This window comes from Rhizobium atlanticum (assembly GCF_030182485.1).
Classification (GTDB): domain Bacteria; phylum Pseudomonadota; class Alphaproteobacteria; order Rhizobiales; family Rhizobiaceae; genus Rhizobium.
In genome coordinates this window covers 57,672-169,258 of sequence record NZ_JAQJCJ010000016.1, presented here as the reverse complement: position 1 = coordinate 169,258, position 111,587 = coordinate 57,672, and the positions used below count along the sequence as shown (strand labels likewise).

The 111,587-nt window shown below is 61.7% G+C and carries 106 protein-coding genes and 3 pseudogenes (1 of these 109 only partly in view); 49 read left to right on the top strand and 60 right to left on the bottom strand.

The genetic code is table 11. The features are described from left to right. Both PH551_RS22900 and PH551_RS22895 read right to left on the bottom strand, forming a co-directional pair. Window positions 1–298, bottom strand: a 298-nt coding sequence (locus PH551_RS22900) for a helix-turn-helix domain-containing protein (protein WP_285195159.1), incomplete at its 3' end; no start/stop codon positions are given. A gap of 187 nt (window positions 299–485) precedes the next feature. After that, a complete protein-coding gene (locus tag PH551_RS22895; RefSeq protein WP_285195158.1) occupies window positions 486–1,628 on the bottom strand; it encodes a helix-turn-helix domain-containing protein in 1,143 nt (380 codons plus the stop codon). Between the two features lie 599 nt (window positions 1,629–2,227). Here PH551_RS22895 and PH551_RS22890 point away from each other — a divergent pair. The 3 genes from PH551_RS22890 to PH551_RS22880 all read left to right on the top strand — a co-directional run bounded on the left by PH551_RS22890 (window position 2,228) and on the right by PH551_RS22880 (window position 6,042). Beyond that, complete coding sequence (locus PH551_RS22890; protein WP_350223860.1) at window positions 2,228–2,428, top strand: hypothetical protein; 201 nt, start codon at window positions 2,228–2,230, stop codon at window positions 2,426–2,428. Window positions 2,429–2,833: 405 nt separating this feature from the next. Continuing rightward, complete coding sequence (locus PH551_RS22885; protein ID WP_285195156.1) at window positions 2,834–4,066, top strand: HlyD family secretion protein; 1,233 nt, start codon at window positions 2,834–2,836, stop codon at window positions 4,064–4,066. Then, the gene (locus PH551_RS22880; RefSeq protein WP_085781158.1) at window positions 4,048–6,042 is read left to right on the top strand and encodes a glycosyltransferase; all 1,995 of its coding nucleotides are present in this window, start codon (window positions 4,048–4,050) and stop codon (window positions 6,040–6,042) included. Before PH551_RS22885 ends, PH551_RS22880 begins: the two co-directional genes overlap by 19 nt. Before the next feature lie 75 nt (window positions 6,043–6,117). On the opposite strand, the gene PH551_RS22875 is transcribed toward PH551_RS22880, so the two are convergent. Next, a complete protein-coding gene (locus PH551_RS22875; protein ID WP_064695708.1) occupies window positions 6,118–6,342 on the bottom strand; it encodes a hypothetical protein in 225 nt (74 codons plus the stop codon). Between the two features lie 236 nt (window positions 6,343–6,578). After that, the gene (locus tag PH551_RS22870) at window positions 6,579–7,412 is read right to left on the bottom strand and encodes a pirin family protein (protein WP_285195163.1); all 834 of its coding nucleotides are present in this window, start codon (window positions 7,410–7,412) and stop codon (window positions 6,579–6,581) included. A gap of 115 nt (window positions 7,413–7,527) precedes the next feature. Here PH551_RS22870 and PH551_RS22865 point away from each other — a divergent pair, with 115 nt between their 5' ends. Next, window positions 7,528–8,013, top strand: coding sequence for a DMT family transporter (locus PH551_RS22865; protein ID WP_285195155.1), 486 nt, complete (start codon window positions 7,528–7,530; stop codon window positions 8,011–8,013). Next, the gene (locus PH551_RS22860) at window positions 8,010–8,450 is read left to right on the top strand and encodes a DMT family transporter (RefSeq protein ID WP_285195154.1); all 441 of its coding nucleotides are present in this window, start codon (window positions 8,010–8,012) and stop codon (window positions 8,448–8,450) included. The genes PH551_RS22865 and PH551_RS22860 overlap by 4 nt, the downstream gene beginning before the upstream one ends. Window positions 8,451–8,507: 57 nt before the next feature. On the opposite strand, the gene yghX is transcribed toward PH551_RS22860, so the two are convergent. Next, window positions 8,508–9,395, bottom strand: a complete 888-nt coding sequence (gene yghX / locus PH551_RS22855) for a YghX family hydrolase (RefSeq protein WP_085781162.1) — start codon at window positions 9,393–9,395, stop codon at window positions 8,508–8,510. A gap of 303 nt (window positions 9,396–9,698) precedes the next feature. Here yghX and PH551_RS22850 point away from each other — a divergent pair, with 303 nt between their 5' ends. From PH551_RS22850 to PH551_RS22825, 6 genes and pseudogenes are all read left to right on the top strand, one after another. Next, a complete protein-coding gene (locus tag PH551_RS22850) occupies window positions 9,699–10,856 on the top strand; it encodes a Gfo/Idh/MocA family protein (RefSeq protein WP_085781163.1) in 1,158 nt (385 codons plus the stop codon). 13 nt (window positions 10,857–10,869) lie between these two features. Next, window positions 10,870–11,754, top strand: coding sequence for a carbohydrate ABC transporter permease (locus PH551_RS22845; protein WP_011428222.1), 885 nt, complete (start codon window positions 10,870–10,872; stop codon window positions 11,752–11,754). Further along, window positions 11,751–12,608 (top strand): carbohydrate ABC transporter permease, encoded by an 858-nt coding sequence (locus PH551_RS22840; protein WP_085781164.1) that lies wholly within the window; start codon window positions 11,751–11,753, stop codon window positions 12,606–12,608. The genes PH551_RS22845 and PH551_RS22840 overlap by 4 nt, the downstream gene beginning before the upstream one ends. 73 nt (window positions 12,609–12,681) lie before the next feature. Further along, on the top strand, window positions 12,682–13,887 hold the full coding sequence (locus tag PH551_RS22835) for an ABC transporter substrate-binding protein (protein ID WP_085781165.1): 1,206 nt from the start codon (window positions 12,682–12,684) through the stop codon (window positions 13,885–13,887). A 94-nt stretch (window positions 13,888–13,981) separates the two neighbouring features. Then, entirely contained in the window at window positions 13,982–15,115 is a 1,134-nt protein-coding gene (locus PH551_RS22830; RefSeq protein WP_085781166.1) for an ABC transporter ATP-binding protein, read from the top strand. Window positions 15,116–15,205: 90 nt separating this feature from the next. Next, a pseudogene (locus PH551_RS22825) lies at window positions 15,206–15,533 on the top strand (aminoglycoside phosphotransferase); the annotation flags it as partial. A 9-nt stretch (window positions 15,534–15,542) separates the two neighbouring features. On the opposite strand, the gene PH551_RS22820 reads toward PH551_RS22825, so the two are convergent. Then, on the bottom strand, window positions 15,543–16,127 hold the full coding sequence (locus PH551_RS22820; RefSeq protein WP_085781167.1) for a helix-turn-helix domain-containing protein: 585 nt from the start codon (window positions 16,125–16,127) through the stop codon (window positions 15,543–15,545). Between the two features lie 160 nt (window positions 16,128–16,287). On the opposite strand from PH551_RS22820, the gene PH551_RS22815 reads away from it, so the two are divergent. The 5 genes and pseudogenes from PH551_RS22815 to PH551_RS22795 form a co-directional block, all read left to right on the top strand. Next, window positions 16,288–16,773, top strand: coding sequence for a fasciclin domain-containing protein (locus PH551_RS22815; protein WP_285195141.1), 486 nt, complete (start codon window positions 16,288–16,290; stop codon window positions 16,771–16,773). A gap of 27 nt (window positions 16,774–16,800) precedes the next feature. Beyond that, the gene (locus tag PH551_RS22810) at window positions 16,801–17,025 is read left to right on the top strand and encodes a DUF378 domain-containing protein (RefSeq protein WP_285195139.1); all 225 of its coding nucleotides are present in this window, start codon (window positions 16,801–16,803) and stop codon (window positions 17,023–17,025) included. A 60-nt stretch (window positions 17,026–17,085) separates the two neighbouring features. Further along, complete coding sequence (locus PH551_RS22805) at window positions 17,086–17,574, top strand: TspO/MBR family protein (RefSeq protein ID WP_285195162.1); 489 nt, start codon at window positions 17,086–17,088, stop codon at window positions 17,572–17,574. Then, window positions 17,571–18,080 carry a hypothetical protein gene (locus PH551_RS22800; RefSeq protein WP_285195137.1) on the top strand — a complete coding sequence of 170 codons (510 nt, stop codon included), beginning with the start codon at window positions 17,571–17,573 and terminating at the stop codon, window positions 18,078–18,080. The genes PH551_RS22805 and PH551_RS22800 overlap by 4 nt, the downstream gene beginning before the upstream one ends. Window positions 18,081–18,093: 13 nt before the next feature. After that, a pseudogene (locus tag PH551_RS22795) lies at window positions 18,094–18,213 on the top strand (ABC transporter ATP-binding protein); the annotation flags it as partial. A 558-nt stretch (window positions 18,214–18,771) separates the two neighbouring features. Here PH551_RS22795 and PH551_RS22790 read toward each other — a convergent pair. Genes PH551_RS22790 through PH551_RS22780 form a run of 3 tightly spaced genes read right to left on the bottom strand, consistent with a single transcriptional unit; the run spans window position 18,772 to window position 21,860 of the window. Continuing rightward, window positions 18,772–19,872, bottom strand: coding sequence for a D-TA family PLP-dependent enzyme (locus PH551_RS22790; RefSeq protein WP_285195135.1), 1,101 nt, complete (start codon window positions 19,870–19,872; stop codon window positions 18,772–18,774). Beyond that, a complete protein-coding gene (locus tag PH551_RS22785) occupies window positions 19,873–21,348 on the bottom strand; it encodes a M81 family metallopeptidase (RefSeq protein ID WP_285195134.1) in 1,476 nt (491 codons plus the stop codon). A 29-nt stretch (window positions 21,349–21,377) separates the two neighbouring features. Next, window positions 21,378–21,860 carry a hypothetical protein gene (locus PH551_RS22780; protein ID WP_285195132.1) on the bottom strand — a complete coding sequence of 161 codons (483 nt, stop codon included), beginning with the start codon at window positions 21,858–21,860 and terminating at the stop codon, window positions 21,378–21,380. Between the two features lie 111 nt (window positions 21,861–21,971). Between PH551_RS22780 and PH551_RS22775 the strand changes: the two genes are divergently transcribed. The 5 genes from PH551_RS22775 to PH551_RS22755 all read left to right on the top strand — a co-directional run bounded on the left by PH551_RS22775 (window position 21,972) and on the right by PH551_RS22755 (window position 26,652). Then, window positions 21,972–22,361, top strand: a complete 390-nt coding sequence (locus tag PH551_RS22775; protein ID WP_085781174.1) for a RidA family protein — start codon at window positions 21,972–21,974, stop codon at window positions 22,359–22,361. Window positions 22,362–22,384: 23 nt separating this feature from the next. Then, window positions 22,385–23,248 carry a MurR/RpiR family transcriptional regulator gene (locus PH551_RS22770; protein ID WP_085781175.1) on the top strand — a complete coding sequence of 288 codons (864 nt, stop codon included), beginning with the start codon at window positions 22,385–22,387 and terminating at the stop codon, window positions 23,246–23,248. Window positions 23,249–23,273: 25 nt separating this feature from the next. Beyond that, the gene (locus PH551_RS22765) at window positions 23,274–24,050 is read left to right on the top strand and encodes an SDR family oxidoreductase (RefSeq protein WP_085781176.1); all 777 of its coding nucleotides are present in this window, start codon (window positions 23,274–23,276) and stop codon (window positions 24,048–24,050) included. A gap of 100 nt (window positions 24,051–24,150) precedes the next feature. Further along, on the top strand, window positions 24,151–25,374 hold the full coding sequence (locus PH551_RS22760; protein ID WP_285195130.1) for an MFS transporter: 1,224 nt from the start codon (window positions 24,151–24,153) through the stop codon (window positions 25,372–25,374). 75 nt (window positions 25,375–25,449) lie between these two features. After that, the gene (locus tag PH551_RS22755) at window positions 25,450–26,652 is read left to right on the top strand and encodes an ROK family transcriptional regulator (protein ID WP_285195129.1); all 1,203 of its coding nucleotides are present in this window, start codon (window positions 25,450–25,452) and stop codon (window positions 26,650–26,652) included. 5 nt (window positions 26,653–26,657) lie between these two features. Here the strand turns inward: PH551_RS22755 and PH551_RS22750 are convergent, their stop codons facing one another. After that, a complete protein-coding gene (locus tag PH551_RS22750; RefSeq protein WP_285195128.1) occupies window positions 26,658–27,572 on the bottom strand; it encodes a DMT family transporter in 915 nt (304 codons plus the stop codon). Window positions 27,573–27,724: 152 nt separating this feature from the next. Between PH551_RS22750 and PH551_RS22745 the strand changes: the two genes are divergently transcribed. After that, a complete protein-coding gene (locus PH551_RS22745) occupies window positions 27,725–28,588 on the top strand; it encodes a helix-turn-helix domain-containing protein (protein WP_176536398.1) in 864 nt (287 codons plus the stop codon). A gap of 9 nt (window positions 28,589–28,597) precedes the next feature. Here PH551_RS22745 and PH551_RS22740 read toward each other — a convergent pair whose 3' ends face one another. Then, complete coding sequence (locus tag PH551_RS22740; RefSeq protein ID WP_285195126.1) at window positions 28,598–30,619, bottom strand: beta-N-acetylhexosaminidase; 2,022 nt, start codon at window positions 30,617–30,619, stop codon at window positions 28,598–28,600. Between the two features lie 381 nt (window positions 30,620–31,000). Between PH551_RS22740 and PH551_RS22735 the strand changes: the two genes are divergently transcribed. Together PH551_RS22735 and PH551_RS22730 are read left to right on the top strand one after the other, a co-directional pair. Further along, entirely contained in the window at window positions 31,001–31,909 is a 909-nt protein-coding gene (locus tag PH551_RS22735; protein WP_097601370.1) for a flagellin N-terminal helical domain-containing protein, read from the top strand. 236 nt (window positions 31,910–32,145) lie between these two features. Next, window positions 32,146–33,687, top strand: a complete 1,542-nt coding sequence (locus PH551_RS22730; RefSeq protein WP_285195124.1) for a DHA2 family efflux MFS transporter permease subunit — start codon at window positions 32,146–32,148, stop codon at window positions 33,685–33,687. Between the two features lie 14 nt (window positions 33,688–33,701). On the opposite strand, the pseudogene PH551_RS22725 reads toward PH551_RS22730, so the two are convergent. Continuing rightward, window positions 33,702–34,112, bottom strand: a pseudogene (locus PH551_RS22725) (hypothetical protein). A gap of 356 nt (window positions 34,113–34,468) precedes the next feature. On the opposite strand from PH551_RS22725, the gene PH551_RS22720 reads away from it, so the two are divergent. After that, window positions 34,469–34,957, top strand: a complete 489-nt coding sequence (locus tag PH551_RS22720) for a cupin (protein ID WP_285195122.1) — start codon at window positions 34,469–34,471, stop codon at window positions 34,955–34,957. Window positions 34,958–35,156: 199 nt separating this feature from the next. Continuing rightward, window positions 35,157–38,438 carry a GH36-type glycosyl hydrolase domain-containing protein gene (locus tag PH551_RS22715; RefSeq protein ID WP_285195120.1) on the top strand — a complete coding sequence of 1,094 codons (3,282 nt, stop codon included), beginning with the start codon at window positions 35,157–35,159 and terminating at the stop codon, window positions 38,436–38,438. 4 nt (window positions 38,439–38,442) lie between these two features. Here the strand turns inward: PH551_RS22715 and PH551_RS22710 are convergent, their stop codons facing one another. From PH551_RS22710 to PH551_RS22690, 5 genes are all read right to left on the bottom strand, one after another. Beyond that, window positions 38,443–39,189, bottom strand: a complete 747-nt coding sequence (locus tag PH551_RS22710) for a FadR/GntR family transcriptional regulator (protein ID WP_221138888.1) — start codon at window positions 39,187–39,189, stop codon at window positions 38,443–38,445. Between the two features lie 126 nt (window positions 39,190–39,315). Next, the gene (gene kduD, locus PH551_RS22705) at window positions 39,316–40,080 is read right to left on the bottom strand and encodes a 2-dehydro-3-deoxy-D-gluconate 5-dehydrogenase KduD (RefSeq protein ID WP_285195118.1); all 765 of its coding nucleotides are present in this window, start codon (window positions 40,078–40,080) and stop codon (window positions 39,316–39,318) included. Continuing rightward, window positions 40,077–40,913 carry a 5-dehydro-4-deoxy-D-glucuronate isomerase gene (kduI, locus tag PH551_RS22700; protein ID WP_085781185.1) on the bottom strand — a complete coding sequence of 279 codons (837 nt, stop codon included), beginning with the start codon at window positions 40,911–40,913 and terminating at the stop codon, window positions 40,077–40,079. Before kduI ends, kduD begins: the two co-directional genes overlap by 4 nt. Window positions 40,914–41,453: 540 nt before the next feature. Next, window positions 41,454–41,600, bottom strand: coding sequence for a DUF1127 domain-containing protein (locus tag PH551_RS22695; protein ID WP_085781186.1), 147 nt, complete (start codon window positions 41,598–41,600; stop codon window positions 41,454–41,456). 163 nt (window positions 41,601–41,763) lie between these two features. Then, a complete protein-coding gene (locus PH551_RS22690) occupies window positions 41,764–42,738 on the bottom strand; it encodes a 3'-5' exonuclease (protein WP_285195115.1) in 975 nt (324 codons plus the stop codon). Between the two features lie 137 nt (window positions 42,739–42,875). Between PH551_RS22690 and PH551_RS22685 the strand changes: the two genes are divergently transcribed. Both PH551_RS22685 and PH551_RS22680 read left to right on the top strand, forming a co-directional pair. Further along, window positions 42,876–44,144, top strand: coding sequence for a flavin monoamine oxidase family protein (locus PH551_RS22685; RefSeq protein ID WP_285195113.1), 1,269 nt, complete (start codon window positions 42,876–42,878; stop codon window positions 44,142–44,144). A 209-nt stretch (window positions 44,145–44,353) separates the two neighbouring features. Next, window positions 44,354–45,385 carry an aldo/keto reductase gene (locus PH551_RS22680; RefSeq protein ID WP_085781189.1) on the top strand — a complete coding sequence of 344 codons (1,032 nt, stop codon included), beginning with the start codon at window positions 44,354–44,356 and terminating at the stop codon, window positions 45,383–45,385. A 64-nt stretch (window positions 45,386–45,449) separates the two neighbouring features. On the opposite strand, the gene PH551_RS22675 is transcribed toward PH551_RS22680, so the two are convergent. Further along, complete coding sequence (locus tag PH551_RS22675) at window positions 45,450–46,301, bottom strand: helix-turn-helix transcriptional regulator (RefSeq protein WP_285195110.1); 852 nt, start codon at window positions 46,299–46,301, stop codon at window positions 45,450–45,452. A gap of 193 nt (window positions 46,302–46,494) precedes the next feature. Between PH551_RS22675 and PH551_RS22670 the strand changes: the two genes are divergently transcribed. From PH551_RS22670 to PH551_RS22650, 5 genes are all read left to right on the top strand, one after another. Beyond that, entirely contained in the window at window positions 46,495–47,604 is a 1,110-nt protein-coding gene (locus tag PH551_RS22670) for an ABC transporter ATP-binding protein (RefSeq protein ID WP_085781191.1), read from the top strand. A gap of 37 nt (window positions 47,605–47,641) precedes the next feature. Continuing rightward, window positions 47,642–48,802, top strand: coding sequence for an ABC transporter substrate-binding protein (locus tag PH551_RS22665; protein WP_085781192.1), 1,161 nt, complete (start codon window positions 47,642–47,644; stop codon window positions 48,800–48,802). Between the two features lie 83 nt (window positions 48,803–48,885). After that, window positions 48,886–49,752, top strand: coding sequence for an ABC transporter permease (locus PH551_RS22660; protein ID WP_285195106.1), 867 nt, complete (start codon window positions 48,886–48,888; stop codon window positions 49,750–49,752). After that, window positions 49,752–50,561, top strand: a complete 810-nt coding sequence (locus PH551_RS22655) for an ABC transporter permease (RefSeq protein WP_085781194.1) — start codon at window positions 49,752–49,754, stop codon at window positions 50,559–50,561. Before PH551_RS22660 ends, PH551_RS22655 begins: the two co-directional genes overlap by 1 nt. A gap of 13 nt (window positions 50,562–50,574) precedes the next feature. After that, complete coding sequence (locus PH551_RS22650) at window positions 50,575–51,336, top strand: SDR family NAD(P)-dependent oxidoreductase (RefSeq protein WP_183702024.1); 762 nt, start codon at window positions 50,575–50,577, stop codon at window positions 51,334–51,336. Window positions 51,337–51,466: 130 nt separating this feature from the next. Here PH551_RS22650 and PH551_RS22645 read toward each other — a convergent pair whose 3' ends face one another. Continuing rightward, window positions 51,467–53,251: a trimethylamine N-oxide permease gene (locus tag PH551_RS22645; protein WP_285195104.1), complete on the bottom strand. Its 1,785-nt coding sequence runs from the start codon at window positions 53,249–53,251 to the stop codon at window positions 51,467–51,469. Window positions 53,252–53,499: 248 nt separating this feature from the next. Between PH551_RS22645 and PH551_RS22640 the strand changes: the two genes are divergently transcribed. Then, window positions 53,500–55,869, top strand: coding sequence for a trimethylamine N-oxide demethylase (locus PH551_RS22640; RefSeq protein ID WP_285195102.1), 2,370 nt, complete (start codon window positions 53,500–53,502; stop codon window positions 55,867–55,869). Between the two features lie 59 nt (window positions 55,870–55,928). On the opposite strand, the gene minE is transcribed toward PH551_RS22640, so the two are convergent. The 17 genes from minE to PH551_RS22555 form a co-directional block, all read right to left on the bottom strand. Further along, the gene (gene minE / locus PH551_RS22635) at window positions 55,929–56,189 is read right to left on the bottom strand and encodes a cell division topological specificity factor MinE (protein ID WP_011428260.1); all 261 of its coding nucleotides are present in this window, start codon (window positions 56,187–56,189) and stop codon (window positions 55,929–55,931) included. After that, window positions 56,186–57,001: a septum site-determining protein MinD gene (minD, locus tag PH551_RS22630; RefSeq protein ID WP_064684611.1), complete on the bottom strand. Its 816-nt coding sequence runs from the start codon at window positions 56,999–57,001 to the stop codon at window positions 56,186–56,188. Before minD ends, minE begins: the two co-directional genes overlap by 4 nt. 31 nt (window positions 57,002–57,032) lie before the next feature. Beyond that, a complete protein-coding gene (gene minC, locus PH551_RS22625) occupies window positions 57,033–57,758 on the bottom strand; it encodes a septum site-determining protein MinC (RefSeq protein WP_285195093.1) in 726 nt (241 codons plus the stop codon). 210 nt (window positions 57,759–57,968) lie between these two features. Continuing rightward, a complete protein-coding gene (locus PH551_RS22620; RefSeq protein ID WP_085781199.1) occupies window positions 57,969–58,571 on the bottom strand; it encodes a methyl-accepting chemotaxis protein in 603 nt (200 codons plus the stop codon). Window positions 58,572–58,747: 176 nt separating this feature from the next. Then, a complete protein-coding gene (locus PH551_RS22615) occupies window positions 58,748–60,085 on the bottom strand; it encodes an NAD(P)-binding domain-containing protein (RefSeq protein WP_085781200.1) in 1,338 nt (445 codons plus the stop codon). A gap of 92 nt (window positions 60,086–60,177) precedes the next feature. Next, window positions 60,178–61,218, bottom strand: coding sequence for a heme-dependent oxidative N-demethylase family protein (locus tag PH551_RS22610; RefSeq protein ID WP_285195090.1), 1,041 nt, complete (start codon window positions 61,216–61,218; stop codon window positions 60,178–60,180). Between the two features lie 24 nt (window positions 61,219–61,242). Beyond that, window positions 61,243–62,208, bottom strand: coding sequence for a PDR/VanB family oxidoreductase (locus PH551_RS22605; RefSeq protein ID WP_285195089.1), 966 nt, complete (start codon window positions 62,206–62,208; stop codon window positions 61,243–61,245). After that, window positions 62,205–62,810: a dimethylamine monooxygenase subunit DmmA family protein gene (locus tag PH551_RS22600; RefSeq protein ID WP_285195087.1), complete on the bottom strand. Its 606-nt coding sequence runs from the start codon at window positions 62,808–62,810 to the stop codon at window positions 62,205–62,207. Before PH551_RS22600 ends, PH551_RS22605 begins: the two co-directional genes overlap by 4 nt. 11 nt (window positions 62,811–62,821) lie before the next feature. Then, window positions 62,822–63,955: an aminomethyl transferase family protein gene (locus tag PH551_RS22595; protein WP_285195086.1), complete on the bottom strand. Its 1,134-nt coding sequence runs from the start codon at window positions 63,953–63,955 to the stop codon at window positions 62,822–62,824. Window positions 63,956–64,046: 91 nt separating this feature from the next. After that, window positions 64,047–64,946 (bottom strand): bifunctional methylenetetrahydrofolate dehydrogenase/methenyltetrahydrofolate cyclohydrolase FolD, encoded by a 900-nt coding sequence (gene folD, locus PH551_RS22590; RefSeq protein ID WP_285195085.1) that lies wholly within the window; start codon window positions 64,944–64,946, stop codon window positions 64,047–64,049. 3 nt (window positions 64,947–64,949) lie between these two features. After that, the gene (purU, locus tag PH551_RS22585; protein ID WP_085781206.1) at window positions 64,950–65,834 is read right to left on the bottom strand and encodes a formyltetrahydrofolate deformylase; all 885 of its coding nucleotides are present in this window, start codon (window positions 65,832–65,834) and stop codon (window positions 64,950–64,952) included. 89 nt (window positions 65,835–65,923) lie between these two features. Then, window positions 65,924–67,231, bottom strand: coding sequence for a type III glutamate--ammonia ligase (gene glnT, locus PH551_RS22580; RefSeq protein ID WP_285195084.1), 1,308 nt, complete (start codon window positions 67,229–67,231; stop codon window positions 65,924–65,926). Window positions 67,232–67,310: 79 nt separating this feature from the next. Next, complete coding sequence (locus PH551_RS22575) at window positions 67,311–68,639, bottom strand: FMN-binding glutamate synthase family protein (protein WP_285195083.1); 1,329 nt, start codon at window positions 68,637–68,639, stop codon at window positions 67,311–67,313. Window positions 68,640–68,653: 14 nt separating this feature from the next. Further along, on the bottom strand, window positions 68,654–69,340 hold the full coding sequence (locus PH551_RS22570; RefSeq protein WP_285195082.1) for a GltB/FmdC/FwdC-like GXGXG domain-containing protein: 687 nt from the start codon (window positions 69,338–69,340) through the stop codon (window positions 68,654–68,656). A gap of 55 nt (window positions 69,341–69,395) precedes the next feature. Next, window positions 69,396–70,301, bottom strand: coding sequence for a class II glutamine amidotransferase (locus PH551_RS22565; RefSeq protein WP_285195081.1), 906 nt, complete (start codon window positions 70,299–70,301; stop codon window positions 69,396–69,398). 89 nt (window positions 70,302–70,390) lie between these two features. After that, window positions 70,391–71,074, bottom strand: coding sequence for a helix-turn-helix domain-containing protein (locus PH551_RS22560; protein ID WP_085781211.1), 684 nt, complete (start codon window positions 71,072–71,074; stop codon window positions 70,391–70,393). 78 nt (window positions 71,075–71,152) lie between these two features. Beyond that, the gene (locus tag PH551_RS22555; protein ID WP_221138883.1) at window positions 71,153–72,112 is read right to left on the bottom strand and encodes a GlxA family transcriptional regulator; all 960 of its coding nucleotides are present in this window, start codon (window positions 72,110–72,112) and stop codon (window positions 71,153–71,155) included. An 86-nt stretch (window positions 72,113–72,198) separates the two neighbouring features. Between PH551_RS22555 and PH551_RS22550 the strand changes: the two genes are divergently transcribed. Genes PH551_RS22550 through PH551_RS22535 form a run of 4 tightly spaced genes read left to right on the top strand, consistent with a single transcriptional unit; the run spans window position 72,199 to window position 77,232 of the window. Next, on the top strand, window positions 72,199–73,449 hold the full coding sequence (locus tag PH551_RS22550; RefSeq protein ID WP_285195080.1) for a sarcosine oxidase subunit beta family protein: 1,251 nt from the start codon (window positions 72,199–72,201) through the stop codon (window positions 73,447–73,449). 12 nt (window positions 73,450–73,461) lie between these two features. Next, a complete protein-coding gene (locus PH551_RS22545) occupies window positions 73,462–73,743 on the top strand; it encodes a sarcosine oxidase subunit delta (protein ID WP_285195078.1) in 282 nt (93 codons plus the stop codon). Then, window positions 73,740–76,694 carry a sarcosine oxidase subunit alpha family protein gene (locus tag PH551_RS22540; RefSeq protein ID WP_285195077.1) on the top strand — a complete coding sequence of 985 codons (2,955 nt, stop codon included), beginning with the start codon at window positions 73,740–73,742 and terminating at the stop codon, window positions 76,692–76,694. The genes PH551_RS22545 and PH551_RS22540 overlap by 4 nt, the downstream gene beginning before the upstream one ends. Beyond that, window positions 76,687–77,232, top strand: a complete 546-nt coding sequence (locus PH551_RS22535) for a sarcosine oxidase subunit gamma (protein WP_285195076.1) — start codon at window positions 76,687–76,689, stop codon at window positions 77,230–77,232. The genes PH551_RS22540 and PH551_RS22535 overlap by 8 nt, the downstream gene beginning before the upstream one ends. A gap of 158 nt (window positions 77,233–77,390) precedes the next feature. On the opposite strand, the gene PH551_RS22530 is transcribed toward PH551_RS22535, so the two are convergent. Both PH551_RS22530 and PH551_RS22525 read right to left on the bottom strand, forming a co-directional pair. Further along, window positions 77,391–78,254: a class I SAM-dependent methyltransferase gene (locus PH551_RS22530; protein ID WP_285195074.1), complete on the bottom strand. Its 864-nt coding sequence runs from the start codon at window positions 78,252–78,254 to the stop codon at window positions 77,391–77,393. 34 nt (window positions 78,255–78,288) lie between these two features. Then, the gene (locus PH551_RS22525; protein ID WP_285195161.1) at window positions 78,289–78,936 is read right to left on the bottom strand and encodes a TetR/AcrR family transcriptional regulator; all 648 of its coding nucleotides are present in this window, start codon (window positions 78,934–78,936) and stop codon (window positions 78,289–78,291) included. Between the two features lie 122 nt (window positions 78,937–79,058). Here PH551_RS22525 and PH551_RS22520 point away from each other — a divergent pair, with 122 nt between their 5' ends. Beyond that, the gene (locus tag PH551_RS22520) at window positions 79,059–79,952 is read left to right on the top strand and encodes an NAD(P)/FAD-dependent oxidoreductase (protein ID WP_285195072.1); all 894 of its coding nucleotides are present in this window, start codon (window positions 79,059–79,061) and stop codon (window positions 79,950–79,952) included. Between the two features lie 60 nt (window positions 79,953–80,012). Here the strand turns inward: PH551_RS22520 and PH551_RS22515 are convergent, their stop codons facing one another. Both PH551_RS22515 and PH551_RS22510 read right to left on the bottom strand, forming a co-directional pair. Continuing rightward, a complete protein-coding gene (locus PH551_RS22515; protein WP_285195069.1) occupies window positions 80,013–81,290 on the bottom strand; it encodes an L-fuconate dehydratase in 1,278 nt (425 codons plus the stop codon). 77 nt (window positions 81,291–81,367) lie between these two features. Continuing rightward, window positions 81,368–82,102 carry an SDR family oxidoreductase gene (locus PH551_RS22510; protein ID WP_085781217.1) on the bottom strand — a complete coding sequence of 245 codons (735 nt, stop codon included), beginning with the start codon at window positions 82,100–82,102 and terminating at the stop codon, window positions 81,368–81,370. A 300-nt stretch (window positions 82,103–82,402) separates the two neighbouring features. Between PH551_RS22510 and PH551_RS22505 the strand changes: the two genes are divergently transcribed. From PH551_RS22505 to PH551_RS22495, 3 genes are all read left to right on the top strand, one after another. Then, window positions 82,403–83,185 (top strand): IclR family transcriptional regulator, encoded by a 783-nt coding sequence (locus tag PH551_RS22505; protein ID WP_285195067.1) that lies wholly within the window; start codon window positions 82,403–82,405, stop codon window positions 83,183–83,185. Window positions 83,186–83,464: 279 nt separating this feature from the next. Then, window positions 83,465–84,301: an amidohydrolase family protein gene (locus PH551_RS22500; protein WP_285195065.1), complete on the top strand. Its 837-nt coding sequence runs from the start codon at window positions 83,465–83,467 to the stop codon at window positions 84,299–84,301. Window positions 84,302–84,562: 261 nt separating this feature from the next. After that, window positions 84,563–84,967 carry a helix-turn-helix domain-containing protein gene (locus PH551_RS22495; RefSeq protein ID WP_085781220.1) on the top strand — a complete coding sequence of 135 codons (405 nt, stop codon included), beginning with the start codon at window positions 84,563–84,565 and terminating at the stop codon, window positions 84,965–84,967. Window positions 84,968–85,008: 41 nt separating this feature from the next. On the opposite strand, the gene PH551_RS22490 is transcribed toward PH551_RS22495, so the two are convergent. From PH551_RS22490 to PH551_RS22430, 13 genes are all read right to left on the bottom strand, one after another. Continuing rightward, window positions 85,009–85,275 carry a hypothetical protein gene (locus tag PH551_RS22490; RefSeq protein WP_285195064.1) on the bottom strand — a complete coding sequence of 89 codons (267 nt, stop codon included), beginning with the start codon at window positions 85,273–85,275 and terminating at the stop codon, window positions 85,009–85,011. Between the two features lie 65 nt (window positions 85,276–85,340). Beyond that, a complete protein-coding gene (locus PH551_RS22485; protein ID WP_085781221.1) occupies window positions 85,341–86,084 on the bottom strand; it encodes a TfuA-like protein in 744 nt (247 codons plus the stop codon). Continuing rightward, complete coding sequence (locus tag PH551_RS22480) at window positions 86,081–87,343, bottom strand: YcaO-like family protein (protein WP_285195063.1); 1,263 nt, start codon at window positions 87,341–87,343, stop codon at window positions 86,081–86,083. Before PH551_RS22480 ends, PH551_RS22485 begins: the two co-directional genes overlap by 4 nt. Window positions 87,344–87,358: 15 nt before the next feature. Further along, window positions 87,359–87,502 (bottom strand): hypothetical protein, encoded by a 144-nt coding sequence (locus PH551_RS22475; protein ID WP_285195062.1) that lies wholly within the window; start codon window positions 87,500–87,502, stop codon window positions 87,359–87,361. Between the two features lie 103 nt (window positions 87,503–87,605). Next, window positions 87,606–89,561, bottom strand: coding sequence for a BTAD domain-containing putative transcriptional regulator (locus PH551_RS22470; protein ID WP_285195061.1), 1,956 nt, complete (start codon window positions 89,559–89,561; stop codon window positions 87,606–87,608). Between the two features lie 270 nt (window positions 89,562–89,831). Further along, window positions 89,832–90,698: a carboxylating nicotinate-nucleotide diphosphorylase gene (gene nadC / locus PH551_RS22465; RefSeq protein ID WP_285195060.1), complete on the bottom strand. Its 867-nt coding sequence runs from the start codon at window positions 90,696–90,698 to the stop codon at window positions 89,832–89,834. Between the two features lies 1 nt (window position 90,699). After that, a complete protein-coding gene (locus tag PH551_RS22460) occupies window positions 90,700–92,244 on the bottom strand; it encodes an L-aspartate oxidase (RefSeq protein ID WP_285195059.1) in 1,545 nt (514 codons plus the stop codon). Next, window positions 92,241–93,212: a quinolinate synthase NadA gene (nadA, locus tag PH551_RS22455; protein ID WP_285195058.1), complete on the bottom strand. Its 972-nt coding sequence runs from the start codon at window positions 93,210–93,212 to the stop codon at window positions 92,241–92,243. The genes PH551_RS22460 and nadA overlap by 4 nt, the downstream gene beginning before the upstream one ends. 69 nt (window positions 93,213–93,281) lie before the next feature. Further along, window positions 93,282–94,220: an NUDIX hydrolase gene (locus PH551_RS22450; protein ID WP_285195057.1), complete on the bottom strand. Its 939-nt coding sequence runs from the start codon at window positions 94,218–94,220 to the stop codon at window positions 93,282–93,284. Window positions 94,221–94,308: 88 nt separating this feature from the next. Continuing rightward, the gene (locus PH551_RS22445) at window positions 94,309–95,124 is read right to left on the bottom strand and encodes a 3-methyl-2-oxobutanoate hydroxymethyltransferase (protein ID WP_285195056.1); all 816 of its coding nucleotides are present in this window, start codon (window positions 95,122–95,124) and stop codon (window positions 94,309–94,311) included. 26 nt (window positions 95,125–95,150) lie between these two features. Continuing rightward, window positions 95,151–96,377, bottom strand: a complete 1,227-nt coding sequence (locus PH551_RS22440; protein WP_285195055.1) for an NAD(P)/FAD-dependent oxidoreductase — start codon at window positions 96,375–96,377, stop codon at window positions 95,151–95,153. Between the two features lie 11 nt (window positions 96,378–96,388). Further along, the gene (locus tag PH551_RS22435) at window positions 96,389–96,703 is read right to left on the bottom strand and encodes a MocE family 2Fe-2S type ferredoxin (protein WP_285195054.1); all 315 of its coding nucleotides are present in this window, start codon (window positions 96,701–96,703) and stop codon (window positions 96,389–96,391) included. A 22-nt stretch (window positions 96,704–96,725) separates the two neighbouring features. After that, window positions 96,726–97,814 carry a fatty acid desaturase family protein gene (locus PH551_RS22430; protein WP_285195053.1) on the bottom strand — a complete coding sequence of 363 codons (1,089 nt, stop codon included), beginning with the start codon at window positions 97,812–97,814 and terminating at the stop codon, window positions 96,726–96,728. A gap of 128 nt (window positions 97,815–97,942) precedes the next feature. On the opposite strand from PH551_RS22430, the gene PH551_RS22425 reads away from it, so the two are divergent. Further along, entirely contained in the window at window positions 97,943–98,971 is a 1,029-nt protein-coding gene (locus tag PH551_RS22425) for a LacI family DNA-binding transcriptional regulator (protein ID WP_085781298.1), read from the top strand. Between the two features lie 162 nt (window positions 98,972–99,133). Beyond that, on the top strand, window positions 99,134–99,946 hold the full coding sequence (locus tag PH551_RS22420) for a TIM barrel protein (RefSeq protein WP_285195052.1): 813 nt from the start codon (window positions 99,134–99,136) through the stop codon (window positions 99,944–99,946). 58 nt (window positions 99,947–100,004) lie between these two features. On the opposite strand, the gene cobM is transcribed toward PH551_RS22420, so the two are convergent. Next, window positions 100,005–100,763: a precorrin-4 C(11)-methyltransferase gene (cobM, locus tag PH551_RS22415; RefSeq protein ID WP_285195051.1), complete on the bottom strand. Its 759-nt coding sequence runs from the start codon at window positions 100,761–100,763 to the stop codon at window positions 100,005–100,007. Window positions 100,764–100,767: 4 nt separating this feature from the next. Then, entirely contained in the window at window positions 100,768–102,000 is a 1,233-nt protein-coding gene (cbiE, locus tag PH551_RS22410) for a precorrin-6y C5,15-methyltransferase (decarboxylating) subunit CbiE (RefSeq protein WP_285195049.1), read from the bottom strand. On the opposite strand from cbiE, the gene PH551_RS22405 reads away from it, so the two are divergent. Continuing rightward, complete coding sequence (locus tag PH551_RS22405; protein ID WP_285195047.1) at window positions 101,999–102,769, top strand: cobalt-precorrin-6A reductase; 771 nt, start codon at window positions 101,999–102,001, stop codon at window positions 102,767–102,769. The two genes, cbiE and PH551_RS22405, sit on opposite strands and share 2 nt — an antisense overlap. Here the strand turns inward: PH551_RS22405 and PH551_RS22400 are convergent. The 5 genes from PH551_RS22400 to cobF form a co-directional block, all read right to left on the bottom strand. Further along, window positions 102,733–103,497, bottom strand: coding sequence for a precorrin-3B C(17)-methyltransferase (locus PH551_RS22400; RefSeq protein WP_085781236.1), 765 nt, complete (start codon window positions 103,495–103,497; stop codon window positions 102,733–102,735). The two genes, PH551_RS22405 and PH551_RS22400, sit on opposite strands and share 37 nt — an antisense overlap. Continuing rightward, the gene (locus PH551_RS22395) at window positions 103,494–104,225 is read right to left on the bottom strand and encodes a precorrin-2 C(20)-methyltransferase (protein ID WP_285195046.1); all 732 of its coding nucleotides are present in this window, start codon (window positions 104,223–104,225) and stop codon (window positions 103,494–103,496) included. The genes PH551_RS22400 and PH551_RS22395 overlap by 4 nt, the downstream gene beginning before the upstream one ends. Further along, entirely contained in the window at window positions 104,222–104,854 is a 633-nt protein-coding gene (locus PH551_RS22390; protein ID WP_285195045.1) for a precorrin-8X methylmutase, read from the bottom strand. The genes PH551_RS22395 and PH551_RS22390 overlap by 4 nt, the downstream gene beginning before the upstream one ends. Before the next feature lie 2 nt (window positions 104,855–104,856). Further along, on the bottom strand, window positions 104,857–106,239 hold the full coding sequence (gene cobG / locus PH551_RS22385; RefSeq protein WP_285195044.1) for a precorrin-3B synthase: 1,383 nt from the start codon (window positions 106,237–106,239) through the stop codon (window positions 104,857–104,859). A gap of 63 nt (window positions 106,240–106,302) precedes the next feature. After that, the gene (cobF, locus tag PH551_RS22380) at window positions 106,303–107,067 is read right to left on the bottom strand and encodes a precorrin-6A synthase (deacetylating) (protein WP_085781240.1); all 765 of its coding nucleotides are present in this window, start codon (window positions 107,065–107,067) and stop codon (window positions 106,303–106,305) included. A gap of 200 nt (window positions 107,068–107,267) precedes the next feature. Between cobF and repA the strand changes: the two genes are divergently transcribed. The 4 genes from repA to PH551_RS22360 all read left to right on the top strand — a co-directional run. Continuing rightward, complete coding sequence (gene repA / locus PH551_RS22375; RefSeq protein ID WP_285195041.1) at window positions 107,268–108,464, top strand: plasmid partitioning protein RepA; 1,197 nt, start codon at window positions 107,268–107,270, stop codon at window positions 108,462–108,464. Next, a complete protein-coding gene (repB, locus tag PH551_RS22370; protein ID WP_285195040.1) occupies window positions 108,461–109,456 on the top strand; it encodes a plasmid partitioning protein RepB in 996 nt (331 codons plus the stop codon). The genes repA and repB overlap by 4 nt, the downstream gene beginning before the upstream one ends. 154 nt (window positions 109,457–109,610) lie before the next feature. Beyond that, on the top strand, window positions 109,611–110,825 hold the full coding sequence (gene repC, locus PH551_RS22365) for a plasmid replication protein RepC (protein WP_285195038.1): 1,215 nt from the start codon (window positions 109,611–109,613) through the stop codon (window positions 110,823–110,825). 169 nt (window positions 110,826–110,994) lie between these two features. After that, on the top strand, window positions 110,995–111,587 hold the 5' portion of the coding sequence (locus PH551_RS22360) for an RHE_PE00001 family protein (protein ID WP_285195037.1). The gene runs 541 nt beyond the window's last position; the window shows 593 of its 1,134 coding nt (coding positions 1–593); the start codon lies at window positions 110,995–110,997; its stop codon lies off the right edge, out of view.

Below are 111,587 nucleotides of genomic sequence, written 5' to 3'. Positions count from 1 at the left end.
GCTCGGCAAGCTTCTCGGCCGCCAGCGTCGGGCCGAAGTCCGCATAACGTTCACGAACCAGCGTCACCGCATAATCGCGAACACTATCGCTGATCCGGTTGTTCGACGGCCGGCCGATGGCTTTGTGACGGATCGACGCCGCACCGGTCGTTCTGATGCGATCCAACAGCCGCCGCACCTGGCGCTCGCTCAGGTCAAGCACATGCACCGCCGACGCCAACGTCATGCGTCCGTCGACAACCCTCGACAAAACCTCGATCCGCTGCAGGTCTCGCTCGCTCATCGCAATCAGTCCCATGCGCAATCTCCCACGTCATCAAACGCGGGCAGAGTGACATTCCAACTTTGCAGAAACAGGACACTTTAACTTTGCGGCTACAGGCGAATCTGGCGTAATCGATCTTATGGAACTTGAAAGCGTTGAGTAAAGGCCGCTGCGTAATTGCTTGAAAAGTAGCAGCAATGCGGCTTTTATTCCTTCCACATCAACGTGCGAGCGTCAGCCAGTCGCCGATCGTTGTCCCGACACGTCGCATGGAACGTGTTGCTGGGATGGCCGGGTGCTCGGTTGCTATGGTCTTTCGGACTTCACGCGGGCTGAGCCCGAATTCATGGCTGAACGCGCGCGTGAAATTGGCTGCAACGTCGAAGCCGGCGGCCTCGGCAATCTCCGAGATCGGTCTGTTGTCGGTCGGATTGGTAAGATCCGCATAGGCCTGCAGCAAGCGACGTTTGCGAATGTAAGTGAAGACGCCCCCGCTCGTTTCGAACAATCGGTAGAGCCGGGTCCGCGAGATCCCCAGCGCTCGGCACATGACCTCAGGCGTCAAGCTATCTGAATGAAGATTGAGGTGAATATAGCGATGCGCCCGCTCCATCAGCCCCATATTGGTCTGTTCCTGGCCGCGGTCCGAACTTGTGGAGGATGCAGCGCATGCAACGACCATATCGCCGATCGTCCGTATGATCCGCGGCACCTCCTCCACCGTCAAGCTGCTCAGGTTCTTTTCCAGGCCGTTAATATAGCTGACCAGCAATTCAGCCAGGCTACCGGAGAAGGCGGTGTTGTTGGCGCTCTGCAGAAGAGTCGCATCACCGGTCAACAGTTCATAGGGCAGGAAGACGAGCACAGCGACTGAATCGGTCATCCGCCCGCGGTACGGATAACCAAGAGACCTGAAAAATATCTCACCCGGGCCCGTTTCGGTTACATGCCGATCGGCTTCGGTCCAGGCCCGGCCGCTGCGCAGTATGCCGACGTTCCAGTGATCGATCGGGCTCGATCGCAGCATCGCCTGATCGCGAATATAGCTGCACGCCTGCGCGCGCTGCTGAACGATGAGGATATCGCCGAGGTGCCAACCGGTCTGTTCCGCGAGGAAACCATCACCCTCTGATTTTCCATCCGGCAGATGTACATCCATAAGGGGCGCCACATGTGATCGCCAAGCCTGGAACTGTTCTTTCTGTGGCAGTTCGTGCGTCGAAAATCGCAGGGGCACCAAGGCCGATGGAATGTCCACCCGATGTTCTTTCTGGGAAGAAGGTTCGCGCGGCCAGCGCCGCCGCTCCAGGTGCGCCGGCCATTCCCGTCCCGCAGCCGGGTCATCTCCAGACTCCGCAACCATCCAATTCCTCCAGCGCATTAGCCGATCCGGGCTGTTGAAACTGAAGCAAGCAACCGCCATCCGATAGCCGAAGTGGCTAAAGCTCTACGTGCATAAGCTACTTATCATATTCCTCTGCGAGCAGAAATGGACGGACCGATAATTTTCTGGATGCTGCGATAACGACAAGCGCATCCCGTTCATATATCTAAATAAGCAATGGTTAATTCCGAAGGAAGTTCGGAAATTCCAAATACTTAGCTGCCGGTGCGATAGCACCGACAACGCAAAACGACACTTGTTCAAAACAAAAACGCGCAAACATGGGAGGATAGGTCGTGAACTATCGGAGAAGTAGTTGTGCTCGCCTTGCGCAAGCAATGGCTTTCAACAAGAGTCAATCCAAGGGTGAGCCAGGAAAATTGTATCGCCAGTCGTTCAGACTGATACGAGGCGCTCCTGAGGCCGACATCGGCAAATAGTGGCGCGCGAGGGGTTGCGCCCAGCCGAGGCCATACATGTCGATGCGTAATGGCTCGAGGTCTGTACGCAACCCCTATCATATCCAACCACTGTCGAATTTCTTTGACGCTGCCCTTCATGTGGCAGAGGAGGCTAAGATGACTACCGCATGTGATGAGAACGTTATCCAATTGAAGCCAATTTCGACCTGCAGACGAGAAGTCGAAGTCGCAATGGTGGAAATGCTCGTCAGTTTGCAGAAACGTGGATGGTCGGCCGCGGAATTGGCATTGACGCTCGCCGATGCGTCGGAAGATCTCGTCATGCTGATCGCGACCAAAGAACTTCGGGCGCATTAGAGCCGTTCCGGGCAAGGTAAGAAGCGGTTTCCCCAGTAAAGCGCGAAGCGCTTTTGCCGGGAACTGCGTAGATAAAAAAAGTTGGAGCGGTTCTGCGCTTTCGTGAAAAGCCAAACCGCTCCGCTATTTCTGTCTCAACGAGATGGCGGCCTCTCCAGTCATCCCCTGTCCCTACGTTCTACCCATTACCCCCCTCTTCAGTCGCCGCGCCGGGCTTGACCACAGGCCAGCGCCACGCCTGCGTCGGTGGCATTTCGTTCAGAGCCGAACTGTTTCTGTCGCAGGTTTACGACCATCACTTGTCTATAAATTTCGATGCGCTAAAGTATGCAAGAATGAGTTGCATCCGTCCGTGTCAGCGCGAGAGCGACGAATGGCTGCAGAGCGATACCTTCGGATGCCAACATGATCTGGAACCATCGCATCACACGCATCGTCGTCGGCCTGTTGCTGCTGGCACTGGTGACCGTCGTCTCATTGCCGACGATTACCGGCTTTACCAGCCTTGATGGCACGGTCAATGCCCGGTTTGCTGTCGTTAATGCCCCAATCGACGGCACGATTGCGGAAGAACCCCTCAAGGTCGGCAGCCCGGTCAAAGCGGGACAATCCCTCGCAGAAATCAGAAATACACGCGTCAATCGCGCAATTCTCGCTTCGCTCGAGGCAGATCGGAACACGGCGCTCGACCGCGTCGCCGCACTTAAAAAGGAACGGGAGGAGCTCTCCGCCCTTCGCGAGGAATTGTCTGCAAGATTGGAAGTCTACAGGCAGACCACTATTGCCAATCTCGAACGCGAAGTCGAAATCCTGCGGAAAAAGGTCGAAGTGTCGCAGGCCCAGGATCTTGTCGCGCAGGTCGACCTGAACCGCCGGATGGAGCTCGAGTCAAAAGGTATTCTTACGCAGAAGCTGGTCGAAGTCGCGCGAGCCGCCGGAGCTGCGACCGGCGGTGAGGTCGAAATCAGCAATCTGACTGTCGATCAACTGGAACAAAGGCTCAATGCGGTCCGCCAGGGTATCTTTGTTTTCGGTGACGGGCAGAATGACGTGCCTTATTCGCGGCAGCGCGAGGACGAGGTTGTCGTTCGCATCAACGACTTGAATTCGCGCATAGCGGAGAATGAGACACGAGCGACAGAAGTTCAAAAACAGCTCGTCAAAGAGGCAAACCGCGTTAGCAGCCTTGAATCCGCAACGGCAATAGCGCCTTTCGATGGCGTTGTTTGGACCAGAAGTATCGTCAACGGTTCCAACGTCGTGCTGAACGACGAGCTGATGCGCCTTCTCGACTGTCGGGAGCTGTTTGTGGATATTCTTGTTCCCGAGGTCAACTATGACGAAATCTATCCCGGACTTGTCGCTCAGGTGCGCTTGTTCGGCCGCAGCGATGTCTTCAATGGTACGGTCATCTCCGTCAGAGGCAGTTCGGCTTCGGTTGAGGCCGATTCCTTTGCCGCCAGCTTGCCGCCGTCGACACAGCGCAATGCCCGCATTCGGGTTCGCCTCGATCCATCCTTCATGAATGATGACTTTGCGAACTCCTGCCAGGTGGGGCGCACAGTCCAGGTACGGTTTTCCAAGCACGGCATCGACCTGTCCAACTGGGTAAAAAGCCTGTGGTTCAGTATCTTGTAGCGCTGGTTCCGACCTTTCTCGTTTCGGCCTTCTTTTTCCTCGGGCCGTTCAATTGGTCGCGGCATCACACCTGGACACGAGCGGTGACCTGCGCGTTTGTCGCAGCATTCGCATTGCGATACATGTTCTGGCGCTTGACCGAGACGGTGCTTCCCTATCCCAGCGACGGTGCGAGTTTCTACTGGGTGTGGATCCTCTTCTTCGTCGAGATTCTGGCGTGCGTCGAAGTTATCCTTTTTCTTGTATTGATGAGCCGCTATGTCGACCGGAGCGCGGAAGCGGACAGGCTGGGTCGTGTTTTCTTCGCGCGCGATAAGCGTGAGCTGCCTACTGTCGACGTTTTCATTCCGACCTATAACGAGCCGCTCGACGTGCTCGAGCGAACCATCATCGGCGCCCGCGCGCTGGATTATCCTGCCGACAAATTGACGGTTTATGTGCTTGACGATCAACGCCGGGATTGGCTGAAGGCCTATTGCGAGGAGAAGAACGTCATCCACGTCACGCGCGGCGACAACGCGCACGCCAAAGCCGGCAATATGAACAATGGGCTGAAGGTCAGCTCGGGCGAATTCATTGCGATCTTCGACGCCGATTTTGTTCCCTATCGACATTTCCTTCGCCGGACGCTGCCGTTCTTTTCCGATGAAAGCATCGGCATCGTCCAGACACCCCAACATTTCTTCAATGTCGATCCGGTCCAATCGAACTTGGGCCTGGAGAATATCTGGCCGGACGAGCAGCGCTTGTTTTTCGACGAGATCGCGCCCAGCCGAGACGCCTGGGACGTCAGTTTCTGCTGCGGGTCATGCTCGATTGCCCGCCGCAAGGCCGTCGACGCAATAGGCGGTTTTCCGACGGAGTCGATCACAGAAGACCTGCTGACCACTCTTTCGATGCTCAACAAAGGCTACAAGACCCGCTACCTGAACGAGCGGCTGTCGATGGGACTGGCCGCCGAGAACCTGACCGGTTATTTTGTCCAGCGCGAACGCTGGTGTCAGGGGGGTATTCAAACCCTTTACCTGTATAATGGCCCGCTGCGCGGCCCGGGATTGACGCTCTTTCAACGGATCATGTTCCTGCCGGCGTCATGGCTGGTGCAGTATCTGGTCCGCTTCACGATATTGCTCGTCCCCATCGTCTATCTCTGGTTTGGCCTGGTCCCGCTCTATTTCACTGATATAGCCGCGTATGTGTCTCATCAGGTGCCGCTGCTGGCGGCTTATTTTCTGCTCATGCTGTGGATCACGCCGACGCGCTATCTGCCTGTGGTTTCCAGCGCCGTCGGGACCTTTGCGACATTCCGCATGCTGCCGACCGTGGTCTCCAGCCTGGTGAGACCATTCGGCAAGCCTTTCAGGGTGACGCCAAAGGGCAGTGGCAACGAGGCGAACCAGTTCGACCGCTACAGCTTCGCCTGGATCGCAAGCATGATCACGATCACCGTGGTTGGCCTGCTGGTCAACGTCGTACCGGAAACATCGCATGTACAAGGCCAGTTTTCGCCGGTCGCGGCCTGGTGGTCAGGGATCAATATCGTCGTCCTGCTCATCGCGTCACTTATCTGCTTTGAGAAACCTCGGCGCCTGTTCCATGCGTTCAAGCTCGATGAACCCGCTATCGTCGACGATGTCCCCGGTCAAGTCGTCAGTCTGGCACTGGACAAGGCGGTCGTTGCAGTCCCCACCATGGCCCGGTTGCAGTCCAAGTCGGTGATGCTGAAACTCTCCGGCTTCGCCCCGATCAAAGCCGAGCTCGGTCAGGTCACTCAACGGCGAAGAAGCGTAAGTCGCGGCGGCGACAAGCAAGCCTATTACCTGCACCTTTATTTCGAACTCAGCGGCTCTGCCCGCGACAGCATGATTGTAAAACTCTACACCGGCCGATATTCGCGGGACATTCGCGACATCGACAAGGTTGCCGTCTCTCTCAATCTGCTGTTGCGCTCATTCGGGCGGACGCGCACGTTATAGCCCGGCTCGGGAGCGAAGTTGTCGCGTCTTCGACGAAGTTGTCCCGCAATGGCCGGAGTCGTCACTCTTCGCCAACTACTGGCCAGATCGTTCGTCGAGGATGGACAGCGCGTCCTGCAGTCTGAGCGCCGCCAGCGCTTCCGTTGCCTCGTCCGGAGACCATCCTGCTTCGAGCGCCGCAGAGAGAACCAGCGATTCCGTTTGCAGTTCGAGCTTCTCATACAGCGGCTCGATGGCTTCGCGTGCGGTGACGACGTGCTGATCGGGCGGAGTGATGGGCGTCGCAGCAACCGTAGGCATAATGCTCCTCCTTTTAAACGCTAAGGTTCGAAACCCAATTGCAGGCATGCTTGTTCCGTTCACATGGCATTTTTAGCCGCATCACGGCTGACGGAAACTGTTCCGAAACTCTGGACGATCGCAACATCGCCCGTCCTCGGCATCTCTGGGTGCGCAGCGAAATATCTTCGCTGGATGTGAACGAACGGACAGGCTACCGCACAATTGCCGAAAGCGGAAGCGACTTGCGGTAATCACTATTGCCGCAGAAGCGCGCCTAGTGAAGACCGTCGCCACCTCTGCCGAAATTTCCTCCATTTCAGAAGCGCCCTGATGACAAGGGCCGACGGTATGTCCTTATGGTCGCCAACGGTCCCCTGCTTGGCGACCGGTGCGTTTGCATAGATGAGAAACGCGATCAGCGTGGCTGGATCCTTGGCTTCAAGGTCGAGCCAGTCATCTGACAGATGCAGTCCTTGCTGGCCTTCCATGAAGGTTTGACCATCAACGGTGATTGAGCCACGGAAGATATAGAAGTAGAGATCCCAGCCCTGCTTCCGCGGGAATTCCGCCCGCGCGCCTGCTTCCAACCGGATGTCGAAGATGTCGACGGCGCTACGGACATAAAACGGCGTGCCTTCCCCTTCCGGGCCGACCAGGTGTCGCCAGACATTCGCCGCGACCATAGGGATCGCGCCGTATTGAATTTTCGGCACCAGATCGGCCGCACGCGGACGAATGACGATCTGTAGCATTCGCAGCGGCGGATCGGTCACCATCGTCTCCTCCGAGTGCCAGAAGCCTTTCCCGGCATTCATCACCATCAGATGATGGCGGTCGATCAGCAGCCAGCCTGTGGCCCGATCCTGGTGACGCATCACGCCGTCAGGCACCCAGGAGACGATCTCGTCGTTTCTGTGCTCGTGCATCGCGATCAGCCGGCCAGGGACCAGGATGGATTCGACGATCATAGCGAGAGGGCCGTGGCCATGGTCCGTCGGCTTCGGCTTCAACCATCCCGGCATATTGATGTGCGCGACAAAACCGCCAGCATCCCGCACCAGAAATGTCCGTTCGCCTTTGAGCAGCATCGCGTCCTCCATGCCTGTCAGGCTATGACGACACGTCTTGCTGAGGATGCCGATGATGGCCTTAGTGGCAATTTGAAAAACATCCGCCGCAATCGATTCGCTGACGGGATCTCCAATGACCATCGAAGCCGCACGAAATCCGCATCCGATCTACTTTGCTGGCGCTTTCGCCACGGGTGGGCTCCTGACTTTCATGGTGCACCTCAATGGCGAGCTGGCACGCTACGGAAATCCGCTGTTTTCTTCCTGGACCGCTCACGGCACAGGCATCATCGCCGCGGTCATTCTTCTCCTGCTCATCCGCGGGCGACGCAGGCCAAAGCCGGAACAGAGCTTGCGCGCGCCTCTATGGGCTTATTTCGGCGGTATCTCCGGCGCGGCAACGGTCATGCTGACCTCGACCGCGGTCAACTCACCGCTCGGGCTCTCCGGCACCCTGGCTCTTGGCCTGGCAGGCCAGGTCGTCTTCAGCGTCGCGGCGGACAGTTGGGGACTGTTCGGAATGCGCAAGCGGCATCCCGATGCACGAGACATCACTGCGCTCGGCCTCGTCGTTGCGGGGGCGGCGCTCATCATATTGTTCGGGCGAGGTGCGGCGTGACGCTCTTCATTCTGCTTGCTTGCCTCGGCGGCGTGCTCGTCGGCCTCAGCCGTCAGCTCAATGGGCGGTTGAGCATCTCGACGACGCCGCTGATCGCATCCTCTTGGAATCACGCCGTCGGATTTGCCGTCCTAACCTGCCTCGGGCTCTTCGTCCGGGGCCTGCTTCCCGCGGGCGCCGCCGAGGCGCCGTGGTATGCCTATCTGGGCGGTCCGATCGGCGTTGTCTTCGTGGCGGCCGGCAGTTGGGCGATTGCGCGGATCGGCGCCGTCAATTCGGCTCTGCTGATCATCGGCGGGCAGATGGTAACGGGGGTGGCATTTGATTATGTCAGCGGGGTCCCGGGATCATTCTGGGCGAACGCCGGGGGGATTGTTCTCATCGTCGGCGGAATGATGCTCAGTCGGGGACGGCGCAAGGTCGACCGTTCGCAATAGCGGGACACGAGGCCATGCGGCGGGGATGGCTCCCCGCAGCCTCACGCCACTGCATTTTCAGGCAAGGTATTTCGTAAACCAGTCGATCGTTCGCTGCCAGGCGAGCTTGGCTGCCGCCTCGTCGTAGCGAGGCGTGGTGTCATTGTGAAAGCCGTGATTGACGTCGGGGTAGATATAGGCCTCATAGGTTTTTCCCGCCGCTTTCAGCGCGGCTTCGTAGGCCGGCCAGCCTTCGTTGATCCCCTTGTCCAGCCCGGCATAGTGGAGAAGCAATGGCGCCTTGATCTTCGGCACGTCCTCGGCGCGCGGCTGCCGGCCATAGAAGGGCACGGCTGCGGCCAGCTCGGGATAGGCGACCGCCGCAGCGTTGGCGACGCCGCCGCCGTAGCAGAAGCCTGTTATGCCGACCTTTCCGGTGGTGAGATCACCCTTCATCAGGAATTCGACCGCCGCGAAAAAGTCGTTCATCAGCTTTTCCGGATCGACTTTCTGCTGGAGCTCCCGCCCCTTCTCGTCATCGCCGGGATAACCGCCGACCGACGTCAGCCCATCCGGGGCCAGGGCGATGAAGCCGGCCTTTGCCACGCGCCGCGCCACATCCTCGATATAGGGGTTCAGGCCTCTATTCTCGTGAACGACGACCACGCCCGCAACCTTGCCGTCGGCCTTTGCGGGCCGCACGAGATAGCCGCGGACGTCGCCGTTTCCTTTTGGAGAGGGATAGGTGATGTATTCGGCCGATATATCGGGATCGGTGGACTCGACCTGGGTCGCCAGCGCATAATTGGGGCTGAGCGACGCAAGAATGGCGGCTGCCGTCACTCCACCCACCGCAAACTTGGCGGCCCGGTCGAGAAACTCGCGCTTGGTGATTTTTCCATGCGCATAATAATCGTAAAGTTCGAGCAGTTCCTGCGGAAAGTCCTTGGCTGTCATGCGGGTCATGATGGCTCCTCCTTCGGGTATCGCCCATCCTACACACCCGGGCTAGCTACTCTTTTCAACATTTCGCGATTTTTGCGTGAGCTTGCCGGGTTCGCAACAATGACGTCAGCATTCCTGCTTTGAAGATGGCTCTTCCACCGGTTGCCTCCGCATTTTGGCGGTGGCAGCGCTTTAACGATCCTCGCCCGCGAATTATGAAAATCAATTTCATACTCGCGTCTTGCGCCCCGTTTTCTATTGACGCCCTTTGTTTTTTGTCCCAACTTAAAGAAAATAAATTACTTAATCGGGAACTTGATCGGCATGAAAGTGGGCATCATCGGGCTCGGATTCCGGCTCGGCTATCTCGGCTACGTCTTCAAAGCGATCGATAGCAGTTTCGATATCGTCGGCTACGTCGACCCCGATCCTGCCGGCCTTCCCGGTTTGACGGAAAAGGGCATTTCCGCCGGCAAGGCCTACGGCTCGCCGGAGGAGCTCCTCGCCTCCGAAAAGCTTGATCTGCTGATGATCGGCTCGCCCAATCACATGCATCTCGACCATATCAAACTCGGGCTGCAAGCCGGTCTCAAGGTCTTCTGCGAAAAGCCGATCGTCACGACCATCGCAGAAAGCATCGAGCTTGCCCATCTGATGGCGAAGTTCGGCCATGAGCGGCTGATGGTCGGTCTGGTGCTGCGTTACTCCCCTCTCTACAAGGATCTGCGCGCCATCCAGGCCGAGGGCAAACTCGGTCAGATCGTGTCGATCGAGGCCTCCGAACATATCGAGCCCTATCACGGCGCCTTCTTCATGCGCGACTGGCGCCGCTACGAGCGCTATTCCGGCAGCTTTATGCTGGAGAAATGCTGCCACGACCTCGACCTCTACAATGGTGTCGTCGGCGCGCGGCCGGAGCGCGTCGCCAGTTTCGGCGGCCGCAAGAGCTTCATTCCGGCCAACGACCCGGCGCGCGAAGGCATCAACGATCTCGAGCTTTTCCACCGCAAGCCGAGCGGCTGGATGGGATCGGACAAGGTTTTCGACAGCGACGCCGATATCATCGACTATCAGGTGGCGATCGTCGAATATGCCAATGGCGTCGGCATGAACTTCCATACCAATCTGAACGTACCCGACCAGTTCCGCCGCTTCGCCATCATGGGCTCGCGCGGCATGGCCGAGGGCGATTTCGTTCGCGGCTATCTCAACGTGCACGAACAGCTGACCGGCAACAAGGTGGTCGCAAACGCTTATGCTGCAACCGAACTGTCCCAGCATTACGGCGCCGACGAACAGATGGCGAGCGACCTGCTGGAAAGCGTGCGCACCGGGCTCGAACTTCCCGTCTCCACGCTGAATGCGCTCGAAGCCGGCATTCTGGCCCTTGCCATGGACGAAGCGAGAATGAAGAAATCAGTCGTCGACCTGCGTCCCGTCTGGGACCGCTTCGACGAGGCCCTTCACGCCAGAGCGGCTTGAGGAAGGCGGCAAGATGAGTGTTCAAAGAAGCGCCTTCATCTTCGCCTGGATCCTCCTTCTTCCGGCCGTTCTCTATGTTCTCGCCATCGTCGCCTATCCCCTCGTCGATACGTTCATTCTCTCCTTCACCGATGCGTCGCTGAAGAAGACCACCAATTGGGTCGGCTGGATCAACTACGAGAAGATCTTCAACGCCACATTCGCGGAGGTCATCCTCCGCACCTTCGTCTGGACCTTCTTCTCCGTCGCCTTGAAAATGGTGATCGGCACCTTCGGCGCTTGCATGCTGAATGCCGCCGTTCCCGGCCGCTCCCTGTTCCGGCTTTTAACCATGCCGCCATGGATCGTGCCGATGGCGATCGGCATCTTCATGTGGGGCTGGATGTATAATGGCCAGTTCGGGATGATCTCGGGTCTGTTGCAGCGCTTCGGCCTCGTCGACGGCCCGGTCGCCTTCCTCGCCTATGGAAGCACCGCCTTCTGGGCGACCATCGTCACCGACGTGTGGATCGGCGTGCCGCTGGTGACGATCTATTTCCTGGCGGCGATCCAGTCGATCCCGAAGGATCTCTACGAAGCCGCCTGGACCGACGGCGCCGGCCGCTGGTACCGTTTCCGCCGCATCACCCTGCCGCTGATGGTGCCCGCCATCATCACCATGTCGATGCTGTCGCTGATCGCCACCTTCAACTCGTTCGACATCATCTGGATCCTGACGCAGGGCGGCCCGAGCGGCGAGACGACGACGATGATCATCGACACCTATCAGACCGCGATCGGTTCGAAGAAATACGGTGAAGGTGCGGCGCGCGCCGTGCTGATCTGCATCTTCCTGTCGCTCTTCTGCTTCGCCTATTTCCGTGTCACCCGCCGCCTCAATCCGGAGAAGCGCGCATGAGCAGCCCGGCCATGATCGACCGCTACCGCTGGTGGGAAATCGTCCTGATCTATTGCGGAATCGCGGTGTTCCTGTTCTTCGTGCTGGCGCCCTTCGTCGAGGGCTTTTTGGTGTCGCTGAAGCCGCTCGCCCAGCTTTTCTCCTCGCCCTACCGCTTCTGGCCTGAGAACGGCTCCTTCGAGGCCTACCGGACGATGTGGATCAGCGTGCCGGGCTTCGGGCGCTATATCTTCAACTCCTTCTTCATCTCGATCATCGTCACGCTGATCGTGCTCTGCCTCGTCATTCCGGCCGCTTACGCCTTCGCCAAGTTCGAATTCAAGGGCATGGGCATCCTGCTCGGCGCCTTCCTGACGGTGAACATGTTCTCCGGCGCCGTGCTGCTCATCCCGCTCTTCCGGCTGATGCGCAGCATGGGCGTGCTCAACACCTATCTCGCCATGATCGTGCCGGGCGTCGCCTTCCTGATCCCCTCGGCGATCTGGCTGCTGCGCACTTATATGATCCGTATTCCCCAGGAGCTCAACGAAGCCGCCTTCATGGATGGCGCCAGCCATTTCTACACGCTTCGCCGCGTCATCCTGCCCATCGCGATGCCGGGCATTATCGTCGTCGCCATTACCACCTTCATCGGCGCTTACGCCCAGCAATTCATCTTCGCGCTGACGTTCAACTCGAAGACCGAATACATGCCCTTGCCGGTGGGGCTCTTTGCTTACTTCGGCAAGCAGGAGGTCATCTGGAACGAACTGATGGCGGCTTCCTTCGTCGGCATTGCGCCGGCGATGGTCGTCATCTTCTTCCTTCAGCGTTACCTCGTCGGCGGTCTGACCGCCGGTGCGGTGAAACAATAAGAGCAATAATCAGTGAACAGCTAACAACCACATTGGGAGTCACAACGTGAGCATAGCAATCAAGACAGGCCTTATGGCGCTCGCCCTGCTCGGTTCGACGGCATTGACCGCGGTCACTGCCCATGCGGCCGACAAGGAAATCAGCTGGATCTATTGCGGCGACACGATCGATCCGGTCCACACCAAATACATCAAGCAGTGGGAAGAAAAGAACGCGGGCTGGAAGGTCACGCCTGAGGTCGTCGGCTGGGCGCAGTGCCAGGACAAGGCAACGACGCTTGCCGCTGCCGGCACCCCTGTTGCGATGGCCTATGTCGGCTCGCGCACGCTGAAGGAATTCGCCCAGAACGATCTCATCGTTCCGGTGCCGATGACCGACGACGAAAAGAAGGCTTACTATCCGCACATCGTCGACACGGTGACCTTCGAGGGCAATCAGTGGGGCGTTCCGATCGCCTTCTCCACCAAGGCGCTCTACTGGAACAAGGATCTCTTCAAGCAGGCCGGCCTCGATCCCGAGAAGCCGCCGAAGACCTGGGCCGAAGAAATCGAGATGGCCAAGACCATCAAGGAAAAGACCGGCATTCCGGGCTTCGGTCTTTCCGCCAAGACCTTCGACAACACCATGCACCAGTTCATGCATTGGGTTTACACCAATAACGGTGCGGTGACCGATGCCGAAGGCAAGATCACGCTCGACAGCCCGCAGATCCTCGCTGCGCTGAAGGCCTACAAGGATATCGTGCCCTACTCCGAGGAAGGCCCGACGGCCTATGAGCAGAACGAAGTCCGCGCCATCTTCCTCGACGGCAAGGTTGCGATGATCCAGGCAGGATCGGGCGCCGCCTCCCGCCTGAAGGAAACCAAGATCAACTGGGGCATCACGACGCTGCCGCTCGGTCCCGACGCCAAGGGCCCCGGCACGCTGCTGATCACCGACAGCCTGGCGATCTTCAAGGGCTCCGGCGTCGAGGACAAGGCGACTGAATTCGCCAAGTTCATCACCTCGCCGGATGTTCAGTCGGAATACGAACTGCAGGGCGGCGCCGGCCTCACGCCGCTGCGGCCCTCCGCAAAGGTCGATGAGTTCGTCGCCAAGGATCCCTATTGGAAGCCGCTCATCGAGGGCATCAGCTATGGTGGTCCCGAGCCGCTGTTCACCGATTATAAGGGCTTCCAGAACTCGATGATCGAGATGATCCAGTCCGTCGTGACGGGCAAGGCCGAACCGGAGGCCGCGCTCAAGAAGGCGGCTGGCGAAATCGAAGCCTTCAAATAAGCTTGCTTCAACGCCTTGGGATCGCGGAGGCGACAATCCGCGATCCCTCTCCTTATGATGATATGCGACGAAGGCCGCCGGCGGAGACAGATTTTTGGGACAGCTTCTTCTCAACAAAGTCCAGAAGTTCTATGGCGACTACGAGGTTCTGAAGGGCGTGCAGCTCGAAGTGAGGAATGGCGAGTTCGTCGTCTTCGTCGGCCCGTCCGGCTGCGGCAAGTCCACGCTCCTGCGCATGATCGCCGGCCTCGACGCGACGACCGCGGGCGACATCGTCATCGACGGCGTCAGGGTCAACGACCTGCCGCCGGTCAAGCGCGGCATCGCCATGGTGTTCCAGTCCTACGCGCTCTACCCGCATATGTCGGTCTTCGAGAACATCGCCTTCCCGCTTCGCGTCGAAAAGATGGAAGAGTCAAAACTCAAGGCCAAGGTCGAGAATGCCGCGCGCATCCTGCATCTCGATCAGCGGCTGCAGCAGAAACCCGGCATGTTGTCCGGCGGCCAGCGCCAGCGCGTCGCGATCGGCCGCGCCATCGTGCGCGAACCGAAGATATTCCTGTTCGACGAGCCGCTCTCCAACCTCGACGCGGCGCTGCGCGCAGACATGCGCATCGAGCTTGCCAAGCTGCACCGGGCGTTGAAGGCGACGATGATCTATGTAACGCACGACCAGGTCGAAGCCATGACCATGGCCGACCGCATCGTCGTCCTCGACGCCGGCAACATTTCCCAGACGGGCGCGCCGCTGGAGCTCTATCACAAACCCGCCAACCAGTTCGTCGCCGGCTTCATCGGCAATCCCAAAATGAATTTCCTGCCGGTGACCTGCAAAAGCGTCAGCGCCGCTGGCGTCGAAGTCGATTATCAAGGCCAGACCGCCGTTCTGCCGGTGACCCCGCGCGATGGCATGGCCGGCAAGACGCTGACGCTCGGCATCCGGCCGGAGCACATCCAGCTGAACGGCGGCGATATCGTCTTCACCGTGACCCCGACGGTCATCGAACGCCTCGGCGCCAATACGGTCGCTTATGCCTCACTTAACGGCGAGGCCGAAAATTTCTGCGCCATGCTCCCCGGCAGCGTCGGCATCCGCCCCGACGCACCTGTGACAACGGGCATCAATGCCGTTGACTGCCACCTCTTCGACGAAGCGGGCATTGCATTCGAGCGTCGCGTGGAACTGACCGAAATCGATACGAACGTGATCAACCCGACGGCGGCTTGAGCCGACGGGCTTGGTTCGTTCCACCAGGAGTCCCGTCGGGGGCGAGATGACACCCTCTTCCGTCAATCATCGCCGCCAAGAGTATCGCCAATGGGATGGGAAGCGCTCGGACAATGGGGTGAAGACGCGGTCCGCATCAACGGCTGACGGGCGGAGTTGCCAATGACGTGTGGAGCGTTCGCATCCACGGGCAGGTCGCGGTCGGTCGTCTCCTCTACAGAACCGACGCCGGTCTCGCATGGGAAACCGAGCTCATCCCAGTAAAAGGCATGCACGTTTCAGCGCTGATCCCGACGACCGAGGGCCGGCTGTTCGCGAACGGTCGGGTGGTGATGAAATACATGGAGCCGCCCGAGACAGAGTCCGACTGGTGTCGTGTGGCCGACACGCTCCGCGAATGCATTGGTTGACACAGGGCAGCGGCCGCCTAGGGAGAAATCACAACAAGAGCCGTCGAGATTCCCTCGCCTTCCCGGCGGTAACTGTGCGGAACGCTTGAGTCAAAATACATAGCGTCGCCCGCATCCAGCGCTGTCTCCTTGCCGTCCACAATGACGACAAGCCGACCGTTGAGCACGTAGATGAATTCGGCGCTGCCATGTTGATGCGGCTCCGAGGGCGGCGAATCGAGCGGGAACTCGGCGTAATAGGCCTCCATGCGGCGGTCGGGAGCGGGATAATCGAGGCTTTCGAAGAGGAAGGCTGGGTTCTTTTCGCCCGGCGGGCTGGGAAGTTTGAGACGCTCGTGCTTTCGGACGACCGCGATGAGCGGCTCCTCCTTGTCGGATTTGAAGAAGTGATCGAGGCCGACCCCGAAAACCATGGCGATCCGAAGCAGCGTGGGCAGCGTCGGAAACATCTGCCCGCGCTCGATCTTCGAAAGCATCGCAGGCGAGAGCCCTGTATGCCCCGCCAACTGCACCAGCCCCAGCTTCTTTCTCAGTCGCAGTGTCTTGATACGCGGGCCGATCGCGTAGCGCTGAAGCTCATTGGACAGCGTGTCGGAGAGCACTCGTAAACTCCTTTTCGTTTCGGGAAACTATCACAACGACAATTTTCTGTACAAGAAAATTCTGTTTCCACTCACGAAAATTTGAGTGGTAATAAAATCAATGTTCTCCAAATGAAAGGTTCGAGGTGCATGGCGCACCTGTCATCGAGAGGAGACTGACATGAAGTTGAGAAGCCTTTTAGTCGCTGCAGCAATCACGCTCGGCAGCAGTTTCAGCGGGGTCGCCGCTGAGAAGGATGTCGTCGACACTGCGGTGGAGGCGGGTAAATTCAAGACGCTGACGACCGCGCTCGAAGCGGCGGGCCTGGTCGCCACTCTCAAGGAAACGGGTCCGTTCACGGTCTTCGCTCCGACCGATGAAGCCTTCGCCAAGTTGCCGGCCGGTACCGTCGAAAACCTTCTGAAGCCGCAAAACAAGCAAAAGCTCATCGCGATCCTCACCTACCATGTGGTCGCGGGCAAGCTCATGGCTAAGGACGTGGCGGGTATCGATGAGGCGAAGTCGGTCAACGGCAAAATGATCGACGTCAACGTCGAGGGCTCCACCGTCAAGGTCAACGACGCCGCCGTCACTGCCGCCGACATTGCTGCCTCCAATGGTGTCATCCATGTCATCGACAAAGTGATCGTGCCGCCGGAAGGCTGACCCCCATCGCTCGACTGGAGAAGAACCATGAAGTTTATCAACATACTAACGCTCATCCTCGTCATCGTAGGCGGGCTGAACTGGGGGTTGGTCGGGCTATTCGGCTTTGACCTTGTGGCCGCCATATTCGGTGCCGGCTCGGGGCTCTCCCGGATCGTTTACGTCCTGGTGGGGCTGTCAGCTGGGTGGCAGGTCATCCCGCTGTCTTCTGCAATGGGTTCCGGCGAGTTCGCTGCTCGCCATAACCAATAGGGCCTTTGGAGGGACCCGCTTGCCGCGTCGGCGGCTCCCTCCACCTTTTATTAGATGGACATGCATTCCGTTCTTGTGCTGGTCGCCTTTCAGGCCGCGAGCTTTGCTGCGGCGGCCACCGGCGTGATTTTTCGGCCAGGCGACTGGTACAAGCAGCTCGACAAGCCAGGATGGCGCCCGCCCGATTGGCTGTTCGCCCCGGTCTGGACGGTACTCTATGCCTCGATCGGACTGTCGGGCTGGCTCCTGTGGCTGGAGGCAGGCATTGGCGGCGCAGCGTTCCCGCTCAGTGTCTATGCAGTCCAGCTTCTGCTCAATGCTACGTGGTCGCCGATCTTTTTTGCACTTCACCGAACCGGGCTGGCCGCGGTGGAGATCATGCTGCTTTGGGCTGCGATCCTGGCGACGATCATCCTGTTTTATCCCGCGAATTCGGCTGCTGCCCTGCTCCTCGTTCCTTACCTCACGTGGGTGAGTTTCGCGGCGGCACTCAACGTGTCCATCTGGCGGCGTAACCGCCCCAAACCGCTGTCGGAGGGCGCCCGATGAAACCCCGGTGGATCGTCGTGAATGATCGGATGCAGCAAGGCTACCGATACGCTCTCGCTGCACCAAGTGGCCGCAACTTTCATCCCAACTTCCGGCCAGAGCTGACCCCCGCCGAGATGCTTGCGCTCGGCGTGTTCGGCGGCAAATACCTGACCGATTGTCGTGACGAATTCCCGGAAAGCTGGTTTGCAGAGGCCCGTCTGTCGCCGCTGCGAAAGGATCCGACACTGAATTGCTTCGGTGTCGACGCCAGCCAACCCCTTAGCGTTTGGCGAGCCAAGGGATGGATATATCCCGACGATCCGCGTGGCTGGTTCCAGTGGTACTGCCGCTATTATCAAGGTCGCCGCATGCCCAGCGAGGATGAGCGACAGATCGCCCGCTGGAAAGCCATTCGCCGCCATGTCGCTCAGCTTCGCCGAGCCTGCGAGCCTGGAGATTGCTGGTGCCGGCCGCGCCAGCGCCAGGCTCTACTGCATTGGGCATATGACAGCCGTTCGATCTAATTCCCGCTGCTTCGCCGATGTGCGTATCGAGCTTGCCAAGCTGTGCAGGGCGTTGAAGGAAACGATGATCTATGTAACGCACGACCAGGTCGAGGCCATGACGATGGCAGACCACATCGTCGTGCTCGACGCCGAAAGTACATGAAGAAGGCAGTCGACATCTTCTACGACGCGGCGGTCGATACGTATGATCGAGATGAGTATGGTTCATTCAGGAGCGCGCTTCGGTCAACAAAGTTCCTTCAAAAAATGGACGGGAAAATCAGGTCGTTAAAATCAACGCCAAGTCGTCTCCCGATCTGGTCGCCGTAGGCAAGTCTATCAAGGTCTGAACCGGATAGGCACGCTCGGGAGTGTCTGCTGCCGCGGACCAATGGCACGGGTCCGGGCGACCTATATATGGGCAAAGGAGGTTACTGGTCTGATCCTGTCTAGTTAAGCCATTATTTCAGCAAACGCGGAACGACCTGCAGCTTTGACAATCGATTGTGTAACAGTCGCTGGTTCGCTGTCGACCCAAGTCGAGAATCGCGCTTAGAGCCTATGTTCGCAATTGATGCGACGAAGTCATCCTCCGCGCGCACGCTTGCAACAACCAGCGACTGCTGTCTTGCTGATACGCAGATTGCGAGCACCCCATCAATAGCCCAGGCCCGCTGCGTTCAGGGCCATTTCTCCGCGAAACCGGCTCCTACCAGACAAGCCCGCGAGCCGCGACCTCTTCGACGCGGGTGACGACGCCGCCGCGGTGGAAGACCATCATGTCGAACAGGTTGGAGACCACACAGGTGTGGTTCGGGATGATGAAGAGTTTCTCGCCGATCTGCGGCCGGGGGCCGGTGCAGTTCGAAAGATCGATCACGCCGTGTTCTTCCGACAGGCTGGTGATGCGCGCCTGGGGATAGCCGACGATCAGGCCGTAGTCGCTGAAGCCCTGGAGATCCGAGGTCAGCGCCTTTGAGCCGGAATCGATGACGGCGCGGTCGGCGGTGGGGCGGGAGACGACAGTCGCCAGCACATGCATGGCGCAATCGTCTTCGGTGCAATGGCCCATGCGCACCATCTGGCGGTCGTTATAGATATAGGTGCCGGCGCGGTGTTCCGTGGCCGACTTGACGAGATGCGCCTCGAACAGGCTCGGCGTTCCGCCATTGCTGACGATCGGGCAGCTTATGCCTTCCGATTGCAGGCGGTTTACCGCCTCAGTGATGAAGGCTTCCACGGCGGCGGCCGATTGCGGCTTCGGATAAGTGACGATGCCGCCGAAGGTGAGGCCGTCGGCGGCGGCGATGCGCTTGGCGAGCGAGGCCGCCCCCTCGGGCGTCTGAACGCCGCAGCGGCCGGCGCCGGTGTCGCATTCGACAAGCACCGTCAGCGGCTTGTGGCCGGAAAAATGTGCGGCAAGCCCATCGACCGTCACTTCGCTGTCGGCAACGACTTTCAGGGCTGGAATTTTCTCGTTCAGCCTGGCGAGGCGCTCAAGCTTCTGCTGGCCGAGGATGTTGAAGGTGATGAGGATGTCGCCGAAGCCGGCTGCGGCAAAGACCTCGGCTTCCGTGACCTTCTGGCAGTTGATGCCTTTGGCACCGGCGGCGACCTGTGCGACGGCGAGTGCCGGAATCTTGTGCGTCTTGATATGCGGGCGGAAGTTCAGCCCATGCTGATCCATATAGGATTGAACGCGGGCGATGTTTGCAGCCAGCCGGTCTTCGTCGATGACAGGACGCGGCGTCGAGAGATCGGCGATCCGGTCACCGGCCTTGGCAACGACGGCAAACCGATTGTCATGCATTCAGGCGGCTCCGCGTTCTGTCCCGTGTGGATCGGCCACGATCGGCCAGATGGTCTTCGGCGCCCGCCGGTATGGTGTCGTCGCCGGATTATTGGGATAAGGCGTTCCGGCGGAGCAGTAAAGGATTTCCGCCGCAATCTTCGAGAATGACGCGAAGAAGTGGTTGGTGGATTTGATCACCAGCATCTTCTGCTCCGCGGGATCGATGCCCATCACCGAAAACAGGCTTGGATCGAAGCTCTGGGAGCGGGTCGAATTGAGAATGATGTCGATGCCGTTGAGGACGATATGGGCGGCGTCACCGAAGGGCACCAGGCTCTCACCAAACTGCATCTCGGCATTCCTCACCAGCTTGACGACCCTGACGGTGCCGTCGACGGGATTGCCGGTGCCGGGGGCTGACTTGGCGCCGAAGCGCAGCGGAATCTCCGCCCCCTCGCCCGCCGCAAAACAAATCTGCACGGCCACCGGATCCCAGATGGTACCGATGGCGGCGCTCGTGACGCCGCGGGCCATGAGCTCCGCGAGAATGACAGTCGCATCTCCTGCCGTGCCACCGCCCGGATTGTCCCAGACGTCGGCGATGACGACGGGCCATGTGGTCGCGGCCATTGCGCGCGCGACGGCCTGCCTCTCGTCGATCTGCGGGACCATGAAGGTGCCGCGCTTGGAAAAGAGTTCAAGGCCGAGTTCGCGCGCCAGCGCCGCGCCCTTTTCCGGCTTGTTGTCGGTCACGACAAGCAGCTTCGTTCCCATTTCGGGGACGTCGCCGACCATGAAACCGTGGATCACCGAGATCGAGAGAATCTCGGGGTCGTCCTTTTCGATCTGCAAGATCTTGTCGACGAAGGAGCGCATGGGTTCGCGCGAGGTTGGGAAGACATCGATCATGCGGCAGTCGAACACCGACATGACTGGCTTGATCCGGCCTTCGAGCGTTTCCACAGCGATGCGCCAGAGATCTTCGGCGCGGTCGACGAAGTCCGTATGCGGAAATTCCTTGAAATAGACGGCGAAATCAAGCGCTGCGACGCGTTTTGCGGTCAAATGGCTGTGCGGATCGAGTTCGGCTGAGATGAGCACGTCAGGCCCGACGATTTCGCGCATGCGCTGGAGAAGATCGCCTTCCGTATCCTCATATCCGGACGCCACCATGGCGCCGTGCAGGCCCATGACGACGGCATCAACAGGCATTGCCGCCCTGAGCTGCCCGAGGATTTCGTCGCGCAGTTCCTCATAGGTGGCCCGGTTGACGAGGCCGGCGGGGTCGGCCCAGGTGGCGGTTCCCTCGATCAGCTCCCATCCCTTCTCTTTGGCGACGCGCCTGCCGACGGTGATCGGCGCGGTGCAGAGCGTCGGCGTTTCGGGATGCTGGCCGGGCGGGGCATAGAGTGAGGCTTCGAAGGCGCGGCGATCCACGCAGATCGGGGAGAAGGTGTTGGTCTCGGTCGCCAGTGCTGCCGTGAAAATGCGCAAGAAAGTGGCCTTCTTCTATCGGCTCCGCTTCAACCCATCGGGTTCGGCAGGTAGCCGGTGAAACCTGAGATCTTCCAGCGTCCTTGGTGAAGCCGGCAGTAATAAAGCGTCTGCCATTGCAGGACATCGCGGGTGCCGTCCGCCTTGGTAATGCCTCCGTCGAATTTCTTGCGAACCAGCGCCGTGTCGCCTTCGATCTCGATATCTTTGAGCGTCGTCGTGGTGAAGATCGCTGTGCGCGCATCTTCAGCGAAGCTCTGTTTGGCGAAATCCTCCGCCTGCCTCAGCCACTCGTCGCGGTAGGCTTTGAGCGTCGGGAAAGCGAGCCGCCATTTGTCGGGGTTTGTCTCCTTGCGGCCATCGATGCCGATGAAGCCATCTTCCACGAAGTCATGCTCCACCATCGACCAATCGGCGGCCAGAAAGGCATCGATATCGCGGGGAACGAGCATCTCCCAGATCGCGTGGCGGGCGCTATCGGATGGGAAAGGATTCTGGAATGGATCGCGCATGGCTGCCCCGGATTGAAATTCTTTTCATAAAAGGCGTTTTTCACTGGTCAAATTCTGCTTTCTATGGTCACTTGTCAACTTATCAAGAAAATAATTTGCAAGGACGTGAGAATGCCTATCAAGCGCTATGGCACTGTTCAAACCGGCGCCGGCGGCAAGGCGCTGCCCTTCGCGCGCGCCGTCGAAGCTGACGGATGGCTCTATGTTTCCGGCCAGGTTGCGATGGAAGATGGCGAGATCATCGACGGCAACATCATCGCCCAGACCCATAAGACGATCGCCAATGTTCTTGAGATCCTGGAGGAAGCCGGTTACGGCGTCGAGCATGTCGTGCGCGTCGGCGTCTGGCTCGACGATCCGCGCGACTTCTGGACCTTCAACAAGATCTATCAGGAGTATTTCGGCGAGCATCCGCCGGCGCGTGCCTGTGTGCAATCGTCGATGATGGTCGATTGCAAGGTTGAGATCGACTGCGTGGCCTATAAGAAGAAGGGTGATTAGCGGATACCATCGGGGGAGCGGGTTTGGATATCTTTTCGACATTGCAGGAAGACAAGGGCCGGCTCTCTCCCTCCGAAAGCCGCATCGCCGAGATCATCGTCAACGACTTCGAATTCGCCGTAAACGCCTCGATCATCGAGCTCGCGGAGCGGGCCGAGGTGTCGCCGCCGACCGTCACGCGCTTTTGCCGGCGGCTGGGCTGCGAGAGCTTTTCCGATTTCAAGGTGCAGCTTGCCCGCACCGCTCATATCGGCGTGCGCTATCTGAAGCCGGAATCGAAAAGCACCGATCCGGCCGATGTCGCCCAGGATATCATCACCAAGGCCCAGAACGCCCTCTTTCTCCTGCATCGGTCGCTCGATCTTGCCGCTATCGAAGCCGCCGTTTCCCATATCGCCAAGGCGGACATGATCTACGCCTTCGGCTCGGGCGGCAATTCGTCGATGATCGCCGATGAGCTGCAGAACCGCCTCTTCCGTCTCGGCCTTCGCATCACGGCGAGTTCCGACCACAGCATGCAGCTGATGATGGCGGCCGCGGCGAAACCTGGCGACGTGCTGATCGGCTCGTCCTTCTCGGGGCGCAATATGGAGCTGGTGCGGGCCTTCGAGCTTGCCCGCGACACCAAGGTGAAAACGATCGCTTTGACCCAGACGGAAAGCCCGGTTGCCAAGGCCGCCGAAATCGTCGTACCGATCGATCTTCCCGAAGGCAACAATATCTACCGCCCGACCTCGACGCGCATCGCCTACATCGCGATGGTCGATATCCTGTCGAGCCTCATCGCCTACGCCATTCAGCCGAAGGCGACGGTGACGCTGCGGCGCATCAAGCAGCAGCTCGTCCTTCACCGCGACGGCGACGACCGGCAATTGCTTGGAGATTGAAGCATATGAACGGGAGCGACAATCAATGACCCAATCGATCGCCGTCGTGACCGGCGCTGCAGGCGATATCGGCGCGGCGATTGCCGCGAGGCTCGCCGATGACCATGATGTCGTACTGCTTGCCGATATCGATGCGGCTGCCGCTGCCGCCGCGGCTTCGAAACTCGGACCGGAGGAGCGTTTCGTCGCCGTCGGATGTGACGTGACCAGCGAGGCGAGCATTGCCGGATTGGCGGAACGTGCTGCCGGCAGCGGCGTCGTGCGAACCCTCGTCAACAATGCCGGGGCCGCCCGCGCCACCAGCCTGCACGATACAACGCCAGAGATCTGGCGGGCCGATAATGCGCTCAATCTCGAAGCGGCGTTTTTATGCTTCCGCGCCTTCGAGCCGATGTTGAAGGCCTCGAAGGGCTCCGTCGTCAACATCGCCTCGGTCAACGGCATGAACGTTTTCGGGCATCCGGCCTATAGCGCCGCCAAGGCGGGCCTCTTGCATTTCACCCGGCTGGTCGCCGTGGAATACGGCAAGTTCGGCATTCGCTCCAATGCCGTCGCACCCGGCACGGTGAAGACGCAGGCCTGGGAAGCGCGCGCGAGGGCCAATCCAAACGTGTTCGAGGAGGCGCGCCGCTGGTATCCGCTGCAGCGCGTCGTCGATCCGAAGGATGTTGCCAATGCCGTGGCCTTCCTTGCCGGGCCGCTCGCCGCAGCGATCACGGGCATCTGCCTGCCGGTGGATTGCGGCCTTACGGCCGGCCAGGCCGAGCTGGCGAGAACCTTTTCCCAATCCGAACATTACTGACTGTCAGGGCTTCGTTTTTTAGAGACGCGATGCATGACATGACCTTCGGGACTGCCCGCCGCGGCTGCGCCTGCCGATTTCCCTGACGATTGATGATTTCATGAGCCGCCTCTTTCCCGACGTCTTCCGCAATCCGGCGATCCGCGCCAGCATGATCGCCATTTTCACCTTCGGCATGGCGGGAGCGATGACCGCGCCCTATCGTTCGATCGTCGGCATCCGCGAATTGGGCTTAAGCGACGGTCTCTATTCCTTCCTGGCCTTTGCTTCGGCGGCGGTGAATGTGATCATCAGCGTTCTGCTCGGCAATCTCGCCGACCGGCTCGGCGAATACCGTTCAGCGATGATCGGCGCCTGCATCTTCGGCATTGCCGGCTACGGCATGGTCTATGCCTTTCCAAGCGTGCCCGTCTTCGTCATCAGCGCGCTGCTGCCGCTCCCGATCTATGGGGCGCTGAATTCACTGCTGTTTGCCAATGCGCGCGCGGCGATGCAGGGCATGAGCCGGGACGACATGGTGACGGCCAACTCAGGCGTGCGCGCCATGATCTCGCTCTCCTGGGTGCTGATCCCCGGCATGACGGGCCTTCTGCTTTCGGGCGCATCGAGCATGCTGCCAGCCTACCTCTTTGCCGCCATCTCCTGTCTCTTATGCCAGGGCATCATCCTCTTCGCCCTGCCGAAGCGAGCGGCAACGGAGATCGCCACCGTTGCCCATCTTTCCTATCTCGGCGCCCTGCGGCAGGTGGTTTCGCCTGGGATTTCGGCGCATATCATCGGGGTGGCGCTGATCACCAGCACGCTGCATCTCAACGACGCCCTGCTGCCGTTGATCGCCACCGGCGCAGCTCATGGCGCACTTAGCGATGTCGGCATTCTGGTCGGGATCGTCGCCTTGCTCGAGATCGTCTTTATCATCGTCTGGTCGCGGATTGCGCGGGAAGCGGGTCAGATGACCGCGCTTGCCGCCGGCACCATCATCTATGCCGTCTTCCTTGGCCTTCTCGGTTTTGCCTCCGCGCCGTGGCATCTCTACGCGCTCACCTTGCTCGCTGGCATCGGCGCGGCGGCGATCATCAGTATCCCGATCACCTATCTGCAGGATCTCATCGCCGACCGGCCGGGGCTCGGGAGCGCACTGATCTCCGTCAACGTTTTTGCCAGCGCGGGCATCGGGGCGCTGGTCTTTGCCGCCGGCACTTATGTGACCGGTTATTCCGGGACCGCCATGCTGAGCGCCGTCACCGGATTGTCGGGGATCACGATCCTCGCCCTGCTGCAGAGACGAAATGCCGTTGCGCCTGCCGACGCCGAGCTTCGATAATCAGTTCAAAGAATGTGCCTTTCATCGCCATCCGTCTTGTGACAAGGGTGGTGCTTCACTTGCTTCGAAAGCGACATGAAGGCGATCTCCGGCACCAATCTCGAGCAGGCCAAGTCTCACAACCGGCGCGTGGTGATCGAGGCTGTGCGCACCCACGGTCCGCTGTCGCGGGCCGCCATCGCCCGGATGACGGCGCTGACGCCTCAAACCGTCTCGAACATCGTCGAGGAACTGGAGAGCTCGCACCTTCTCGTTGCGGCCGAGGCGCAGAAGCTGGCGCGAGGCCAGCCGATCATTCCCTACACCATCAATCCGCACGGCGCCTATTCGATCGGTCTGGAGCTTGGCCGCCGGCGCGCAAGCGGTGTTCTGACGGACCTCTCGGGCGCCGTCTGCGCCCGCATCGAGCACCTGGTCGAACAGCCCGATCCGCAAAGGGCCATGCCGGCGCTGCAAACAATCGTCGAGGATCTTCAAGAGGCTTTTGCATTCGACAGGAACAGGCTGCTTGGTATCGGCATCGCCCTGCCCGGCCGCTACGCCGATGGCGGCACCACATCTCTCAGCCCGCACAGCCTGCCGGGCTGGCAGGATTTTCCGGTCGGGCATGCACTGGAACAACGGGTCGGAGTGCCGGTTCTGGTCGAGAACGACGCGACGGCGGCGGCGATCGGCGAGCGCCTTCACGGTGTTGCCCGGGGGCTCGGCAGTTTCGTCTATCTGTTTCTGGCCGGCGGCGGCGGTATCGGCGCCGGAATGTTTCTCGACGGCCACCTCTACAAGGGCAGCCGCAACAATGCCGGCGAGATCGGCCATATTATCGTCGAGCCGCATGGCAGGCTCTGCAGCTGCGGCAAGCGCGGCTGCCTCGATCGCTACATCTCGCCCTCAGTCGCTTACGAATTCATGGGCATTGCCAATGCCGGCGAGCTTTCCCCCGACAATCTCGACGCGCTGATCGCCGAAGGCGGCGAAGGCGTTGATGCCTGGCTCGATCAGGCCATTGAGCCCCTGCGGCAGACACTAGATTTTCTGGAACTCGCCTTCGATCCGCAGACCATCGTGCTCGGCGGCAGCGTATCGACATCGCTGATGCGGCGGCTTGCCGAGCGGCTCGAGCCGCTGCACGATCCGATCGATCCCGACCGAAAGCGGACGATACCCCGGGTTATGATCGGCATGACCGGCAAGGATACGGCGATCCTCGGCGCTGCCGCCCTGTCAATTTTTTCGGAAACCAATCCGCGCTTCGACGTCCTGCAAAAGCCGGTCGGCTAACACCCTCACCCGCCTGCCGGCAGCCGCGCATCTGCTTGGCGCACGCGACGGGGCAGAGGTCGTGCAAATATGACGACATTCCCGAGAAGCGTCAGCCCCAGGCCGATCAGGCCGAGACCGCTCCAGCGGTAGCCCTCGAAGACTGTCGACAATGACAGGGCGACGATCGGGAACAGGACGGTGGCATAGGCAGCGCGCGAGGAGCCGATGCGGGAGACCAGCATGAGATAGGTGGTGAAGCCGATCACCGAGCCGATTGCCGCGAGATAAAGCAGGGCAGTGAGATAGCTGATGTCGGGCGGCGCCACGATCGGTGTTTGCGTCACGGCAATCAGCAAGAGGAGGACGATCGCGCCGTAAGTCATGCCCCAGCCATTGGCGGTCAGCGGTGAGATTCCGGCCGCGCTGTTTCGGCGCGATGCCATGTTGCCGAGCGAGAAGAACAGCGTGCCCAGCGCTGCGAGCCCGATCCCTTTCAATGTGCCCATATCGAAATCGACGACCACCTCCTCTCCGAACAGCAAGAGAAGGCCGGTGGCTCCGAGCGCCGCTGCGAGAAGCGTGCGGCCAGTGATGCGGTCGCCGAAGAACAGGCGCGCATTAACGGCATTGTAGATCGTTGCCAGCGAGAAGATGACGGAGATCAGTCCTGAGGGAATGAAGCCGGCTGCATTGTAGAAACAGATGAAATTGAGGCTGAAGAGGCAGAGCGCTTGCGCCAGGATGAATGGTTGATCGCGCAAGGCAGGGAGGTTGAGCCGCCGCATGAAAGCCAGGATGGCGACGAGGATCACGGCTGCGAGCGCAAATCTGTAAAAGACCGAGACCAGGACCGGCACGGGACCGACCTGCATCGCAATGGCGATCCAAGTCGTTCCCCATATGAGGACGGTCGCGATGAAGAGAGCGGCATTTGCCATGGAGTGATCCTCGTTTTCTCCATGAATAGGCGAACGGTGAGCCGGTCTCTTGCAGATTCTTGCTATTAAATTTCTCGCCCCGGAGTTCCCGCTCGCCACGTCGGCCGTCCACCGGTATTGTTCGCAAGACGTCACGGGTGTGGGAAGAATTGGTGAAAGATAGCCGCCTCTCGGTTTTCAGGTTTTTGTCCGCATCGCCCTCGGCGCGGATGTCGCAGTCGATCGATCTTGGGTTCGGGCGGTCGGCGGCCCTCTGGAGCAATGGCAGCGACCGGATGAGCTATGAACGGCCGGACGGACATACGTTCAGCCTTTATCTCAACGGGGGCGCCGGAACGCGCCGCCTGGATGGCAGCCCCGCCGCGCGAGGCCGGCCCGGCGCCTTGTGCGTCATGCCACAGGGGCACTCGTCCGAATGGGAAATCACCGATCCTTTCGACTTCGTTCATCTCTATGTTCCGGACGATCAGATGCGCCGGATGTTTGCCGAGACGTTCGACCGTGATTCCAGGCTTATGGCTGTCTCCGAAGTGACCTTCGCCGATGCACCCGTCTTGGCGCGCACGCTTCGGCAGCTGAGGCAAGCGATGTCAGCGGGTGAGCATCTGCTGGCTGAAGAAGCGATGACTGAGACGATCAACGATTTCTTCGTTGATCCGCGTTATGGAGGGACGCGCCCCTGCGCGATCAGCGGCGGGCTCGCTCCCCATATCAGGCGCCGCTGCCTGGATTATATCGAGGCTCATCTCGGTGAGACCATCCGCTTGCAGGATCTGGCGGCGATTGGGCAGCTCAGCGCCTTTCATTTTCAGCGGATGTTCCGGGCAAGCTACGGCGTGTCCCCGCATGGCTGGGTGGCCCATCGGCGCGTCGAGCGCGCGAAATCGATGTTGCGCGGCGCGGACCCGATCGCGCAGATCGCCTCGGCTTGCGGCTTCAGCAGCCAGAGCCACATGACCCGCGCATTTAAGGCCGGCACAGGCGTCACGCCCTCTGCCTACCGACCGCGACAGTGAAGCCGGGCGCTATGACTCCTGCAATCCATAGAGCAGCGGCATCAGCCCAGCGAGCGCCTTGAAGCGTTCCCATGACTTGGACGAGGGTTTCGTCCAGCCTGTTTCGGCAAGTGCCGAAAGGCGCGGGAAGACGAGACGATCGAAGACAGCGCGGTCCGTCATCGGTTCGGACCAGATGCAGGCCTGGATGCCGAGCAGCTGCTGTTTCTGGCTCGCTGTCCAGCCGCCGACGGGATCGAAATTGTAGAGCTTTTCCGCGTCCGAATTTCCTGCCCAGCTGGCGCCGGGCTCATCCCAGTCCGGCCTCAGCGCCATGTCGAGATAATAGACCTGGCCGGGGCAGACGACCATTTGATAGCCGCGTTCGGCGAGTTCGGCCGAAACCTCAACATTGCGCCAGCTGCAGAGATAGCTTTTCGACTTGTCGATGACGTCGCCGTGCGCGGCTTCCTCCCAGCCGCCGGTGATGCAGCCTTCGCTTGCCAGGAAGCGCTGGACGCGCTCGAGGAATTCTGCTTGCAGGATGGCGGCGCCCGAGCCGTGAATGTCGTCGGCGCCATGGGTGTTGGTGACGACGTTCAACCGCTTGGCATGCGCATCGGCAACCTCGTCGCCGGCGATGGCGCGCAGGCGGTCGAGCGCTGCCGGCGAGCCGGACCATGCGCCCAGGGGAACTTCATCGGCGCCGAGGTGGATCGTCTTGAACGGGAAAAGCTCGATCAGTTCCGAGAGAATGGTCTCGACGATCTCATAGGTCTGCTCGCGCGCTGGATTGATGCAGTTGTCGGGAAAACCCTGAACCGAGTAATAGCTGCCCTTCTCGTCCGGATCGCGCAGCTCAGGTATCGCCTGCTGCATGGCATAACAATGTCCGGGCATATCGATCTCCGGCACGATTTCGATGCCGAAGTTCTTTGCGAGGGCGACGATCTCGCGGATGACAGGCTTCGTATAGTAGCCGCCCGTCCGGGCCGGGCTTGAACCCAGAAGCGGCGGCACGGCGAGACCGTGACCGCGCCAGGCGCCGATCTTTGTCAGGGCCGGGTAGGCATCGATCTCCACCCGCCAGGCTTCGTCATCGGAAAGGTGCCAGTGGAAGCGGTTGAGTTTGTTCCAGGCCAGCACCGCGATCAGCTTCTTGACTTCGGCTGCGCCGTAGAACTGGCGGGCGACATCGAGATGCAGTCCGCGCCAGCCCATCGACGGCTCGTCGATGATCTCGCCGGATGCCGGAAACTGGAAGGTCCCGGGATGCAGCCTGGCGCCGCGCCAGATCTGGGCGAGCGTGATGAGGCCGTAAAGGAAGCCGGTCCGGCTGCTTGCCTCGATCGTGATCGCCTCTTCTTCGAAGCTCAGCCGGTAGGCCTCCGGCCCGAAGGCGGCGGCGTGCTTCAGGCCGACACGAACCGCGCCTTCGGCCTCGGTGCGTACGATTCCCTCGACGGCGAAGAGATGCTCCACCAGTGCCGCGAAGCTTTTCGCCGCCGCCTCCCCTTCAGGGCTCTGCGCCCGCGGCGCAAAACCAGCCGGCAGCGGGCGGCGCGAGGCGACCGCCACATGGTTCGGCCAGGGAATGATCGACACCGCAACGGGCGCGTTGACGGGAACCGGATAGATCTCGGCACCGCGCTTCAGCGGCGCATTGCTGACGGAAGAGCGTGTCGGCTCGACAGCGAGCACGATGGTGTTGCCGCCGGACAGTGCGAGATAGGCGCTCGTCGCGCCGTCCGTCCAGTGGCGGAACTGCCAGCTGAGCGCATAGACGGAGATCGTCCAGGTTTCGCCTGCGCCGAGGACGAAGTTGGCCGGCGGCTGGAATTCGGTGAAATTCGAAAGCCGTCGCGACACCGTTGCGCCTTCGACGCGTCCGGCGGGGTCGACGCGGCCCGGACCGCTGACGCACAGGGAAAAATTCGAAAGCGGTTCGCTGCCGAGGTTCTTGAGGCGCAGGACATAGGAGAATTCCTTGCCCTCGGTAGGCGGGTTCCAAAGGGTTTCAAGCCGCAGGGCATTCGGTCGCGGTGTCGACATTGGTCACTCTTCCTTGAGGACAACGAGTTTTTTTGGACGTTTCTGCACGGCCACGGGATGGGAGCGGCGGTTGAAGTCAATCAAATTGATTTAATAGTGATAGCCAGTTTCCCGCCGGGCCGTCAATCGGCCACCCGGAATTTCTGCTGGCCGGCATCAGGACAAATTCTGCCGACGGGATCGCCGGGGTGCCGTAATCTGGGAAAAAATAATGGCTTCGCCGTTTGCGTTAACGATTAAAGTACCTTTAAGTACCATAATTGGCTCAACAGTGGCGAATTGACCACCCCGAAGAGGGATCGATAAGCATGAGGCTGCTCGCCACGGCCCGGATGTCCCCGGGATGCAACACATCCAACTTCCGAATCAGGCGACATTTCCATGACCAGCATCAATACCAACAATTCCGCGATGGCAGCCCTGCAGACGCTGCGCAGCGTCAATTCCAATCTCGAATCGACACAGAACCGTGTTTCCACCGGCTACCGGGTCGACACCGCATCCGACAACGCCGCCTACTGGTCGATCGCGACCACGATGCGGTCCGATAACAAGGCGCTGTCAGCCGTGTCCGACGCCCTCGGCCTCGGTGCGGCAAAGGTCGATACGGCTTACACGGCAATGGACAGCGCGATCGACGTCGTCGACGAGATCAAAGCCAAGCTCGTGGCCGCGACCGAAGACGGTGTCGACAAGTCCAAGGTCCAGGAAGAAATCAGCCAGCTGCAGGAGCAGCTGATGAGCATCGCTCAGTCGGCTTCCTTCTCCGGCGAAAACTGGGTCGCCGGCGCTGATGGAACCGTGAGCGTCGTATCGTCCTTCGTCCGCGACGGCTCCGGCGCCGTTTCGGTGAAAATGACGGATTATGCTCTGGATACCGCTTCGATGGGCAATGTGCTGTTCGGCATGAGCGGCGGCTCGATCGAAACCTCCACCGGCATTCTCGGCACGTCGTCCGGCGCGACCGGCTCGGTCTACTCGATGGATATCACCAACTTCACACTCGGCCAGATCCAGTCGGCGCTGACAACCGTCGAATCGGCGCTCTCGGCGATGACGTCGGCAGGTGCACAGCTGGGTTCGATCTCGACCCGCATCGAACTCCAGGAAGACTTCGTCGGTGCACTCTCGGATTCGATCGATTCGGGTGTCGGCCGGCTGGTCGATGCCGATATGGAGGAGGAGTCGAGCAGGCTTTCTGCCCTGCAAACCCAGCAGCAGCTGGCGATCCAGTCGCTGTCGATCGCAAATTCGTCGTCCCAGAACATCCTGTCGCTCTTCCGCGGCTAATCCTGGCCGACGCAAAGGGAGCCGGGCGCATAGAACGTCCGGCCCAAATTCGCCGATCGAACACCGAGCCTGGCATCCCCGCTCAGGCTCGGTCGCGTTTCGGCATGAGCGACTAACGCCCGGCTGGTGACGATCTCCTCGCTCTGCCGGTTGACATGGCGCTCGTTTCGATCGCAATCATGAAGGCTCTAGATTTCTCACCGATGCAGACATTGCCGCGCTGGCGGGATCCTCGCATGTCGGAACGACTTGAAGCTGCTCGTCCTGATGGAAGGCCCGCCATCGTCTGGCTCGGCTTCCTGGCCATGTGCGTCGGCATGTTCATGGCGATCCTCGACGTTCAGGTGGTGGCGACATCGCTGCCGACCATCCAGTCGGCGTTGGGCATCGATCCGGATCAGATGAGCTGGATACAGACGGCCTATCTGATTGCCGAAGTGATCGCCATCCCGCTCACCGGCCTGCTGACGCGGCTTCTGACCATGCGGTGGCTGTTCGTCGTCGCCATAACCCTGTTCGTGACTGCGTCCGCCGGCTGTGCGGCCAGCAGCAGCTTCGGCGCGCTGGTCGCCTGGCGGGTGCTTCAGGGCTTTTCCGGCGGGACGCTGATCCCCTCGGTCTTTTCAGCCGTGTTCATCCTGTTTCCAGATATGCGGCAAGCGCTTGCGACGACGATTGCCGGCGTGCTTGCGGTGCTTGCGCCCACCGTCGGCCCGATCGTCGGCGGATGGCTGACCGAAACCTATTCCTGGCACTGGCTGTTCCTGATCAACATTCTTCCGGGGCTTGCTTCGGCAGTTGTGGCGGCGCGCTTCCTTCCCAAGCAGGCAGCCGATCCATCCGAACTCAGGCATCTCGACGGTTTGTCGCTCCTCTTGATGGCGGCAGCGCTGACAGCGCTGGAACTCAGTCTCAAAGAGGCGCCGACCAGCGGCTGGACCTCGGCCTATGTGCTGAGCCTGCTGGCCGTATGCCTACTTTCGGGGAGCGCGTTCATCACGCGAACACTGCGCCGAGGCCGGCCGATCGTCGATCTTAGCAATTTCGGCGATCGGAATTTTCTAGTCGGCTCGGTTCTGAGCTTCATACTCGGCATCGGCCTGTTCGGCTCGGTCTATCTCATGCCGGTCTTTCTCGCTTTCATCAGGGGACACGACGCGCTCGAGATCGGCGTGACCATGCTGGTCACCGGCATCGCACAGCTAATCACCGCGCCGATCGCCGTCGCGCTGGAAAAGCGCATGGATGCGCGACTGTTGTCGGCAGCCGGTTTCTCCCTGTTCGCGATCGGCGTCGGTATGAGCGCGTTTCAGGATCCGCGCTCGGATTACGATGCGATGTTCTGGCCGCAGGTGGTGCGCGGCATCGCCATCATGTTCTGCCTGCTGCCGCCGACGCGGCTGGCGCTCGGCACGCTTCCGGCCGATCGCGTTCCCGATGCGAGCGGGCTTTTTAATCTGATGCGCAATCTCGGCGGCGCCATCGGCATTGCGCTGATCGACACCATCATCTACACACGCTCGGAGCCGCTGGGACAAAACCTCTGGGCACGCCTCCAGGCCGGCGACATCGAGGCGGCCACGTTTGTCGGCGCACCTGCCGAGATCATATCACGACATAGCGGCAGCTTCGATGCGGATACCATGGCGACGCTCGATCCGTTGGTCCAGACAGCGGCCAGCGTTCAGGCGATCAACGAAGCCTGGATGGTCGTCGCCGTTCTGACCGGCTGCGCCCTGCTCTCAGTCCCCTTCGCCAGGCGGCCGTTTCCGGTATGAGACCTGGGGAAATATCAATCGGATACTGAAACGTCGATCCATCGACCGGTTCCTTGGTTACCGTAGATATCAACGTCAATCCATACATTGCCACGTAGGATCATATTGGCGGCCTCTCGCGTCATCGTTCCGTTCCGAAGCATCTGCTCCAGAGCTTGGCGATTTGCCGGATCGGCAAAGAATGAGTCTGATTGATCGTCATGATCGCGCACATGATACTGATGGAAATTCGCCCTGTCTTGTCGGATGATCTGCTAGGGCTGGGTAAGTCTCGCCCCATTTGAATTATAAAGATCAGCGTCGCCGATATACGCGCGATAGCTCTCGATCAGGCGGTCGCTGTGGGTGGCCTGGACTCTCGCTTGGGCGTGCGCGGTTCCCGCCACGATGACTGAGCTGAATAGAATCGATAATAATTTTTGCATGTGCCCTCTTTCAAAAAGAGGGGTCTTACCTAGCGTTAAGCCAATTCGCCAAGCAAAAAGTTCGAAGGGCTGTGGGCTTCAATCTTCGCCAACACGGCAAGCTTCAAATACCCATGCATACACAGCGGTGCATACGCAATGAACCGTTCCTTGGAACAAGACGAGCGACAGTCACCGCTTCGCGTACCGAGGCTCCAGCGTGTGAAGGAACCGCCGACGGCCGCCAAAGTTTAGCCTTTTGAAGCCATCAGCGGAGATGAGTTCAATGGGGGAAACGCATCGAACTCGCTCACCAGCACCGATGGCTCGCAGACTATCGTATTGAGGTCATCATCGCCTACCGTGGGGAATTCAGCATGAACACTGAGTCGATTATTTTCGAGCAAAGCGACTGGGTTCCGAACAACTCGCGCCTTCCTGTGTTGCTTTACCGGAATGTTTTTGCCGATGGTGGACCTCGTGATTTCAAAAGTCGCTTCGCGACAAACGGTTGGACCGGCATCTGGACGAACGGTGTCTTCGATTATCAGCACTACCATTCCGGTGCTCATGAAGTGCTGGGCATTGCACGTGGCAGCGCCAGACTGCTGATCGGCGGTCCCGGCGGTCGAGCGATCGAAGTCGCGGCGGGAGACTGTCTGGTGCTTCCAGCCGGAACCGGGCACCAAAATCTCGGCTGCACGGCGGAGTTCGAGGTCATCGGGGCCTATCCCAAGGGGCAGCATGCCGACATTCAGACTTCGGCTGCTTCAAGCGAAATGTTGGCGAAAATCTCGTCAGTACCGCTGCCCGATACGGATCCCGTTCAAGGACGGTCGGGATTTCTCCTCGAGAAGTGGCGGTAGCAATTTGCACCGCCGTTATATTTTCGTTTTCTAATCCGCTCTGCCTGACTCTGTTCCGCTTTAGGCGAGTTTCGGTAGCACTTTGATGTGAGTTTATCAGCCGCGGCAACTTGTCGGTGTTCCCATCACCGGTAAGATTTCTCTCAATCTTTTTACGCCATCCTTTGATTCCCCTCTGATATCAATCGACGAGATCTCAATGGCCCAGAACCTCAAGCGCAGTTTGCAAATGCCACGACGCGAAGAGTTGGGTCTCCTTGCGATCAGCAACGGTTCCGGCCTGTCGATCTCGGCGCTGCCGAACGGCACGCTGTTTGCGATCGAATATGCCGACGACAAGGGAGCGGTGCAGATCAATCAGATCCAGGGCTCGCCGCTCTACGGCGGCATCAGTCGCCTTTATCTGCGCATCGGCGGGGCCAAGCCTGATGTCGTCGAGATCGTCGGCCCGCGTGCCGATGGCCGCTTCGGGCACGACGCGACGAGCTTTTCCTGGAGCGGCATGGCCGCCGATATCAGCTACACCGTCCGGCTCGAGCTTCATGCTTCCGAAACGGCCTGGTTCTGGCGCGTCTCGCTCAAGCATCCGAAGAAGGGAACGCTGCCGGTGGATCTGGTGCTCGTCCAGGACGTCGGTCTCGGCGATCGCGGCTTCCTGATGAACAGCGAGGCCTATGCTTCGCAATATGTCGATCACCATATCGCCGATCACGAGACATTCGGCCCGGTCGTCATGAACCGGCAAAATCTCAAGCAGTCGGGCGCCCGCAATCCCTGGCTCGTCCAGGGATGCTTCGATGGCGCGGCCGCCTACGCCACGGATGCGATCCAGCTGGTGCAGGCGAAGCACCGGCAGGGCGACCATCTGGTCGGGCCCTTCGGCAGCAGCCTTCCGGGCGAACGGCGGCAGCAGGAGACGGCATGTCCCGCCATTCAGTCGAGGCCGCTTTCCGTGTCAGCAGACGGCGCGACAGCCACCTTCGTTGCCCTGTTCGCCGCCGATCATCCCGAGGCCTCGAGCGATGCCGACCTTTCGCGGCTTGACGGTATCGCGGCACCGGAGAGTGCAACCGCCGATCCGGAGGGGGCCGCGGCCGTTCGAAGCCTGCTCCAGGATGCGCCCCTGCTGGAGGCCGAGGCGTTGGACCTGAAGGCGATCCGACAGCTCTACGCGGAGCGGAGCCTCGAAGAGCGCGCGCACGGAAAGCTTCTTTCATTTTTCATGCCCGATGGCGTCCTCAACCGCCACGTCGTCCTGCGTGACAAGGAACTCGTCGTCGCGCGGCGCCATGGCGCCATCGTGCGGAGCGGCCAAAACATGCTGCTCGACGATACCACCCTTGCCGCCAGCTGCTGGATGCAAGGAATTTTCGCCGCGCAGTTGACGATCGGCAATACGTCCTTCCACAAGCTCTTTTCGGTGTCGCGCGATCCCTACAATCTGACGCGCGCCAGCGGACTGCGCATCATGGCCGATCTCGGCGCGGGCTGGCAGCTTCTGGCGGTGCCGTCGGCTTTCGAAATGGCACTGAGCGACTGCCGCTGGATCTATCAGTGCCCGGAGCGCAGGATCATCGTCACGGCGGTCGCTTCCGGCGAGGATGCGGCAATGCAGTGGAGCGTTTCCGTGGAGGGCAAGCCGTGCCGCTTCCTGGTGTTTGGCCATATCGTGCTCGGGGAGCGCGAGTATGACGCTGGCGGGCAGATCGAATTCGATTCCGCGCGCAAACGCATCTCTTTCCGGCCGGACCCTGCCTGGCTCTGGGGCGAGCGTTATCCCGATGCCGTCTACTGGCTGGTGAGTTCGACGCCTGACGCCATCGAGGAGATCGGCGGCGACGAACTGCTCTATGTCGATGGCGTTGGACGCAACGGTGCTTTCGTCGCGCTGAAGTCCCGGTCGACGCGGGCGCTCTCCTTTGCCGTCGTCGGATCGATGACCGATGCCGAAGAGGCCGAACGGCTGGCGCAGCGTTACGAGGGCGGCGTCACCGACGAGACTATGCTTGCGCCGGCATCGGCATTCTGGCGCAACGCCGTGCGCGGCATGAGGATCGACAGCCCTTCGCCCGACCTCGCTGCCCAGGCGACCCTCCTGCCCTGGCTCGCGCATGACGCCATCGTGCATCTGAGCGTGCCGCACGGCCTGGAGCAATACACCGGTGCTGCCTGGGGCACGCGCGACGCCTGCCAGGGACCGATCGAATTCCTGCTCGCCTATGAGCACGACCGCGAAGCCAGGGAGGTGGTGAAGACCGTCTTTAGCGAACAATATCTGGAAAAAGGCGACTGGCCGCAATGGTTCATGCTGGAGCCCTATGCCAACATCCGGGCGAGCGACAGTCACGGCGACGTCATCGTGTGGCCGTTGAAAGCGCTTTGCGACTATATCGAAGCGACCGGCGATCTCGCCATCCTCGACGAGAAGGTCTCCTGGCGCGACGAAAAGACCATGCAGAAGGCGCCCGTGGCCGATGCCATCGCCACCCATGTCGAGAAGCTGCTCGAGACCGTCCGCACACAGTTCATCCCGGGAACGCATCTGATCCGCTATGGCGAGGGAGACTGGAACGATTCACTGCAGCCGGCCGATCCGCATCTGCGCGATTGGATGGTCAGCAGCTGGACAGTTGCTCTGCTTTATGAGCAGATCGTCCGGTATTCCGCCATTCTGCGCCGCCTCGGCCTTGATGATAAGGCCAGGGCGCTAAGGAAGATCGCAACCGCAATGCGACGGGATTTCAACAGGCATCTCATGCGTGACGGCGTCGTCGCCGGCTACGGCATCTTCGATCCGGCCCATGACGGCGTCGAATTGCTGCTGCATCCGAGTGACAAACGCACCGGCCTTTCCTTCTCGCTGATCTCGATGACGCAGGCCATGCTCGGCAAGCTATTCACGCCGGCGCAGAGGCGGCATCACATGCGGCTGATCGAAGAGCACCTGCTCTTCCCCGATGGCGTGCGGCTGATGGAGAGGCCGGCGACCTATTCCGGCGGGCCCGAAACACTGTTTCGCCGGGCCGAATCCTCGTCCTTCTTTGGCCGCGAGATCGGGCTGATGTATGTGCATGCGCATCTGCGCTATTGCGAAACGCTGGCGCTGGAGACTTCCGCCGAGGAGCTGTGGAAGGCGATATCAGTCGTCAATCCGATCGCCGTCACGACGGCCTTGCCGCATGCTTCTCTGCGCCAGCGCAATACCTATTTCAGCAGCAGCGACGCGGCTTTCCCCGACCGTTATCAGGCGGCGGCGCAATGGGCGCGCGCCAAGACCGGAAAGATTGCCGTCGACGGCGGTTGGCGCATCTATTCGAGCGGACCTGGCCTCTACGCCAGGAGTTTCGTCGAAAATATCCTCGGCTTCAAGCGGCGCTTCGGCCGGCGCAGGCGCAAGCCGCTTCTGCCTGCGGCGCATGCCGCCGTTGCCCTGCAGACCGATCACGCCGCCTGGCGGCGACTGATGAAGCCGAAGGTGTAACTGTTCAGGACGAAGTGCTGGCGTCGCGCAGTTCCTCGAAGCGGGCGGCACTTTTCGACAGATGGCTCCGGATGGCGCGCCGCGCGGCAGGTTCGTTGCCGTCGCGGATCGCCGAGAAAATGGCGTGGTGTTCCCTGCGCATGCGAGCGGCATGGCGCTTGCGCTCCGCAGCCGTCATCTTGTCCAAACGCGCCCATTGCCGCGGCACCATGATATTGCCGAACGTATCGAAGAGGCGGCCGTAGTAGGAATTCTGCGTCGCGACCAGGATCGACCGGTGGAAGGCGTAATCCTCCTCTGCCCCGTATCCGCCCTCTTCCAGCGCCCTGTCGAGAGCATCGAGCCGGTCCTGCATCCGGTCGATATCTTCCGGCGTGCGCCGCAGCGCGGCAAGACCGGCCGCCTCATATTCGACCCCCATGCGCAGTTCCAGCACCCGCAGGACCTCATCGATCGACTGCAGGTCATTCGGAATGATGGAGAAGGATCTCGGTGTCGGATCGTCCGAGACGAAAGCCCCAAGGCCCTGATGGGTGGTGATTAGTCCTTTGGCGCGCAGGGTGGCGAGCGCCTCGCGCACGATCGTGCGGCTGACGCCGGTCGCCGCCATGATCGCCTGTTCGGTGGGAAGGCGCTGGCCCGGCTTGAGGTCGCCGGACTCGATCTGCGCCATCAGCGTATCGGCAAGGTTGCTGCGCAGGTTCGACGGCTGGCGAATGGTGCTGGAAAGCGCGTTGTCCTTGTCCGTCATCCCTTGTCAAATCCCTGCCTTTCGGGGCGGCTGCGCCGGCCGGTATGCTTTTGCTAGCGCATGCCGGCCGGAAAGGCAAAGACGACGCGAGCCGAGACCCTGTGCTTCGTCAGTCGGCGAAAGCGATCACCGCGCCAGCCAGCCGCCGTCAACGGGCAGCACCGTCCCGTGCACGTAATCCGATGCGGGCGACGCCAGGAACACGGCGGCACCGGCAAGTTCGGACGGCGTTCCCCAGCGCCCGGCCGGAATACGGGCCAGGATGGCGGCGTTGCGATCGGGATCCTCACGCAGCGCCGTCGTGTTGTTGGTGACGAAATAACCGGGCGCGATGGCATTGACGTTGACGCCTTTGCCGGCCCATTCGCAGGCGAGCAGCTTTGTGAGCCCGGCAAGGCCGCTTTTGGAGGCGGTATAGGAGGGGATGCGAATGCCGCCCTGGAAGGAGAGCAGCGAGGCGATGTTGATGATCTTGCCCTTGCCCTTCTCGACCATGTGGCGGCCGGCCGCCTGCGACAGGAAGAAGGCCGTCTTCAGGTTGACGTCGATCACTGCGTCCCAATCTTCCTCGGTGAAGTCGAGCGCATCGGCACGGCGGATGATGCCGGCATTGTTGACGAGAATGTCGAGGCCGCCGAATGTCTGGGTCGTCTCGGCGACGATCCCCTTGACCGGTTCGATCGTGCCGAGATCGGCCTTGATGACATGGAAACGGCTTCCTGCCTGCTTCACCAGTGCCTCGGTTTCCTCCATCGAGGAGCGGCCGACCGCGACGATCGCCGCACCAGCCTCGGCCAGGGCGGCCGCGATGGCCTGGCCGATCCCGGTATTGGCGCCGGTGACCACGGCGGTTCTTCCGGAGAGGTCGAAGAGGTTTGCCACGGTGCTCACCTCAGATCCGCAATGGCGATATGATCCATGTCGGTAAAGCTCTTATTGTCGCCGGCCATCGCCCAGATGAAGCTGTAATTCTTGGTGCCGGCCCCCGAATGGATCGACCACGGCGGCGAGATGACGGCCTGTTCGTTGGCGACCAACATGTGCCGGGTCTGCTGCGGCTCGCCCATGAAATGGAAGACGCGTTGGTCGGCTTCGAGATCGAAATAGAGATAGGCTTCCATGCGCCGGTCATGCGTATGCGCCGGCATGGTGTTCCAGACGCTGCCCGGCTCAATCATGGTGAGGCCCAGGGTGAGCTGGCAGGACTGGCAGACCTCCGGGTGGATGAACTGATAGATCGACCGCTTGTTCGCCGTCGCGGCTTCGCCCGGCGTCAGGTGGCGCGCCTTCTCGCGGGTGAGCAGCACGGTCGGGTGCGCTTGGTGCGCCGGCGTCGAGACCAGATAGAACTTCGCCGGATTGGCAGCATCGGCACTCTCGAACTTGATGTCCTTGGAGCCCTTGCCGGCATAGAGGCAGTCATACTTGGCCAGGTCGTAGCTCGTGCCGTCGACGGTGATGCGGCCGGCGCCGCCGATGTTCAGGGCGCCGAGTTCACGCTCGGCGAGGAAGGTTTCCTGTCCGATCGCCGTCGGCGCCGTCAGCGTCAGCGCGGGGCCAAGCGGCGTGGCGCCGCCGATCACCATCCGGTCGTAATGGGAATATGTCAGCCGGATCTCGCCGCCTGCGAAAACGGTCTCCACCAGAAAGTGACGCCGCAGCGTTTCGGTGTCGTATTCGCGCACGGCCTCGGGGTGCGAGGCGTGCCTCACGTCGATCTGCATGTCAATTTTCCTTCAGCTTCGTTGTCGTCACGCATCGTCGCTATTGCGCAAGCCCATCCGTCAGGCGTCTTCCGCTGCGGCGGTATCCGTTTGGTTACATAGTTGTACGACAAGTTTGGTGTCAACAGGTTTGTCCGGGACTTGGCTGAGCAGACGTAAAGCAATCGCCAGCGGCCGCTTTCGGCGCGGCCGGACACTCCTCGGCCGAAACGAAAAAAGCCTGCCGCGGGAGGAGGTGCGGCAGGCTTTCGATAAAAACCGAACGACAGCTGGGAGGAGGAGTGCTGCCGTTCCCGCAAGCGACCCTGGGAGGAGGATGGGCGCCTGCATGTTCGAAGGGATGCGGGAGGAGGTGCATCGCTTCGATGAAATAATCATACTTATTTCCTGCTCAGATGATAGGCATTTCTTTGCAGGGCAGCTATGCGTTATGCGAAAAGCGGGGATCTCGCCATTTAACGGCCAAACGCCAAAAGCAAAGCGCCCGCTCGGGAGGAAGCAGGCGCTGGGCAAGTCTCGAAAATGGTGTCTATCTGGTCGTTAGCGGGCGATCGCTGCGCGCGCAACGTTGCGGATGTCGCCGCGGCCGATGCCAAGGTCGTCCAGTTCGCGGTTGGACATACGGCCCAGTTCAGCGACCGTCTGACGGTACTTGCGCCAATTGTTGAAAGAGCGTGCTACGTTCATGATGATCCCCTTTCCGTGGGCTTTCGAAGCCTAGCTGCCAGTCCTTGGCGCTTCGTTTGCTTCGATGCGCTGTATATAATACGGGACCCTCGGTTGTTGCAGCGCCAATGCATCACTGCACCTATGCGAAAACTGCATGGGTTCTAAAGCGCAGCGGTCGACGTCAGGCTTTGAAGCGGTCGAAGGCCGTCAGCCGGACGAGCGGCGGATCGGCCTCCCACCGGTAGATTTCCGACCGCAGAAAGGAAAGCTCGTCACCGAGATCGTCTTCGCCGACTTCGATCCACCAGGATTTGAGGCGGCCATCGCTTCCGTCGGACCAGCGGTAGCCCCTTGCCTTCAGGTGATCCTTCATCTCGAATGGGCTGTGTTCGGCAAAGATGCGGATGCGGCAGCGCTGGCTGGCGCGGTACAGCTCGGCGAAGGGGCTTTCACCGTCGCCTTGCTGTCGATCGAGAATCTCCAGGAGCGCGTGGCAATCGTCCACCGCTCGGTGGCCTTCGTGGAAATAACCGGCCTGGCCGACGAGATAACCGAGCTTCGTGCCCTCGAAGCCGCGGGCGCTCCAGTCGATCTCCGAAACCGAGCACGCCCAGGCCTTGCCGGCGAAAATGGGTGAGAATGCCTCGCAGAACGGCCGGTCGAACCCGGCATTGTGGGCAATGATGAGGTCCGCCGGTTCGATCAGGGCACCCAGTGAGGCAATGTCGATGACCTGTCCTTCGACCATGGCGTCGGTAATCCCGGTCAGCCTGGTAATGTCGGGCGGGATCGGCCTGGAGGGCTGCTGCAGGCCGCCATAGATGCCGACCACATCGCCGACCGCGCCGTCATCGTTGAAGGTGAAGGCGACGGCGCCGATTTCGATGATCTCGTCGCTGCGGTGATTGAGGCCCGTTGTCTCGGTATCGAGGATGACGCCGAGCCGCGAAAATCCAGGCTGTCTCGCCGCCGCGACCGGCCGGGGGGCGAGTTTCCTCAGGATCCGGTAATTGCCGCTCTCCTCGAGTGCGCGCGCCATGTCTTCAGCGGAGGGGGCCGGCGGTGACGGCCGCCGGCGCGATGGGCCGCGTGCTTCGGCCATTGCGGGCGAAGCCTTGGCAAACATGTCGAGTTGCGAATCTCTGTGCACGCTCATCGAACCTGTATGTCACGGAGGCGCGGGCGAATCCATCGCCCGCGGCGCGCCATATCCAGCCCTTGCCTTTCATGGACAGGAAAGTTTAGCTGAACGCCAGCGGCTGAAGCTGAACGCCAGCGGCTGAAGGAGAAACCATGCCCCGTGACGACATCATGGAGGCCGACGAAGACGTCGTCATCATCGGCGCCGGCGCTGCCGGTATTGCCGCTGCCCGACGCCTGCTGGCAATCCGGCCCGGTCTTACTGTCCTCCTGCTCGAAGCCGCTGACCGCCTCGGTGGCCGGGCCTGGACGGTCGGGCTGCCCGGAACCGGCGATGTGGGTTTCGATCTCGGTTGCGGATGGCTGCACGGGGCGCGGACCAATGCCTGGACGGCAATTGCCGGCGAGATCGGTCTGACGGTCGACCGCTCTCCGGCACCCTGGAACGGCGGGCGGCGGCTCCAGCGGGACGATGCGGAGATCCAGGCGGCGCAGCAGGCGATCGGCGCTTATTTCGAACGCCTCGAAAGCCATGAAGGCATGGATAGCGACCTGGCAGCAGAGCTCCAGCCGGACGGTCGCTGGAACGGCCAGATCCGGGCGATCGGCACTTACATCACCGGCGCAGAATTGGAGCGCTCGTCGATCGCCGACTACAACAGGTATGATCCGGGCGCCGGTCCCGACTGGCGTGTGCGGCAGGGCTACGGAACATTGATCGCGCTTTATGGTGCGCCGCTCCGGACAAGGCTTGGCGTCGAAGCAAGACGAGTCGACCACCGCCATGCCGGCCGTATCAGCATCGAGACGAGCCAGGGATTGATCACCGCCCGGACTGTGCTCGTCACTGTTTCCACGAACGTGCTTGCCGCCGGCAGGATCGCCTTCGATCCTCCCCTGCCCGACAAGATCGAAGCGGCAGCTCGTTTGCCGCTGGGGCTTGCCGACAAGCTCTTCCTCGGCCTCGCCGATCCGGAGGCAATGCCGGCGGATACGCATATGCTCGGCTCGACCAGTCGCGGTGCGACCGGCACCTATCAGCTGCGGCCGTTCGGCGCGCCAGTCGTCGAAGCCTATTTTGCCGGCGATCTCGCGCATGATCTGGAGCGAGCGGGGGCAGAGGCTGCCTTCTCCTTCGCCGCGGACGAGCTGGCGGCACAATTCGGCGCCGACATCCGCAAGCAGCTGTCGATGGCGGCGGTCTCGGCTTGGGCCGCGACGCCTCATATCGGCGGTTCCTATTCCTATGCGGAACCCGGCGCCTCCGATCTGCGCGGGGTCCTTGCCGCACCGCATGACGGGCGGATTTTCTTTGCCGGCGAAGCCTGTTCGCGCGCCCGTTATTCGACGGCACATGGCGCCTATGAGACCGGTGTTGCCGCCGCCGATCTGATCGTTGCTCTGTTTCGGCAACATCCGTAAACGTTGTCGGAAATATTTTTTCCCACTTGTCGCACGGGCGGGATTGGCTATTCTGCTCTCGCCCCCGCGCTACCCCAGCTTGGGGCGCTATACCTCATCCGGCGGCAGAGGCCGCTTCAAGCACGATATTGTCATTGATTGCAGGAGCCCCGGCTTCTACCCCGACGATTTTGCGCGTCGGCCGCGGGTATCCGCATGAGGAGGAAGACATGGATTATCGCAAGCTCGGTCCGAGCGGGACCGTCGTCACCGCCTATTGCCTCGGCACCATGACCTTTGGCGCGGAGGCCGACGAAGCGGCCTCGCACAAGCTGCTCGACGATTATTTCGCCTGGGGCGGCAATTTCATCGACACCGCCGACGTCTACAGTGCCGGCAAGTCGGAAGAGATCATCGGCCGCTGGCTGAAGGCGCGCCCGACCGAGGCCCGCCAGGCGATCGTCGCCACCAAGGGGCGTTTTCCGATGGGCAACGGACCCAACGATATCGGCCTGTCGCGCCGGCATCTCGGCCAGGCGCTCGACGACTCGCTGCGCCGCCTCGGCCTCGAGCAGATCGACCTCTACCAGATGCATGCCTGGGACGCGCTGACGCCGATCGAAGAGACGCTGCGCTTCCTGGACGATGCGGTTTCATCAGGCAAGATCGGCTATTACGGCTTCTCCAATTATGTCGGCTGGCATATCGCCAAGGCTTCGGAGATCGCCAAGGCGCGCGGTTATACGCGTCCGGTGACGCTGCAGCCGCAATACAGCCTGTTGGCGCGCGACATCGAGCTCGAAATCGTCGCGGCCTGCCAGGATGCCGGCATGGGTCTCCTGCCGTGGTCGCCGCTCGGCGGCGGCTGGCTCACCGGCAAGTACAAGCGGGACGAGATGCCGACCGGCGCCACCCGCCTTGGCGAGAACCCCAATCGCGGCAGCGAATCCTATGCGCCGCGCAACGCTCAGGAACGCACCTGGGCGATCATCGGCGCGGTCGAGGAGATCGCCAGAGCCCGCGGTGTCAGCATGGCGCAGGTGGCGCTCGCCTGGACGGCGGCGCAGCCGGCCGTGACCTCGGTCATCCTCGGCGCCCGCACCCCCGAACAGCTCGCCGACAATCTCGGCGCGATGAAGGTCGAACTCTCCAAGGAGGAGATGGCGAAGCTCAACGAGGTCAGCGCCCCGCAACCTCTGGACTATCCCTACGGCAAGGGCGGCATCAACCAGCGCCACCGCAAGATCGAAGGCGGCCGCTGAGCCCTCCGGCCGCAACTGAACGAAGCCTGTCTGCTTCAAGCGGACAGGCCGTCCGGGTCGAGGCTTATCGCGTGCTTTGGGCTGCTGGTCGGTCGCCCGTGCTGCCGATTGTCTTCAGGTAGATCGATAAAAGCTGCGTCTGCGAGGAGATGCCGAGCTTGCGGTAGACGTTGCGGCGATGGACCTTCACCGTGCCCGTCGAGATGTTGAGCCTGAGGCCGATCGATTCCGAGGAATGTCCCTGCAATACCAGATCGACGATCGCGGTTTCGCGGCTCGTCAACTTGAGGTCGCGCCAGACAGTGTCGGCCGGCTGCAGCGCCTGCGCCGCCGCACCGCTTTTCCTCCCTTTTCGCAAGCCGGCATCGCGTTGCGCGTCGAAGCGGGCGCCGAGCCGCGGCCAGAAATGCCGGACAAGGCTCGCCACGAAAGGTTCGGCCTTTTTCAGAAGCGCGAATTCAGCCGGCGGAAACGGGCCGGTCTTTTCCCGGCGCATCAGCGACAGCACGACGGTGATATCGTCGTCGAGTGTCACGAAGAAGCCGATCTCCTCGGCAAGTCCCGTCTGGACATAATAGCTCCGGTAATATTCGCTGGAGAAGAAGCGGTCAGGCGCCAGCTCGCGCATGCGGAAGACGCCCGGGCGGCGCGCACGGGCGGTATGGTAAAATGGATCGAGCAGGTACGGACCAACCTGATAGAGGGTGACGAAAACGACGTTTTCCTCTGGATCGAAGGTGCTGTAGAGATCAATCGGCCGTTCCTTGCCGCGATAGGCAAAAACCACGACATAATCGAAGCGCACCAGCGCCGCCATCATCCGGCGGAACGTCTCACCAAACTCCGCATCCGCCATGGCGGTCTTTCCGACGGTGACGTCGAAAGCCTGAAACAGCGCCTCGAGATCAATGCTCATCGATAGCCTCTCCAAACCGTCTCAGCAGGAATACGCTAAGTTTCATATATACCTTCCACGAAGAGATGTGAGGCAGAATACCTCTTTCGGGGTATATACCGCGCCGACGGCCCTGGCTTACTGTTTCCCCAACGACGGTGGCAAAAAGGCAGCGCTAGACTGCCCATACCAACCAACCGCAGGGAACAGACGCGTGGCATCCGCTTCGACGAACGATATCGAATTCCGTTCGGTCACCAAGAATTATGGCGCGGTGACCGCCGTGACCGACATAAATCTGAATGTACCGAAGGGGGCTTTTCTCGCTCTGCTCGGCCCTTCCGGCTGCGGCAAGACCACGTGTCTGCGCATGATCGGCGGCTTTGAGCAGCCGAGCGAGGGCGCCGTGCTGATCGACGGGCGGGAGATGAACGGCGTTCCGGCCTATCGCCGCCCCGTCAACATGGTCTTCCAGCATTATGCTCTGTTTCCGCATTTCAATGTCGAACAGAACGTCGCCTATGGCTTGCGGCAGATGCGGCCAAGGATTGCGGCGGCCGAGATCAATCGCCGCGCGGCAGAAGCGCTCGAGATGGTGCGGCTTGGCGGTTTCGCCAAGCGGCGCATCCACGAGATGTCCGGCGGCCAGCAGCAGCGGGTGGCCTTGGCGCGCGCGATCGTCAACCGGCCTTCGGTGCTGCTGCTTGACGAGCCGCTGGCCGCGCTCGACAAGAAGCTGCGCTCGGCCATGCAGATCGAATTGCAGACGTTGCAGCGCGAGCTCGGCATCACCTTCGTGCTCGTCACCCACGATCAGGAAGAAGCGCTGTCGATGGCGGACGTCGTCTGCGTCATGAGCGCCGGGCGCATTCGTCAGCTCGGTACGCCGCAAGAGGTCTACGACCGCCCGGCCGATCTTTTCGTCGCCGATTTCGTCGGCAAGACCAACCGGATCGGTGCGACGATGGAAACCGGTGGCACGACGCTGCGCCTTGGCGACGGTTCGGCGCTTGCAGCCATTGCCCGCCCTGGCCTTGCGACGGGCGACGTGATCGTTGCGATCCGTCCCGAGGCGATCCGGCTGACGCGGGCTGCGGTCGGCAGCACGTCCTTTGCCGGCACGGTCACGCACCGCATCTTCCTCGGCTCCTCGGCCGAATATGCCGTCACTGTTCCGGGTCTCGGCGATTTCCTCGTCACCGCCGACCGGCGCAGCATGAATGAGAGCGATCTGGTCGAGCCAGGTGAAGCGGTTTTCCTCGGCTTCGATCCCGATATGGCTCACGTTTTTCCAGGCGAGGTTTCTTCACCCCAAGTTTCATAAGCATCGAATGCATAAACCAGAACAAGGGAACAGCATCATGAGCAAGGACTACAAGGATCATCTGCCTATTACGCCTGAAGGCTTCATGGACGAGTTCATGCGCCTGAAGCGCGGCTCCGTCAGCCGCCGCCACTTCCTCGGCGTCACCGGCCTCGGGCTTGCGACCGCCGTGCTGTCGCGTTTCCCCGGTGCGCTTTCGACGCCCGCCTACGCCGAGGATCTCGGTACCCAGATGTCGATCGCGACCTGGCCGAATTACCACGACCCTGCGACCTTCGAGAATTTCAAGGCGGCGACCGGCGTTGCCGTGGAGGTCAACGTCTTCGGCTCCAATGAGGAAATGCTGGCCAAGCTCCAGGCGGGCGCCTCCGGCTGGTCACTCTTCGTGCCGACCAACTACACGATCTCCACCTACCACAAGCTCGGCCTGATCGACGAACTCGATCTCTCCAAGATCCCGAATTTCAGCCAAGCGACGGAAAATCCGCGCTTCACCAAGGAAGGCATGATCGACGGCAAGACCTATGCCGTGCCGAAGAACTGGGGTACGACCGGGTTCTCGGTCAATACCGCGAAGATCAAGACCAAGCTTTCGAGCTGGAAGGACTTCTTTGACATCGCCCAGACGGAAGCCGACGGCCGCGCCATGGTGCACGACTATCAGCTGACGACGATCGGCAGCGCGCTGGTGTCGCTCGGCTACGATTTCAATTCGATCAAGGCGGACGAACTCGCCAAGGCCGAGGAACTGCTGATTAAAGTCAAACCGCACCTTTTCGCCATCAACAGCGACTACCAACCGGCCATGCGCGCCACCGACGCCTGGCTCACCATGTGCTGGACCAATGACGGGGCGCAGCTCAACCGAGACGTTCCCGAGATCGCCTATGTGCTTGGCACCGACGGCGGCGAGATCTGGACCGACTATTACGCCATCCCGAAGGACGCGCCGAACAAGGCGGCGGGTTACGCGCTGCTCAACTACCTCATGGATCCGGCCAATGCCGTCAAGGAGCACGTCGCCAATGGTGCACCGACGACCGACAGCCGGGTCATCGCGCTGCTGCCGAAGGAGATCACGGCGAACAAGATCGTCTATCCGGACGAGGCTTCATTGACGCCGCTGGAATTCGGCGCGGCGGTGACGTTGACCGATCCAGGCCGGGCGGAGCTGATGGCGCGTTTCAAGTCGGCTTGATCGCCGTTCCCAACTCCGGCCCCACCGCCTTGGCGCGAGGGGGCCGGTCTCGTGCCTAGAATCGGCGGATAAAGAACCTTTCGATGCCTTTTGCTCCTGACACCAATCGGCGCCTTGTCACCGCGGCTCTTGTCGGTCCGGCCAGCATCTGGCTGTTCGTGTTCCTGGTGCTGCCCTTCATCGCCATCATCGTCTTTGCCTTCGGCGAGCGGGCGCCCGAAGGTGGTTATCAGGCGGCTTTTACCTTTGCGCAGTTTGCCAATCTCGGTTCGCGCGCCGCAGCCTTCAAGAACACGCTGATCCTTGCGCCGATCGGCGCCTTCGCCTGCCTGCTCGTCGCCTATCCGGTTGCTTATTACCTGGCCGTCAAGGCGAGCGCCAAATACCGGCTGCTGCTGGTCTCCCTCGTCGTCGTGCCCTTCTGGACGAGCCTTCTCGTGCGCACCTACGCCTGGATGTACATCTTGGGAGCCCGCGGCATTCCGCATCTCTTGGAGATGGTCGGCATCGAAAATGTCAGGCTGCTGAACACACCGGGCGCCGTGCTGCTCGGCATCGTCTACGGCTACCTGCCGCTGATGATCATGCCGATCTATGTGAGCCTCGAAAAGCTCGACCGCCGCCTTCTGGAGGCCTCCGCCGATCTCGGCGCGCGGCCGCTTTCGACCTTTTTCGGCATCACGCTGCCGCTGTCGCTTCCTGGCGTGATGACCGGCATCGCCCTCGTTACCATCCTGCTGCTCGGCGAATATCTGATCCCGCAGTTGCTTGGCGGCGGCAAAGTCTTCTTCATCGGCAATGCGCTGGTCGATCTCTTCCTGCAGTCGCGCAACTGGCCGTTCGGCTCTGCGATCGCCGTCACTCTCGTCGTTGTCGTCGTCATCGTGCTGTTGATCGCCATGCGCATCGCCTGGCGCGTTGCCGGTACGCGCCAAGTGGATCTCGTCTGATGCGCGCGCTGGTCACCGCAGTCTACCTGTTCCTCTATACGCCGATCGCGCTTGTCGTGCTGTTCTCCTTTAATGCCGGCCGCAATGCCAGCGATTTCACCGGCTTCTCGACTCAATGGTATGGCAAGGCGCTTGCCAACACCTTCCTGATGGAAGCGCTGCAGAACAGCCTGGCCATCGCCTTTACCAGTGCCGGGCTGGCGGCCATTTTCGGCACAATGGCGGCGATCGGCATGGAGCGGCTCGGCGCCCGGGCGCGAGCGGTCTTCGACGGACTGTTCGCTGCGGCGATCGTCGTTCCCGGCGTCGTCATCGGCATTGCGACGCTGGTGGCGCTGGTCGAGGTCTTCGGCTTCGTCAATCCGCTGATTGCCGCCGTCTGGCCAGGCGAACAGGCGCCGAAGCTATCACTCGGCTATGGCTCGATCATCGCCGCCCACGGCCTCTTCACCATGGCGCTGGTGACAATGATCGTCAAAGCACGCATCGCCAGCCTCGGCCGTGACATCGTCGAAGCGTCGAGCGATCTCTACGCCACGCCATTGACCACTTTTCGCCAGATTGTGCTGCCGCAGATCCTGCCGTCAATCCTGGCCGGTTTTCTGCTCGCCTTCACCTTCTCCTTTGACGATTTCATCATCGCCTTTTTCGTCGCAGGCTCGAACACGACACTGCCGATTTATGTCTTCGCCTCGATCCGTCGTGGCGTGACGCCGGAGATCAACGCCATCGCCACGATGGTGCTTGTCGCATCGCTGGGACTAATCCTCATCGCGCGCTTTCTGATGCGCGAGAAAACAACAAACTGAACGGGAAACACCAATGATTCTTGAAAATCGCGTCGCGATCGTCACCGGAGCGGGCTCGGGCATCGGCCAGGCCGGCGCGCAGATCATGGCAGGAGAAGGTGCTTTCGTCGTCGTGGCCGACCTGAATGCCGCCAGTGCCGCCGAAACCGTCGGCCGGATTGAGGCCGCCGGCGGCAGGGCTGAGTGCCTTGTTCTCGACGTCACCGACGACACGGCACTCGAAGCCGGCATCGCTGCGGTCGCCGAACGTCACGGCCGGATAGACATCCTCCACAATCACGCCGGCGCACAGGTGGCGGGCGATCTGGAGCAGGTCGCTGTCGAGGGTTTCGACAGGTCCTGGAGCCTGAATGTCCGAGCGCATTTCATGGCGGCTCGCTTCGTCATGCCGTTGATGAAGAAGGCGGGCCGCGGCGTCATCCTCAACACCTCTTCCTCGTCGGGCGTACTCTACGATCGCGAGATGATTGCCTATACGACGACGAAACATGCGGTCATCGCGATGACCCGGCAGATGGCCGGCGACTACGCCAGGTTCGGCATCCGCGTCAACGCGCTCTGCCCGGGCTGGGTGGATACGCCGTTCAACGAACCCTTCATCGCCCAGATGGGCGGCCGCGGCGCGATCGAGGCCTATGTCGCCGAGAAGGTGCCGCTCGGACGCTGGGCTGATGTCTCCGAAATCGCCGAGCCCATTCTCTTCCTGGTCTCGGACCGCTCGTCCTACATGACCGGGCAGATTCTCGTCGTCGACGGCGGCGAGACCATTGTCTGACGGTGGTGGAATGGGTTTGCCCCTCGGTCGGATCGGCTGACCCTCATCGGATCAAATCAAAGAATCAGCGCATGAAAAAGCCGCCATGTTTCCATGGCGGCTTGGCGGCTTTTCTGCTTGGGAGGCGATTTTAAGCCGGAAGCTGAAAGAACCAGTTGGCGAAAAGGACGATTGCCAGGCCGCCGACAAGTGCGAGATAGGGCAGCATGCCGGCTTTCCTGACGCCGAGATCCTGGCCGATGAGGCCGAGATCCTCCATCGCGCCTGCCGGGAACTTGCCGCCGTCGCGCACATAGTGGCGATAGGCGAAGACCGGCAGGATCAGGGCGGCGAAGATGAAGCCGACCCAGAGCGCATTGGAGTAACCCCAGACCTTGGCGCCGGCGCCGAGGAAGAGCGCGTTGACAAAGGCGAGCACGGTGTTGAGGCCGATCAGCCAGCTCGGCGCCTTCCAGGGGCGTTCGATATGGCCGGAATCTATCCGGTGGATCCAGCCGGAATTGAGGTTCAGGAAATTGAAGATGATGTAGCCGACATTCGAGACGGCAAGCACGAAGAAATAGCCGCCGGCATCCGAAGCGATCGCCAGAAGGAAGAGGTTGAAGGCGAAGTCGGTCCACATGGCCCGCGTCGGGGCGCCGTGCTCGTTGGCATGGTCGAGATATTTCGGCAGCCAGCCATCCTTCGAACCCTGGTAGAGCGTGCGCGAGGAACCGGCCATCGCCGTCATGATGGCGAGGAAGAGCGCCAGGATCATCAATACGACGAGTAGCTGGGTGATCACCCGGCCGGCGCCGATCAGGCCGCCGAGCGCTTCGGCAACGCCCGTGCCGTCGACGATGCCCGGAGCGAGCATACCGGCATGGCCGAGAACGCCCTGGAAGGCGAATGGCACCAGGAAGAAGAACAGGCAGCAGGCCAGGCCGGAATAGAAGATCGCCTTGAAGGTATCGGTCTTCGGGTTCTTCAGTTCCCGGGTGTAGCAGACGGCCGTCTCGAAGCCGTAGGTCGACCAGGCGGCGATGTAGAGACCGCCGAGGAAGAGCGTCCAGCCGCCGTTGCTCCAGGTGCCGTCGGAGGCCGTATAGGCGGCCGTCGGCGGCAAGAGGCCGGTGACGTTGGCGGCGACGACCTGGCCGCTGATGATCGGGTAGAGGCCGATGATCAGGAGCGGCACCAGCACGATGATCGCCAGCCACTTCTGCACGCTTGCGGTTTCCGAGATGCCGCGATGCTGGATCGCGAAGATGATCAGCATCAGGATGCCGCCGATGAAGAAGGTGGCGTTGATGTTGGCGGTGGCGAGGTATGGAATGCTGAAGCTTGCGAGCGACCAACTGCGGATCGCCGGCGTAAGCGCCGCGACGCCGTCGGCGCCGAGCAGCGCCTTGACAGCATCATCAGGCGTCGTGCCGGCATGGGCTGCAATATATTCGACGACGCGGGGGCTGTCGGCCGTAACGGAAGCGGCATGCGCGGCGATCCAGTCGAGGACCATTTGTGAATCGGCTGCGGGAATCGGGAAAAATGCATTGAGAATATAGCCGGCGGCGATGGCGCAGCCGAGCGAAAGCACCGGCGACCAGGCAAACCAGTTGCACCAGACCGACAGGGGCGCGATGAATTTCGAATAGCGCAGCCAGGCGGTGGCGCCGTAGACGGAGGCCCCGCCGGATTTGTTGCCGAACATGCCGGCGATCTCGGCATAGGTGAAGGATTGCAGGAAACCCATAACCATCGAGATGATCCAGACGACGAAGGCGAGCTTGCCCGTCGTGCCTGCGATGCCGCCGATGGAGAAGAGAACGAGCGGCGGCACGCCCGCAGCCACCCAGAATGCGCCCTTCCAGTCGAGCGCGCGTATAAGCTTACCTTCGGTGCCGGATGCAATTCCGGCCTCCACAATATCTGTCATCGGTGAAATTCCCCATTCGATTGTTCCGGACGTATCTCTGTACGTCTCCCTGAACGTGTCTCCCTGACCGTCTCAAGCCCGCTCGGATTATTTTGGTGATCCGCGCTCCCGACGGATTCTCCGAGTCTGAACTCTTTATGCATAGTGAAGATATTTTCTTTTTAGTCAACATCACTTTACTTTCCACAGGCATTTTGTAACCTGTATGGGTGTATGCCGAAGGGCATGCCGATCCCCATGAGGGTAGAATGCGAGAACTTTATCCTGTCATGCCAGGCCCCCGAACGGTCGTTCCGAGCCTCGTCCATTATCCCGGTAATCCCGCCCTGCCGGAGGGCATGGAACGTTACCGGGCAAAGGGTGGCGGATCGGTCGTCGTACGCGTGGAGGCGGGTGATCGCGTGAGCGTCATCGACAGCGAAGGCGGGCAGATTTGTGAGCTCTCCTTCCTTGACGAAAAAGGCCGCTTCCAGGCAGCCGGTCTCGGAACGGCATTCAGCAATTCAGCCGAGGGTTTGAAGGCCATTCTTCAGGCGGAGGATGAGAGTGCTGCCCGCACGCGCGCGGCACTTCAGCGGCGCGGGGCCGATCTCGCAGCCGCCGGAGCGCTCCTCATCTTCGGGGCAGGATCGACGCCGGGCAGCCGGGCAGAGTTCACGATTGCCATGAAGGGTCTGCTGATCGTTGCGGCACCCGCCGGCGCCATGTCGCCAGAGGCGCAGGACACGGCGACGCCGATCGAGATCCGGATCAAGCGCAGCCTGCTGATCCGCGACTATGCCTCCGCGCTGCCGGAACCGGCGGCCGATCCGATCGAGGATATCCGCATCCGGGCGGCAAGCGCAGCCGCCTATTTCGTGCGCGCCGGCGAATTCATTCAGATCATCGACGTCTATGGGCGCCAGTGTACCGATTTCCAGGCCTTTGCCGCCCGCAAGGTCGACAAGGGGCTCGATCTTGCGCTCGATTCGACCGTCACCCGCACCCTGCTCGGCCGCAGCTATCCCACGCCCGGCCTGCCGTCCAAGGCCTTCGACCGTGACTTCGAGCCGCTGGTCGAGGTCGTCCAGGATACCGTCGGCCGCCATGACGCCTTCGCGACGGCCTGCAATTCGCGCTATTACGACGACATGGGTTATCCCGGCCACGTCAACTGCACGGACAACTTCAACGCGGCGCTGGCGCCTTACGGTATTGCCGGGCGCAAGGGCTGGGAAGCGCTGAACTATTTCTACAACACCAATATCGACCACAACAACCAGCTCTATCTCGACGAACCCTGGTCGCGTCCCGGCGATTACGTGCTGATGCGGGCGCTGACCGATCTCGTCTGCGTCTCATCGTCCTGCCCTGACGATATCGATGCGGCGAACGGCTGGGATCCGACGGATATCCACGTCCGTACATTTTCCGGAAAAGAGAAATTCTCACGAGCGGTAGCCTATCGCATGACCCCAGATGCCGAAGCCGAACTGACGCGCGAAACCGCCTTCCATCCACGCCTCTCGGCGTTGACGCGAGATTTTACGGAATATCGCGGCTACTGGTTGCCGAACCGCTTCTCGTCCGAAGGTCCGGTCGAGGAATACTGGGCCTGCCGCGAGCGCGCCGCCGTCATCGATCTCTCGCCCTTGCGGAAGTTCGAAGTGACGGGCCCGGACGCCGAGGAACTGCTGCAATACTGCCTGACGCGCGATGTTCGCAAACTCTCGACCGGCCAGGTCGTCTATTCCGCGATGTGCTACGAAAATGGCGGCATGATTGATGACGGCACGCTCTTCAGGCTCGGCGACAAGAACTTCCGCTGGATCGGCGGCGATGATTTCAGCGGCATATGGCTGCGTCAGCAAGCCGAGAAGAAGGGCTTCAAGGCCTGGGTTCGATCATCGACCGACCAATTGCACAATATCGCGCTGCAAGGCCCGAGGAGTCGCGATATCCTGAAGGAGATCATCTGGACGGCGCCGCGCCAGCCCGCGATCGGCGAGCTCGAATGGTTCCGCTTCGCGGTTGGCCGCATCGGCGGATTCGAGGGCGCCCCGGTCGTCGTCTCGCGCACGGGCTATACCGGCGAGCTCGGCTACGAGATCTTCTGTCATCCGAAGGATGCGCTGACGGTGTTCGATGCCGTCTGGGAGGCAGGCCAACCGCACGGGCTGAAGCCGATGGGGCTGGAAGCGCTCGACATGGTCCGCATCGAGGCGGGCCTGATCTTCGCCCATCACGAATTCACCGACCAGACGGACCCGTTCGAGGCCGGCATCGGCTTCACCGTGCCGCTGAAATCCAAGCAGGACGATTTCATCGGCCGCGAAGCGCTGATCCGGCGCAAGGAGCATCCGCGCCATCTGCTCGTCGGCCTCGACATCAAGGCCAACGAGGCGGTCGGCCATGGTGACTGCATCCATATCGGCCGGGCCCAGATCGGCGTCGTCACCAGCGCGACGCGCTCGCCTGTTCTCGGCAAGACGATCGCGCTCGCCCGTATCGATGTGATGCATGCAAGCCCGGGCACCGAGGTCGAGATCGGCAAGCTCGACGGCCACCAGAAGCGCCTGCCGGCGACGATCGTGCCGCTTTCGCATTACGATCCGCAGAAGGCGCGCCCGCGATCGTAACCCACTTCGTGTTCAGGAGACGACGATCGGTTCCGTCCGTCGTCTCCCGGATCTTGCCCTCAAGCGGCCTGTACGGCTGCGTTCAGCGGGATTTCCACGTCGATCTCAAGAGTGGAGACAAACTCGTTGCGGTCGATCGTCACCTGCACCTTGTCGTGGTCGAGCTCGACATGCTTTGCGATTACCGCAAGGATTTCCTCGCGCAGCAGCGAAACAAGGTCCGATCCTGCCGATGAGCGTTCGTGTGCAAGGAGCACCTGCAAGCGTTCGCGGGCGGCGGGTGCCGTTCTCTGCTTGTTGAATAGACGGAAAATGTTCATGCTGCCCTCCGTCCGAAGATCTTGCCGAAAAGATTGCGCTTTTCCTCGGGGATCGTGATCGGCAAGGTTTCGCCGGCGAGCCGGCGAGCCGCATCGAAATATGCCATCGCAGCCGCGCTGCGGCTTTCCGCCAGCGTCACCGGCGCGCCGATGTTGGACGCACGCAGGACGTCCATGCTCTCCGGCACGATGCCGAGGAGCGGGATGGAGAGGATCTCCAGGACGTCGTCGACCTTCAGCATGTCACCGCGTTCGGCGCGGTTGGCGTCGTAACGGGTGAGCAGCAGGTGCTTTTCCATCCGCTCGCCGCGTTCGGCCTTGGCGGTCTTGGCATCGAGCAGGCCAATGATCCGGTCGGAGTCGCGCACCGACGAGACTTCCGGATTGGTGACGACGACGGCTACGTCGGCATGGCGCATGGCAAGTGTCGCGCCACGCTCGATCCCGGCGGGGCTGTCGCAGATGATCCAGTCGAAGTAGCGCTTCAGATCGTTGATGACGCGCTCGACGCCCTCGGCTGTCAGATTGTCCTTGTCCCGGGTTTGGGAGGCCGGCAGCAGGAACAGCGTCTCCAACCGCTTGTCGCGGATCAGCGCCTGGGTGAGCTTGGCGTCGCCCTGGATGACGTTGATCAGGTCGTAGACGACCCTGCGTTCGGCGCCCATCACGAGGTCGAGATTGCGCAAGCCGACGTCGAAATCGACGACGACGACCTTTTCATTGCGTTGCGCCAGCGCCGCTCCCAATGCGGCGGTCGAGGTCGTCTTTCCGACCCCGCCCTTGCCTGACGTGACGACGATCACTTTCCCCATTTCTCTCTCCTTTGCCGTGGCCGCAGCCGAGTCAGATCAGTTTTTCCGCCATGATCGCGTCCTCTTCGAGCCAGAGCTGAACAGCCTGTCCACGAAGATTGGGGGCCATGTCTTCCGCCATTTTGTAGATGCCGTCGATTGCGACGAGCTCAGCCTCGAGCTTGCGACAAAAGATCCGCGCCGATGCGTTTCCGATGGAGCCCGCCATGGCTCGGCCGCGCAACGCGCCGTAGATATGGACGGAGCCGCCGGCGATCACCTCGGCGCCCGAGGCGACTGAGCCGACGATGGTGACGTCGCCTTCCGGGAAGATCACCGACTGCCCCGAGCGTACCGGTTCCCTGATGACGATGGATTGCGTTGTCGTTACGGGGCGGGTCTCGGTCGCTGCCGGCTTGGTCGCCGAATCGGCAGGCTCGTTCGGCTGAACCTCGATGTCGGAGGCGGAGCGGCCGCCTTTCAGCGCCGGAGGCATGCCCGCGCCCAGAATCGACGGCCGAGCGCCCTCGATACCCATGATGCTGACATTGCGCTTGGCAAGTTCGGCGATGAGGTCCTTCAGCTGCGGCCGGTCGATTTGCAGGTCCGTCAAATCGAGCACGACAGGCCGTCCGAGGAAGAAGCCGGCCGAACGGGCAGCCAGATCGTCCAGCCTGGCCAGCCAATCATCGATCGGCAGATCTGGGGAGAGCATGACCGCCAGGAAAGAGCGGCCCTTGATGCGGATAGAGCGAGCGTCTGTTAGCACTTTGGTCATCTATGTGAAGAAATCGTTGACCATGTCTACCGCCGGTATGGTTAACAAAAGGTTAACGCGGCCTTAACATTCCCTGCAACGGCACGAGCTTTTTCGCGGGCGGGATTGTACCAACTCATTGGAATTACAGCGCGACTAGAAGATGCTCGACATAGTTAACCGGACGGCCTTCGTCGTGAGCCGCAAATTCAACCATCGCTTGGGTAACGATCAGCCTTGCGCCTTGCGTTGGGCGTCGGAAATGGCGCGTGCGGCCTCTTCCGAGGAGTTGGCGAGCGTTCGCATCTCGGCGGCAAGCACCGCAAAGCCCGATCCGGCGGTCCCGGCGCGCGCGGCCTCGATGCCAGCATTGACGGCGAGCAGCTTGAGATAGCGCAGCGACTGCAGGATCTCGTTGGTTTTCGAGGCGGTGACGCGCATGTCGGCGGTCTGTTCGTCGATTCGCTGATAGAGCGATTCGATATTGATGATGCTGCCCTCGAGATAGAGAAGTTCACCCTTCTCGTCCCAGATGCCGCCACCGGTCTCGGTCACCCAGATGAGATGGCCCTTGGCGTGGCGGATGCGGTATTCCATCGTCCAGTCCGTCCGCTGCTCGAGCGCCCGCCCGACCACCTCGTCCATCAAAGGCACGTCTTCCTCGTACATGATCGAGGTGAAAGTCCGTGTCCTGTTGCCGATGATTTCGTCGGCGGGGTAACCGAAAATGCGCTCGATGCCGTTGGTCATCTCTAGCATCGTGTAGTTTTCGTCGGCGCGGCAGCGGTAAAGAAAACCGCTCATGCGCCCGAGAATGCTCGTTTGGAAATCCATGAAGGCCTCGCTCGAAAGGAGGAGTTGCGAATTGGATTACTCACTTCACTTTAAACGTTGGAGGAGCCGCAACGAACGGCTCTCTTCCTGCCATGCGGGGCCGTAGCACATTGAATTTGCCGAATGATTTTATCCGAAAATCGATTCGGACCTAATAAATATGCGGCATGCCGTCTTCAGTTGCGCAGATATTCCTCCATGGAATCGTCCAGCGCCTCGACCCACGGCGTATGATGCTTCGGCGACATGTTGCCGGTCATGAGCGACCGGTAGGCATGGTCGCGGAAGCCCATGATGTTGTGGGCCTTGTGATGTTCCCATTCCATGAAGGTCCGGTTGGTACCCTCGATGTCGAAGGAGGGATAATCGGTCTCGGCGAGCAGTTCCTTCACGTAGTCGCCCTGATACCAGATCATCTGCTCGGCATCTTCGAGCGTCTCCTCGCGGGCGCGCCACATGTCGAAATTCGCCTTCAGTTCCTCTTCCGGCGGCAGGGTGATGCGGCCCATCATCACGTCGCGCGCCCACCAGGCCTGAACGTCGAACATGTTGAAAGTATAGAACTGGTCCTGCATGCCGATATAGAAGAGCTGCGGGTTCTTGTCGAAGATCACGCCCTTGTAGAGGCTGTCGGCCCACAGGCGGTTGGCCGTCTTCAGCCGGAGGTCGTCGGGCAGGAAGGGGAAATGGTGCTGGTATCCGGTGCAGAGGATCAGGGCGTCGACTTCCTTACTCGACCCGTCGAGGAAATGCGCGGTGCGGTTTTCGAGCTTGGTCAGCAGCGGCCGTTCTTCGAAATTCTCCGGCCATTTGAAGCCCATCGGCTTCGAGCGGTAGCTCGTCGTCACCGATTTCGCGCCGTATTTCCAGCACTGCGAACCGATGTCTTCCGCCGAATAGCTGCGGCCGACGATCAGGATGTCCTTGCCCTTGAACTCGAGTGCGTCGCGGAAATCATGAGCGTGCAGGACGCGGCCGTTGAAGGTCTTGACGCCCTCGAAATAAGGCACGTTCGGGGTCGAGAAATGGCCTGATGCAACGACGACATAGTCGAATTCCTCGTCATACATCCGGTCTTCGATGCGGTTATGCGCCGTCACCGTGAATTTCTTCGTGGCCTCATCGAAGCGGACCATGCGCACCGGCGTGCTGAAGCGCACCCAGTGACGGACATTCGCCTTCTCGACGCGGCCCTTGATATAGTCCCAGAGCACGGCGCGAGGCGGATAGGAGGCGATCGGTTTGCCGAAATGCTCCTCGAAGGAATAGTCGGCGAATTCGAGGCATTCCTTCGGGCCGTTCGACCAGAGATAGCGATACATGCTGCCATGGACCGGTTCGCCATATTCGTCGAGGCCGGTGCGCCAGGTATAGTTCCAGAGCCCGCCCCAGTCCGACTGCTTTTCGAAGCAGACAATCTCCGGGATTTCGGCGCCCTTCTGGGCAGCCGATTGAAAGGCGCGCAGCTGCGCAAGCCCGGAAGGACCGGCACCGATCACGGCTACTCTTGTCATGAAGCATTCCCCTTTTGATTATATGGCATCATCTCCTGGATAACTCCTCGAGCCAAAATCATCCAGAAATTCAAAGCGTTAAGGCATTTCTCTCAATCCGGATAAATACCGGGGCTGGTCGGAGCCCCGTCGTCATATTTGGAAAGCCAGTCGATCGTGGTCTCGCGGTAGCGGGTGAGGCCCTTATAGTCGATGAGTTCCGGCGGCAGCGTCTTCAGCACCCGCGGGAAGCGCCGCGCCCATTTAGGCACAGTGATGAGCTCTTCCATGTTCATCAGGTAGCAGCGGATGACGAAAAGGATGGCGTTGGAGCGTGGCAGGCGCCAGAGGCTTTGCAGCTCGACCCGCAGATGCACCTTCTCGCCGACATTGTCAGGCGTCACCGTCGTGCGGTCGGGACCCCATTTGTGATAATTCTCCGGGCTGGTGTCGAGCCGCGGATTGATGGTCATCGTCCAGTTGAAACGCCGCGTCGGCTTGCCCTGCTGAAGGTTCAGAAGGAATTTCAGCGCCCGGTCGAAGACGCCGATCTGATGGGCGAGCGGCACCGGCCCGTGCCATTCCATGAAGTTCATGCCGATGTCGAAATCGAGCGACCAGTCGGCCTGCGTCGTCACCATGCCGGCATCCATCCACAGATTGCCGTCGCGCTGATCGACGATGCAGAAATCGCCCTGGGCCTGGCGGGTGATATATTCGAAGGGCTCATAGGGCAGCGTCGAGACATCGCCGAAGGTGAAGCTGTCGTCGATGCCGAGCGGCCGGTTGATCCAGCGCCACTGGTCGCCGTTGCGGATCAGCGTGAAGTGGTCGGGATAACCCGCCGCCTGCTCTTCCATCAGAAGTTCGAGCGTATCCCATTGCGCACTCATCATGTGCGGCAGCGCCTGGTAGCGCAACGGATCTTCCTTCAGCACCAGCGCCCGATCCTGCATCTCGGCGACGTAATGCTCGTCGACATCGATCAGGTTTTCGTAGACGGTTCCCGCCCGGCCGCGCACATGCGGTTCCATGTTGACCGAATACATGTATTCGTCGCGGTCGAAGGGAAACGGGAAACGACGGATATTCCCGGGGCTGTTCCGGTAGCTGAAATCGTTCCGGAATGTTTCTTGCTTGAAGGCGATTGCCATGTCCGGTCTCCTTTTTCGATGCCGTCAGAGATCAAGATGCAGCGTGTTCCCCTCGAAGCGGGAAACACAGATCATCACCTTGCTGCCGGATGCCTTTTCTTCGCTTGTCAGATAGACGTCGTTGTGCAGCAGTTTGCCCTCGCAGACGGCGACCGCCGTTTCGCATTGACCGCAGGCGCCGCCGCGACAGAGGAAGGGGGCGTCGACGCCGGCCGCCTCGATCGCCTCCAGCATGCTTTCGTGATGGCCGACCTTCACGGTCTTGCCGGAGCGTAGAAGCTCGATCGTGAAGGGTTTACCGGGCAAGGATGAGAGGAACCGTTCCGAATGCAGGTTCTGCTCCGGCCAGCCGGCATCGAGCCCCGCTTTCATCACACCGTCGATCATGCCGGAGGGGCCGCAGACATAAAGATGCGTGCCGAGCGGCTGGCACTCGAGCAGACGCGTCAGCGGGATGCCACTGCCTTCGGCGTCGCAATAGATCTTGATACGATGCGGACCATAGCGCTCCAGGAGTTCCCGCCAGTAGGCGCCGTGGTCGCGCGTTCGGATGGCGTAATGCAGCTCGAAGGCGGCGCCTTCGCGGGAAAACTGCTCCATCATCGCAATGAAAGGGGTAATGCCGATGCCGCCGGCGATCAGAAGATGCTTGCGCCCCCGCCAATCGGGCTGGAAGAGGTTGACCGGATAGCTGACCTTCAGCTCGTCACCTTCGTTGACCTTCTGATGCATGAAGGTGGAGCCGCCGCGTGAATCCTCGACATGCAGCACGCTGATCTCATAGGCCGCGCAGTCGTGCGGCGGAGACATCAGCGAATAGGCGTTGCGGCGCATATGACCGCCATCGTTCATCGAGACGATGATATGGGCGCCGCCTGAGAAATACGGCATCGGTTTTCCATCCAGGCGCTCGAAGCGGAAACGCTTGACGCGCTCGGCGATCGGAGTGATCCGCGCTACGCGCACGGGAATTTCAGTGCCGCCGCTCAAAGGAACAACTCCTCTGGTTCAGGCGCGCTGCCGGGCTCTTCCGCGTCGATGTTGACGCCCTGGAAGGCGGCAAGCCGCCGCGAATAGTGATCGCGGACAAGAAGCGTCAGCCCGCAATGGCTGCAGGCGAAGGGGCTGGTGGTGACGTCGTCCGTGATGCCCTTGCAATGGACGCATTGCACCCGCCTGGCCAGCGAGCCGCGATGCTCGGTGATGATGGAGGCGTGGTCCATGCCGTAGTCAAGCGCCACGAGCATCGCCTGGCCGATGAAGCCCTCCGTGCCGGAGATATAAAGCCGAGTGCCCATATGGGCCGCCCCGAGCGAGCCCTTCAGCCGGAAGAGCAGCGTTGCTATCGTCGGCGCCGTGAAGAACATGTCGGCGCCGAGCCGGCGTAGCGTCTCGTCGAGGCCGGACCCTCGAGAACCGCGGGCGACGTAGAGAATCTCGCTGCGGGAAAGAGCCGTTTCGTCAAGCGCCGGCTGCTGATCGAGGAGAGCCTTGGCGCCCTCCCCTTCGAGTGCGAAAATGTGCCGCCGGGCGCGCGGCTGGATGGTCAGGCCCTTATAGACTGGTCGGCTCTTGATGCCTGCGACGAGCATTGGCGTGCTCCTTAACCTACGGCAATCCTCTTCTTCTTCTCCGGATCGTCGAAGGGAAGCGTATGGGCGGTGGCGGCTGCCTTGACGGTCTTGCCGCGGACTTCGAGCTTCGTCCCGTGCACCGCCTTGTCAACGTCGAGGCGGGCGATCGCCATGGATTTCTTCGTCAGTGAGGAATAGCTCGGGCAGGTGATGACGCCGACCTTCTTGCCGTCGGCAAAAACCTCGTCGCCGAGGTCGGCCGGTCCGTCGGCGTCGATCAGCATGCCGAAGATCTTGAAACGCTCCTTGCCCTTGAGGCGCGCATGTTCCTCGGCCCCGCGGAAGCCCGTCTTACCGGGGCTGACGGTGAAGTCGAGGCCGAGTTCCCAGAGACTGTCGCCGGGCGGCTGGTCGGCGAAGGGATACATCTGCGAATTGTCGTAGGGATAGAACAGCAGGTAGCTTTCGACGCGCAGCATGTCGAGGACCGAGAAGCAGCAGGGGATGATGCCCATCTCCTTGCCTTCACAGACGATCCTGTCCCAGACCATCACGGCGTCCTGGCCGCGCACGAAGATCTCGTAGCCGCGCTCGCCGGTATAGCCGGTGCGCGAGATCATCACGGGCGCGCCGAACAGCGTCGTCTGCATGTGGTGGAAATATTTGAGGTCGCGGATGCCGGGCACATATTTGGCGAGGTAATCGACCGCAAGCGGACCCTGAAGCGACAGGTCATGCAGGTCGTCGTCGAAGAGTACCGCGCAATTGCGGCCCGCCGCCTGCTTGACGACTTCCTCGTGACCGGAGCCGGATCCATGCACGAGCATCCAGGAATTCGGGCCGGTGCGATAGACGATGCAATCGTCGGTAAAGTGGCCGCGGTCGTTCAGCATGGTCGCGTAAACCGAGCGGCCGGGATAGATCTTCGTCAGGTCGCGGGTCGTGATGTAGTCGAGGACGGCGATGGCGTGCGGGCCGACCAGATGCACCTTCTTCAGGCCGGAAACATCCATGATGCCGGCCTTGGTGCGGACTGCGACATGCTCTTCCGACATGTCCTTCTCGTAGGTCCAGGCGGTTCCCATACCGCTCCAGTCTTCGAGCTTCGATCCCAGAGCGCGATGCCGATCCGCCAAGGCGGAGAAACGCCATGATAGTGCCATTTCCGTTCCCTCTTATTTCCTCTACGGAATATTTGTTTCCTGACTATATAAATCTTTCGCGTCATGGCAAGCCCGCCAGACGGCATTCCACTCAAAACTTTGGCGGCACCTGCCCTGCAGCGCGATGAGCGGCAATGACGGTGTTGGCCATCAGCATGGCGATGGTCATCGGCCCGACGCCGCCGGGAACCGGCGTGATGGTGCTGGCGATCTCGGAGACTTCGCGGAAGGCAACGTCGCCGACCAGCCGGGTCTTGCCCTCGCCTTTCTCAGGAGCCGGGACGCGATTGATGCCGACGTCGATAACGGTTGCGCCGGGCTTGACCCAGTCGGCCCTGACCATTTCCGGCCGGCCGACGGCGGCGACCAGAATATCGGCGTTGCGGCAGACCTCGGCGAGATTCTTGGTTCTGGAGTGCGCGATCGTCACCGTCGCATTGGCGTTGAGCAGCAATTGCGCCATCGGCTTGCCGAACAGGTTGGAGCGGCCGATGACGACGGCATTGAGCCCGGAGAGATCCTCGCCATGGGTGCGGCGGACGAAGACCATGGCGCCGGCCGGCGTGCAGGAGACCAGCCCGGTCTTCAGGTCGCCGGTGGCGAGCTTGCCGGCATTGACGACGCTGAGGCCATCGACATCCTTTTCCGGCAGGATCGACTGGATGATCGGTTCACTGTCGAGCGGTTTCGGCAACGGCAACTGCACCAGGATGCCGTGGATCGACGGATCGGCGTTAAGCGTGGCGACAAGCGCTGCGAGCTCCTCCTGTGTCGTCTCGGCCGGCAGCGTGTGCTGAACGGACTTGAAGCCGCATTCCTTGGCCATGCGGCTCTTGGAGCCGACATAGGCGTGGCTTGCCGGATCGTCGCCGACGATGATGACCGCAAGGCCTGTCGTGACGCCGCTCATCTTTTCCAGCGCTGCCGTCGCACTCTTGACCGTCTGAATTACGGATGCAGCAACAAGTTTGCCGTCGATGATCTCGACCATCTCTCAGCCCATGCGTTCTGAGGCGTAGCTTCCGGGGCTGGCCGGGAAGACGACTGTGCGATTGCCGTTGATGAAGGTGCGGTGATGGATATGGGCGTGGATGGCGCGCGCCAGCACCTGGCTTTCGACGTCGCGGCCGATCGAGACATAGTCGTCGGGCGACTGCGCATGGGTGATGCGGGCGGTGTCCTGCTCGATGATCGGGCCTTCGTCGAGGTCGGCGGTGACGTAATGGGCGGTTGCGCCGATCAGCTTGACGCCGCGCTGATAGGCCTGCTTGTAGGGATTGGCGCCCTTGAAGCTCGGCAGGAAGGAGTGGTGGATGTTGATGATCTTGCCCGACATCTGCTTGCAGAGCTGGTCGGAGAGGACCTGCATGTAGCGGGCAAGCACGATCAGTTCGGTGCCGGTCTGCTCGACGAGGTCGACGAGCTGTGCTTCGGCCTGCGGCTTGTTCTCCTTCGTCACCTTGATGTGGTGGAAGGGGATGTCATGATTGACCACAACCTTCTGATAATCGAAATGGTTGGAGACGACGCCGACGATGTCGATCGGCAGGGCACCGATCTTCCAGCGGTAGAGCAGGTCGTTGAGGCAATGGCCGAAGCGTGACACCATCAACAGCACCTTCATGCGGCTCTCGCTGTCGTGGAAGTCGTATTCCATCTCGAAGGGCGCGGCGACGGCGGCAAAATCGGCGCTGATCGCGGAACCGGAAAGTCCTTCCTCCGAAATGAAGCTGACGCGCATGAAGAACCTGCCGGTATCGAGATCGTCGAACTGCGAGCTGTCGATGATGTTGCAGCCCTTGTCGGCCAGATAGCTCGAAATCGCCGCAACGATGCCGCGCGTCGACTTGCAGGATACGGTAAGTATGAAGCTCTTCATGCTGTCTCTTCCTTCGCCCTTTCAGGTACAGAGAGTCCGGTCATGCCGAGCTGTTCAACCCGGCATGGCGAAGACGTCGGTCCGGCTGCTCAGATATCGAGCGTGCTGTCGCGTTCCCACTGGGTGAAATGCGAGCAGTAGGCATTCCATTCCAGGTGCTTGAGCTTGAGATAGGCGGAGGAAAACTCAGCCCCGATTGCCGCCTTCAAGCCCTCGTCGGCATCAAAGGCGCGCAGCGCATCGAGCAGGTTGAGCGGCAGGCGCGGCGCGTCTTTCACCAGGTGGCCCTCGGCATACATATCGATATCGTAGTGCTGGCCGGGGTCCGCCTTGCTGCGGATGCCGTCGAGGCCGGCCGCGATGATAATCGCCTGTAAGAGGTATGGATTGACCGCGCCGTCCGGCAGGCGCAGCTCGAAGCGCCCCGGTCCCGGCACGCGCACCATGTGAGTGCGGTTGTTGCCCGTCCACGTCACGGTGTTCGGCGACCATGTCGCGCCCGAGGTGGTGCGCGGCGCGTTGATGCGCTTGTAGGAATTGACCGTCGGATTGGTGATCGCGGCCAGCGCCGAGGCATGCTTCATGATGCCGCCGAGGAAGGTTTTACCCTGAGCCGACAGCCCAAAGGCCATTTCCTTGTCCGCGAAGGCGTTTACCCTGCCATCGACGTCCCAGACCGAGATGTGCGCATGGCATCCGTTTCCGGTCAGGCCCTTGAAGGGCTTCGGCATGAAGGTGGCGCGAAGGCCGTGCTTTTCGGCGACCGATTTGACCATGAACTTGAAGAAAGAGTGCTTGTCAGCGGTCTTCAGGACATCGTCATATTCCCAGTTCATCTCGAACTGGCCGTTCGCATCCTCGTGGTCGTTCTGATAGGGCTTCCAGCCGAGTTCCAGCATATAGTCGCAGATCTCGGCGATGACATCGTATCGACGCATCACGGCCTGCTGGTCGTAGCAAGGCTTCTCGGCGGTATCGAACTGGTCTGAAATCACCGAACCGTCAGCAGAGATGAGAAAGAATTCGGGCTCCACGCCGGTCTTTACCCGAAGTCCTTCCTTCGCAGCTTCAGCCACCAGTCTTTTCAGCACGACACGCGGTGCCTGTTCGACAGGCCGTTCGTCCATGACGCAGTCGGCGGCGACCCATGCGACGTCCTTCTTCCAGGGCAATTGGATGACGGAGGAAGGATCGGGAACAGCAAACAGGTCCGGATGGGCCGGCGTCAGATCGAGCCAGGTTGCAAAGCCTGCAAAACCGGCGCCATCCTTCTGCATGTCGGCGATGGCTTCCGCGGGGACCAGCTTGGCGCGTTGACCGCCGAACAGGTCGGTATAGCTGATCATGAAATATTTGATGCCTTTGTCTCTCGCAAAAGCAGCAAGGTCCAGTGTCATTCTCGTTCCCCTTTGGATTTCTTCGAGACACTTTGGTTATGGATATGAGACGGCCGGGATATTGCCCGTCCGGTAGAAATCAGAAGCCTCCCTTGCCAGGGATCCAGTTGGTACCGGCGAGCGGCACCTGCGCCATGGCCGATGCCTCGATCGTCAATGCAACGAGGTCTTCCGGCTCGAGATTGTGCAGGTGGTTCTTACCACAGGCGCGTGCGATCGTCTGAGCCTCGAGCGTCATGACCTTGAGGTAGTTGGCGAGGCGGCGGCCGGCCGCAACCGGGTCGAGGCGTTGTGCCAGTTCCGGGTCCTGGGTGGTGATGCCCGCCGGATCCTTGCCTTCATGCCAATCGTCATAGGCGCCGGCAGTGGTGCCGAGCTTCTGATATTCCTCTTCCCAGCGTGGATCGTTGTCGCCGATGGCGACGAGCGCCGCCGTGCCGATCGCGACCGCGTCGGCGCCTAGCGCCAGCGCCTTCGCCACGTCGGCGCCCGAGCGGATGCCACCCGAAATGATCAGCTGCACCTTTCGGTGCATGCCGAGATCCTGCAGCGCCTGGACGGCCGGACGTATGCAGGCGAGCGTCGGCATGCCGACATTTTCGATGAAGACATCCTGAGTCGCCGCAGTGCCGCCCTGCATACCGTCGAGCACCACGACGTCGGCGCCGGCCTTCACGGCAAGAGCGGTGTCGTAGTAGGGGCGTGCGCCGCCGACCTTGACGTAGATCGGCTTTTCCCAGTCGGTGATCTCACGCAATTCCATGATCTTGATTTCAAGATCGTCGGGTCCGGTCCAGTCCGGATGGCGGCAGGCCGAGCGCTGGTCGATGCCCTTCGGCAGGTTGCGCATATTGGCGACGCGGTCGGAGATCTTCTGGCCGAGCAGCATGCCGCCGCCGCCGGGCTTGGCGCCCTGGCCGACGACGACTTCGATTGCGTCGGCGCGGCGCAGGTCCTTCGGGTTCATGCCGTAGCGCGACGGCAGATATTGGTAGACCAGCGTCTGCGAATGACCGCGTTCCTCATCCGTCATGCCGCCGTCGCCTGTCGTGGTCGACGTGCCTGCGATCGTCGCACCCCGGCCGAGCGCTTCCTTGGCGTTGCCGGAAAGCGCGCCGAAACTCATGCCGGCGATGGTGATCGGCGTCTTGAGCGTGATCGGCTTCTTGGCGAAGCGCGAGCCGAGCACCACTGTCGTATCGCACTTCTCGCGGTAGCCTTCGAGCGGATAGCGCGAGATGGAGGCGCCGAGAAACAGCAGATCGTCGAAATGCGGAACCTTGCGTTTGGTGCCGGCGCCGCGGATGTCATAGATGCCGGTGGCGGCCGCGCGGCGGATTTCGGCGAGCGTATAGTCGTCGAAAGTCGCGGACTTGCGTGGCGGGGTATAGGGGTTGTGATAGCTCATGAGTGTCCCTCGCCTCAGTACGCGTCTGCGTTGTCGATGTTGAAATTGTAGAGCTTGCGGGCGGAGCCGTAGCGCTTGAACTCTTCGGGTCTGACGTCCGTCACGCCTGCCTTGCCGAGCAGTTCGGCAAGCTTCTCCAGATGCTCCGGCCGCATCTCTTTCTCGATACAGTCGGAGCCGAGGCTCTTGACCTCACCGCGGACGAACAGCTTGGCTTCGTAGAGCGAATCCCCGAGTGCATCGCCGGCGTCGCCGAGCACGACGAGATGGCCGGACTGACCCATGAAGGCCGACATGTGGCCGATGCTGCCATGAACGACGATGTCGATGCCCTTCATCGAAATGCCGCAGCGCGAGGCGGCGTTGCCCTTGATGACGAGCAGGCCACCCCGGCCGGTCGCGCCGGCATATTGGCTGGCGTCGCCCTCGATGACGACGGTGCCGGACATCATGTTTTCGGCAACACCCGGTCCAGCCGAGCCATGAACCGTAATCTTGCCGCCGTCATTCATGCCGGCGCAGTAATAGCCGACAGATCCCCTGACAGCGACCGTCACCGGGCTGTCGATCCCGACGGCGACGGCATGGCTGCCGCGCGGGTTGATGACCTCGAATTCAGTGTCGTTGGCACCTTTGGAGAGAGCGTGCAGCGCGCTGTTCAATTCGCGAAGAGGCGTGTTGGAAAGATCGAATGTCGGCATTGAATCCTCATTGGTCCGGGAGACGGTCCGCCCGTCTCTTGGCTTTCAGCGCGCCTCAGGCCGCCTTGTCGTGATCCCAGAAGTAGACAGTTGCCGGCTCCGGCTCCCAGACGCGGGCATTCTCGATGCCGGGAAGATTGACCAGCGCGCGGTATTCCGAGCCGAAGGCGACATACTGGTCGGTCTCGGCCATGACGGCGGGCTTGCAGGCGATCGGGTCGCGCACCACGCCGAAGCCGGACTTGGTGCCGACGACGAAGGTGAAGAAGCCGTCGAGATCGTCGAGCGCACCGGTCAGCGCCTGGCCGAGATCCTTGCCCTTGGCCATTTCGGCCGTCAGATAGGCGGCGGCGACTTCCGAATCATTCTGCGTCTCGAAGGTCATGCCTTCGCGCGTCAGCTCGCGGCGCAAGTTGTTGTGGTTGGACAGCGAGCCGTTGTGCACGAGGCACTGGTCGGCGCCGGTCGAGAATGGATGGGCGCCGAGCGTGGTGACGGCGGATTCCGTCGCCATGCGGGTATGGCCGATGCCGTGGGTTCCGCTCATCGCGCGGACTCCGAAGCGCGCCACGACCTCTTTCGGAAGGCCGATTTCCTTGTAGATCTCGACGCTCTCACCCGAGCCCATAAGACGAACTGCCGGGCGAATCCGTTCGAGCACCTCGCGCACTGCTACAAGCTTGGAGGCATCAAGCTCAATGACCGCGTGCGTGCTCTTGATCCACACATGGGCCTTGATGCCGTCTGCCTCGAGGTCAGCGGCGAGGCCCTCGAAGTCCGCTCCTGGATTGCTGGACTGAATAGTGATTTTCGCCTTGCCCTCTGCGGAGCCGCCATAGATCGCGATACCGGCCGAGTCCGGCCCGCGATCCGTCATGGTGATCAGCATATCCGAAAGCAGATTTCCGAGCTGAGGCTCAAGGCTCTTGTCCTTGAGGAACAATCCAACAATGCCGCACATCGCCTGTGCCTCCTTTCATGTTGAGAAAGGACTAGCAGGTCTATGGATGGACTTCAACTGGTAGGAATAAACTTTTCTTCTAAGGCAAGTCAGCTTCGCGAGTTCTGCTGGGGATAGCTGATAATCGAAAGGTACCTGCTCGGCAGTTTTACCAGTTGCTCCGGCCCATGCGGCGCATCGGCGTCGAAGAACAGGCTGTCGCCCGGCTGCATCTGGAAAAGCTGGTCGCCGTGGCGGTAGATGACCTCGCCTTCGAGCATGTAGAGAAACTCCATGCCCTCATGCTGGAAGGTCGGGAAAACATCGGAATCGGCCGTCAGCGTGATGAGATAAGGCTCGACGATGACGCCGCTGGTGTTGTTGTCGATATGGCCGAGCAGATTATATTGATGGCCGGCGCGGGTGCCGCGCCGTTCCAGCTCGACGCCCTGCCCCGCCTTGACGAAGACGGCATTGCGCGGCTCCTCGTAGCGGCGAAAAAAGGCCGTCAGCGGCACGCCGAGCGCCCTCGACAATGACTGCAGCGTCGTCAGCGACGGCGAGATGTTGCCGTTCTCGATCTTCGACAGCATTCCGAGTGAAATGCCGGTCGCAGCCGCGAGATCGGTGACGGTTATGCCGAGTTTCTTGCGGTACGCCCGCACCTCATGGCCGATCGCCATTTCGAGGTTGTTTTCCTTCGGTTCGCGAACGGCGTGCGGGTCCTGGGAAAAGGGGGTGCGTCCGCCCTGCGCCTGTTCCGGTTGGTCTGCCGCTTCACCTTTGGCTTTCATCGGATTTACTGCTGCCTTCTCTTTTGGGTCAAGGCAACGCTATCGCCATAGTGAAAATTTCTCAACCGTGAAGAAAACTTATTCCCGCCGCGCCTCTCGCGGGGCGATGCCGTAGACGACACGGAACATCCGGGAAAAATGGCTGAGGCTGGAAAAACCGGTGGCAACAGCGATCTCCGAGACGGAAAGCGGGCTCTGCTTCAGCAGGCGATGGGCATGCTGAAGCCTGATCCTGCGGTATTGATCGAGGAAGCTGGTGCCGAGATGGGCCGCAAAGAGCCGGTCGAGATGGCGGGTGGTGACACCAGCGATCCGCGCCATTGCGGCGCGCTCGAGCGGCATCTCGATCGTCTCCTCCATCCGTTCGAGAACGCTGAGCAGGCCAGGGTGGTGGACACCGTATCGCTCGGCGAGAGACGCACGCTGCGGAGCAGCGGGTTCGTTGACCTCGGTGTGAAGATACCAGTCGCTGACCCGGCGGGCGAAATCCGGCCCCATCCGCTCGGCGATCAGCACATGCATCATGTCAAGTGGAGCGATACCGCCGCCGCAGGTGATCCTGTTGCCGTCGATCACGAAGCGCGCCTGGCGCGGCGTGAGATCCGGGAAGGCTTCGAGAAGGGCGGCCGCATGCTCCCAATGGATAGTGAAGTCGCGGCCCCCAAGCAGTCCGGCGGCGGCCATCAGATAGGGGCCGCCGGAAATGCCGCCGATCCGCATGCCTTCGCGCGACAACTGCCTCAGGCAGGCAAGCACGCCAGGATATCGCCAATCCCGAGGCAAGCCGCCGGCGCAGACGAAGGCGGTACTAAGGCCCGATCCCCTCATGGGAAGGGGATCGGCGGGCACGCTGACGCCGGAGGAGGAAAGGGCCGGCGCGCCATCCGGAGAATAGGTGGAGACACGATAGATCTCGCGGCCAGCCAGCAGATTTGCCGCCCGCAGCGGCTCCGTCGCCGAGGCATAGGACATCAGCGCAAATCCCGGAATCAGGATGAAGCCGATCGTCTGAACATTTCTGCCATCAAGTGAGGACATGTCCCTTTCTTAGCGACATATGTCCGTTTTGTGCAAGTCTCGTCGATTCTTTCTGGCATCATGCAGCTGTTCTTTCCGGGTGACCCATGCGCTATTCCGCTCTTTCGATTTTTCTGAACGGCCTTCGCGGCAACAAGGGCTGGGCGCCCGCCTGGCGCGATCCGGCGCCGAAGCCGCATTACGACGTCGTCATCGTTGGTGGCGGCGGTCATGGTCTGGCCACTGCCTACTACCTTGCCAAGGAGTTCGGCGTCACCAATGTCGCCGTTCTGGAAAAGGGCTATCTCGGCTCCGGCAATATCGGCAGAAACACGACGATCATCCGTTCGAACTACCTGCTGCCCGGCAACAATCCCTTCTACGAACTGTCAATGAAGCTTTGGGAAGGGCTGGAGCAGGACTTCAACTTCAACGCCATGGTCTCGCAGCGCGGCGTGTTGAACCTCTTCCATTCCGACGCGCAGCGTGACGCCTATACGCGTCGCGGCAACGCCATGCGGCTGCACGGCGTCGATGCCGAGCTGCTCGACCGGCAGGCCGTGCGCAGGAAATTGCCCTTTCTCGATTTCGACAATGCCCGTTTCCCGGTCATGGGTGGCTTATACCAGCCGCGCGGTGGCACGGTGCGCCATGACGCGGTCGCCTGGGGTTATGCCCGCGGCGCCGACAGCCGCGGCGTCGATATCATCACCCAATGCGAGGTCACCGGCATTCGCACGGAAAATGGTGAAGTCACAGGCGTCGAGACCAGCAGAGGCTTCATCGGCTGCGGCAAGCTGGCGCTGGCGGCGGCCGGCAATTCCACCGTGGTCGCCGATATGGCCGGCCTTCGCCTGCCGATCGAGAGCCATGTGCTGCAGGCCTTCGTCTCCGAAGGGCTGAAACCCTTCATCGACAATGTCGTCACTTTCGGCGCCGGTCATTTCTACGTCTCCCAGTCCGACAAGGGCGGCCTCGTCTTCGGCGGCGACATCGACGGCTATAATTCCTATGCGCAGCGCGGCAATCTCGCCACCGTCGAGCACGTCGCCGAAGCCGGGATCGCGATGATCCCCTCCTTGTCGCGCGTGCGCTACCTGCGCTCCTGGGGCGGCGTCATGGACATGAGCATGGATGGCTCGCCGATCATCGACCGCACCCATATCGACAATCTCTATCTCAACGCCGGCTGGTGTTACGGCGGCTTCAAGGCCACGCCCGCCTCCGGCTTCTGTTACGCCCATCTGATCGCCCGCAACACGCCGCACCAGACGACCCGCGCCTTCCGGCTTGACCGTTTCGCGTGCGGCTACCCGATCGACGAAAAGGGCGTTGGCGCCCAGCCCAATCTGCACTGAGGACATTTGACTATGGCGAGCCTGATTTCATGTCCCCATTGCGGCGCCCGGCCGAAGGAGGAATTCTCGATCCGTGGCGATGCGAAGCTGGTTCGGCCGGCGCCGGATGCCGGCGCGGATGCCTGGTACGACTATGTCTATCTGCGCGACAATCCGAGGGGCCGGCATAGTGAATATTGGCACCATTCCTCCGGATGCCGCCGCTGGCTGATCGTCGAGCGCGATACTCTCACCCATGCGGTCCATGACGTTCGGGACGCCGCCCTTGCCAAGCTCGGCGGAGAACCGGCATGACGAGCTTCCGTCTTTCCACCGGCGGTCGCATCGACCGCGACAAGACACTCGGCTTCACCTTTGACGGCAAGGCGCTGCAAGGCCATCCGGGCGACACGCTCGCCTCGGCGCTGCTTGCCAACGGTATCCAGCTCGTCGGACGCAGCTTCAAATATCACCGCCCGCGCGGCATTCTGACGGCGGGGGCCGCCGAACCGAACGCTCTGGTGACGACAGGCAGCGGTGGGCGCACCGAACCGAATACGCGCGCGACGATGATCGAGCTCTATCAGGGGCTGACGGCCATGAGCCAGAACCGCTGGCCGTCGCTCGGCTTCGATGTCGGCGCGGTCAACGGCCTGCTCTCACCTTTCCTCAGCGCCGGCTTCTACTACAAGACCTTCATGTGGCCGGCAGCGCTCTGGGAAAAGCTCTACGAGCCGGTGATCCGCAAGGCTGCGGGCCTCGGCAGAGCCTCTTACGAGGCTGATCCCGATTCCTATGAGAAATGCTGGGCGCATTGCGATCTACTGGTGATCGGCGCCGGCCCTGCCGGCCTTGCTGCAGCGCTGACCGCCGGCCGCGCCGGCGCGCGCGTCATTCTTGCAGACGAGGGACCCGAACTCGGCGGCAGCCTGCTTTGCGAAAGCGGCGCAGTTGACGGCAAGCCGGCGGGGAGCCTTGTCGGCGAGCTGCTTGCCGAGCTGGAGGGCCTGGAAAATGTGCGCCGCCTGCCACGCACGACTGTTTTCGGCTGGTACGACGACAATGTTTTCGGAGCCGTCGAGCGCGTCCAAAAGCATTTAGCGCTGCCCGATCCGGATCGTCCGGTGGAACGGCTGTGGCGCATCATTGCCCGGCAGGCGATTCTTGCGACGGGGGCCGAGGAACGACCGCTGGTCTTCGGCGGCAACGATATACCCGGCGTGATGATGGCAGGCGCCATGCGCAGCTATCTCAATCGGCAGGCGGTGGCGCCGGGCCGAAGCACGGTGATCTTCACCACCAGTGATAGCGGATATGACACCGCCGCTGACCTCGAATTCGCCGGCCTTCGAGTTGCGGCGATCGTCGACAGCCGCCCCGATGGCGGCGAGAGCTGGCCGGGCCGCGCCGAGGTTCTGCGGGGCGCGCGAATCATCGATGCCCATGGCGGCCGGCGTCTGCGCGGCGTCAGCGTCAAAACCGAAGAGGGTGTTCGCCGGATCGAAGCCGATGCGCTTGCCGTGTCGGGCGGCTGGAGCCCGATCATCCATCTTGCCTGCCATCGCGGCGGCAAGCCGCAATGGTCGCGGGAGGCCGCGGCGTTCCTGGCGCCGGCTGCGCAGGATGGTCTTGCCGTTGCCGGCTCGGCTGCCGGCCTTGCGCAGATTGCCGCCTGCCTCGGCGATGGCGCGGGAAAGGCTGCCGCCGCCCTGAAGTCGATCGGTCTCGCAGCGGAACCGGCCTTTGCCTCAGCTGCCGATATGGCTCAGCGCACGAAGCCGCTCTGGTCGGTCAAAGGCGCGAAGGGCAAGGCTTTCGTCGATTACCAAAACGACGTGCACCTCAAGGACCTCGGCCTCGCCGTGCGCGAAGGCTACGGCCATGTCGAGCTTGCCAAGCGCTATACCACCAGCGGCATGGCGACCGACCAGGGCAAGCTTTCCAACATCAACGCCATCGGCATCCTTGCCGAGGCGCGCGGCGTGTCGCCCGCCGAGGTGGGCACGACGACCTTCAGACCCTTTTATACGCCGATCTCCTTCGGCGCTTTGACCGGCACATCGCGCGGCAAGGATTTCCAGCCGGCGCGCAAATCGCCGTTGCACGGCTGGGCGAAAAAGAATGGCGCGGTCTTTGTCGAAACCGGCCTCTGGTACCGCTCTTCCTGGTTCCCGCGCGCCGGCGAAACGACCTGGCGCCAAAGCGTCGATCGCGAGGTGCTGAACATCCGGAAGAATGCTGGCCTCTGCGACGTCTCGACCCTTGGCAAGATCGAGATCTTCGGCCGCGATGCCGCAGCCTTCCTCGACCGCATCTATTGCAACGGTTTTGCCAAGCTGGCCGTCGGCAAGGCCCGTTACGGCATCATGCTGCGCGAGGACGGCTTCATCTATGATGACGGCACCACCAGCCGCTTCAGCGACGACCATTTCTTCATGACCACAACGACGGCGCTGGCCGCCGGCGTGCTCACCCATCTCGAATTCTGCGCCCAGACGCTGTGGCCGGAACTCGACGTCTGCTTCGCCTCCTCCACCGATCAATGGGCGCAGATGGCCGTTGCCGGGCCGAAGTCCCGCGCGATCCTCTCGGAAATCGTCGACGAGGATCTTTCCGATGCGGCCTTCCCCTTCATGAGCGCCCGCAAGGTGTCGCTATTCGCCGGCCGCCTCGAAGGCCGGCTCTTCCGGATTTCCTTCTCCGGTGAACTTGCCTACGAACTCGCCGTCCCGGCCGGCTACGGCGAAAGCGTTGCCGACGCCATCATGGCATCAGGAGAGAAACACGGCATCTCCGCCTACGGCGTCGAAGCGCTCGGCGTCATGCGCATCGAAAAGGGCCACGTCACCCATGCCGAGATCAATGGCACGGTCACCCCAGGCGATCTCGGCTTCGGCCGCATGGTCTCATCGACCAAGCCGGATTTCATCGGCAAGGCGATGCTTGCCCGCGAAGGCCTGCAGGATCCCGATCGCCCGCGCCTCGTCGGCGTCAAGCCGCTCAACCCGGCAAGCGGCTTCCGCACCGGTTCGCATATTCTTGCCGAGGGCGCTGCGGCGACGCTCGAAAACGATCAGGGCTATGTCACCTCAAGCGCCTTCTCGCCGAGCCTCGGCCATACGATCGGCCTGGCCCTCGTCCGGCGCGGACCGGAGCGCATCGGCGAGAAGGTGACGGTCTGGAACGGCCTGCGCAACGAATTCACCGAGGCGGTGCTCTGCCATCCCGTCTTCATCGATCCTGAAAACGAGAAGCTTCATGCTTGATCTTCCACAGCACAGACCGGTTCTTGCCGGAACGGCACATAACGGCGTGACGGGACCTGGCGTCCGGCTGGAAGCCTTGCCTGAAGGTCATCTCCTGCATGTGCTCGGCGCCATTGCGCCCGCCGAACTTGGCCAGGAATTGGCGAAGGCGGGTTTTGCGAAAAGTTCGATCCGCGAAGCAGGCTTCCGGCAATGGTTCGTCGCCGGCGACGAGCCGCTTCTGCAGGCACGTCTCGAGGCCCTCTCCGCCGCACTCGCCGGAAAAGCCTTCATCATGGACCAGAGCCATGGGCGCGTGCGCATCGGCGTTTCTGGCCGATATTCGCGCGTGCTTCTTGCCAAGGGCACCGCCGTCGATCTCGATCCTGCCGTCTTCCCGGAAGGTCGTTCCGTCATGACGATGGTCGGCCATATCTCCGTGCAGATCGCGCGCACCGGCGATGACAGCTTCGAACTCACCGTTCTGCGCAGCTTCGCCGAAAGTCTCTGGGACGAGCTCAGGCATATGGCGGCGAGCGCCGAAAAGGATAGCGCATAAAGGCTATCGTTGCCGTCAACCGCCAATGTTTGTCCATGGATGGAAAGAGATGATCGGCGTCATTGCTGCTCTATTTCCCCAGTCGCGAGATCGCAAACAAGGCTCTGCCCGCCGCGCTTGCCGTGGCATGTGAGGGCCATAACGCCGGTCAATCCCTGTCAGCTTGCCGGATTGCGCGCCGAGACGATCCACACTGCGCCGTCGATCATCACCGACCGCTCACCGGGGCGGCCCGCGAAGGCGTCACGAACCGCTTCCGAGGCGCGGGCCCGGATGTCGTCGGGTTGATCAGCGAGAGCGCGCGACAGCGGTCCGACCTCGAGTGCCATCTCCACCGCGTCGTCGATTGCCGCGTCCCGCGTCCTCCCCTCGCCGAACGGGATGGAGGCATCGAATGGCGCGATAGCGATATCGGTGAAGCCAGCCGCGGTCAGGATACGCGAAACCCGCCCCCGGTCGCCGAACGAGAATGGGCCGGGCGCTTGGGGATCGGGCGGCGCGGTCGGCGGGAGAATGCCCTTGATCGCGCTCATCGGCAAGCGCACCCAGTCGTTCTCGGCCATGCCGCGCCAGCAGACGAAAGCGACCCGCGCGCCCGGCTTGAGCGCACGGCGCATATGAGCGAACGCCGCCGTAGGATCGTCAAAGAACATCACCCCGAAACGCGAGAACAGGATATCGAACGCGCCCTCGGGCAGCTCGGCGCTGCTGGCGTCAGCCACTTGGAACAGGGCCGGCGTATCCTGCGGCGCTAGTGCGCGCGCTCTGCCGATCAGCGGTTCGGATATGTCCACGCCCAGCACATGACCTCCCGCGCCGACCCGGGCGGCCAAATCCAGAGTAGACGCCCCCGCGCCGCAGCCGACGTCCAGCACGCGCTCGCCCGTCGCGGGCGCGGCGGCTTCGATCGCGGCCTGGCCGAACACCGCCAGCATGGCGTCGAGCCGGGCCTGGTGGGTAACCCAGCGCTCCCCGCTTTGGCCTTTCCAGTCGGCTACCTGATAAACATCTTTCTCTGCCATGCCATATCCTTGTTCTGATCCGTTCTTAACTAGGCTATCCCGCCGCCTGGTCGCTGCCACCGTGCGCGGCGATGAACATGGCGACAGCCGACCGGCAATAGGCTTCAATTTCGTTGTCGTCCTCTGCTCTCGCCTCATCGAAGCGTGCGATAATCAGGAGATCGGATCCTTTAAAAAGCGCGGCAAACAAGCGGGCGGACCGGAGAGGATCGGGCACGTTCAAAGCCGCCTTCGCATGCAACTGACGCAACAGGGCTTCGACTTGGGCGATGATATGGGCGGGGCCGGCTTCGTAATGGAGCTTGCTCAACGACTTTTGGTTCGTCTTGTCGGCCATGACCATGGCTTCGACACTGCGGACGTCTGGGCTCAACAGCGTGCGAAGCAGCGATGATCCCGCCGCCATGAGTTGATCTTCGGCCGAACCGTCGACGCCTTCAAAAAGGGCTTGTGGTGCAAACTGATGGCAGCGGGCGGCGACGGCCGCGCTGAACAGCGCCTCCTTGTTCTCGAAGTGCCGATAGATGCTGAGCTTGGATATCTTCGCTCGCTGGGTGACCTTGTCCAATGTCGTCGCTTGAAAACCCAATTCCACAAAGAGTTCGTATGCTGCGTCGACTATCGTTTGGCCAAGCGCCTCGTTGGCCGGCCGGCCGCGCCGGCCTCGACTATTTTCGGACACGACCATTAAGATCCTTGACAGTATCGTTATTCGTATTTTACGATACCATGTAGTATCAAAAATATGCAAGTCAGAGAGTGGGTTTTATCCTGTCCTCCATCCGCAACACGGAGACCATTACCATGGATGACGTCATCATCATCGGCGGCAGCTTTGCCGGTCTCGCCGCCGCTTTGCAGCTCGGCCGTGCCCGCCGCAAGGTCTCCGTTCTCGATACCGGCCTGCCGCGCAATCGCTTCGCCGGCCACTCCCATGGTCTGCTCGGCCACGATCACAAGCCGCCGCTGGACATCCTGGCCGAGGCGCGGCGGCAGCTGGCGCGTTATCCCACGATCAAGCTGGTCAGTGCCCGGGCTGAAAGTGTCTCCGGCGCAATCGACAACTTCTCCGTCCTCACTGGCGATGGCGAAAGCCTCAAGGCGCGCCGCGTGATCCTGAGCTATGGCATCGCGGACCAGATGCCTGATGTTCCGGGCTTTGCCGAAAGCTGGGGCACCTCCATCGTGCCCTGCCCCTATTGCGACGGCTTTGAAGTCGCCGGCCAGCATTGGGGCCTCGTCTGGTCCGGCCGGCAGTCGCACAATCAGGCCAAGCTTTTCCACGATTGGACCGACAGGTTGACGCTGTTCGCCGATGGTCATGACATTCCGCCGGATATCCGGGCCGATCTCGCACCTCGCAACATACCTGTCGTCGAGGGCCGGATCACCGGGATCGTTCATCACGGGGGCCATGGCACCACCGTCAAACTCGATACCGGCCCCGATGTCGCGGTCGACATCCTGTTCGCCCATCCGCGCAACAATCCGTCGGCCAGCCTGCATGAATCACTGGGCCTCGCCACAGTCGATACGCCCAGCGGCATCGCCCTCAAGATCGATGAGCGCCGCGAGACCAGCATGCCCGGCATCTATGCCGCCGGCGACCTCGCCAATCCCGGAATGCCATCGGTCACCACCGCATCATGGCAAGGCGCGATGGCGGGTATCTTCGCCCAGCAGTCGATGCTGGTTTGAGAGCCGCGAATTCCTTCTCCGGGTTCTGGCGGGGACGAGCGCGCCGCCGGCGCTGGTTCCTCAGCCTCGAAATGTGTAGCCGCTGATCGAAGCCGGTTTCATCTCGATGGAAAAGCCCGGCAGAACCGGCGGCATATAGGCGGCGTTCTCGATCCGGCAGGGGTCGAGGAAGTGTTCGTGCAGGTGATCGACATATTCGATGACGCGGCCTTCTTTGGTGCCTGAGACCGCGACGTAGTCTATCATCGACAGGTGCTGCACATATTCGCAGAGCCCGACGCCGCCGGCATGCGGCCAGACCGGCAGGCCGAATTTGGCGGCGATCAGCAGGACGGAAAGGACTTCGTTCAGCCCGCCCATGCGGCAGGAATCGATCTGGACGATGTCGATCGCGCCTTCGGCAATGAACTGTTTGAACATGATGCGGTTCTGGCACATCTCGCCGGTTGCGACCTTCACCGGTCCGATTGCCTGGCGGATCTTGCGGTGGCCGGCGACATCATCGGGGCTTGTGGGTTCCTCGATGAAGAAGGGCTTGGCGAAAGCAAGCGCCTTGACCCAGTCGATCGCCTGACCGACGTCCCAGACCTGATTGGCGTCGATCATCAGGTAACGATCGGGACCGATCACGTCGCGGGCGATCCTCAGGCGACGAATGTCGTCGTCGAGATCGCGGCCGACCTTCATCTTGATATGGTTGAAGCCGGCATCGATCGCTTCCTGGCAGAGCCGGCGCAATTTCTCGTCTTCATAACCCAGCCAGCCGGCCGAGGTCGTGTAGCAGGCGTAGCCTTCCTTTTCGAGGATGGCAATCCGTTCCGCCTTGCCCGCTTCTGCCTTCTTGAGGATAGCGACCGCTTCATCGCGCGTCAGCACGTCGGTGAGATAGCGGTAGTCGACGATATCGGCGATCTCTTCCGGCGACATGTCGGCGACGAGCCGCCAGACCGGCTTGCCGGCCTGTTTGGCGAGCAGATCCCAGACGGCGTTGACGACCGCACCGGTCGCCAGGTGAATGGCGCCCTTTTCCGGGCCGATCCAGCGTAACTGGCTGTCGCTGGTCAGATGCCGCCAGAATTTGCCGGGATGGGCAAGCACCCCGCCGAGATCGGCCCCGACGACGAGGTGGCGCATCGCTTCGATCGCCATGCAGCAAATGTCGTTGCCGCGGCCGATGGTGAAGGTCAGGCCATGGCCGGCAAGGCCTGGGCTATCCGTGTCGAGAATGACATAGGCGGCCGAATAGTCGGGATCGGGGTTCATCGCATCGGATCCGTCCAGGCTTTGCGAGGTGGGAAAGCGGAGATCGAAGACGCGAACGTCGGTGATGCGGGTCATGTTGTTCCTCCCGATTTATGAGGCCAATTGCGATAGCCGAATCGGCCGGCGCTCTGCCAACCGCTGACGAGCCGACGTCAGATCGTCCAGCCGCCGTCGATGGCGATCGCCTGGCCAGACGTGTAGGTGGCGCCGGCGAGATAGACGGCGAGATCGGCGATCTCTTCCGGCGAGCCGAGCCGGCCCATCGGCTGGCGGGCGATGAAGGCGGCGCGGGCCGCATCGTAATCGCCCTGTGCGCGCATGCGGTCCTGCAAGGACGGACTTTCCACCGTGCCGGGGCAGATCGCATTGCAGCGGATGCCTTGAGCAACATAATCGGCGGCGACCGATTTGGTAAGGCCGATGACCGCCGCCTTGGTGACGCCATAGGCGAAGCGATTCGGCACGCCCTTGATGCTGGAAGCGACGGAGGCCATGTTGATGATCGACCCGTCCTTGCGTTCGAGCATTCCGGGCAGCACCGCCCGGATGGTGCGGATCATTGCCTTGACGTTGAGGTCGAAAGCGAATTCGAGGTCGGAATCCGGCATTTCCAGGATCGAGCCGGCATGGACGAAGCCGGCGCAGTTGAACAGAACGTCCACAGTGCCGATTTCGGCGACGAGCGCCGTGACCGCATCCCCGTCGAGCACGTTGAGCTTATGGGTGAAGACGCCGGTTTCCGCGGCAAGGGTTGCCAGCGCATCGGTGTTGATGTCGGTCGCATGGACCTTGGCGCCGGCCGCGGCAAAGGCTGCCGCCGTTGCCCGGCCGATGCCCTGGCCGGCGGCGGTGATGAGAACGGTCTTGCCGGAAAGTCTGTTTGTCATGTCACGGGCCTCTTCTGGATTGTCTACATGAGACGATGCATGCGGTTATCTTGCCGAAGGCCGCGCGGTGATGGAATAGGACGTACATCAGGGCCTGCCATTTTCTCTCTTTGCGCCTTTCGGCCGGCGTAGGGCAAGGCGCGAAGCCCCGCCTCTCGTCGTTTCTGCTGATCGGCTGTCTTCAATTATGATTTGTCTGTTTATAGACAAACAGACGATTGGCCAAGGGTCAAGCGCGAAGTTTTCCTTTTCCGGCCATGGTTCTGCGTATATGCAGAATAATATTCACAGGAGGAAGGAATGGAGACCGACGAGTCAGACCGCTATCGCGCTCCTGCTCTGGACAAGGGCCTCGATATCCTGGAGCTGCTCGCCGGCGTCGACAGCGGCCTCACCCAGGCGGAGATTGCCAAGCGGCTCGACCGCAGTCCCAATGAATTCTATCGCATGCTCGACCGGCTGGTGCGTCGCGGTTACGTCACCCGGCTGGATGGCGATCGCTACTCGCTGACGCTGAAGCTCTTTGGCCTTGCGCAATTGCATGCGCCTGTGCGCCGGCTTGCCTCCTATGCCACGCCGCTGATGCGCGACCTCGCCCAGCGCACCCGTCAGGCCAATCATCTCGCCGTTTTTGACCGTGGCGCCGCCGTTGTCATCGCCCAGCAGGAAGCGCCGGACTATTGGGGCTTCTCGATCCGCATCGGCGCCCATATCAGCCTGTTCGACACCGGCTCGGGGCATGTGCTGCTCGCCTTCCGCAGCGACGAGGAGCGGGAGATGATGATATCGGAACATGCGCGCAACCGCGCCGAGATCGACCTTGGCGCCGAATTTTACGATCGCCTCGACCAGATCCGCGAGCGCGGCTACGAGATGATGGCGAGCGCCCAGACATCGGGCGTCTACAATCTGTCGGCGCCCGTTCTTGGGCCGGATCGGCGTTGCATCGCCGCCCTGACCTGCCCCTTTATCGCCCTTGTCAATGCGCCGTCCGCCCCCGACATCACCCAAACGATCACGCTGGTGCAGAAGACCGCCGCTCAGCTTTCGCTGCTGGCCGGGGCGGATGTCGGCCCGACCTGAGCATCGCGCCGCGGCCCCTCATCCGGCTGCCGCCACCGGGGTCGAGCCACGGGTCTCGGCCCATCCTCCGGACCCCCGAGGCGGGGCGAAGGGGATATGCCGCGGCCTCTCCGTCCCTCTCTCCCCCCGCCCCGTTTTACGGGGAGGGTTAGGATGAAGGGCGGCTTTACGGCATGCCAGAGTGAGGCAGCCATGCCCAGGGCAGCATGAAATTTCTATTTGAATAATCCATTCACGAGAAATAGGTTGCGGCAAAGACCATTCCTGGAGGAGGAAAACGTGCTCATCGACACCCATTTGCATATCATCGACCGGTCGGCGCTTTCCTATCCCTGGCTCTCCGGCGTGCCGGCTCTCGACCATGACTTTCTCTATGAGACCTATGCGGCCGAGGCGCGGCGCTGCGGCATTATGACGGTGCTGCATATGGAGGTCGATGTCGATCCGACCGTCATGCAGGCCGAGACCGACCACATTGCCTCGATCGCCAAAAGGCAAGGCAGCCTGATTGCCGGGGCGATTGTCTCCTGCCGTCCCGAGGAGGAAGGCTTTGCCGCCTATCTCGAGCGGCAAAAGGCCGATCCCTTCGTCAAGGGCTTCCGCCGCGTGCTGCATGTCGTGCCCGACACCGTCTCGGAAGGCGTCCTGTTTCGAGACAACATCCGGCGCATCGGTGGCAGCGGCCTGACCTTCGACCTTTGCACATTGCCGCATCAGGCCGGTCGCGTCACCGCTCTCGTCGATCTCGCGCCCGACGTGCAGTTCGTCCTCGATCATTGCGGCGTGCCGGATATCCGCTCCGATGCCTTCGAGCCATGGAAGGCCGGCATATCGGAGATCGCCCGCCGGCCGAACGTGATCTGCAAGATATCAGGCGTCGTCGCCTATGCGGATGCGCAGACATGGACAGCACAGACGCTGACGCCCTATATCGAACATGTGATCGCAAGTTTCGGCTGGGATCGTGTCGTCTGGGGCAGCGACTGGCCGGTCTGCACGCTCGGCGGCGGCCTTTCCACCTGGGTTGCAGCGACCCATGCCGTGCTCGCCGGCAGCAGCGAGGCGGAGCGTTCCAAGCTGCTCTTCGACAATGCCCAGCGCCTCTGGTCATTGTAACTTTTATTTACGCCGTGCCGATCCTTCGGCTGAAAGGTCGGCAGCAAACTTACCATGCTCTGCACCCTGAAATCGGATGATGTAACCCCCCAAAAGTGCTACTTTGGCATGTTTTTTGCTGCTGCTAATATGAAGCGATGCGATGTTTCGGTTTGGGACGACTTTCAGCCAGACAATTGCTAGCTTTGTGTGTCTCAGTTAAAAGTGTCAGACACGGATATGGCGAATAACCTCATGTCCGTGTCCTCAGGAGGGAAACAAATGAAAGAAGAACCGCACGCAGTGGATGTTCATGTCGGAAAGACGATCCGCATACAGCGTCTGCTGCGCAAAGTTTCGCAGACGGAATTGGGCGATCGTGTCGGCGTAACGTTTCAGCAGATCCAGAAATACGAAAAAGGCTCCAACCGGGTTTCCGCCAGCATGCTGGTTGAAATCGCCGGCGCGCTGAACGTCGACGTCAGGACGTTCTTCGACGACCTCTCAACGCCCGAGACGGCTAACGACAACCCCGCTCCCAGCGAGGAATTCGTCATTTCGCGCGAGGGTGTGCTTCTGAATGCGGCGTTCTTCTCGATCAAAAACGAAGCTCTTCGCAAGAAGATCCTGAAGCTTGTTCAGGCAATCGCCCACACCGAACAGGTCGAGGGTGAAGCGGCCGAATAGGCCGGATCTCCTTCACGCGATTCTAACGTACGGCATGAAGGTCAATGGCGATCGATCACGATTAGACTCTCGCTAGCGTCCTTCATAGCGATCTTGGCCTTGCTGCCGAGCAGTTTCTCGAGGTTGACGTCAAGTTCCCTATCCGGATCTATGCCGTCCCAATCGATTACGACCTGCAGCAGTGCCATGTTCGTCAGGTGCATCAGATTACGCAGCTGAAGCTTTTCAGCCTCCTCCTTGGCTGCCGACAGCAGCCGGAAGATCCTTGCGTATTCGCTGCCTGTACCTTCGTTACGTTGTTCAAACATTGTTCCCGCCCCTTTGGCCGTGAAGCCTCAGATTCCATCACCCCTGCATCATCTAGCCGAGACCGTTATTCAAGCGTTACAGGAGTCACGTTGCGGGTCACTTCGGCGTGCAAAAGCTCCCAATGCGAGGTTGCGGCAAAGCGCCAGTCACGGTTGACGGGTGCGAATTGCTCGCGGTGCAGCCACTCCAGCACTAGCCGCGCGTCATCATGTTTGCGTTCGACCCTATTCTTGCGGAGAGCGGCGAGGAGGAGGTCACGACGCGGCTTGCGGAAATGGCACTCGTCGACCACGCGCGCATAGGTGCGCTCGGAGAAATGCAGGAAGCGGCCGGCGAGCAGTAGTTTCTTGCGCTCGGCCGTGGAGATCTCGCCGCGGGCATGAAGCGCATCAACCGTGGGCTCGAAATCGACCCAGGGTACGGAAAGCGGCAGCCAGCCAAGCGCCTGCGGCGCATGCACGAGTGCGACGGCCTCATCGTCGAGCAGCCGCCCGGACTCGTAATCCTCGAAGATCGAGCCGAGCCCGACCATGCCGAACGGAGCGCATTCTGCAGCCCGCAATGCGCCCATGCTGGCGCCGCCTGCTACGGCGACATCATGTTCGAGCGCGTAGAGAATTTCCTTGTGCCAGACCGATGGCAGCTCGCCGAAATAGCCGTCGACAAGGCCGATCGCGGTGGCGCCGTCTTCTACTGCCTTCAGGATGTCGCCGCGGGCGGCAGGCGGGCGGAAATCAATGCAGGGAGACATGTTTCTCGCTGCGGCAAGACCGCCACCAAGGCTCGGACCGACGAACAGAACCTTCATGATTGGGCTCCTCTCATGGTGTTGACGGCGCGCAGGCCGAGCTGGACGTATTGGCCTGATATATCGACCTCCAGGCCCGGCACGATCACCCTGACGACCGAGACCGGCAAAGTCGGATGGGCAAAGGGCACGGCGACGATCTGTTCGATCCCGCTCGCCACCAGCCTGTCGGCTATGTGGCGGATGGTCTCCTGGATCGTCGCCACACGGCGATGGCGGTTCTGAAAGGCGCGCATCCGGCCGTCGCTCTTGCAGAGTTCGACCAGCTGCTGCATAGCCGCACTCCGATCGAGCCGCTGGTAGATGCGCGGCGAGAAATCGTCGCGGCTGCCGGCGATCGCCGTCAGCCGGCTCTGGGCCGCTTCGGTGATGGCGCGCAGTGCGGCGCGCACAGGATCGGGATGGCAGCCGCAGCCCCCGCAGACATGTGACCAGCGCGCATCGGCGCGGTCGGAAAGATTGCCAGGCATGATGACGGCCAGAAAAGCCGGAACGCCGATATCTGTGGTCATGTCGAGCAGCAGCAGCCGCATGCCGGCGCGTGTGATCCGGTCGGTCATGACGTCGATGACCGCATCGCCGAAGGAGGCGGGGTCGATGCGGCTCTCCTTCAGGCGCTGTGGTGATTTCAACTGGGTCAGGGCCCAGGCATCGCGCTCGACCAGCTCGCAAAGTCCGTGCAGGACCGCTTCGGACGGCGCATTGCCGGAGGCAAGCCCATCGCTTGATTGCTCGAAGCCCGGCGGCCGCTCGCCGCGATGGTCGAGGCCGACAAGCCACCAGGGGACGAAGACGCTGCTGCCGGACAGAATGTCGAGGCCGGAGCACCAGGGGATGGGGTCACCGCCGATTTCATCGGGCGCGCATCGTGCGACATTGTCGAGATCGATCATGGCGGCGCCTTCCGCTCCCATGCTCTCCACCGTCGCCTGCGTCAGGTCGGCGGGCGGAATTTCCGCGATCCGCGTCTCGATCGCCTCCATGGCGGCCGAGGCCATGGCGGCATCATTGTCGATGCCTTTGCCCTGGAAGACCGAAAGCGTGTGGCTGTTCGGCCTCGTCGCAAAGGCGACGGGGATATTCAGCACGTCGAGAGCGGTCAGCAGGCCGACGCGCGTGATGCCGAATTCGCGCAGATGCGGCTTGATGGCCGCAAGTGTCTGCGCCGGCGTGATTGCACGGTCGTGATAGTCGCTGACGCCAGCCGATGATCGTCTGAGATCATCGGCTAGCGTTTCAAGATCGGCGAAGGCGGACATACCGATCTCGCCCCTTTAGCGGAACTTCAGCGCATGGGTCAGGTTTTCGAGAGCATTTGCCGTGACGTTGAGTTCGTGCTGCTTCATCGCAGCCTTGGCTGCGGCCGAGAAGCGCGGCTGGGAAGGCATTGCTGCATGGGTTTCAACAGTGGTTTTCATTGTCCATCTCCAATGGGATAGGCAGCCGGCTGCCGTTAACCATTGCAGAGGAACATTGTCTGCGTCATTTAACCGTTACAGGCTTCGTTAAAAGGCCATGCAATCAGGGAAGTCCGGCCAGTTGGAGGCCATGAATCAGCGTTTCGGTATAGCGGGGATCGCGGTCGGGAACGAAATGGCGGATGTCCTCGCTGCGGAAATCCGGGAAATTTTCCAGGACAACGTTAGCGTATTTGCCGGCCTTTTTCATATCGCCCGCCATGGCGTGGGCGGCTGCCAGCAGTCGCGCGGTCGCCTGTTTCGACTGCACCGGCTCAAGCGCCTCGATCGCCTGATTATATTCGCCGCGGTCGAAGTGGATGCCGCCACGATTCCAGTAGTAATAATCCGGCGGCAGCGGATTGAGCTTGAATGCCGCATTGTTCAGATCCAGCGCCTTGTCAAAGTCGCCGTAGTGGCACAGCGCGTCGGCGTAATCGGCGAGGATGTCGGCGTCGTTGGGATTGAGATCCTGGGCCTGCTGGAAATAGTCCAGGCTTTCGTCGAAACGGCGGCGGTACAGCGCCACGAAGCCGAGCTCGCGATAGGCCCGGCCGCTGTTCGGGTCGGACTGTTGCGCCAGCCGGGCGGCGCCATTCGCCTCGTCGAGCAGTTCGGTGTCCTGCATGCCGCGGATCAGCCATTCCATGCCGAGCGCACGCGACACGCCGGCATGGGCAGCCGAGAAATTCTCATAACGATTGAGCGAGGATCTGAACCATTTGCGCGCCTGGCGCAGATGCTGCAGATCGGTCTGGGCGATCAGCCGCTTGCCTTCGAGATAGAGACGGTAAGCGGATGGCGGTGCCTCGCCGATCGGCATCGCCAGCTCGTGGCGTTCGACGGTGTCGGCGAGCGAGGAGACGATGCGCCGTGTCAGATGCGCGAAGGATTCGCTGATCTTCTGCATGACCAGGGGCAGTTCCAGAGCCCAGATCACCTCCGATGTTGTCGTCCGCGTCAGACGGCAGGTCGCATAGACATCCTCCTCGCGGCCCTGGATGGTGACGTAAACCGCGTAATCGAAGCTGAGGTCGAGCGCACGGGGCACAGCGCGGGCCGGATCGACCGAACGGCTGAGGATTTCGAGGCTCGTATGGGCTGCGATCACCTTGAAGCCGCGCTGCTGGCTGAGGCCGATGGTGACGTCCTCAAGAAGGGCTCTGCCGACGCGCTCCATCAGCGGATCGGTGAAAATGCTTTCCGGCGGCAGGATGATGATCCGCGGCTGGCCGAGCAGATCGGCGAAGGCGCCGGGCGCTGGCGATGGACGTTCGGCGGCCGCGGGCTGAGCTGCCGGGATCAGGCCGAGTTCGCGGGCAAGCGCGGTGGTGCTTTCCTCCGGTTCGGTTTCGAACTCGTCCTTCAGCTGGCTCTTGCACTTCAGATAGGACTGCCGGGCCGCGGCCGGGTCGTTCATCCTGACATAAATGCGCATCAGGGCCCGATAGGCCGTCTCGCTGGCGGGGTCGAGCTCCAGCAGGCGACGGGCAAAGGCCACCTGCTCTTCGTCCGATCTGTCGTCAGCAGTTTCGACCAGCCGCGTCAGATGGGCGGCGCGCAGTTCATCGATACGCTGGCGTTCGAAGGTCAGCCAGTCCTCGGCGCCCTGCGTCGGCGACTTGGCTCCTTCTAGCAATTCGCCATTCAGAATGTCGCCGTCTTCGGCTGCGAGCGGCGCTTTCTGTTTGAGTATATGGATATCGACTTCCCAGCCGTCGGCAAGGCCGATATGGGTTCGGGTCGCTTTCAGCAGCGGCGGAAGGCCGGCGGGAATGCTTTGCTCGATGCGCGCCAGCAACTGGCGCAAACTGCCTGCGCGTTTTTCCGGCGCTTCCGATTGCCAGAGCTGCCGCCTGACGGTTTCCCGGTCGAGTTCGAGATCGGCTTCGGCGGCGAGCATGGCGAAAAGAAAATAAGACTTCTCCGGCAAAGGGAGTTCCCTCCCCGCTGCCAGCAATCGCGGTCTTCCGAGCAGGCAGAGCCTGTTCGTCGACATCTGTCCGGATGTCCGTTGCATCCCGCTTCTCACCCCTGAAGACCAGGCGCGCATGCACACCGGCCGCGCAGGAACATGTTAGAGCGTTAATTGGCCCGCGCATAGCGCAAAAAGAGGTTTTTACACCGAATATTTGCATTTTCTCACATTAGCCGGCCGGGAATGCTTGCCAACACTTTGCCCCCGGACCTGATTTGGCGCAGTTATTTCCGCTGCGGCCTCAATAGCCGCAACCAATAGCGAGCGAGCCTAATCGATCACAGTATTCGGCGCGATCTATTTGGTGCTGGTTTACGCAGCGCTGGCGGCCTCGACGAAATCGAGGCCGATATCCAGCACGGGCGCGCTGTGCGTTAGCCAGCCGACCGAAATGAGGTCGACTCCGGAAGCGGCGATTACCGCGGCCGTTGCCGGCGTCACCCGGCCCGAAGCCTCGGTGATCGCCCTCCCGGCGACGATGGCGACGGCCTCGCGCAGCTGATCCGGCGTCATATTGTCGAGCAGAACGGCATCGACACCGACCGCCATCGCTTCCTGCAGCTGATCGAGCCTGTCCACCTCGACCTCGATCTTCACCAGATGGCCGATGCCGGCCCGCGCCCTGCGGATCGCCTCGGCCACGCCGCCTGATATGGCCACGTGATTATCCTTGATCAGCACCGCGTCATAAAGCGCGAAACGGTGGTTCATGCCGCCGCCGGCCCGCACTGCATATTTCTCCAGCGCCCGCAGCCCGGGCGTCGTCTTGCGCGTGCAGGCGACCGAGGCCCTGGTGCCGCTGATAGCGGCGGCAATCCCGGCCGTGACGGTGGCGATGCCCGAGAGATGGCTGAGGAAATTCAGCGCGGTGCGCTCACCGGTCAAGAGTCCGCGCGAAGGTCCCTCGATGGTGGCGATGACGTCACCTGATTTGACCGCATAGCCGTCCTCGATGTGGCGGCGCATGACGATTTCGGGATCGACGAGCGTGAAGGCGAGGTCGGCCGCATCAAGGCCGGCGATCACGCCGGGCTGGCGGGCGGCCATCACCACCGTGGAGCGGTGATCCGAGGGAACGACCGACGCCGAGGTGATGTCGCCGGCAAGGCCGAGATCTTCGAGCAGGGCTGCCCGCACCAGGGGTTCGATAATCAGACGCGGAAGCGGAACGAGGCTCATGTCAGGCGCTCCTGGCCAGCGGATAGGGTGGTGTGACGCGGGCAATCTCCAGCGCTTGGGAAAGGCGCATCCGGCGGCGCTGCGCATCGGCGAGCTTCAGGGGAAAATCGGTGCGGGCGTGGGCGCCGCGCGATTCCATTCGGAGGCTGGCGAAGACGGCGATCAGCAGCGCGACGATGGCCGGATCGGCGGCAGGGCCGTCGGCCTCGGCAAGTGGCAGCAAAGCGGCGATCGCTCCCTGAAGAGCATCCGCATTGCGCAGCACGCCAAGATGGCGCGAGACGATCGTGCGGATGGAGGATGCGTCGGCCGGCGCCGCCAGCTGTTCTGCTGAGATGGCGCCGGTGCCGCCTGCCGGCATGGCCAATATGTCGCGTGCCGCCCGCATGCCCATGACAGCCGCCTCGAGCAGCGAATTGCTGGCAAGCCGGTTCGCGCCGTGCAGACCGGTCGACGCGGCCTCGCCGGCGACCCAAAGTCCCGGAACCGAGCTGCGGCCATTCGCATCCGTCGCGACGCCGCCCATGTGGTAGTGAACGGCCGGGCGCACCGGGACGAGGTCTTTGGCCGGATCGATGCCGGCCTCGCCGCAAAGGGCTGCTATGACGGGGAAGCGTGCAGCAAAGCGGCTGCCGAGCGCCGTGCGGGCATCGAGGAAGACGCGGCCGCCGCGGGCGATCTCGGCACTGATGGCGCGCGCCACCACGTCGCGCGGTGCAAGTTCGGCACCGGATATACGGGCCATGAACCGTTCGCCGCGTTCGTTGACGAGCAAAGCCCCCTCGCCGCGCACCGCCTCGCTGACAAGCGCCAGAGGCCTGCGGCGTGAATCGAGCGCCGTCGGATGGAACTGCACGAATTCCATGTCGGCAAGCTCGGCACCCGCCCTTGCCGCGAGCGCAATCCCCTGACCGAAATTGCCCATCGGATTGGTGGTCGCATCATAAAGCCCGCCGATACCGCCGGTGGCGAGCACCAGCCTTGCAGTCGGAAGGACGGCGGCCCCGCCGCTTGCGGTCGCGCAAAGCAGGCCGGCGACGCGCTCGCCGTCCATCAAAATCCGCCGCGCCTCGACGCCTTCGAGCACTGATATGGCAGGTGTCCGCGCCACGGCCCGCACCAGCGCTGCGATGATCGCCGCACCTGAGCCGTCGCCTTCGGCATGGACGATGCGGCGGCGATTATGGGCGGCCTCCAGTCCGAGCGAGAGTTTTCCGGCGTCATTGCGGTCGAAGCGGACTCCGGCTTGTTCCAGCGCCGCGATGGCCGCCGGCGCCTCCGCAATGATGCCGGCAGTGATGCTCCGATCGCAGAGCCCGTCGCCGGCTGCAAGCGTATCGGCCAGATGAAGTGCGGCGCTGTCGTCGGCGCCGATGCTGGCGGCAATGCCGCCCTGCGCCCAGCCGCTCGATGTCTCGGCGCCGAGGGCGGCGCGGGTCACGATCACGGAAGGTTCCGGCGCCAGCGTCAGCGCCGTCATCAGCCCGGCAAGGCCGCTGCCAACGATGACGGTGCGGCCAGTCAGTTGATCGAGGATCTCGGTCATATCGTCAGCATCCTCTCGACGGCGCGGCGCGCGGCGACGGCGATGGTCGGATCGACCGTCACTTCATGACGATTTTCCTCAAGTGCGGTGCGGATATTGGCAAGCGTGATCCGCTTCATATGCGGGCAGAGATTGCAGGGGCGGATGAACTCGACGTCGGGATGATGCACGGCGACGTTGTCGCTCATCGAGCATTCCGTCAGGAGCACCACCCGCGCCGGCTTCTGCCTGCCGACATAATCGGACATGACAGCGGTGGAACCGGCGAAATCGGCCTCCGCCACCACGTCGGGCGGGCATTCCGGATGGGCGAGAACCGTCACGCCGGGATGATTTTCACGTAGCTGGCGGACATCGTCAGCGGTGAAGAGTTCGTGCACTTCGCAGTGTCCATGCCAGGCGATGATCTCGACGTCGGTCTCGCGGGCGACGTTGCGGGCAAGATATTCGTCGGGGATCATCAGCACCTTCGGCACGCCGAGCGACTCCACCACCTGTTTGGCATTGCCCGAGGTGCAGCAGATGTCGGAGGCTGCCTTCACCGCGGCCGAGGTATTGACATAGGTGATGACGGGGACGCCGGGATGGGCCCGGCGCAGCAGCGCGATATCCTCAGGCGTGATCGAATCTGCCAGTGAACAGCCGGCGCCGAGATCGGGGATCAGCACCGTTTTTTCAGGATTGAGAAGCTTGGCGGTCTCGGCCATGAAATGCACGCCGGCCAGCACGATGACATCGGCGTCAATCTCGACCGCCTTACGGGCGAGCGCCAGGCTGTCGCCGACGATGTCCGCCACACCGTGAAAGATCTCGGGTGTCTGATAGTTGTGGGCGAGAATGACGGCATTGCGGCGGCGCTTGAGCTCGAGGATAGCGTTGACGTCGTCCTCGAACGACATCCATTCGGCTTTGGGAATGACGCGGCTGACGCGGTTGTAGAGCGAGGATGCGGAAACTGGGTGATTCATGACCGGCTCCTAATTATGCTCGATCTGAGCATATTATGGACAAAGACATATTCTCGCTGTGAGCATATGTCAATTGCGGGAGAGCGGTAATTTCGTTCCTGCGAGGGCCCGTTCTTCGAGCACCGTGTGGCGGAAGCGGAAGAGCTTGGCCGGCCGGCCGCCGGTTTCGCTTTCCGTTCCACCGGTTTCCTCGACCAATTCCTGCTGTTCGATGAGGCGGCGGAAATTCTGCTTGTGCAGCGTCAGCCCGGCCAGCGCCTCGATCGTGCGCTGCAGGCGCAGAAGCGTAAAACTCTCCGGCATCAGTTCGAAGACGACCGGCCGGTATTTGATCTTGGCGCGCAGCCGGGCGATCCCGGTCGCCAGAATCCGGCGGTGATCGGCAAACATCGCTCGACCAAGATTGGCTTCCGCCGCGCATCCGGCCTCGGCCACAAGGCCGGCTTCATACAGCAGTTCGTAGCGTTGCAGGGCCAGATCCTCATTCCAGCCGCCGCCGTCGAGGCCGAAGGTAAAGTCGGCGCGCCGATGGCGAAGGTCGCGCCGGGCCGGATCGGCATCCGCCCAGCTTCTCAGGCGTGCCACGATCTCGTCCAGCACGGCCGGCCGGCCCTGCCGATGGTCTTCCCAGGGAAAATAGTCGTACCAGCCGTGCCACCCCGGCCGGCCGGCGCCCGCCTGCTCGTTGACGAGGCCGAGATAGCTGATCGAGATCGTCCGCCCGCCAAGAATCTCGTTGTTCCGGTCGCGGTCGGCGAAGGTATAGAGTTGTTCGAGATAACCGACCGGGTGTTCGGTCTGCTCCTGCACCCATTCGCGCAGGCCCGATTGCAGGGTTCGATGGCCCATTTCGAACGGACCTGACGGCAGCGCATTGCCGGAGCGGATGGTCATGACGCGCGGCTCATCCCCCGTCACCGCGGCGAGCACTGCAATCAGTTCCGCATGCGCAAAGCCGATCGTCACAGGGGGCCGAATACTCCGTCCTAAATGAATCGAACGGATCATTCCTGCCACAGGCGGCGACGGAAGCCAATGGAACTTTCCCCCTCTCCCCGCTGGGCCCCGCTGGGAAGAAGGGAGTCGCCGGTAAGCGTCAGCGCTTTCCCGTCTCGTTGGTCAACCGGTCGAGGAAAATCTTCAGTTCGGCCTCGTCGATACCGACGCAATGACGCTTTTCCGGATAGGCGCCGGTCCTGACATCCTCGGCGAATTCGGTGAAGGCGGCGATGCGTTCGCGCTGCAGCCTGTCATATTCAGCGGCGAAGTTGCGGTAGACCTTGGCATGGCGCGGATAATGGCAGCGATTGGCGCCGAGCACATCGTCGGCGAAGAGATATTGGGCGTCGCAGCCGCTGCCTGCCCCCATGGAGATCATCAGCATCGAGGTGTTGCTGCTGATGGCGGCGGCGACATCCCCCGGCACGACTTCGATTTCGGCGGCGAAGGCGCCGGCCTCTTCCAGCGCCTTGGTCTGCCGCCAGATCTCGCCCGCACTTGCCGCCGTCTTGCCGACGGCGCGAAAGCCGCCCGTCCAGGTCGCTTTCGAGGGGATCAGCCCGAGATGGCCGCAGACGGGAATGCCCTCGTCGCGCAGGCGCCGGATCGTCTGCAGGCTGGCGGCGCAATAGACGGCATCGCCGCCGGCCTTCAGCGCCGCGAATGCGGCGCGCAGATAATCTTCCGCCGAGACATGATCACCATATTCGAGACCCGGAATGGCAAAGGGCGTGGGGGCGATCTCGCGGAAGATCGGACCGAGCAGCGACGGCGGCACCGAGACAATGTCGATCCCGGCCTTTTCGGCGGCTTCGGCCTCCTCGAGCGAGGTGACGCGCAGCATGGTCAGCTGGCGCCTGCCCTTTTCCGCAAGCAGATCGGCAACGGTTGCACGCTTATGTTTTTTCATCATCAATTCCTTTGAAAATATCGGGAGGCTCAGGCGGCCAGAAGGGATTTCAGCTTGATGTTGCTTGATGTCAGCGCAGCAGGGTCTGGATGGGCGCCAGCCGCGATCAACATCTCAGCAAGCCTGATGTCGCGCGCCACGGCGTTGCCCGGTCCGATGCCGCTGGCGGCGACCAACCGGCGATCGTGGTCGAGGTGAAAGAGAATGAAGGCGTTCGGGCCGAGGTCGCGACGCAGATGCAGCACCGCCCCTTCGGCGAGGCCTGCTATCTGCAGCGTCATGTCATATTGATCCGACCAGAACCACGGCACGGATGAAACGGGTTCGGCGAGGCCGAGCATGTTGGCTGCGGCCAGCGTGCCCTGCTCCTGGGCATTGCGCCAGGATTCAAGCCTTACCCGCCGGCCACCATAGATCGGCAGCGGAAATGAGCAGCAGTCGCCGGCGGCAAAAGCATCAGGCGCGGAGGTCCGCAGATAAGTATCGACGGCAATGCCGTTTTCGATTGCAAGCCCCGCCCTTTCGGCGATATCGACATTCGGCCGTGCGCCGATGCCGACGAGGGCGAGATCGGCCTCTACCACCTCGCCAGTCGATAGTTTGACGACGGCCTTCCCGCTTTCCTCGGTCAATGTCTCGATCGAGACGCCGCAGCGGATATCGACACCTTCGGCCCGGTGGCGTTCGGTGAGCAGATGGGCGATTTCTTCCGGCACGCCGCGTTTCAGCACCCGCTGCAGCCCCTCGATAACGGTGACGTCGGCGCCAAGCAAGCGCGCCGTCGCGGCAAGTTCCAGCCCGATGAAGCCGCCGCCGATAATGGCGATATGCCGCCCCGGCTTCATGACTTCGCGCAGGGCGGCCGCATCATCGTGGGTGCGAAGCGAACGAATATGGGGATTGCCTTCCGGGGCGCCGGGAAACGATCGGGCGGCCGCGCCCGTCGCTAGCAGAAGCTTATCGTAGGAGAGCGTGGTGCCATCCGCAAGCATGACCGTCCGGGAGGCAGGATCGAAATCCCTGGCCTCAATGCCGGTCAGTAGCCGGATGGCGCTTTCGGCGTATTTTTCCGCAGCGGCGATGAATTTCGGATCGCCGGCATCGGCAGCAGACGCCTTGGAAAGGGGCGGCCGCTCATAGGGGTGAAGGGGTTCGGCGCCAACGAGCGTTATCTCGCCGGCAAAACCTTTTTCCCGCAGAGCGAAAGCGGCGCGGGCACCGCATTCGCCCGCACCGAGGATGACGAAATGAGCCACATCAGCCTCCCTCAGACCGAAATGAAGACGGAGCCGCCTTCGACCTTTACGGGATAGGTCCTGAGATTGACGCAGACCGGCGCGCCCTTGGCTTCGCCCGTCTTGTAGTTGAAGCGGCCGTTATGTTTCGGGCATTCGATGACTTCATCCATCACAAGACCGTCGGCGAGATGGATATGTTCATGGGTGCAGAGCCCGTCGGTGGCGAAGAATTCGTCGTCGGGGCTGCGGTAGACCGCGAAGGTGCGCCCGCCATGATCGAAGCGGATAACATCCTCTTCGTCGATCTCGTCCTTGCCGCAGACTTCGATCCAGTTTCCACTCATGTTTAACCTCCCTCGATTGTGATCATTGCGCCGCCGGGGCGAGTTCGTTGTGGAATTCCTCGCGGTAGGGCCGCGCGGTCGCCGGCAGTTCCCGCTTCAGGAAATAATCCTCGTTGCGCAGCTGGCGCAGGAAAGCTGGGATCATTTCGCGGTAGCCCGACCAGATCGACCGGTTCGGCGCCGGCAGATCGTGCTTGATCATAGCGTGCAGCCGGGGCAGCGCGTGATAGGGCACCATCGGGAACATGTGATGTTCGACGTGATAGTTCATGTTCCAATAAATGAAACGGCTGACGGGGTTCATATAGACCGTGCGGCTGTTCAGCCGGTGATCGATGACATTGTCGGCAAGGCCGCCATGCTGCAGGAGCCCGGTCAGCACATGGTGCCAGGCGCCGTAGAGGCGCGGGAGGCCGATCAGCATCAGCGGCAGGATCGAGCCGGTGGCGACCGCGACGGCGATTGTCGCCAGATAGATCGCCAGCCAGATGCGGGCGAAGCGGATCGCCTTCGGCTGCTCCATCTCCGGAATAAAGGTCTTTTCCGCCGCGCTGATGACGCCGAAGGCATTGCGCAGCATATCGACCATCGCATGCCAGACGTCGAGGATGCCGAAGAAATTGAGGATCAGCCGGAAGAGATCCGGCGGCCGCATAACGGCGATCTCCGGATCGCGGCCGACGATGACCGTATCGGTGTGGTGGCGCGTATGGCTCCAGCGCCAGGTCACCGGATTGCGCATGATCATGAAGCAGGCGATCTGGTAGACGGCATCGTTCATCCAGCGTGTTTTGAAGGCGGTGCCATGGCCGCATTCGTGCCAGCGGCTGTCGGAGGCTGAGCCATAGAGCACGCCATAGGCGAGAAAGAAGGGCAGCGCGATCCAGGAACCCCAAAAATAGATGCCGAGACCGGCAAAGACGACCATGCTGCCGAGCCAGATGGCGGTGTCACGGATCGCCGGCGCATCGGAGCGCTGCATCAGCGCCTTCATCTCCTTGCGCGGAATCTCCGTGTGATACCATTCGGCAGCCGCCAGTCCCGTCTCCACCGCGGTGCGACCACTTTCCCCGAGCAGGTCGTAGTCACGCTTCTTTGTCTGGCTCGCCATTATCCGCCTCCTATGCTGTTGCCGAGAGATTAGGTTGACTTTGGGCGACGCTCAATGCAGGCTTGATGTAATCTATCAAAAGCCATCATGCATGGCTCGCATCCATGAGCGAATACATCAGGGATACCATGCGCCGCCCCACCATCTCCGATCTCGCCCGCGCCTCCGGCGTCAGCGTCGCCACCGTCGACCGCGTTCTCAACGCCCGTCATCGTGTGCGGGAGGAAACGGCGCGGCGGGTCTATGATGCGGCGCAGGAGATCGGCTATCACGCCGTCGGCCTCATCCGGCAGCGCGTCTTCGAAGATCTGCCGCAATACAAGCTCGCCTTCCTGTTGCAGAAGCCGACGCAGGCCTTCTATCAGACCTTCGCCCGCGAAATCGAAACAGCGGCGCGCGCCGTCACCACCGCCCGTCTCCAAATCCAGATTGAATACCCATCTGCGACGACCCCTGCCGCCATCAATGAGAAGATCAAATCGCTCGGCGCCCGCAATCAGGCCGTAGCCGTCGTCGGCCCGGACTATCCCGCGGTGACGACCGCGGTGGAGGAATTGAAGGAGCGCGGCATTCCCGTCTTCTCGCTGCTCTCCGATCTCGCCACCGGCGTGCGCGACGCCTATGTCGGCGTCAACAACCGCAAGGTGGGACGCACCGCCGCGTGGATGATTGCGCGCACGGCGCACAGGCCAGGCAAGGTCGCCTGTTTTGTCGGCAGTCACCGCTTCCACGGCCATGAACTGCGGGAGATCGGTTTCCGCTCCTATTTCCGGGAGAACGCGCCGGAATTCGATGTCGTCGAAACATTGATCAACCTGGAGACCGCCGAAATCACCCATGAGGCAACGCTGACGCTGCTGCAGAAACATCCCGACCTCGTCGGCCTTTATGTCTGCGGCGGCGGCATGGAGGGGGCAATTTCGGCGTTCCGTGAAGAAGGTGTCGGCGGCCGGATCGTGCTTGTCGTCAATGAGTTGACGCCGGAGAGCAAGGCCGGTCTCGCCGACGACATCGTCACCATGGTGGTCGCCACGCCCCTGCCCGCGCTCTGCAAGGAGCTTTTATCGCTGATGCTCGGCGCGATAGAGCATGGTGAGGCCGCCGTTCCCGGCCAATCCTTCCTGCCTTTCGATATCTACATTTCCGAGAATATCTGAGGAGTGATGGAATTCTCTCATCTCGGCTGAAATTCTTTCAGCAATGAGGGCGAGCGCCGGCGATGACGGATGGTTTGCCCGACAAATTGAGATAGAGATTCGCTCGCCCATTCACGAATACCGCTCCGCTTATGTCGCGGAGATGAGGAGGAGATATCCGTCATGACTTCGATCCGTTTTGCGATGAACCATATGGCTGCGCCGTCCCTCGCTATCGATGATTTCTTCGCGCTGGCAAAGTCGCTCGGCATCGACTCGGTCGAGATCCGTAACGACCTTTCCGGCAATGCCATTCTCGACGGCACCAAGCCCGAAGCGATCAGAGAGGCCGCCGCCCGCCACGGCCTGACGATCATTTCGATCAACGCCCTGCAGCGCTTCAACGAATGGAATGAAGCGCGCGCCAGGCAAGCGCAGGAATTGATCGACTATGCCAGCGCATCGGGCGCTAAGGCGCTCGTCCTCGTTCCGAAGAACGACGGCACAGGCTGCGCCGACGGCGAACGCCAGGCCAATCTGCGTGAGGCCTTGTCCGCACTGAAGCCAATGCTGGATAAGGCCGGCATTATCGGCCTCGTCGAGCCGCTCGGTTTCGAGATCTGCTCGCTGCGCTCAAAAACCGAGGCGGCCGAGGCGATCAAGGAGCTCGGCGCGCAATCGACCTTCAAGCTCGTTCACGACACCTTCCACCATCACCTTGCCGGCGAAGCCGCAACCTTCCCCGAACTGGCCGGCCTCGTGCATATTTCCGGCGTCAGCGATCCCTCGGTTTCCGTTGCCGATATGCGTGACTCCCATCGCGTGCTCGTGGACGGCGACGACCGACTCGACAATGCCGGGCAGATCAAGGCGCTGCTGCAGGCGGGCTATAAGGGTCCGTTCTCCTTCGAACCCTTTGCTGCGGAAGTTCATGCGGTCAAGGACCCGGCCGCTGCGCTGCGCGCCAGCATGGATTATCTGACCACGCGGGTCTGAAGCCCGATGCACGCTTCTCTTCACGATCGGCCGCCGGCGAGCGGTCGATCGTAACCCACTATTCCCGGCTTCGGAATCGACGCTGATAGGCCGGATCATAGAGCGAGCTCTCGCGAAAATCTTCCGCCGCCAGCGACGGTCCGACGAAGATGATCGCCGTGCGTTCGATCGGTTCGGCCGCAACCTTTGCCTCGATATCGGACAGCGTACCGCGCAGGATGCGCTCGTCCGCCCACGAGGCCTTGACGACGATGACGACCGGGCAATCGGCGCCGTAGAGGGGTGTCAGTTCCTCCACGACCTGCTTCAGCGCATGGATTGCCAGATGGATCGCGAGTGTGGCGCCCGTCGCGCCGAATTTCGCCAGCGTCTCGTCGTTCGGCATCGGCGAGGCGCGGCCGGAAACGCGGGTGAGCACCAGGCTTTGGGCGACGGCCGGGATCGTCAGTTCTCGTCCGAGTGCCGCGGCCGCGGCCGCAAAGGCTGGAACGCCCGGTGTCATCGTATAGGCGATTCCGTGCTTCTGCAGTCGGCGCACCTGTTCGGCGACCGCGCTCCAGACGGAGAGGTCGCCGGAGTGCAGCCGGGCGACATCCTGGCCGGCGGCAGCGGCGCGGAGATATTCCGCCTCGATCTCATCGAGCGACATCGGGGCAGTATCGATAATGCGCGCCCCAGGCGGGCAATATTGCAGCAGTTCCGGCGAGACGATCGAGCCGGCATAGAGGCAGACCGGGCAGCGGGCGACGAGATCGCGGCCACGCACTGTGATCAGATCCGCGGCGCCCGGCCCCGCTCCAATGAAATGCACCGTCATCCCGCTATCCTTTCGTCCAGCGCCATTGCGTCACCGGCATCGCCGGCCGCCAGCCGCTCATGCTGCCGAGCGGCACAGCGCGCGATATTTCGATCCGCGTGAGGGAGCCGCCGCGTTTGCCATGTTCGCAGATCAACGCCGCCTCCATGTCAAGCGTCACGCCATTGGCGACGAGCCGCCCTCCCCGCTTCAGCGCAGTGATGGCAGTGCCGATGACATCAGGTACGCTGCCGCCGCCGCCGAGGAAGATCGCATCCGGTTCCGGCAGGCCTCTCAGCGCATCGGGCGCTGAACCCTCGACAACGGCCAGATGCGGCACGCCGAGGGCAGTTGCGTTGCGGGCAATCCGCGCCGCCCGCTCCGCCGATTGCTCGACGGCGATCGTCTTCAGCGATGGATCGGCCAGCATCCATTCGATGCCGATCGATCCCGAGCCGGCGCCGATATCCCAGAGCAGTTCGCCGTGACGTGGCGCAAGCGCCGAAAGCGTCATCGCCCGGATTTCCCGTTTGGTGATCTGACCGTCATGCTCGAACAGATCATCCTCGAGACCTGCGGCAAAAGGCAGGATGCGAGCCCCCTTTCCTGCCGTAACCTCGAGCGCGCAGACGTTCAGGGGATCGATGTCAGTGAGATCGAAATCCAACGCCACGGCGTGTCTCTGTCGTTCCCGCGCACCGCCCAACGCTTCGAGTACGGTAAGTCTCGACTGACCGAAGCCGCTGGCGACAAGCAAGGCAGCAAGCTCGCCGGGTCCATTTTCATCAGAGGTCAGAGCAATGATGCGCCGCCCGGGGTGCAGATGCGGTCGGACAAGGTCGAGCGGGCGTCCATGCAGCGAGATCGTCGTCACGTCCTGCTGCGGCCAGCCGAGCCGGGAGGCGGCAAGGCTGAAGGCCGAAGGCGCGGGAATGACGCGCATCTCTTCCGCCGCGACACGGCGGCAGAGGGTTGCGCCGACTCCATAGAGAAACGGATCGCCGGAGGCGAGCACGACGACAGGCGTGCCGCGCCGTTCAAGGACGGCATCGACCGAGCGCTCGAACGGGCTCTGCCAGGCAAGCGCTTCGCCCGATATCAGCGATGCGGCAAGCGCATGGTGCCGCGCTCCCCCAAAAACGGCGGGTGCGTTCGCTATCAGCCTCTTCGCCTCCTCGCCCAGCCCTGCTGGACCATCTTCGCCGATGCCGATAATAGTCAGCCAGCGCTTGCTGCAAGTGGGAAAGACATCAGACATGGGAAGACTTCGCATCCTGATTCTCGGCGGCACGAGCGAAGCGCGCCTGCTCGCCGAAGCGCTCGCGGCGCGTGATGATTGCGATATTCTGCTGTCGCTGGCAGGACGTACCGAGAAACCGGCCGAGCAGCCTGTTCCGGTCCGTATTGGTGGTTTCGGCGGTGCCATGGCGCTGGCCGACTTTTTGAAAGCCGGCGGCTACGGGCTGCTTATCGACGCCACGCACCCTTTCGCCGAACGAATTTCCGAAAATGCCGCCATCGCGGCCGCGGCCGCCCCTCTCGCTGCGATCGCTCTGCGCCGTCCCGAATGGCAACGCTTGCCGGGCGATCGCTGGCGGGAAGCGCAGAGCATCCCGGCGGCCATCGAGGCGCTCGGCCAATCTCCCCGCCATGTCTTCCTGGCGACGGGCCGGCAGGGCGCTCACCACGCAGAAGTGGCGCCGCAACATCACTATCTCATCCGCAGCGTCGACCCCCTCGAACGGCCGCTCAGGCTTGCGAATGCCCAATACATCCTCGGTCGCGGCCCCTTCACGCTGGAAAGCGAATGCACTTTGCTGAGGCAGCATCATATCGATGTCGTCATTGCCAAGAACAGCGGCGGCACCGCCACCTATGCGAAGATCGAGGCGGCGCGCCTGCTCGGCATCGAGGTGATGATGGTGGCGCGCGCGCCGTCGCCGATCATCACATCGGTCGAAACCGTCGAGGCGGCGCTTGCGGCGGTCGATCACCTCTTTCCTCCCGCCATGAAACGCGGAGTGTAGACCAGGTCGGGCTTGCCGGAACGCGCGACGATCCGCGTTTCGGCGGAGCCGATGATGATGCAGGTCGCCATATCGGCGATCGATGCATCCGCTTGCGATAGCGGCTGCACCGCGATGTGCTCGTTTGCCCGCCCGGCCGCGCGCCCGAAAATCACCGGGGTTGTTGCCGGCAGATGGTCGCGCAGCAGCTTGAAAGCCTCGCCGAGTTGCCACGGCCGCGCCCGGCTGATCGGATTATAGAGCGCGATGACGAAGCCCGCCTTTGCCGCCAGTTCAAGCCGAGTTTCGATGATATTCCAAGGTTTTAGGTTATCTGATAGCGATATTGCGCAGAAATCGTGCCCAAGCGGCGCCCCGGCTCTTGCTGCCACCGCCAGCATCGCCGTGACGCCGGGAAGCACGGTAAGATCGACGGCGCGCCACGCCGCCGGCCCGTTCTCGATTGCCTCGCAGACGGCAGCGGCCATGGCGAAGACACCGGGATCGCCGCCGGAGACGATGCAGACGTTGGCGCCATCCGCTGCCATGGAAAGCGCCGCCCCTGCCCTGTCGAGCTCCTCGCGATTGTCCGACGCATGCCGCAGCTGATCGGAGCGGAGCTGCAGCCGTTCGAGATAAGGTCCGTAGCCGAAGAAATCCGTCGCCGCATCGACGGCGGCCAGCGCTTCCGGCGTCATCTGCTCGGGATTGCCGGGACCGGTGCCGATGACGAAAAGCCTGCCACTCATCGGCTGCCCTCCCAGCCCGGCACCAGCACGAGCGAGAAATAGGGCGCATCGCCGTCGCTCCTGTCGGCAAGCTTTTCCATCGCCGCGTTCGCCATGGTGCCGCGCTCGACATAGAGGGCGTCCGCAAGCCGGCCGGCTGCCGAAAGCGCCCGGCGGATTTTCGGCAGATTGCGGCCGACCTTCATGATGACGGCAGCTTGGGTATCGACAAGGCGCCGCGTCAGTTCGCCTTCGGCCATCGTACCGGGCAGTACGGAAAGCACGTCGTCGCCCTGGACGATCGGCATGCCGGCCAGCGACCAGCAGCCCGACATGGCGCTGATGCCGGGGATCACTTCAGTGGGGTAGTGCGTGGAAAGCCTGACGTGCAGGTGCATATAGGAGCCGTAGAAGAGCGGGTCGCCTTCGCTGAGAACGGCGACGGTCCGCCCGGCGTCGAGATGCCCGACAATGTCTCTTGCAGATCGGTCGTAGAACTCGGTGATCAGGCTCTGATAGCGTTCGTCATTCTTGTCGATCTCGGTGGTGACGGGATAGTAGAGCGGCAGCAGAGTGACCCAAGGTTTCAGCAGCGGCTCAACGATCGCCTTGCCGTTACCGCCCCTGCCCTGCTTGGCAAAGTAAGCGATGACATCCGCGCGTTCGATGGCGCGCACGGCCTTGAGGGTCAGAAGTTCGGGATCGCCGGGACCCGTGCCGACGCCGATGAGACGGCCTGGTGTCGTCATAGGCCCGGCCTTGCCAGCGCATTGATGGCGGCAGCCGTCATGGCGCTGCCGCCGAGCCGGCCTCGCACGATGGCGAAGGGGACGCCATAGGAATTTTCCGCCAGCGCATCCTTCGATTCCGCCGCGCCGACAAAGCCGACGGGCATGCCGAGGATCGCAGCAGGTTTCGGCGCGCCGTCGCGCAGGAGTTCGAGAAGATGGAAGAGCGCCGTCGGGGCGTTACCGATCGCGACGATGCTCCCGCCGAGCCGATCGAGCCAGAGATGCATGGCGGCGGCGGAGCGTGTATTGCCGATCTCGCGCGCGAGCTCCGGCGTTGCGGGATCGCGCAACGTGCAGACCACCTCGTTCAGCGCCGGCAGCCGCGCCCGCGTGACGCCATGCGACACCATTTCCGCATCGCAGAAGATCGGCGCGCCGGCCTTCAGCGCATCGCGTGCGGTGCTGACGAAATCGGTGGAAAAGAGGAAATTCTTCGCCGCTTCCACCAGGCCGCAAGCGTGAATCATGCGAACGGCAATTTCAGCCTCGTCTTCGGTGAAAAGCGAAAGATCGGCCTCGGCGCGGATGATCGCAAAGGAACGCTCGTAGATCGCGTCGCCGCTGCGGATGTAATCGTAGTCTGGCATTCTTATTCCTGTCGCGGCGCCTTCGAAACGCCGGTTGCGCCAAGCCGTGTAAGGCAGGCGGCGGCCGATTCGCCAGCGTTCCTGTTGTCTTCGATGAACCGGGCGAGCCTCTCTATAGCGAAATCGATCCGACTGCCAGCGATCCGTTCATCCGGCAGATCTGAAGCAAGCCCGTTGAGGATGAGGTCGTAACCTTCGGCTGTGCCCGAAAGGGTCAGCGCCGGCCGGGCATGAGCACAGCCCTTGGCGCAGCCGGAGAGATGCAGCGTCAGTGAACCGTCGAAGAGAGCGGGTGCCGCGGCGAGGATGCGGCGCGCCAGGGTTCTTGTCTCGTAGAAGGCGGAGCCGCAGGCGCCGGCGCCGGCGCAGGCAGCGACATATTCGCTTTTCTCGCCGGGTTGCGCACTGAAGCCATGCCCGGCCGCTGCGATCTGCATAGCCGGGACTGTATCTGCCGGCAGCCCGATGAGGAAGAAGACACGGCCGGGCGCAAGCCGGGTGGCTGTTGCGCCATGGGCGCTGGCGAGATTGATGAAGGCGGTCAGGTCGGTCGCCCGCATCTGTCCGAATTCCGGCCTCACCCCGAGCACGGTTTTGCCGTCCGCAAACCGATGCAGGCCGGCAAGCGGCATGCTTGCCGCGCGTGACGGAACGGAGCGAAGCTGATCCATAGCGTGAAAACGTGCCCGTAAAAGCGCCGGATCGATATGCCGCGCCCGCTTGCCCTGCCCGAGCGCTGCCAACAGGCTCAGAATTTCGCTAACGGCCGATATCGCCGCCTCCGCAGGACCGACCGCCACCGGCGTTGCCGTTTCGCCAGCTCCTTTGATCGCAACGAGCCATTGTGCGCCGGGCTGTGCGACGATACGGATATCGGCCGAGAGCGCCGACAAACCGAACGCTCCGCCGCCGTCGATAATGAGGGAGAGTTTTGGCGCGAGCCGTGGCGAGGCGAGCAGCTGTGCGAGCTTGCTGCGCAAGGTCTTTTCCAGTGCTGCTGGATCGCCTGTCTCCTCAGGATCGATACCGTGCAGTGGCGATATTTCGATTGCCGGCCCGTCCGGCACGGCGATCCCGGCGGCATCGATATCGGCGGCGAGCCGCTTGACGGTTTCAGCCCGCAGTCCGCGGATCTGCAGGTTGCCGCGGGCGGTGATTTCCAAGATGCCGTTTCCATGCTCTGCAGCCGAGCGGGCAAGCGCTGAGAATTGCGCTAGCGTCAAGGCGCCACCGGCCGGACGCAACCTTACGAGCAAACCATCGCCGGTCGGCATCGGTGCGGCAAGGGCCGGGCAGGCGCCGCGCGGGCGTGGCTTCGCCGTCGGCCGATCATCGAGATCCGCCTCGCCTGTCCTGTCGATTGCCTTGGCGGCCTTCGTGCCCATTCTCAATCCTCTGATCATCTCTTACATGATCGCGGCCGGTGCGGCAAAACATGACGGCGCCGGCTATTCCTCGAAGTCGCGTCCCTTACGCAGCAGATATATGTCCATGATCCAGCCGTGCCGCTGTCTCGCCTCGGAACGCAGCGCCTGAATATCGGCGGCGATGTCTGCGAGCCGTCCCGACCGGATGATCTCGTCCCCGGTGCCGAGATAGGCGCCCCAGAAGATCTCTGCGTCTGGATCGTCGATCTTCGTAAAAGCCTGTTCGCCATCGAGCATGACGACCGTTGAAGCAGCCTGGAGCCCGTCGCGCGCTAGCCTGCGCCCGGTGGTGATCTCAACCGGCTTGCCGACGAGGTTGAGCGGGATTTTGTGGCTGGCCGCCAGGGCCTGGATGCTGGTGATGCCGGGAACGACGCTGAAGTCGAAATCCAGGCCGGCGGCCTGCCGCACGCGTTCGATGATGCGGATCGTGCTGTCGTAGAGGCTGGGATCACCCCAGACGAGAAAGGCGCCGCTGCCTTCATCGGGGAGGCTGGAGATCAGCTGTAGATAGATGCGGGCGATTTCGCCATGCCATGCGTCGACGCTTTCCGCATAGGTTCTCTCTGCTGTCTGCCGTTGCGGCACCTCGAATTCCGATATCCTGACGCCTGGCCGGGTGATGTAGCGCTCGCAGATGTCACGCCGAACCGCGGCGAGCTCTTCCTTGCCTGCGCCCTTGACCGGTAGGAAGATCGCATCGGCGGCGTTCATCGCCTTGATCGCTTGCATGGTGAGATGCTCCGGGTTGCCCGTGCCGATGCCGATGATAAGGATGTGCCTCAAGCCGATACTCCCGTGGTTCCTGGCGGTCTTGCCGAAAAAGCCGGCTCGCTGCAAGGGCAGAGCAGCGAGTTGGCCGCGGCCAACCGAGCCTGTGGACGCGCCGGAGCCCTATTCTTGCTGCAAATGCCGAATCGTGTCACTTTCGATACGCTTTTTGACGCTCTGTTGACAGAAAAGCGCATCGAAAAGGATTGGGTGTTTTGGACAACATTAGCGTATCGACGACGGACGTGCGGATCGAGCGGCATGCGAACCAGCTTTCGCGCCAACTGAAGCTTCTCCGCGACAAGCTGTTTCCGCCGCTTGCGCAGAAGACGCTGCGCACATTTTCTTCCGGCGAAGCCGCCCAGATGATCGGCGTTTCCGATGGTTATCTTCGCCAGCTTTCGCTGGATGGCAAGGGGCCGCAGCCGGAGCTTTCCTCAAATGGTCGACGCTCCTATACGCTCGGGCAGATCAATGAATTGCGCCATTACATGGCGAACCTCAAGCCGAAGGACGCGCTGAGTTATCTTCCGTGGCGTCGCCCCGGCGAAAGGCTGCAGACGGTCGCCGTCACCAATTTCAAGGGTGGTTCGGCCAAGACGACGACGACACTCTATCTGGCGCAATATCTGGCGTTGGAGGGGTACCGGGTGCTGGCGATCGATCTCGACCCGCAGGCCTCGCTCTCCTCCATGCTGGGCGTTCAGCCGGAATTCGATCTTTCCGACGGCGATACACTTTATGGGGCCATTCGCTACGATGCGGCTCGTAAGCCGCTGAAGGAGATCGTCCGCAAGACCTATTTCGACGGACTCGATCTGGTGCCCGGCAATCTCGAGCTGATGGAGTTCGAGCATGAGACGCCGCGGGCGCTCAATGATCGCCAGAAGCCGGCCGAGCTGTTTTTCCGCCGCGTCGGCGTCGCGATTGCCGAGGTCGAGGCCGATTACGACGTGGTGGTGATCGACTGCCCGCCGCAGCTCGGCTACCTCACCCTCGGTGCCGTTTGCGCTGCCACGTCGCTGCTCATCACCATCCATCCGCAGATGGTCGATGTCGCCTCCATGTCGCAGTTCCTGTTGATGACCTCGGATCTTCTCTCTGTGGTTCGCAGGGCCGGCGGCGACCTGCAGCACGACTTCATCAAATATGTCGTCACCCGCCACGAACCCTTTGATGCGCCGCAGTCGCAGATCGTCGCGCTGCTGCGCAGCCTCTTCGGTGACGACGTGCTGACGGCAACCATCCTCAAATCGACAGCAATCGCAGATGCCGGGCTGACGAAGCAGACGCTTTACGAAATTGAGAAGGGGCAGGTGCGCCGCTCGACGTATGACCGGGCGCTGGAATCAGTCAACGCTGCCAATGGCGAGGTTCTTGCCGGCATTCACAAAGCCTGGGGCCGCACATGAGTAGACGCGATCGCCTAAAAGGTCTTTTCGACGATACGGCGCAGGAGTTGGCCGCGGCCAACTACGAGGAGCCGTCTTCGCGCGGATCGGCCGGGCCGGTGCGGACAATGGCGCTGACCCTCGGCCGCATGGAGGAAGAGAGCAAGGCGATGCAGGAAGCTTTGCTCTCCGGCGAGCGCATCGTCGAACTCGATCCCGATCTGATCGATTCTTCCTTCGTCCGCGACCGCCTTGCCGACCAGCCGCTCGATCTTGAGGACGAGCTGGTGCAGTCGATTGCCGACAATGGCCAGGAAGTGCCGATCCTTGTTCGGCGACATCCCGAAGTCGGCGAGCGTTACCAGATCGCCTACGGCCATCGCCGGCTGCAGGCCGTCAAGCTGCTCGGACGCAAGGTGCAGGCGATCGTCCGTCAGCTCGACGACACCGATGTCGTTATTGCGCAGGGCATCGAGAATTCTGCGCGCCGGAACCTTTCCTATATCGAACGCGCCGTCTTCGCTCTCAATCTCGAGCTCAAGGGTTTTGAGCGTCCTGTCATCATGAAGGCGCTGTCTACAGACAAGACGGAGCTATCGAAGCTGTTGTCGGTCGCCAAGGCCATTCCGGCCGAAATCATCAGGTCGGTGGGGGCCGCGCCCGGTATCGGACGACGCAAGTGGATGGCGCTTGCCCAAGACTGGAATGGGACGGCGGCGCCGCGGCTTGCGAAGCTTATCGCCTCGGATGGGTTCAGGGCGGAGGAGAGCGACCGCCGATTCGAGCTGCTGGTCGCCGAACTCGCCAGGAAAGAGGCGAAGCCGGAGCCCTCCGAATATGACTGGAAGCCGAAGAATGGCGGCAAGATTGCCGGCCGAATCAGACGCGCCGGCAATTCCTTCACGATCGCGTTGAAAACAGGCGATGCGCCGGATTTCGGCGCTTACATTTCACGCCGTCTCGATGAGCTTTACGAAGCCTATCAGGCCGGCAAGTTGCAAGCAGGAGAGTAGGCCGCAAAAGAAAAAAGCCTCCGAACGTTGCCGTCGCGGAAGCCTTTCTCATATCTGGACAATCTGAGAATCGCACTTCCTCGAATCAGTGTCAAGCATCTTCGGCATCCTTTTGGATGGTAGATTTCTTTTGCCTTGAAAAAAGGTGAGGGACATGGAGCCTCAATATGTATCGACGCCCTTCGGGCGGCGATCGATGACGCTTGGCATGCTGGCAAGTCAGGAAAGCGCCAGCAGGATCGATGCGGACGCATCGGTCGACAAATGGAAGATCTTTCGCGCTCTCTGCGAAGCAAAGAGCATGATCGGCGTGTCCGACCGTGCGCTTGCCGTTCTCAACGCGCTGTTGACCTTCTATCCGAAGAACGAGATTGCCGAGGCCAACGGTTTCGTCGTCTTTCCGTCGAATGAGCAGTTGTCGCTGCGCACCCATGGCATGGCCGGAACGACGCTGCGGCGAAATCTGGCGATGCTGGTGGAGGCAGGCCTGATCATCCGGCGCGACAGTCCGAACGGAAAACGTTTTGCCCGCCGCAACGGCGAGGGCGGGCTTGGGGAAGCCTTCGGCTTCAGCCTGGCGCCACTCCTCGTGCGCGCTCGCGAGATCGAAGCACAGGCGGCGCAGGTGCTTGCCGACAAGCTTGAATGGAAGCGTCTGAGGGAGCGGCTGAGCCTTTGCCGGCGTGATATCGCCAAGCTCATCGAGATCGCGCTGGAAGAGCAAATTGCCGGCGAATGGATCGAGATGCAGCAGCATTTCAATCGCCTCTCGGCAAGCCTGCCCCGCCGCCCATCGACCGCGGAGATCCGGAGTCTGCTGACCGATCTCGAAGGCTTCCGCGAACTGATCGTCAAGACGCTGGAATCGAAGACAAAAGCAAAAAAAACAGACGCCAATGACAGCCAAAACGGTCAGCACATACATAATTCAAACCCACACCCCATCTCTGAACTTGAACCAAGCTTCGAAACGAAGCAGGGCGCAAAGCCGGAGGAAGAAGCGCGGCCGTGGCGGGAGCCACCGAAATCCTTCCCCCTTGCCATGGTGCTGCAGGCCTGCCCTGAGATTGTTGCCTATGGGCCGGGTGGCGGGATCGGCAGCTGGCGGGATTTGATGGTCGCCGCCGTCGTCGTCCGTTCCACTCTCGGCGTCAGTCCCAGCGCCTACCAGCAGGCCTGCGATGTTATGGGGCCGGAAAATGCTGCCACGGTAATCGCCTGCATTCTCGAACGCGGCGGCCATATCAATTCGGCGGGCGGCTATCTGCGTGATCTGACGCGGCGGGCGGAGCGCGGTGAATTCTCGCTCGGTCCGATGCTGATGGCGTTGATGCGGGCCAATGGTCCGATGGCGAGAAAAACCGGATGAACGCCCCAAAAGCTTCGCGTCAGGTGCAGAGGTTAAAGGGATTGTGGATCGGCGATCTTCTTCGCTTCCTTCCCCGCGCTTCTGTTGAAACAAACCGTTAACCATGTCATAGATGGCGGAAGGAAATGGCTATTTTGCTTCCATTTGTGAAAAACCATAAAGCTTAACAATGCGCTATGATATCGACGGTGTAATGCTTCAAACCCTGCTTCCATTGCTTGCCGCGGCGGAGGATGCGGTGGCGCGACTGGACGAGCGGGTGTTGCGTTCGTCGGTTGGTGAGGGATTTGCTGAACGCAGTCACTTTTTCGATGCCGCAGGTGCGTTATGGGTCGCCGGCGAGCTCGTTCATGTCGAGGATCTCGTTCTGCACGACGCGCATATGGATAGCCGCGCTCCTAGCCACGAGCTGACGATCGCCCATTCGGTGCTGCGAACGCGTCGGCGCATATGGACCGGCGAACCGTCCTGGGCTCTCGGCGCCCCGGGGCTGGCAACGCTGACAGCGACCACAGGGGAAGGGGAGGGCCTCACTCAGGAAGCCAAGAGCCGGGCGGCTGCGGTCGAGGCCGACGATGAGGGCGAGGATGAAGACGCGCCGCTCGCCGCCGAAATGGCCGAGATCGATGCCATTCTTGCCCGCTCGCAGAAGCTCATCGACATCCATACGGGCAAAGCGCCGCCTGGCGAGGCGGCCGCAATATCACCGGCCAAGCGCAACGATGACCCTCTCGGCCTGCTTGGCGACGAGGAATGGGATGA

What these genes read in the sequence shown, in the direction of transcription:
- PH551_RS22895 (WP_285195158.1), bottom strand. Translation starts at nt 1,628, where the DNA reads ATGGTTGCGGAGTCTGGAGATGACCCGGCTGCGGGACGGGAATGGCCG.
- PH551_RS22890 (WP_350223860.1), top strand. Translation starts at nt 2,228, where the DNA reads ATGACTACCGCATGTGATGAGAACGTTATCCAATTGAAGCCAATTTCG.
- PH551_RS22885 (WP_285195156.1), top strand. Translation starts at nt 2,834, where the DNA reads ATGATCTGGAACCATCGCATCACACGCATCGTCGTCGGCCTGTTGCTG.
- PH551_RS22875 (WP_064695708.1), bottom strand. Translation starts at nt 6,342, where the DNA reads ATGCCTACGGTTGCTGCGACGCCCATCACTCCGCCCGATCAGCACGTC.
- PH551_RS22870 (WP_285195163.1), bottom strand. Translation starts at nt 7,412, where the DNA reads ATGCTGCTCAAAGGCGAACGGACATTTCTGGTGCGGGATGCTGGCGGT.
- PH551_RS22865 (WP_285195155.1), top strand. Translation starts at nt 7,528, where the DNA reads ATGACCATCGAAGCCGCACGAAATCCGCATCCGATCTACTTTGCTGGC.
- yghX (WP_085781162.1), bottom strand. Translation starts at nt 9,395, where the DNA reads ATGACCCGCATGACAGCCAAGGACTTTCCGCAGGAACTGCTCGAACTT.
- PH551_RS22850 (WP_085781163.1), top strand. Translation starts at nt 9,699, where the DNA reads ATGAAAGTGGGCATCATCGGGCTCGGATTCCGGCTCGGCTATCTCGGC.
- PH551_RS22845 (WP_011428222.1), top strand. Translation starts at nt 10,870, where the DNA reads ATGAGTGTTCAAAGAAGCGCCTTCATCTTCGCCTGGATCCTCCTTCTT.
- PH551_RS22840 (WP_085781164.1), top strand. Translation starts at nt 11,751, where the DNA reads ATGAGCAGCCCGGCCATGATCGACCGCTACCGCTGGTGGGAAATCGTC.
- PH551_RS22835 (WP_085781165.1), top strand. Translation starts at nt 12,682, where the DNA reads ATGGCGCTCGCCCTGCTCGGTTCGACGGCATTGACCGCGGTCACTGCC.
- PH551_RS22815 (WP_285195141.1), top strand. Translation starts at nt 16,288, where the DNA reads ATGAAGTTGAGAAGCCTTTTAGTCGCTGCAGCAATCACGCTCGGCAGC.
- PH551_RS22810 (WP_285195139.1), top strand. Translation starts at nt 16,801, where the DNA reads ATGAAGTTTATCAACATACTAACGCTCATCCTCGTCATCGTAGGCGGG.
- PH551_RS22805 (WP_285195162.1), top strand. Translation starts at nt 17,086, where the DNA reads ATGCATTCCGTTCTTGTGCTGGTCGCCTTTCAGGCCGCGAGCTTTGCT.
- PH551_RS22800 (WP_285195137.1), top strand. Translation starts at nt 17,571, where the DNA reads ATGAAACCCCGGTGGATCGTCGTGAATGATCGGATGCAGCAAGGCTAC.
- PH551_RS22790 (WP_285195135.1), bottom strand. Translation starts at nt 19,872, where the DNA reads ATGCATGACAATCGGTTTGCCGTCGTTGCCAAGGCCGGTGACCGGATC.
- PH551_RS22780 (WP_285195132.1), bottom strand. Translation starts at nt 21,860, where the DNA reads ATGCGCGATCCATTCCAGAATCCTTTCCCATCCGATAGCGCCCGCCAC.
- PH551_RS22775 (WP_085781174.1), top strand. Translation starts at nt 21,972, where the DNA reads ATGCCTATCAAGCGCTATGGCACTGTTCAAACCGGCGCCGGCGGCAAG.
- PH551_RS22765 (WP_085781176.1), top strand. Translation starts at nt 23,274, where the DNA reads ATGACCCAATCGATCGCCGTCGTGACCGGCGCTGCAGGCGATATCGGC.
- PH551_RS22760 (WP_285195130.1), top strand. Translation starts at nt 24,151, where the DNA reads ATGAGCCGCCTCTTTCCCGACGTCTTCCGCAATCCGGCGATCCGCGCC.
- PH551_RS22755 (WP_285195129.1), top strand. Translation starts at nt 25,450, where the DNA reads ATGAAGGCGATCTCCGGCACCAATCTCGAGCAGGCCAAGTCTCACAAC.
- PH551_RS22750 (WP_285195128.1), bottom strand. Translation starts at nt 27,572, where the DNA reads ATGGCAAATGCCGCTCTCTTCATCGCGACCGTCCTCATATGGGGAACG.
- PH551_RS22740 (WP_285195126.1), bottom strand. Translation starts at nt 30,619, where the DNA reads ATGTCGACACCGCGACCGAATGCCCTGCGGCTTGAAACCCTTTGGAAC.
- PH551_RS22735 (WP_097601370.1), top strand. Translation starts at nt 31,001, where the DNA reads ATGACCAGCATCAATACCAACAATTCCGCGATGGCAGCCCTGCAGACG.
- PH551_RS22730 (WP_285195124.1), top strand. Translation starts at nt 32,146, where the DNA reads ATGTCGGAACGACTTGAAGCTGCTCGTCCTGATGGAAGGCCCGCCATC.
- PH551_RS22720 (WP_285195122.1), top strand. Translation starts at nt 34,469, where the DNA reads ATGAACACTGAGTCGATTATTTTCGAGCAAAGCGACTGGGTTCCGAAC.
- PH551_RS22715 (WP_285195120.1), top strand. Translation starts at nt 35,157, where the DNA reads ATGGCCCAGAACCTCAAGCGCAGTTTGCAAATGCCACGACGCGAAGAG.
- PH551_RS22710 (WP_221138888.1), bottom strand. Translation starts at nt 39,189, where the DNA reads ATGACGGACAAGGACAACGCGCTTTCCAGCACCATTCGCCAGCCGTCG.
- kduI (WP_085781185.1), bottom strand. Translation starts at nt 40,913, where the DNA reads ATGCAGATCGACGTGAGGCACGCCTCGCACCCCGAGGCCGTGCGCGAA.
- PH551_RS22695 (WP_085781186.1), bottom strand. Translation starts at nt 41,600, where the DNA reads ATGAACGTAGCACGCTCTTTCAACAATTGGCGCAAGTACCGTCAGACG.
- PH551_RS22690 (WP_285195115.1), bottom strand. Translation starts at nt 42,738, where the DNA reads ATGAGCGTGCACAGAGATTCGCAACTCGACATGTTTGCCAAGGCTTCG.
- PH551_RS22685 (WP_285195113.1), top strand. Translation starts at nt 42,876, where the DNA reads ATGCCCCGTGACGACATCATGGAGGCCGACGAAGACGTCGTCATCATC.
- PH551_RS22680 (WP_085781189.1), top strand. Translation starts at nt 44,354, where the DNA reads ATGGATTATCGCAAGCTCGGTCCGAGCGGGACCGTCGTCACCGCCTAT.
- PH551_RS22675 (WP_285195110.1), bottom strand. Translation starts at nt 46,301, where the DNA reads ATGAGCATTGATCTCGAGGCGCTGTTTCAGGCTTTCGACGTCACCGTC.
- PH551_RS22665 (WP_085781192.1), top strand. Translation starts at nt 47,642, where the DNA reads ATGAGCAAGGACTACAAGGATCATCTGCCTATTACGCCTGAAGGCTTC.
- PH551_RS22660 (WP_285195106.1), top strand. Translation starts at nt 48,886, where the DNA reads ATGCCTTTTGCTCCTGACACCAATCGGCGCCTTGTCACCGCGGCTCTT.
- PH551_RS22655 (WP_085781194.1), top strand. Translation starts at nt 49,752, where the DNA reads ATGCGCGCGCTGGTCACCGCAGTCTACCTGTTCCTCTATACGCCGATC.
- PH551_RS22650 (WP_183702024.1), top strand. Translation starts at nt 50,575, where the DNA reads ATGATTCTTGAAAATCGCGTCGCGATCGTCACCGGAGCGGGCTCGGGC.
- PH551_RS22645 (WP_285195104.1), bottom strand. Translation starts at nt 53,251, where the DNA reads ATGACAGATATTGTGGAGGCCGGAATTGCATCCGGCACCGAAGGTAAG.
- PH551_RS22640 (WP_285195102.1), top strand. Translation starts at nt 53,500, where the DNA reads ATGCGAGAACTTTATCCTGTCATGCCAGGCCCCCGAACGGTCGTTCCG.
- minE (WP_011428260.1), bottom strand. Translation starts at nt 56,189, where the DNA reads ATGAACATTTTCCGTCTATTCAACAAGCAGAGAACGGCACCCGCCGCC.
- minD (WP_064684611.1), bottom strand. Translation starts at nt 57,001, where the DNA reads ATGGGGAAAGTGATCGTCGTCACGTCAGGCAAGGGCGGGGTCGGAAAG.
- minC (WP_285195093.1), bottom strand. Translation starts at nt 57,758, where the DNA reads ATGACCAAAGTGCTAACAGACGCTCGCTCTATCCGCATCAAGGGCCGC.
- PH551_RS22620 (WP_085781199.1), bottom strand. Translation starts at nt 58,571, where the DNA reads ATGGATTTCCAAACGAGCATTCTCGGGCGCATGAGCGGTTTTCTTTAC.
- PH551_RS22615 (WP_085781200.1), bottom strand. Translation starts at nt 60,085, where the DNA reads ATGACAAGAGTAGCCGTGATCGGTGCCGGTCCTTCCGGGCTTGCGCAG.
- PH551_RS22610 (WP_285195090.1), bottom strand. Translation starts at nt 61,218, where the DNA reads ATGGCAATCGCCTTCAAGCAAGAAACATTCCGGAACGATTTCAGCTAC.
- PH551_RS22600 (WP_285195087.1), bottom strand. Translation starts at nt 62,810, where the DNA reads ATGCTCGTCGCAGGCATCAAGAGCCGACCAGTCTATAAGGGCCTGACC.
- PH551_RS22595 (WP_285195086.1), bottom strand. Translation starts at nt 63,955, where the DNA reads ATGGCACTATCATGGCGTTTCTCCGCCTTGGCGGATCGGCATCGCGCT.
- folD (WP_285195085.1), bottom strand. Translation starts at nt 64,946, where the DNA reads ATGGTCGAGATCATCGACGGCAAACTTGTTGCTGCATCCGTAATTCAG.
- purU (WP_085781206.1), bottom strand. Translation starts at nt 65,834, where the DNA reads ATGAAGAGCTTCATACTTACCGTATCCTGCAAGTCGACGCGCGGCATC.
- glnT (WP_285195084.1), bottom strand. Translation starts at nt 67,231, where the DNA reads ATGACACTGGACCTTGCTGCTTTTGCGAGAGACAAAGGCATCAAATAT.
- PH551_RS22575 (WP_285195083.1), bottom strand. Translation starts at nt 68,639, where the DNA reads ATGAGCTATCACAACCCCTATACCCCGCCACGCAAGTCCGCGACTTTC.
- PH551_RS22570 (WP_285195082.1), bottom strand. Translation starts at nt 69,340, where the DNA reads ATGCCGACATTCGATCTTTCCAACACGCCTCTTCGCGAATTGAACAGC.
- PH551_RS22565 (WP_285195081.1), bottom strand. Translation starts at nt 70,301, where the DNA reads ATGTGCGGCATTGTTGGATTGTTCCTCAAGGACAAGAGCCTTGAGCCT.
- PH551_RS22560 (WP_085781211.1), bottom strand. Translation starts at nt 71,074, where the DNA reads ATGAAAGCCAAAGGTGAAGCGGCAGACCAACCGGAACAGGCGCAGGGC.
- PH551_RS22555 (WP_221138883.1), bottom strand. Translation starts at nt 72,112, where the DNA reads ATGTCCTCACTTGATGGCAGAAATGTTCAGACGATCGGCTTCATCCTG.
- PH551_RS22550 (WP_285195080.1), top strand. Translation starts at nt 72,199, where the DNA reads ATGCGCTATTCCGCTCTTTCGATTTTTCTGAACGGCCTTCGCGGCAAC.
- PH551_RS22545 (WP_285195078.1), top strand. Translation starts at nt 73,462, where the DNA reads ATGGCGAGCCTGATTTCATGTCCCCATTGCGGCGCCCGGCCGAAGGAG.
- PH551_RS22540 (WP_285195077.1), top strand. Translation starts at nt 73,740, where the DNA reads ATGACGAGCTTCCGTCTTTCCACCGGCGGTCGCATCGACCGCGACAAG.
- PH551_RS22535 (WP_285195076.1), top strand. Translation starts at nt 76,687, where the DNA reads ATGCTTGATCTTCCACAGCACAGACCGGTTCTTGCCGGAACGGCACAT.
- PH551_RS22530 (WP_285195074.1), bottom strand. Translation starts at nt 78,254, where the DNA reads ATGGCAGAGAAAGATGTTTATCAGGTAGCCGACTGGAAAGGCCAAAGC.
- PH551_RS22520 (WP_285195072.1), top strand. Translation starts at nt 79,059, where the DNA reads ATGGATGACGTCATCATCATCGGCGGCAGCTTTGCCGGTCTCGCCGCC.
- PH551_RS22515 (WP_285195069.1), bottom strand. Translation starts at nt 81,290, where the DNA reads ATGACCCGCATCACCGACGTTCGCGTCTTCGATCTCCGCTTTCCCACC.
- PH551_RS22510 (WP_085781217.1), bottom strand. Translation starts at nt 82,102, where the DNA reads ATGACAAACAGACTTTCCGGCAAGACCGTTCTCATCACCGCCGCCGGC.
- PH551_RS22505 (WP_285195067.1), top strand. Translation starts at nt 82,403, where the DNA reads ATGGAGACCGACGAGTCAGACCGCTATCGCGCTCCTGCTCTGGACAAG.
- PH551_RS22495 (WP_085781220.1), top strand. Translation starts at nt 84,563, where the DNA reads ATGAAAGAAGAACCGCACGCAGTGGATGTTCATGTCGGAAAGACGATC.
- PH551_RS22490 (WP_285195064.1), bottom strand. Translation starts at nt 85,275, where the DNA reads ATGTTTGAACAACGTAACGAAGGTACAGGCAGCGAATACGCAAGGATC.
- PH551_RS22485 (WP_085781221.1), bottom strand. Translation starts at nt 86,084, where the DNA reads ATGAAGGTTCTGTTCGTCGGTCCGAGCCTTGGTGGCGGTCTTGCCGCA.
- PH551_RS22480 (WP_285195063.1), bottom strand. Translation starts at nt 87,343, where the DNA reads ATGTCCGCCTTCGCCGATCTTGAAACGCTAGCCGATGATCTCAGACGA.
- PH551_RS22475 (WP_285195062.1), bottom strand. Translation starts at nt 87,502, where the DNA reads ATGAAAACCACTGTTGAAACCCATGCAGCAATGCCTTCCCAGCCGCGC.
- PH551_RS22470 (WP_285195061.1), bottom strand. Translation starts at nt 89,561, where the DNA reads ATGCAACGGACATCCGGACAGATGTCGACGAACAGGCTCTGCCTGCTC.
- nadC (WP_285195060.1), bottom strand. Translation starts at nt 90,698, where the DNA reads ATGAGCCTCGTTCCGCTTCCGCGTCTGATTATCGAACCCCTGGTGCGG.
- PH551_RS22460 (WP_285195059.1), bottom strand. Translation starts at nt 92,244, where the DNA reads ATGACCGAGATCCTCGATCAACTGACTGGCCGCACCGTCATCGTTGGC.
- nadA (WP_285195058.1), bottom strand. Translation starts at nt 93,212, where the DNA reads ATGAATCACCCAGTTTCCGCATCCTCGCTCTACAACCGCGTCAGCCGC.
- PH551_RS22450 (WP_285195057.1), bottom strand. Translation starts at nt 94,220, where the DNA reads ATGATCCGTTCGATTCATTTAGGACGGAGTATTCGGCCCCCTGTGACG.
- PH551_RS22445 (WP_285195056.1), bottom strand. Translation starts at nt 95,124, where the DNA reads ATGATGAAAAAACATAAGCGTGCAACCGTTGCCGATCTGCTTGCGGAA.
- PH551_RS22435 (WP_285195054.1), bottom strand. Translation starts at nt 96,703, where the DNA reads ATGAGTGGAAACTGGATCGAAGTCTGCGGCAAGGACGAGATCGACGAA.
- PH551_RS22430 (WP_285195053.1), bottom strand. Translation starts at nt 97,814, where the DNA reads ATGGCGAGCCAGACAAAGAAGCGTGACTACGACCTGCTCGGGGAAAGT.
- PH551_RS22425 (WP_085781298.1), top strand. Translation starts at nt 97,943, where the DNA reads ATGCGCCGCCCCACCATCTCCGATCTCGCCCGCGCCTCCGGCGTCAGC.
- PH551_RS22420 (WP_285195052.1), top strand. Translation starts at nt 99,134, where the DNA reads ATGACTTCGATCCGTTTTGCGATGAACCATATGGCTGCGCCGTCCCTC.
- cobM (WP_285195051.1), bottom strand. Translation starts at nt 100,763, where the DNA reads ATGACGGTGCATTTCATTGGAGCGGGGCCGGGCGCCGCGGATCTGATC.
- PH551_RS22405 (WP_285195047.1), top strand. Translation starts at nt 101,999, where the DNA reads ATGGGAAGACTTCGCATCCTGATTCTCGGCGGCACGAGCGAAGCGCGC.
- cbiE (WP_285195049.1), bottom strand. Translation starts at nt 102,000, where the DNA reads ATGTCTGATGTCTTTCCCACTTGCAGCAAGCGCTGGCTGACTATTATC.
- PH551_RS22400 (WP_085781236.1), bottom strand. Translation starts at nt 103,497, where the DNA reads ATGAGTGGCAGGCTTTTCGTCATCGGCACCGGTCCCGGCAATCCCGAG.
- PH551_RS22395 (WP_285195046.1), bottom strand. Translation starts at nt 104,225, where the DNA reads ATGACGACACCAGGCCGTCTCATCGGCGTCGGCACGGGTCCCGGCGAT.
- PH551_RS22390 (WP_285195045.1), bottom strand. Translation starts at nt 104,854, where the DNA reads ATGCCAGACTACGATTACATCCGCAGCGGCGACGCGATCTACGAGCGT.
- cobG (WP_285195044.1), bottom strand. Translation starts at nt 106,239, where the DNA reads ATGGGCACGAAGGCCGCCAAGGCAATCGACAGGACAGGCGAGGCGGAT.
- repB (WP_285195040.1), top strand. Translation starts at nt 108,461, where the DNA reads ATGAGTAGACGCGATCGCCTAAAAGGTCTTTTCGACGATACGGCGCAG.
- repC (WP_285195038.1), top strand. Translation starts at nt 109,611, where the DNA reads ATGGAGCCTCAATATGTATCGACGCCCTTCGGGCGGCGATCGATGACG.